Here is a 115,343-nt window from a genome sequence, read left to right as displayed (position 1 = left end):
ATATTTCCTTAGACGTTTCTCCAAGTTTGTACAACTCATGATCTTCCATAATATCTATGGTTGAGTAATAGTTGCCTCCAAGCTTAAGAATCGTCTTTTTTGATGCAATATTGTCAGGATTACATGTAATGATGACTTCAGGCAATCCAGTTTTGACTTGCCTAATGATTTCAAAGAGCTGAATACACGCATGGTAAGCAAAGTTATGCCCACGATATGGCGGATAGATAATATATCCAATATTGCCATAGTACCATAAGTCACGCCCTTGTTCGTTACGATATTCACAACGACCCACATAGCGTTCAATTTCCCCTACATAAATATCGAACAATAACGTCTCAACGCCGTTATCATCAAATTCATCTGAAATATCAATCAGCTTAAGCTTCATTGTAAATCACCTCTAATTAAAAATCTTTTTTATAGACTTTATAGCCAACATAGCCAACACCGCTCGATATTGCGAATTTAATTAAAATCAAGAAGATTGGATTGGCAATTTGATATTTCGCAAATTCGATAATCAATCGATAAACAAGAAGAATACCTACAGCCATGACACCATACTGAACTTTTTTATCCTTGCCTGTAGTAAATAAACGGTAAAGAATAATAAGAACCGTCGCATATGCAATAAAGTCCGCATACACCGAAACTACAACATCTAAATATCCAAGTGGTTGGATTGCTAGTACAGTATCAATCGCTGTTTGAACTGCAGCTGGGTCAGTATTTTCACCCATAAACTTAGCGGTATCACCTTTGTTAATTGCAAGGGCTAGCATGACATAGTTCATCAACGCCATCGCCGTTTGAAATACATTCATCAACATAAAACCCAACACCATCATAATAGGTGTTTTTTCATTATGTTCTTTTTTAACGAAAAAGTGCATCACAACACCCGATACGAGGGAATATGCCAGGGCTACAATGACTGTAAATAAGAGAAGTTGCCCTAATGGTGGCATTGCTAAAAACCAGCTTGCCTTATTCAATACAAGTCCAAAGCCGTTTACAATCGCATTGGTTCCCATAAAAATAACAAGACCCCAAATCAAGGTACGACTTAAATTTTCTTCACGTCGATAGCGGCCAAGCATAACGACCATCATTGAAATTATTAATACAAAACTTACGATCATCATCGTAATTTGTAACCCACTTACATGTACTGCTCCATCCATAAAGAACGACCTCCACATTTACTTTTATCTCTATTCATTATATTATAAACGAAGGAGGAATACCACATGAATCATCGTAATGAAAATGCCAGTTTCATGGATATAAATGTTACTGTCATCAGCATTGTCCTATGGGCGCTCAGTTTAGTGACAGCCCTCAGCAATCGAAATATGAGTATCTTTCCACTTATTCTTGCAATCATGACCTTATATTTAGAAAAGCATAGTCAGTACTTGCGTAACCACGCAAGTCAAATTGCTATTTTGAACATCACGATTATCATCATCAGTTTTATCGTAGGTGTGATTCAAACGCTTATATTGTCTGTTTTTGGTTGGGTTGTTTTAGTGGGACCCAGTGTTGCTTTAATTTTTAATATCATACACATCATCCTGAGACTCATCTCCTGTCTATTTCATATTTTCGGGATTGCGAAAGCTGGAAAATATCAGTTTTGTAAATTACCCATTATTGGTTTTTTAGGGGATAAACTCGATCACATACTGCAACAAAATTGATGCAACATACTTTATCATCAAAAAAATAAATACCGACCATCGTTAGAACCAACTAAGTTCCAATGAAAGGCGGTATTTTTTTTTTTTTGAGCATCTTTTGCTTCTACCCAAACTAGATTTATCTATAGCGATAGTGTTGTCTGATATAGCCTTAAAATTCCGACTTGGACAAAGAAAAAAAACAGTGGTTGAACCACTGTTTTTATTTTAGCTCACTAATTAGATAGCTCTAACGTTTGCTGCTTGTTCGCCGCGTGGACCTTCAACAACTTCGAAGCTAACTTCTTGTCCTTCTTCTAAAGTTTTGTATCCATCAGCAACGATTGCTGAGTAATGAACAAAGATATCTTGCCCACCCTCGATAGTAATGAATCCGTAACCCTTTTCAGCGTTAAAGAATTTCACTTTACCTGTACTCATGCTAGTACCTCCTATCAGAATAAGATGTACTCAAGCGTAATTCGCAAACTAATATACCAGTTCTTCAAAACACATTGAGTTTATTACGATTTAATATACAATACTAATCATAAACATTCTTATTACAACTTGATATTATCACTTCTAAAAGGGCTTGTCAATGAATTATCGTGCCACAAACCGAGAATTATTAAGCGTTTACATTTATACAATAAAATGTGGGAAACAACTGTAAACAATGGTAATATAGAATTAAATGGAGGGATCACTATGAAAGTATCAGAAATGATAAAACACCAACGAATACAAGCTGGTTTATCTCAAAAGGAACTTGCTCAAAAATTAAAGATTTCTAAACGCTTGCTTAACGAGATTGAGAGCGAAAAAAAAGCTGCAACACCTGATCAAATTATTCATATTTCGGAGTTGTTTAATGTTCCGGTTGAACAATTAGTAAAGGGATCTAATATTCTCGATAAGCCACTTATAATTGGGTATAAACCATCTCGAAAGGACTTCGTTAAGACTTACCTTTTCAGCGCACGTTCCACCCCTTTATGGGTAACTGCCCTCGCCATTTTTATTTCGCCTGCACATCAATATTGGTATGCTAACATTATCGGTTTAATTCTATTCATCCTCTCCTTAATGTTAACCATTGAAAATTTTGCCCGCCATTACGATTACTGGATGATAAATAATGAACAAATCGGTTATTTCGAGAATACACAATTTTCGATGTCAAACCGACGCGTATTGTCTCTGATATTCAAAGATGACGACGCTGAACTTCTCACAAAACTTTCATATAAAAATGTGTGCTCAGCGGGTTTCTATGACGTTCGTACCGCTCCTTCATCTCGACTTAATCAAAACGAAATTTTATCGTTTATAACACCACAATCACCGTTATTTTTAAAAATTATAACAAGCGATACGCCTAAGTATTTAAATATAGCATCCAATGTACTTACAACCGAGCGAAGGGCTATGTTTTATTTATCCAAAATTCAAAATTGTTTTCTGAAACAGGATCTACCATTCGATGATCCTCATGATGTTTTCAATCAAGCGCAGATTCGTGACTACTTAAACTAGCGATAAGAAAGAGAATTTGTATCTTTAATTCAATTTTTCTGTCATAATAGAGTTCGAAATGAGGAATATATATGAAACATATTTTAAAAGTACAATATAATGATGAACTTTTGAATTATCTTCTGAGCCAAGACATACCTTACAGTCGCTCAAAGATTAAATCACTCTTGAAACATGAGTGTATTTCAATTGATAACGAAATAACAACACAATTTGATGATGCAATCACAGTGGGGCAAACAATTACAATTGTAAGTCATAACCAACAACGTGACACGCCCTTACAGATTCTTTACGAGGATAAGGATATTCTTGTCATTGATAAACCCTACAAGTTGTTGACAGTCTCAAACCGTAAAGAGGAAGAACTGACAGCCTTCCGTCTTGCCAGCGATTATGTCAAAAAGCAAGATTCAAAAAATCGAATCTTTGTGGTTCACCGTCTTGATCAAGATACATCAGGCGTTCTTATGTTCGCAAAAAGCGAATATGTAAAACACCTTTATCAAGATAAGTGGTCTGAACTGGTACAAGAACGGCTCTATGTTGCGATTGTGGAAGGTGTAGTTCCTAAAGATAAAGACGTTGTACGTTCTTTCTTAAGACAAAATAAAACGACTCACATGTATTCAACGACTACAGGTCAAGAAGCGATTACCCACTATGAAGTCATTAAACGCACCGAAAACAATTCAATTTTAAAAATCCAAATTGATACAGGACGTAAGAACCAAATTCGTGTTCATATGAATGATATTGGTCATCCCATTATCGGTGATAAAAAATATGACGCAAAAACCAATCCTTTAAAACGATTAGGATTGCACGCTTACCGACTCAAGGTCGTGAATCCAAAAACAAAAAAAGTGATGACGTTTGTGTCACCACTTCCACCTAAGTTTAAAAAATTATCAAAAATAACACCCACACAAGAAGCATCGATCTAAGATATATTAAAGCGCAAGAATCATCATGATTCTTGCGCTTCTTTTTTGTGAAGTCTTATCGTATTTTTTAAAACAAGAATAATCACCGATATAAAATACAAGATAAACAACGGTGGAACGCTCCACCCCATTAAAATCGTTCCATCAATCCACTGATCATAAACATCGAGAGACAAAATAAAATGAACAAAAACTATGATTACAGAAAGTCCAATTCAAATAATAAAATTAAGTTTTCAATAGAATTTAATGTAGTCTTCAAGCTTAATCACCACATTTACGCAGATTCCTTTGATAATCAATGTCTGATTGGATGCATTACTAAAGATTATTAGCTGAAACTGTCGGTTTCATCGATAAATACATTTTTCAGGTTCTTAAAAAAGAATAGATAAAATAATGCACTAGAAACCACTTAGTATGATCTCAGCCGTATCCATGAATACTTATACTCACTAACCTATCCCTAACATTAATAACAACCAGTCCATAAACATTTAGCTTTATTATATTAACAACAATAAAAAAACAACTTTCCTTTAGTTGTTTTTCTTTCCCGCTTCATAAATTTCAATCCAAGTTTCAGGTGTAATCCTGCTTGCCAGCGTCGCAATTAATTCATAGGGGATTTCCGTGTTTTTCGAAAAGCGAATACAAGATTTCCCCATATTTAATTTCGTATTAACTTCTCTTTTATAAGCATCTTGAAACCAAGCTCGAAGCTCTGGGAGTGCATAAATTCCCAAATGATAAAGGCTAATATGATTTTTTTGGTACCCAAGACTGATGAAAGGTAACGGAACCTTGGGATTATCCAAATACCCTTTAGGATACAAGGTGAGTGGCACCACAAACGTCGGCATTTTATATTGCATGGTTAACTCAAACCCCTTTGGTAATGCCGTCTTGATGACATCTAAAAGTTTTTGATAGCCATCTTGAAACTGCGCATCCCCTTGAGCAATGTACGTTTGAATATCCATTAGAACATTCTACGCTTTACTTCCCATTCATCACGTAGAATTCCGTATTTTAGTGCATCATAATAAACACCTTCATGGTAACGCACCTTACGAATTCGTCCTTCAAGTTTCATCCCAATGTTATCTCCTACACCCATCATTGCTTCATTTCCGGACCAAGTGGAAAAGCCAAGATGTTCAATTTCCGGGAAGGCTGCGAATAACTGATCCATCCAAAACATTGCACAAGAACTTCCCAAACCATGACCCCATTCCGTTTCATCATAAATCACAATTCCAAATTCAAGCCAACGCGTTTTATAAGACTCCCAGTAATAGGATACTAGCCCAATCAAGCGGTCATCCTTAAAAATACCCTGTCTAAAATCGACATCAAGAAATAATTCAAGTCTGGATGCTTCAAAATCTTCATAGGATAACGGAATATGTTCATCAACAAAGGGTGCGTCAAAAGCCATCCAAGGTTTTTCTTCTTGAAAAGCTGACATCCATAATGCGTTCATATCCTCTTTTTTTAGTTTACGTATCTCAATCATAAGTCACACTCCTTACTACCATTATACCTTAAAAAGTGCGTCACTATCGTCTCAAGAATCTTTACGTTATAATATATCTATAAGGTAGGTGTTTTATGGAAGATTACTCAATTCTTACCATGCTTTCAATCATAAGTCTTGGTCTGGCGATAGTCTTGGCGATTTCGTATAAGCGAAACCGTGGACGAATTTTAAATGGATTTCTTTTTAATATATTACTTGGTTTTTTAGGGCTCGATCTTATCGCGTATTCGTTTATCACCTCCAATGATTTTATACGAATTTCTACGCTTATTGTTATTATTGTTTTTATGATTGTATTTTTGGTAGGCTATCTTTTTCTCATTATAGGTTTATTTAAAAATGCTCAAATTTTAATCCGCAAGGAAGGATTTCGCTTTTCAAATCTATTAACATTATTTGCGGGAATCGCATTCGTTCTCTTTATCTTTGTAATGCCCATTCTTTCACAGCGCATCCCTGCTCATTATAAGGTAGTACATATCATTTTAGCCTGCCTAACATTTACGTTCTTTTATGTTGTCTTTGTTTTTGTGAATTTCTTATCCTCTTCTTTTTTATATCAGTTTTTCAAACCACGTAAACCACGTAATTTTATCATCGTCCTTGGAAGTGGACTGCGTAATGGTAAAGAAGTGCCACCACTGCTCGCAAGTCGTATTGATGTGGCATTGGATTTTTATTGGAAACAAGCAACATCGCATACACCACCCCTCATGATTTTTAGTGGTGGGCAAGGTGATGACGAGCTTATTCCTGAAGGAGAAGCAATGCGTGCCTATGCAATCAATCAAGGGCTTCCACAAGCTCATGCGTATGCAGAGGTTCAATCTACAACCACTTATGAAAACATGCTTTTTTCGAAAGCAATTATGGATGAAGTGATGGATGGTAAACCATACAACTGCTTGTTTAGTTCCAATACATTTCATATTTTCAGAGCGAGTCAATACGCTCAAATGGTAGGTTTGGATGCACAAGGAATTGGATCTAAAACAGCACGTTATTTTGTGCCCAATGCCTTCATTCGGGAGTTTATTGCTTTAATGGTCATGCATAAACGCTTCCACCTTGTAATCCTTGGGATGGTCTATGCATTGATTTTACTGGGTCAATTCTTATAATTATTCCTTAAAGAGTCTTAAGTGGCTCTTTTTTTTGTGATTAATATTGACAATATTTGTTCATTAAAGAATAATTAGAAAATAAAATTAAAAATTAAGGGGAATTATATTTATGAATAAATTAACAAGATTTCAATTACTTTCCGTAAGCTTAATGCTTTTCTCGATGTTTTTCGGTGCGGGGAATTTAATCTTTCCTACTATGATTGGCTACCTAGCCGGATCTCATAAGTGGATTGGAATTTTCGCTTTTAGTATCACAGCTGTTATCTTACCAATTCTTGCGCTGGTAGCTGTATCCAAACAGGACGGATTTCTCAACCTTGCACATAAGGTTCATCCATGGTTTGCACTCGTTTTTCCAACACTGCTTTACTTATTAAGCGGTCCCCTTCTTTCCGTGCCACGTGCAGGGATCATGCCTTTTGAAACCTCAATTCGATTATTTTTTAATAATTCACACGATGCACAACGTGCACTGTTGATTTATTCTTTTTTCTTTTTTCTAATTTGTTTTGGTTTTTGTATTAAACCACAAGCACTCAGTGATCGGGTAGGAAAAATATTAACACCGCTACTCTTACTCTTTATTTTAATTCTTTTTGGTGGTGCATTTTTTTCTACTTTGACACAGCATTCAGTTTCAAATGCTCCTTATCTATCTACGGGATCATCCTTTGCGCATGGAATCGTAGATGGCTATCTCACGCTTGATGGTTTGGGGGCTTTAAATCTTGGGATTTTAGTTACGATGTCCATCAAAAGTTATGGCCTCAAAGATGATGGTCAAGTTCGTAAAACGGCAATTCAGTCCGGAATTATTGCAGGGATTCTACTCTTTATCGTCTATTGCATGCTTGGTTTCTTGGGGAATTTGATGGCCAGTGATTCCATCGGTGCACCAAACGGTGCTGTCGTGATCGCGCAAATTGGAAACCGCTTATTTGGTGCTTATGGTCCTATCGTATTAGGTATTCTATTTTTTCTTGCATGTCTCACGACTTGTGTTGGATTACTCAGCTGTTCTGCCGAATATTTTGCGGAGCGCTTCCCACGGTTAAGCTATTCTAAAAGTGTTGCCATCCTCTGTTTCATCAGTTTTGCGATATCTAATATCGGTTTAACAACAATTTTAAAAGTAAGTGGACCAATTCTTGCCTGCGTATATCCGGCAGCAATTGCTTTGATTTTACTCGGACTTACCACCTTTCCTTCCACTCTTACATATCGCATTGCAATCATATCCAGTACAATCTTTAGTATTGTTTCGGTCCTTGATCACTTTAAGTTTGAACTTCCTTGGATGACAAATCTTTGTCGTTCCATTCCCTTCTACAATCTTAACCTTGGTTGGATTTTACCCACGTTAATTGCCACCTTAGCTGCATTAGGCTATCAATTGATTCAAAAGAAAAAGGAACTTGTATAAGTTCCTTTTATTGTGTTAGTTGGTAAATAGTTTCAATATTTTTTTGATTTAAGTGGTGTTTTAAATAAACGAAATGAAGAGGTCGTTTTAAGGTAAAATCTTCGAGATTTAAAAAAGAGAGTTCCCCACGTTCAATTTCCGCACTCGCAACTTTCGTATACATAAATGTGACCGCATCCGAATGCTTCAAAAAGGTTTTAATCATTTGAAAACTCCCAATTTCCTGGACTGATTGAAAGGATGTTAGGCTATGATTTTGGGCAGTGAGCCAATTTTCGAAAATTGAGCGGGTGCCCGATCCTGGCTCGCGTACAATGATCGGGAATGCCAAGAGTTTCTCCAAACTTACACTCTGGCCCGCTAAAGGATGATTTTGGGCAACTACAGGCATAAAACGGGCTTCCGTGAAGATATGTGAAGCAAAGATATCTTGATCGAACATTCCTTCAATTAGTGCGCAATCAATGCTCCCCGATTTCAAATCTTCAAGAAGCGTATTCGTATTTGCAACTTTTAATTTAAAATGATTACGTTGCGAGAGCAAATAAGTTCTCAAATGTGATGGGAAATAATAGTCGGCTATCGACAACGTCATTCCGATTGAAATCGGATTCGCTTGTTGTTCAAGTTTTTGAAACAGCACCTCTTGATGTGCATGTTGCATTTTCGCGAAATCGTAAAGTAAATACGCAGATTGTGTAAAGTGCAGCACACGCCCTTCAAAGTATACAAGTTTACAATTATAAAGAGCTTCCAACCGTTTAATGTGTTGTGATACTGCTGGCTGCGTCAAATGTAGTACACGTGCTGCTTCCGTATAACTTTCCAATTCCATAATCGTCATTAGTGTTTTTAATTTTGGATCCATAAGCCCTCCATAAATTTTCTTTATTCATTATAACATACAATAATAAACCGTTATAAATGACAGTGCTATACTTTCTATGGAAAGAGGGGTCTTATGAACTCAATTAAAAAATATACACCAGGATTTTTGCTGGCAGTTGCTGTCGCAATACTCGCCGTCTTTATTGAAAAAATACTTCCCATTAAATTTATCGGCGCATCGGTAATTGCCTTGCTTATTGGAATGTTGATTAACGCTTGGGTTGAACCCAGCGATACCTTTAAATCAGGATTTAAATTCACATCCAAGCATGTTTTAAAATTTGCAATTATTTTACTGGGAGCATCCTTAGATATTAAAATGATTCTCAGTGTTGGGAAAATGTCCTTAGCCGTCATGGTCTTTACACTTCTAACTTGTTTTGGAGGTGGATACTTTATTGGAAAAAAACTGGGATTAAATTGGAAACTATCAAATCTAATCTCTGCAGGAACCGGAATTTGTGGTGGTTCCGCAATTGCCGCCATCGCACCCGTTATTGAAGCAAAAGACGAAGATATTGCCTATGCAATGTCCGCAACCTTTCTCTTTGATGTCCTTATGATCGTTTTGTTTCCCCTTATGGGAAAAGCATTGGGTCTCACGGATATGGCTTACGGGCTTTGGGCAGGTACTGCCGTTAACGATACTTCAAGTGTCGTGGCTGCCGGTTATGCATTTTCAGAGGCAGCAGGTGATTTTGCGACGATGGTAAAACTTACACGAACCTTGGCAATTATTCCAACCGTCATCGTTTTCTCACTCGTCAATGCTCACGTCAAAAAGAGCGCGGGTTTAACACCTAAAACTGAAAAACTCAAATTGACACACATCATTCCATGGTTCATTCTTCTCTTTATTGGATTGGCATTAATCAACAGTACTGGAGTGATTCCACCCGAAGTCAGCATCATTTTAAAACAAATTAGTAAATTCTTAATGGTTTGTGCGCTCGCCGCAATTGGATTAAATACGAAGTTTAAGTCAATGATTAAAACAGGTTTAAATCCTTTCCTTCATGGATTTATAATCTCATTGCTTGTTGTCGTGGTAGCGTTGGGTGTTGAATTTATGATGGGTATTGTATAAAAAAAACAGGTCTTAACACCTGTTTTTTTGTGTCATTTGGGAATTGGAGGGACACATAGTGGAAAGAATATGGATTGATAGAAACGGTTTCGGTGACTGTTTTAACTTCTATCAAATCAACGAGATTAATTACAATATTATGTTCAAGCTACCTCCATTTCACTTGACAATGTCAGTATACAAAAAATGTAACTAAATTTAAATTCCATTTTTCTTAATAATTCTTAACAGGGAATTCGAGCATGATTAAAAACGTAGTCGCATTACGATTCCATGAAAGTCTACCTTCTTGAAGACTCATCAAGCGCTCACAGCTGCGAAGCCCTATCCCATAACTGTCATGCTGACGCGGTTGGGAAGCAATCTGATTCTCAACTGTTATTTGGACTCGGTTTCCCCGTTCTTCAATAACTACCATCACCCCCGCTTCATAATCAGCATATTTAATAATATTTGATGTTATGTTATCAAAAATACGTTGCATCAGTATCTGTGATTGATAACACCAACCGCTTTGACCTGCATCATCACGTATGCGCACTTGGATTCCATAAACATCAAGCGTACATTCAAGTTGCTTCAAAAAATCAGTCTTAAAATCATAAAATGCTGTTTTGATGATTGGAAATGAATGCTCTTCATGCGAAGCAACGGCCGTAAAACATCGTAAAAGTTCGTGAGTTAGCTGTTTCACTTGTTGTGCTTTTTGAAAACACAAATTAATTTTTTCGCGTTGCATTACGGTTAATGTATCATCAATTTGAAGGTACTCAAGATAGCCTAATAAGATGGTCATCGGGGTCCGAATATCATGCGATAAGGTTGTAGTCGCATCCTTCAAAACTTCCTGAGAACGAACAATCATTTCGGTATTTGTAAGTAGAGCTTCCCGCATTAGATTAATCCCTTGTGCAAGATTGGTTAATTCATCATTCCCTTTTTCAGACACTTTAGTCTCCAACATACCGCCACCGATTGCATTAAGTTCATCCGTAAGGGTTTTAATGTAGTCTGTAATGCTTCGCAACAGAATACACATCGTAGTCACAAAGACAATAAATGCAATGCCGATATTCACACGATCAACCCGTGTTAAATACTCAATGACGTCATAGTTCATAATATCAACCCGTAACGGCGTCCCATTTACATCCAAAGCAAACGTTTGTAATGGATAGGAAGCATCATTGACCGTGTCATAGGCTTTCGTTTCGATTCCAATATCGTTAGTATAGAGCAAATGGGATTGATCATAAATATAAACCAATGAAAACGGAAACTGTTTGACCCATTGATTCAATTCATCCAATGAATCTGTTGTAACGTTGTGCCGATTAATAAAGGTTTGCAATGCATCTATACGTTCCTGAACTGTATTCCGGTTTGGATGAGCACTATTTATATAAACATCCGCTAGCCTCCCCAACAACATATAAGTTCCTAAACTAATCATCGTGGCAATCGCAATATAGACAAGAATTTGAAAAGATAAGTGCGTCGATCTTTGTGTCCGTCTAAACACCATCGTACTTGTATCCCTTTCCCCATACATTTTTAATTATTTTAGGTTTATTGGGTTCATCTTCAATTTTTTTACGGAGATTGCGAATATGCACCATCACCGTATTTGAACAGGAATAAAAGTAAGTATCCTCCCAAACGATTTCAAATAATTGTTCGATGGTATAAATCCTGCCTGGATTACTGAGCAGTAATCTTAAAATACGATATTCACGTTCTGTAAGATCTAAAAGCACATTGTTTTTATAAACCTCATTGGTTTTTCGGTTTAGAGAAATTTGTTTCTCATGCAGAATTTCATCCTGCGGGTTTTGAGGTTTACTGCCATAATTACAGTAACGCCGCAACAATGCCTTAACCCGAACACTCAGTTCTAAATAAGAAAAAGGCTTCATAATGTAATCATCCGCACCAACCGAAAACCCTAAAACAACATCCTCTTCGTTTTCTTTAGCCGTTAAGAAGATAATGGGAATTTGATGTTCATCACGGATTTTTCGACAAAGCTTAATCCCATCAATTTCAGGCATCATAATATCTAAAATTGCGAGATCAAACCGTGTATCAAATTCATTCAGGGCTTCATAGCCGTTGGCATAAGTTTCAACTTGAAAGCCATCGTTAGTCAACAGCAATTCCAACAACTCTCGAATTTCATGATCATCATCCACTACCAGTATGCGATTCATAATTCAACCTCCTCAAGTAAATCATGTTTAAATATAGAGATTCTCACTTTTCTTGTCAATAAATGTTATTCAAAATCACATAAAAAAAAACGGATGCCTTATGAAGTTGCCTTCAACATTCCGTCTTTTATTGCATGTCTGATTCAAGATATTCCATGACCCAAGGGCCACGGTCACGATAAGCTTCTGTATTCCCATTCATTGTAATATAAATCATTCCATCTCGTTCTAACTCAGGGCGATCCAAACGCATAACATATCGTGTCATGATTGAACCGATGTAAAGCACACACCCCAGGAGAAAAAAGGTTAGAAAGACGCGCCGAGTAATGTTTTGCACACCATAGCGCTTATCGAAGGGATTGGGTCGCACTAAATAATACACAAGATACAAAAGTAGTAAAATGATACATATAAAGAAACTTCCATAGAGAAACATTTTAAAGCGAGACCGATAAACCAGATGTAATTCAGAATAAAGAATCACCCGTACAATCGTGAGCATCATAAAATTTAAACTTGCGAACAAGACGATGATATTTCTAAACCGCATTAATTTTTGATTCATATGCATCGCCTCCTTAAATCTATTATACGTGAGAATTAAGGACGTGTCACTGTAATGGGAATGTTAATTTCACTTTAAAAAGGTCACCGTCAATTTCAAGGACAAAAGCACCGTCCATAACTTCAGTCAGAGCTTTCGCAATGGAAAGACCCAAGCCGCTTCCCTCTGTATTACGCGATGCATCCCCGCGTACAAAACGCTCCATCAGTTCGTCCGAACTGATATTCAACGATGCCTGGGAAATGTTCTTTATTTCTATTTGGGCTTCATCAGCTGTTTGCTTTAAACTCACATAGACACGAGAATGATCTAAGGAATATTTATATACATTTCCGAGAAGATTATCCAAAATTCGGAATAAAACATTACCATCTAAGTATGCACTTACCTCATCTTCTGTGATGATTAGATCTAATTTTTTTGTATCAAATCGATCCGTATACTCGCCCACTACTTGTTCTAACAAGACATTCAAACTGGTCTTTTCGCGATTGAGTTGAATGGATCCCGAACTGGCTTTGGAAGCATCCACCAAATCTTCAATCAATTTTTTTAGTCGGGCCGATTGACGTGTAAGCACTTGTAAATATTCTTGAATCTCTGGATCTTCAAAGGTTTTCTGTTCAAGTAATCCCACATAGTTAATAATCGATGTCAAGGGCGTTTTTATATCATGGGAGACATTGGTAATCAATTCCGTTTTCATTCGTTCGGATTTCATTTGTTTATCAACCGCAAGTCTAATCCCGTCAGACAATTGATTCAAATCCTCTGCATGTTCTTTAAAAGCACCGTGAAGATTGCTTATTTTAATTTTATCATCGATATCTCCTTGCGCCATTGCATGAGTTGCTTGGCGCACAATTCGAGCCTCGATACATAATTTAATTGCAAACCAAGTGATGACACCCGTTTTGATTACCCAAAAGAAGACCATTCCCCCATTCCCATTAGCAATGGATCGAAAGGTAAAGATATCAAATATAATGGATGCACCGATAACAGAGCCCGCCTTTAAAACGAGATCACGGTGCCAAATCGAAGTTTTTATAAGTCGCATAACGGGTTGTATTATCAAGCGGTTTATCAATGAATTTTTGAATAATTGCTTTGTTTTAATGCGCTTAATCAAAGAATCATAAAAAACAAAACCGATTCCAAGTCCGATGACACTTGTAATAAGCCCCATTAAAAATGCGTTGTGAACATCGCGGTGGAATTCATTGGTGCTTATAACGAGAAATCCCATAACAATGAAAACCACCGAAAACAAGAGTGTTATAAATAACTCAAGGGGCAGACGATCAAAGATATTGAGTTGCACCTCCCCATCCTCATCTCGAACGCCAGAGTGCATACTAAATCCAATCAAGGAAGCAAGACTTAAGAAGGCCGAAACAATTAAGATGCCATAATAACTATAGTTAATTTCCACGAGGTTATTTACCAGTGCATCAATATACCAAAATTGATCACGTGCCCCACTTAGTATTTGACTCTCAACCGTATAATGTTTTTCAATTATTTCTGAATTTATATAACGACCTTTTTGATCAAGTTTATCCACGCGTTTATAAGTTGAAAAAGGATATTGTGTGATAAATCCATCTTGAGAAGCGGATTCCTTGCTGTAAATAAGCTTATTCTCCGAATTGTAGATTTTAAAAAAATGATTCGGTGATATTACCCTCTGCTCGCTGCGTTTGAGATCCTCAACAAGTTCTTCTTCCGTTTCACGTCCATAATCATAGAAGAGTTGATTGATTTGGTATTCCGCTGTTTCTTTATAATACTGCTCACGGACAGCATCTTGCGATTGACTGTTAATTTGAAGTTGTTGCATCTTAACAAGTGCATAAACACTACCAACTAGAGTACCTAAAGATGTAATAAAAATGGCTGCGGTTATAATTCGAATAATTAAATGCTTTCGTTTACTCGGATTCATGGTTCATCGCTCCTTCTATTTTATATCCCTGTCCCCATACCACTTTGAAATATCGCGGTTCGGAAGGATTGATTTCTAATTTTTCTCTCAGATGGCGGATGTGAACGGCAACCGTTCCTTCAGATCCATAGGGACTGTCTTGCCAGACATGTTCGTAAATTTGTTTTGGTGAAAACACCTGATTTGGATGCGACATCAATAATTTCAAGATGTCAAACTCAGTTGGAGTACATCGAACGCGTTTGCCATCAATGTGTACGTCTTTCGATTGATCATCCAGTTCGAGCCCACCTACTTTTAATTGATGGGCGTTATCTTGATATCCTTGGTTAAATTGAGTATACCGACGCAATTGTGATTTCACCCGAGCAATCACTTCCATCGGATTAAAAGGTTTTGTAATGTAGTCGTCAGCCCCGACATTCAAACCTAAGATTTTATCGGTATCTTCACTTTTAGCCGTAAGTAAAATGACGGGAATGGTTGATGTATTACGTATGTGCATCATCGTTTCAAGTCCATCCATTTTAGGCATCATGATATCCAACAGCACAAGATCAATCCGTTCTCGTTTTAAAATTTCTAAAGCATCGATGCCATTATATGCTTCATAAATAATGTAGTCTTCTTGCGATAAATAAATTTTTAATGCATTTACGATATCTTTTTCATCATCGCAAATCAGTATTTTTGCCATATGCCACCTCTTACATCTATTATAGGTTTTAAATCTTTAAAAACCAATGGGTCAAATGTTTAAGAATTGTTTAAGGTTACACAATGTTCTATAATTGATTGAGGAGGTAATACTATGAACCTTAAAGACAAATTAACCCCTTTGCAATATGATGTTACCCAAAATAACGCTACTGAGGCACCTTTCACCGGTGTCTATGATGATTTTTATGAACCCGGTATTTATGTTGATATTGTAAGTGGTGAACCCCTTTTCTTATCCAATGATAAGTTTAATGCGGGTTGCGGTTGGCCTTCTTTCTCAAAACCAATTGAATCCCTTTTGGAAGTAGAAGACGTCTCTCATCAACGCGTCCGTACTGAAGTTCGTTCCCGTAATGCGAATTCACACCTTGGGCATGTCTTTGATGATGGCCCCCGTGAACTAGGTGGATTGCGATATTGTATTAACGCGGCAGCATTACGGTTTATTCCCCGAGATCAAATGGAAGCGGAAGGGTATGGTCAATACCTTGAGGCCATCGACCATGAATGATACGGAATTATTAGAAGCATTGCTCCTTGATGCACCACAGGACGTTGTTGCCTTATGGGCTGCTGACTGTCTTGAGCACGCGCTTAGTTTGTGTCATTACAAAGATGTTCATGCTACTCAAGCCCTACGCGCTGCACGCAATTGGAGTTCAGGTACTATGGATGTGTCTGAGGCTCGTACCATCGCCCTAAAAGCACACAGTCGCGCACGTGAACTTACAAAAACAGAACATGTCTACCTTTTAAGAGCCAGTGGCCATGCCGCCGGCACCGCTCAGGTCAAAGCACATGGAATCCGGTGTGCAGACTATGCACTCAAAGCAATTAAAGTTGGCCGGCGTAGTAAAGGTTCCATTGAGCGAAAATGGCAACTTGACACCTTAACCGCATATGTACATAAAAAAACTTCTTGATCCTACCACCAAGAAGTTTTTTTATGATTCAATTCCTAAACGCTTTTTGAGTAACACAACGGTTTCAGCATATTCCGGTACATTCATAAAGTGCATACTGAGCATATAAACAACAATACCAACAACAATACCTAGCAATACCCCTTGTTTGCCCATATCGACTAGAGCGGTTTGGTAATAAACACCATACACTGCCACCCCCATCAATAAAGATGCCGCAAGGGTTTTCACAAAAGAACGAATAAATTGGCCCGTACGCAATCCTTTTAGACGTACCCGTAAAGCATTATAAAGTAACAATGCCCCGGTAAATGCAGCGATTGTTGTTGCTAAGGCTAATCCGGTTACCCCCATAACGCGTGACAAGACAAGATTCAAGACTATATTCACCAACACGGATATCACACCGATACGAACTGGTGTTTGGGTATCCTCCAAGGCATAAAACGTTTTGGTGAGTACCTGGCGCATCCCAAAAGCTACCAAGCCTAACGCATAGTAGAATAGAATTGTCCCCGTTACAAGAATCGCTTGATCATCAAACTTACCATGACCCAAGAGCATCATCACAATGGGTTTAGAAAGCACCATAATGCCTACAGTTGCAGGTATGATTAAAATATTCACGACATTTAATATTTTTGTTAAAGTGCTTTTTAATTGTTCTGTTTCATGACGTACTGCATTACCTACAAGCGTCGGATACAGAACCGTCGCCATTGTTGATACAAAAACACTTAGAACCGCATCATTGATTTGCGACGCATAACTGATAGCGGAAATGGCGCCATCATTGAAGGTGGAAGCAATTGTACGGTCAATCACGAGATTCACTTGATCAATCGAAGCCCCTAAAATAATCGGTAATGCCATAACCGCCATCATTTTTACATATGGATTGTGTACATCAAAACTTTTTTTACGTTTAAATCCGTGTATGTGGGAGGTAAAACCAGCAAATAGATATTGTATGATACTTGAGACTAAAATCCCTAAAGGTAAGACCATAATATCGGTGCGCACACTCATAAAAATAGAGAGGATTACTACAATATTCATCATGAAACTTCCCATTGGCGCGATAAGGAATCGATTATGAATTTCATGGTAACTTTCATAGATGGAACGAGCACCAATAAAGAAAATTGAAAGCAACGTCACTTTCGTAAAACGAACAGCGAGGTCGAGTTTGATGCCTGTGTATCCACGCGCAAAAATTAACACAACCTCTTTGGTAAATACAAGTCCTAAAAGCACAAGAACCAGGGCCAAAATCGCCAATAAGTTTAAGGCATCACTCATGTATTGATCAGCGATTGCTTCACCTTTTTCTTCGCGCGCACGAATATAGACCGGAATAAAGGTGCTTACAAGTCCCACCGCAACAAATCCAAAGATAACATTTGGAATACTCCATGAAGTGAAATAAACATCGGATACAATTGATGTCCCATAAAAATAGGATAAAACTAAGCCTCGAACAAGACCCAGTACTTTGGAGATAAGAATTGCGATGGTTAAATACGCTGCATTACGTTTCATGTGATCCCTCTTTTCTATTCTATTATACCTGTTTCATCGTTGAAACATTCAGAAAAGTGAATCTCACATAATAAACCAAAAACACTTCGATTCCAATACACTACACAACATAAAAAAAGGTTAAAATATTTTAACCTTTTTTGTATTGATGTTTAAAATAGTAAAAAATGCCTAAGACTGACCATACAATCATAAAAATAAATGAAGGTAATTGCAATTGACCGGGTGAACCCGGGATTACAAGTAAACCTACAAATACTAGGCTCACCAACGCCCCAACTGCACTCAGACCTTTTGCAGTGCCGTTTGATTTTTTAAAGCTAATAAAACAAACATAAAAGTACACAATTGCTGCCAAGAGGGAAGACATATCCACAATATAGATAATCATTTCACGTCCAAACCACGGAGCAACAAGACTTATAACCGTAATAAACCGAATGGCATTCACATACATACCGTTTTGATTTTCACGACTATATTTTTGGGGAATAAGTTTATATTGGGATAATGCACCAATCAACTTACTACCACCAAGCATAAAGCCATTTATTCCACCAGAAACAGCACCTGCTAGCGATATGAGCAACAGTATAAATGCCGCAAATCCGAGTTTATTCAGTACTGCCGAGCCCAATGCCCATTCTTCAAGCAAACCTTCTTGGGGAGCATAGACAAGAGCCGTTGTGATGTTATTAAGGTTATAAAAAAGAACTCCCGCAAACACTGCAAGCACAGTTACCCGAACTGCTTTGGATGCACTGAAATCCAGATCCGTAGAGACTTGTGGAATGACATCAAAACCTACAAACAGGAAGGGTGCAATCGCAAAAATTTTCGCAATTTGACTGAGATCAAAGGTATAGGGCGTAATGTAGTATTCTTTAAGAACAGATGTTCCTTGAACCCCCAACATCATTGCGAATAACAGAATAATATTGGCAACCGTTAGTAAAATCATTACATTTTGTACCCTTGAACTCATTTTAAGTCCTTGAACATTAATTTTCGCAAACAGAATAATAATAAAACTTGCGATAAGTATTTCTGAAAAATATACCGATGTTCCACCGATATCATAGAGATATCCAAACGTTACAACAGATCCAAAAAGTTTTTTTACGACGAGTACAAAGGCTGTGGCATTGAGTGGAACCATACTGATATAACAAAGAATTAAAAACCAGCCTACAATAAACCCGTGTTTTTTCCCTAAGTTATTATACGTGTACGAAAACTCCCCACCGTCCTCGGTATGATCCGACATCATAACATGATATCCTTGCACAATAAAGATGATTGCAATACCACCAAGAACAAGCCCGATAGCAGTGTTAATAACACCACTTTCGGGCAAGAACTTGGTTCCTGGGAGCGTAAACGATCCCCAACCAATGATTGAACCTAATGCAAGCGCTAAAATATCAATTTTACTGAGTCTTTTGCGCATGATTTATCCTTTAATTAAAGTTATATTCTGTAACGATTTTGTCACGGCCCGTAACTTGATCGTTAAAGTATTCATATTCACAGATTCCTAGGTATGACCCAGAAATATTTACAACATTATCAAAGCCAAGATTTTGTAATGCCATAACCGCATTATATGAACGTTGACTTGAACGGCAATGTAAGTACACAGGTTTATCTGTTGGAATTTCGTCCAAACGATCACGAATTTGACTCAATGGAATGTTTACCGCATTGATTAAATGACCTAAAGCGAATTCAGGTTCTTCACGGACATCAATAATAAAGGCACCCGATTCAACAAGTTCACGAACTTGTGTTACAGGAACTTGGTTAAAGCGTCCATAAAGAAGATTTAATGCAACAAGTGCAGCATGATTGACTACATCTTTTGCTGTTCCAAATGGTGGCGCATAGCATAGTTCAACTTCTTTAAGATCTTCGAGTGAACCGCCCATTTGAATCATGGTTGCAATTACATCGATTCGTTTATCGACATTTCCCTTACCAATTGCTTGAGCACCCAAGAGTTTACCTGTTGGGTATTCATAGATAAGTTTGAAGTGCATAGGATTTGAGTCGGGCATCAACCCAACTTTATCGCCAGGAATAATGTATACAAAGTCATAATCAATACCTGCAGCTTGTGCAGCTTTTTCATTCAAACCTGTTGATGCAGCATTTAAATCAAAAACTTGAACACATGAAGATCCTACAACACCGTTATTGTTGTGTGGAATACCATACATATGGTCTGCTGCTGCACGTGCTTGACGTTGAGCAGGACCAGCTAAAGCAAGACGTGTTGGTTTACGTGTAATTTGGTGGAAGACTTCAATTGCATCACCGACTGCATAGATGTTTTTATCGTTAGTGAGGTAGTTGTGATCTACTTTAATACCACCTGTAACCCCAATTTCAAGACCTGCATCCTTTGCAAGACCTGTTTCGGGTGCAACTCCGATTGCCATAACTACAGCACCCGATTCTAAAATTGTACCGGAGCCAAGTTCAACACTTGTTTCTGTAATCTTTTTCACACCATCACCAAGAATTAATTGGATTCCGTTATCCATCATTTCTTTGTGAAGTACTTGAGCCATATCGTAGTCAAATGGACTCATGATTTGATCAATCGCTTCAACTAAAGTTACTTTTTTACCTGCATGACGTAGATTTTCCGCAACTTCAACCCCGATGAAACCACCACCGACAACGGTAATGTTTTCAATATTGTTATTTACAATATGACCATTAAGTTTTTTAATGTCGACAACGTTACGTACTGTAAATACATTGTCGCCTTGAATTCCTTCAATACTGCGTGGCAAGATTGCACTTGCTCCTGGTGATAAAACAAGTTTATCGTATGCTTCATCCGTTTCTTCACCAGTTTCAAGATTTTTTACGGTTACCGTTTTTGCATCACGGTTAATTTTCATAACTTCAGTGCTTGTGCGTGCAATGATGTTATATTGGTTTTTAAATTGTTCTGGTGACATCAACACTAAATCATCACTTGATGCAACAATACCACTTAAATGGTATGGTAATGCACAGTTTGAGAAGGATACATTAGGTCCTCGCTCAAACATAATTACTTCTGCATGTTCGTCTTGACGACGTACACGCGCTGCAACTGAAGCGCCTCCAGCTACACCCCCGACAATTAATATTCTTTTACTCATTCGATTGCCCTCTTTCTTTTCTAAGTTATCGATTTTATATATCTATTTATTTTTGTAATTTTTTTGCCAGTTTGTTTCCTAAATAGCCACCGATGACCATCACAACAAGGAATACCCAACCGGATAATGAGAAGTTTGCAATCGGTGTATACAATGCACCAACATTACATCCATTTGCTAAACGTGTACCAACACCCATGGTAATACCACCCATTGCGTAAAGTAATCCATCTTTAACAGTAATGTGAAGTTCAGACATAAAGGTTGTTTTGAATTTACCAGCTGTCAGTAAGTAAACCGCTGTCCCAACAAGAATCCCCATATTTTGAACTGTAACTGGGTTTGCAAGGAATGGTTTTGAGAAAACAGCTGGATCCATCTTAGTAAAGGCACCCAATGACTCTGCAGAAGCTCCAAAGAGTGTTAAGAATTTTCCAAACCAAAATCCGTAAGGTGTAGATGCACCCCAACCTGCTTTGGTAACCCCCATTAAGAGTGTAAAGAGAATTGCAATAATTACTGCACCTTGTTTTAAAGACCAAGTCTTAACAAAGAGACGTTCATAAGTGCTTTCTGTAGGGAAAGCGTAATCTTTTTCAACTTCAAATGCTTTCATACTGTCTTGGCCCTTTTCAACAAAATGACCTGTGTATGTTCCTTCTTTTTTACGTTTTGCTTCGTATTTATTGGCAAGAACGACTACTAAACCGCAAAGCAATGCAGTAAGTACTAATGCACCGAGGTATCCACCCAGTCCATCCCATTTAAAGAGGTCTGGCAAGAATACTCCACCTGCTGTTTGAGAACCGACTTCAGATACAAACCATGAGTTCGCAACCCATGCTTGTTTTTGAAGTGGGAAACCAATAAAAACACCAAAGCTAAAGAAAATTAAAGTAATTAAAGCACGTGGCAAACTTGTAATCAAATCTGTTAGAACTCCTGAAGCACAGCAAGATGAAAATGCCATACCAAATCCAAAGAGTACACCACCAACAAGCAACCCACCATTAATTGGGTTAACCCATAAATCCATTTGTGATGGATCTTGGAAAATCATAAATGATGCGGATAAAACTGTAGTAATAAAGAACATAAACATTAATGTCTTCATTAATTTTGTTGATCCTGTATTTGCGGCACGGTTTACACTTCCTGCAAAACCGGTTGCGGCACGTGTTAAGGTATATCCTAATGCGATACCTATCACGAGTCTGAATAAATGCATATCAGACGCTAAAAAATTCTTTCCTAAGATAAATACTGCGAGTAGCAATACAAATCCAATAATATTTTCTGTCTTCTTCATGTTCTCCTCCTATGAATGACAAAACGGCAAGGATTCCTTAGAACAAACATTTCAATGAATATCCGATCCCCGAATCTTATGTATGGATAATCATCAAAAGTTTAAGGCTTATCATTGCCTTGCCCATAAATCGTATCACTTACACATGACAATTCAACCATTTCACCCTCGAGTTTTTAAAAGTTCTGTCATAATTTGCTCTTATACCTCATTTTTTGTTTTGAAAGCGTTACGTTTTGATTTCATTTGTGAAATTATTAACTTGTATCACAAAATTCAGCCCTATAACACGGATACGTCATAAGTATTGCTTATAACATTAACCTATCGTGCAATAATGATTTGTTATGCCCTAAATCATAAAAAAAAGCCGTCTTAACGGCTTTGGATGCGTCGATTCAGTTCTTTCAGTTCTGTCTCGCTCAGATAACGCCACATTCCAGATTTTAAATCGCCCAATTCAATATTCATAATTCGAATACGGTTTAATGTTGTTACTTTGTATCCCAGGGCTTTCGTCATACGACGTATTTGTCGGTTTAACCCTTGATTTAAGATTATACTGAATGTTTTCGGTGCAAGTTGTTTCACAACAGATGGATTGGTTACTTGCATACGGTGTGTTTGTTGATTGTAGATTTCGACACCCGCTGCCATTTTGTTTATAAATGTTTCATCAATCGATTTGTTTACAGAGACAATATACTCTTTATCATGACCGTACTCAGCACGTAATATTTTATTAACGATGTCTCCATCATTTGTAAGTAGGATAAGTCCACTTGAATCTTTATCTAAACGTCCAATTGGGAAAATTAGTTTTGGATAATTCATAAATGTCGCAATATTTCCTTCAATCTCGAGATCTGTAGTACATGTAATGCCACGTGGTTTGTTTAAAGCAATGTATACACGTTCTTCATCCTTATATATAGCGTTCCCTTCCACTGTTACGTGTTGACCACGCAATACTTGTTGACCAACTTCCGCAACCTGGCCTTCAATCGTTACGAGCCCTTGTTGGATATAACGATCCGCTTGACGCCGCGAGCAGTAACCGGAGTCACTGATATATTTGTTGAGGCGCACCGATTCACGAGTTTCATGTTGAATTGGGTTACGATCTTGGATTGTATTTGATTTTTGTTGGATTGCTTGTTTCATATTTACCTCAATTGATTTTCTCTTAGTTTGATATTGATACTCTACTATTCTACCATTTACAGTATAATATATCTTAAGGAGATATTCTATGAAAACCATACGTCGCATTCCTACTGAGTTGACCATCCCGATTCGTCATCAAGCACTCTATCCAAATCGTGAACTTGCTTTAGCCCATACGGAAGATGATGCACATGCCAAACATTACGGTCTTTTTTTAGAAACAACGTGCATTGCTGTGATTACCAAAGTCAATCACCCTCATGCTATACAATTACGAAAATTTGCCACCCTTCCAGAGTTTCAAAATCAAGGATATGGCAGCATGCTTTTAAATCATGTGCTATCATTATGTACAGGACGTGTTATTCTAAATGCACGGATTGAAAAAAGCATTTTTTATGGTCGCTTTGGTTTTAAGCAAACCGGACATACATTGAGCCGCAATAACATCGATTATTGTGAGATGGAGGTACTTTTATGACAAACCCTTACCCTTATACGCTTGATAATAAGCGTTATCAGACTTACAACTATTTTACACAAAAAACATACGGACAAAAAGCATTTAAAGTTGGGATTGATGCTGGATTTACATGCCCAAACCGAGACGGAACGTGTGGAAGTGGTGGATGTAACTTTTGTAGTGCCCGCGGTTCCGGAGATATGATTCTTAAAAATCCGGATTTAGAAATGCAAATCAAACACAGTGAGGAAATTATGCTTCATAAATGGCCCCATGCGGCCAAAATTGCTTATTTTCAAGCTTATTCGAATACGCATGATTCATTAGAAAACCTAAAAAAACTTTACGATCCTTTCTTTGAAGACGATCGTTTTGTCGGCATTGATATCGCAACACGAAGTGATTGTTTAGACGATGCTAAAATCGCCTATTTTGAAGCCATGAGTCATAAGAAAGATTTAACGATTGAGATTGGCTTACAAACCATTCATCCTGAAACATCAGCATGGATGAATCGTGGACACGATTTAGAATCTGTAACGACCTGCATCCAAAAATTAAAAGCAGCCGGCATAAGAACGTGTGTTCATATCATTAATGGCTTTCCTGAAGAAACCCCGGAAATGATGCTAGAAACTGCAGACTATTTGGCTGCAATGCACCCTGAAATGGTTAAAATTCACATGTTGCATATTATTAAGGGAACCAAACTTGGTGCACAATACCTCGCACAACCCTTTCCCTTACTGTCACGTGATGAATACGTTTCGATTGTTGTACAACAAATCGAACGGCTACCGGAAGATATTGTCATCGCACGCCTTACCGGCGATGGCATGGCCGATGACTTATTGGCCCCCCTATGGACCAAACGTAAAATCGTGGTCACAAATGAAATTGACAAACTGATGGTCAAACAAAATACCTGGCAAGGGAAAGCATATAAGAAGCGCTAAGCTTCTTTTTTTTGGTAATAATTTTCGAAAAACACCCGTGTTTAATGGAAAAATTAGGGGTTTTAAGAAAGTCATTTTCATCATTATGAAATTTTGTAAATTGTTTTGGACATGCTTCTCAAAGATGCTATAATGTCGATGAATGAAGCGCTTACATTTAAATCATCCATGCTTTACTTATACGAGAGGGGACTTTAAATTGAAAACAATAAGTAAATTTTTTGTTATGCTTCTAGCACTTATTATGGGCATAAGTCTGTGTCCAAATTCTGTTTATGCAATGAATGATCTAAATATGAATGATTTTTATCTTAGTGGTGAAGGCACAGATCTTTCCGCTTCCTTGTCCAGCTTAAAAGATTTCAATCAAGGTTCGTTGACACTAAGATTTCGATCCGAGTCATTATCTAATGAACTTGTCTCGCTGTTCTCTGTGTCCAATGCATCACTAGAAAACAATTATTTTGCACTCTACTATCAAAACAGTACCGGAAAAATTGGAATTGAATTCCGTGATGAATCTGGAGCACATATCATCAATACTTTCGGTACGTCTACCAAACTGGCCAACACGCACTGGCACACAGTTACTGTTCTGAATCATGGCCATCGTGTTGAAATCTTCGCAGATGGAGAACACATCGCAACACAAGAAAGTATCGATTTTTCTAAAATCCAAACCATACCGTGGAATCGCATGAAGTTGGGGAGTGTTGCCCGTTCAAAAGGTGAGAATCTGTGGCCATTTACAGGTAAGATTGCATCCTTTTCCCTATCATCCCATGTTGATACCCTGGAAGAAATTAAAACAAAACACGCCGATACGGCGTCATCGGTAGAGACAACGGCTTCAGAGGCGATTGAACTGTATGCACCCGGACAAGATGGCAGTAAGAATTATCGCATTCCTAGTTTACTTACAACACAAAATGGAACCGTATTAGCCGCAATTGACAAACGGAATACACATCAAGCCGATTGGGGTAATATTGATATTGCATTGCGTCGCAGTTTTGACAGCGGTAAAACATGGTCTGATAGTGAGGTTATCATTGACTTAAAATCCGATGACTTGGTTTCACAAGAAAATGTGAATACTAATTATCAAAATGCTGCCTTTTTAATTGATGCTGCAATGACGCAAGATAAACGCAACGGTCGTATTTATCTTTTAGTTGATATGTTCCCTGAATCACGTGGATTCTTCAGTGTACAAAATGAGGATCAGGACTTTGGACAACCATACGTAACCAAAACTGACGGAACGTTTATTGTACTCAAAAACGCGCAAGGCGATGCTTATTACGCTAAACCCGATGGGTCGGTCTATACCTATGATACCGATTATAAAACCGACTACCGGGTTGTGCTTAAATCTGAAGCTGGGATGCCTTTTAGCGACTTAGGCGATCTTTATGAAAATGAAACCTATGTCGGCAATATTTATCTTAAAAAAAGCCCTTTACGGATTCGCCAAACAGCCTACCTATGGCTCACACATTCAGATGATGAAGGGGCAACGTGGTCTTCTCCTCATGATATTACGCCGCAAGTTAAAGCAGATTGGATGCAATTTATTGGGACGGGTCCAGGTGTTGGTCTACAACTTGAAAATGGCGATCTTGCATTCCCTATTTATCATACCAATCGGCACGGAGGTAACTCTCAATCAACATCGATGATTAAAAGCGCTGATGGTATTACGTGGCATAAAACGGAATCCCTCAATGACAACCGTAACTTCAATGGCCAAGTATTGCATTCTAAAACACTCAACAACAGTGGTGCCTTGGTGACGGAATCACAAGTCATTCAATTAAATAACGGCACTTTAAAACAATTCGCACGAAACGTATCCGGTAAAGTACTTGTCGGAACATCCTATGACAATGGGGAGACATGGGAAAATGATTTAGAAACGTTGCCGATTACGGATGTTTATTCACAAATGTCTGCATTGCATTATAATCACGACGGCAAAGAATATGTCTTACTTGCGAATCCCAATGGACCAAAACGCACCAATGGGGCCGTAAAGCTCCTTCAAATCTTGGATGATGAATCCATGGTTCTCTTATCCAATACGCATATGCAAAGTGGTAATTATGAATATAATGTCGTTCAACCCTTACCTGACGGTCATTTTGGTCTCATGTATGAGCACAAGAAACCAGAGAATGGCGATAATATGTCGATGATGTTTAAACGCTTCTCCTTTGAAGACCTTGGTGTAAAAGATACATCTAACTTACATCTTGAAAGCCATGATGACTTTATTGAACTTCATGCAGAACAATCACTCATTTACAGTTCAAACTTGATTCTAACGTACAACGATGGAAAAGCAGCTCAACCCATACGGATTGATACACATACCCTTCGTTTCGATATCGTCGAACCCTTGACACACCTTTCAGGATTTACCCAAGGATACCTCGAAACCAGCGAAGGAAAAAACCTTAATATTGCGAATAAAGAAGGTCTTAATGAGGCAGTTGATAAACTGCGTTCGCTTGATTTTAAAAACTTAGCACCTAGTGTTAAAGCAGAGGCAGATCAACTGATTACCAAGGCGGAGCTCTTGAATGACAATCCATTTACCCTCGGTGATTTTGTACATCAAATTCAGTCACTAATTGCTAACATTGATCCGACTTATATTCCGTTATCACTTTTTGATGTTACGGCCTCAAGTCAGGAAACAGAAAACGGAAATACGCAAGTAGAAGGACCCATCGCCTTAGCATTCGATGGTGATCCTACCACTTTCTGGCACTCAAAATGGGGTGATAAAAATCCTCCCTTTGATGTTACCATTTCGTTTCACAACGATATGATTTTAAACACATTAACATATTTACCGCGACAAGATGGTACGGTAAATGGTGTTGTTACCGCCTACCAAATTCTAGGTAAACTGGGTTCAAAACCACTTCATGTCATACAAGAAGGCACATTGGCATCTACACTTACAAAAAAAACAATATCATTTGAGGATGCTCATGTGGATACCTTAGTTTTTAGGGTTGTGAGTGGTCTTGAAAATTACGGAAACGCATCAGAAATCACATTACACGGTGCCATCTATCAAGCACCCTTACAAATAGAAGACCTGAAAGACCTTCTCAGTCAAATTGACAGCCTTAACCAACATTTGTATACCGAAGCAAGTTTTAGTGTGCTTCGTGAAGCGCATGCTAAGGCTACGGATGTACTTGAAGCATCCAGCACAACACAAACAGATATTGATCAAGCAGTGAGAGTCCTCAACGAAGCACTGAAGTCTTTGGCCATCACAACGTATACGCCAGAAACATTGCAGCTAAAAATTCATGAAGTTGAAGCCTCTCTTGAAACTTTAGACCTCGATACATACACTGAAGCAAGTGTACAGGCTGTAACGACAGCACTGGAACAGGCTAAACAACTTTTCATAACCCCATCCTCGAGTTTTAGAAGTTTTAAACCACGCTCAGTACCAACGGAAGAACAAATAAAACAGGCAATCATAAATTTAGAACAAGCGCTTAGTGGGCTTACAAAACGGGTGGTTCCTCCTGTAGAAAAACCTGATGAAACCACCCCCAAAATCCCAATGACACCTATTCTAGATGAATCCATTCAAGCACCATTGATAACGGAGCCAACTCAGGAAACAACCTCTGTTGCCCAAACCCATCGTGTACCAAATCCGGTCACAAATTTAGGAACAACACCATTACCTCCCACAGGTCAATCCACTTCATTATCACTAACACTGGGGTGGACAATGACAGTTTGTGGTTTACTGATATTAAAACGTAAACGCTCGTAGATCGTTTAAAGCACCGATTGATGTCCGTTCAATCGGTGCTTTTATATTGGGACACATTAATGTTGCAGACAAAAACCGCACCTTTTAACGTGTGCGGTTCCTCAAGTTGTAAGAACTATTAATTACAGTAAACGTTCATATTCCGTTTTATTAGCACGATTCACTTTACGTGGACGGCCTTTAATCGGTGTTGTTTTCAGAGCATCTAAAACTAAATCCCCTTTGCCATTTAAAATTTCCACAAAGGTTGAAACGTCGACAATGCTGATTACTCCAATATCTTCAGCGGTCATGCCATCAATCGAGCACAACGCACCAACCACATCAACGGGACGCATTTTCGTTTTCTTGCCAGCATTAATATGAATCTTGGTAATTTCTTGTTTGAAATCATGTGCTTTGTCTTTTTTAATTTTCGGTTGACGATCACGTTTCGCTTCAAACGCACTGCGACGTGCATCAATTAAACTTTGACTGGGTTTCACAACTTTTTGTAGTTCATGATCTGTATCATTTATGATTTGGTTTGTATATTTCATTTCGTAAGGACTTGAGAACGAAACCGCTTTTCCGTATTTATCAACACGTGCCGTACGGCCTACACGATGCGTATAACTTTCCGTATTCTCAGGAATATCAAAATTAACAACCAGCGAAACATCATCAATATCCAAGCCTCGCGCTGCCACATCCGTAGCCACGAGGTAGCGGAACAAGCCATGCTTAAAATCTGCTAGGACCTTTGTGCGGAATCGTTGTTCCATTCCACCATGTAGGGTATCCACCTTACATCCCATGTCTTCCATAAAAGTCGTCACAGATTCGACCTGTTCTTTTGTATTACAAAAGATAATTGAACTGTCTGGATTTTCAGTAATCAATACCGCTTCTAATAATTCCATTTTGTCAGGGTAATCAACGATATAGTATCGTTCATCAATACGATCTTCTACACGACTTTCAGTTTCAATATCAATCCAGTGTGGATTTTTTATATAAAGCGTGCATAAATCTTTAACACGTTCAGGCATCGTAGCTGAAAATAACAGTTTTTGACTCTTCTTAGGGATGCGATTAATAATACTTGTGATTTGCTCAATAAATCCCATATTAAACATTTCATCCGCTTCATCAATGACCAATGTCTCAATATGAGATAAATCAACCGTTCCACGCGCCATATGATCTAACAAACGACCGGGCGTCGCTACAATGATATGCGTCATTTCTTTTAACCGTTGTGCTTGTTTTTCAAACGAACTACGGCCATAGAGCGCTTCAACTTTAAGACGTTTAAATCGACCAAGATTAAAAAGATCTTCTTGAATTTGAATTGCTAATTCACGTGTTGGCGCAAGAACAAGGACTTGCGGCTTACGTTTTTCCCAAACAACTTGATTACAAAGAGGAATTCCAAAAGAAGCTGTTTTCCCACTTCCGGTTTGTGACTGTACAACCACATTTCTGCCATTTAAAACAGCAGGAATGACTTCTTGTTGGACTTCCGTAGGCGCTTCATAGCCTAAATATTGAATTGATTTTAGAATCGACGCGTCGATTCCGTAATTTTTAAATGTATGTTTCACGATATCATCTCTTTTCTATGCATGGTTATTCTTAACCGAATTCACCATACCGAATTGACATGTGTGAAAGTGCCTTTCCATTATACACTATCTTGGGGCATAAAGGATACGAAGCAATCTAAAACGATGCGGTTATCCGCATCGTTTTAGATTATATATTGTTGATAACGTTTTTGATCCGACTCACGAATGACTGCGCGAAATTGTGCACCTGTCTCCGTATAGGTTAAGCCAATGATTTCATAATTTGAAGCAAGTACATCAAGCACACCTAAATCTTCGAACGGAATTGCGAACGAAACTTTCTTAAAATCTGCTTCCAATTCCACTTCGATGGCATCCACCAAACGATCGATATCCTTAGGATCATGGGCACTTATATACATTCGATTTCCAAATTCATTTTGATATGAAGTGATTTCATTATCTATAGCACAATCCATCTTATTGAAAACGGTAATGATTTTACGGTCTAAAACCTCTAAATCTCGCAGCATTTCATACGTTGTATCCATTTGAATGTTTAAATCAGGATTGGAAGCATCCACTACGTGAATAATTAAATCCGAATATTTTATTTCTTCAAGTGTTCCTTTAAAGGCTTCCACTAAAGTATGAGGTAGTTTTGATACAAATCCTACCGTATCCGTAAGAATTACATTCAACCCATTATTAAGTCGGGCCTTGCGCAAAGATGGCTCCAGTGTCGCAAATAGCATATCTTTAACAAAAACATGTTTTTCTTCTGACAGTGGATCTCCGTTTTTTAAGATGGCATTCATCAACGTTGATTTCCCAGCATTGGTATAACCAACAAAGGAAATAATCGGTAACGTTGAGTTTAACCGTTTATTTCGTGTAATCTCACGGTTTTCTTCTGTTTTTAATAACGCATTTTGAACATGCATAATTTCACGTTGGATATAACGTCGATCCAGTTCAAGTTTTTGTTCACCCGGACCCCTTGTCCCGATTCCACCACCGGTACGTGATAAATAATCACTATAACCAACAAGTCGTGGTAATCGATACTTCAATTGCGCTAGTTTTACTTGAAGTTTACCTTCGGCAGTTGTTGCGCGCAGCGCAAAAATATCTAAGATAAGATTGGTGCGATCAACAATCTTACAACCAATCATGCTCTCCAGATTACGAATTTGCGATCCGCTTAATTCATCATTAAAAACAACCGTATCTGCATCATACGTTGCGACTGCCTGCATCACTTCTTCGATTTTCCCTAGGCCAATATACGTTGCACTTTCGGGTCGCTCACGGTTTTGGGTAATCTGATACACAACGGTTCCTTCCGCTGCTTCTACTAAGTCTGCGAGTTCAATCATGGATGATTCAAGGTTAAAATCTTTCTTCCCAAAATCTACTCCAACCAAAACAATACGTTCTTTTTCTTCTTTTGTATTTAACATGGTATTCCTCGACCTTCTACTATCAATATAACAAGTTTTATGAAAAAGATACACACTTAAGCGTGTGTATCTTTTTTATTGAGTGCTTTTCGTCTCATTTAAATGTTCTTTGAGCGTACGTTTATACGTCATAAACGCATCAGAAAGCATAAAGTTGTCATCGCGTGGCTTCGGTGCATCAATTGTTAATTCATAGGTAATTTTTCCAGGTTTCCCACTTAAGATATAGATGCGATCGGATAATAAAATTGCTTCATCGATATCATGCGTAATAAAGAACGTTGAAAGTTTTAATTGACTCATAATTTCCAAATACCACGTTTGCATTTGATGCTTCGTAATTGTATCCAAAGCACTAAAAGGCTCATCCAATAAAGCAACGTCATCTGAAAAGAGAAACGTTCTCAGAAAGGCAACCCGCTGGCGCATCCCACCCGATAATTGGGAAGGATAAAGCATCTCTGTCCCCTCAAGTCCAAAGGTTGAGAAATATGCACGTGCTTCATGACGACTTTTCGCCTTATCCATCCCACGAATTCGCAATGGTAATGCGGCATTATCCACAACGGTTTTATAGGGTAAGAGCAAATCTTTTTGAAGCATATACGAAACGTGTCCGGCACTCCCAGTAATGTTATTACCATGTAACGAGACCAACCCTTTATCCGGTTTTACAAGACCCGCTATCACATTAAAAAGCGTTGTTTTTCCGACCCCACTCTCACCGAGAATACAAACAACTTCTCCTTGGTGTAATGCAATCGAAATATCCGCTAAAACGTTTTTAGTCCCATAACTCATCGAAATGGACTCCAGTTTAAGAACTGGATCGTTAATTGAGATAGTCATTTGTAAAACCTACATCTTCACCAATGGGCATCGCAATTAATTCATGCTCATACAGCCACGTATAGAACTTATTCCAACGCACGCTATCAATCCTGCCCCATTGTGCCACCTCAGCTTTATATTCATGTGCTAAGTATTGTTGGCTTGCTTTCATTAACTCTAAATCCAATTCCGGCACATTACGTACAAGAATTTCGGCTGCTTCATCGGGCTTATCAATGGCATATTCATACCCTTCTTGAATTGCTTTAAGTACGCTTCGCGCTTCATCCCCATGTGTTTCTAAATAATCATTATTTGCGATCAAAACTGGACTATAATAATCCAATTCACTACCGTAATCGGCAAAGTTTAAAAAATTGGTTTCCAATCCGGCTTGTTCAATTGCAATTCCGTCCCAACCCTTAAAAATCCATACTGCATCAAGGTTTGTTTGCAATGCAGATACCACATCCGTCACGGTATTGGGAACCATGTTAATTGCATCATAATCGCCACCGTCATCCGTCACAATTTTATGAATGATCGCTTGTTCAATTGGGGAATCCCACGTTGCATAGGTATGTCCCGCCAGTTTACGTGGGGCATCAATCCCTTTTTCTTTCAGTGATACAATCCCTGACGTATTGTGTTGAATTAAGGCTGCAACTGCTGTAACGGGCAGAGGGTGATCACTTGCAAGGGCTGGCGCCATCGTGTCTTGGAAACTAACACCAAACTCCGCACCACCCGCTCCAATTAAGGCCGTTGTCGACCCTTCTGGCGGTTGCACAATCTCAACTTCAAGGCCTTGTGCCTTGAAAAAACCTTTTTCTTGGGCAACATATAAACCAGTATGATTGGTATTGGGGGTCCAGTCTAAAACAATGCGTATCGGTTTGGATGTCTTCGATCCACACCCCGTTAAAATCAACCCGAACACCAACATTCCCATAATATTTTTCTTCATTAATTGTTTGCTCCATCTCTTTGTGTCGTTTCCGCATAAAGCCATGGTTGGGTGCGTTTCTGTAACCACGAAACCAATCCCATTAAAACCAGACTTAAAAAAGAAATAAAGAAAATTACGGCAAACATCTTATCAAATGAATACGACTTACGAACTCGGGTCATATAAACCCCTAATCCACTGTAACCACCTAACCACTCGGCAATCACGGCACCTATTAGAGAATAAGAAACCGAAATTTTCAAGCTGGAAAAAAAGTAGGGTAAGGCATGTGGAAATTTAATATGTCGAAAGGTTTGATACGTATTTGCGCCCATGGATTTCATTAAGTTCAATGCATCCCGATCACAGGATTGAAATCCATTCATACACCCCATTGTAATGGGGAAAAACGACGTTAAGATAATCAACGTAATTTTGGGTAATAAGCCATAACCCATCCATAACACCAAAAGAGGTGCTAAAGCGACGGTCGGAACTGTTTGCGTTAAAATAATGAGCGGATAGAACATTTTATGGAACCAGGGTACATGATCCATAATCACCGCAAAAATAAAACCCAACAAAATTCCAAATGTTAATCCTAAAAAAGCTTCTAAGAGTGTTGTTTTCGCATGATACATGAGTAAACTAAAATCATTAATAAAGGCATTGACGACATCACTGGGAGCCGGCAACATAAAACGTGGAATAATTCCCAGTGACGAGAGTCCTTGCCATAGAATCAGCAATCCCAAGATTGCGGATACCGACAACAATTTATTTTTGATGTTTGGTAATTTTTTCATCGATTGTTAAGATATGCGCTGTCGGTGCATATGAAATCTTTACATAGGCAGAAACCTTGTCTGCTCCTGCCTTCACAGCAATCAACTGACATTGTTTCACAACGTCCATCAGTTCATCATAATCCCCTTCAATTGATGTTTCAAACGGACCGACAACATAATTTAATCCTGTTTGTTTAATATAAGCGATAACTTCATCAACAATACGAATTGTCTCTTCGTTTGATGTAGTTTTGGGTAAAACTTGAATTGCGACACTTGCGTTCATAAGAACCTCCTTATAATATAAAAAACCTCTTCTCGTACGAAAAGAGGTATACACGTTTACTCAAAAAAAGTATGCGATTGATACATCCCTCCGCCAGTATTACCTGGATCAGGTATTAAGCATTATGCTTAGAGTTTAAAACGTAACCGTTTAGTCTCAGCCCGAAATACGAGCACCCCTTGTATGAATTCAATTTTCTTAGTCTCCATCAGAAACTAACCCCATTATACTAAACCTCCTCATATATGCAATCAAAAGGCAAAAAAAATATAACCTGGCACTGGTTATATTTTCACAAGCAATTACGATTATGTATAAAGCACTCACGAGTGATAGGTATCACGAGCAAGAAACAGTAACAATGGCGCTATGAATGCAAGAACGCTTGTTAACCCGAATAACAGCGAATCATATGCCGTTAATGTTATTACTTTATAAACATTGTTGTAATATAAGAAAGCTGCAAATACATTTAATACAGCGTTAAGATAGAGAAGTTTTTCATCTCTTACCTCATGCTTTAAATTAAATATTTGTGTTCCTGCAAATACGATAATCACAAGAAATGTCACTACACCACTTAGGGTTAGGAGTAAGTCTGGTTGAATCACGGTTCTCGTTAGAACAATGAGCGTAAATGCAATAAACACAGCATAATAGTTCTTCATAAAAATCCCCCTAACTACATGCTTGTTTGGCTCTCTACACAAATTATACACAATTATCACATAGATAGCAAGCGCTTACACTAAGGAGCCTTTAATCCTGTTTATTTTGTATAATTAAGGTTACATGGCACGGCTCAGCACCCGCCTTGCAAACAAGTATTCAATCTAAAAGAAGTTATAGTAAAAAGAAAAAGCAGAACCCTATACGCGGTTTCTGCTTTTCATAGACCTGCTCAAGTTATTGCGCCTCGCAAGCAAAGTTATTACTTCTTAATTCATTCAATACTTTTTCAACTGTTGCCCCATCTTGATATGGAGACATAAGAAGCATGGCACTGCGATCAAGGTTTCCTTCACTTAAAATCATATTTGTATAACCATAATTATCGGCGAATCGCGCAACATCATTACCACGCACACGATCAAAACTATAAATAAACATCAAACTCCCATTGGAATAAGGATGTTTCTCAAAGTGATCCACTGCATTCACATTATTTTGCGGTTCTGCTGTGTAACACGCATATTCTAATTTGAAATTCGTATAGGTGTCTGGGTGTTTGGCATAATCAGCTTTAATTTTTGTTAATGCTTGATTTTGGAGCTCTTTGTATTCTTTTACATCATCCATCGAGGCGTAGATATTACTCAAGCCTTCAACTGTCACCGTTGTTTGCTCTTCGGCAATCTTAACTTTATTTTGATTCATTGCCGCCATAGCATCTTTATTAAAACTTGCCTTAACCGTAAGCTCATCACCATTCATTAAATTTTTATCTTTAGAGAAAGTTAGGGTCGTTCCTTCTACTATGGTTTGGAGATAATCTGCTTCCACATCCATTGCGGATTCATATGAAACCGTTCCATCACCATCAACACCGGCAAAGCTAATACTGAATTGATCAAAAATACTAAAGCTTTCAGAATCATATAAACCCTTCACAACGATTTCTTTCTCTAATGTATCGAAGCGATACTTTTTAGTTTTTAAAAGTTGATCGGTTTCGTCAGATTTTTCTGCAACAAGTTTTACTTTGTCACCATTCGATAACCCTTCATCCGGTTCGAGTGTATACGTTAAGGTTTCTAAAATTTCCTTCTCGTCTTTTTGTTTTACAGTTTCCAAATCAACTTCAAATGCAGCCGTCCCTTTAGTATCTACCCCCTCAAAAGTAACCTCTATATGTTTAAAGGCATTTAGGGGCTGTCCACTAAATTTCAGTTTCCACACAGCGAATCCGCCCACACAAAGCAGTACCAAGATGACTAAGGCGATGATGCCCTTTCGCTTGTTCTTTGACTTCTTATGCTTCGTCTTTCCGTGCTTGTCCGAACGTTTTTGCGTATGCTTTACTTTTTCTTTTTTAATGATCGTTTCTTCGATTACATCGGTTTCAGGTTCATCGTCTTCAATGACATATACCGTTTCCGCTTCAGCTTCAATCATGTCATCAGGCATTTGATCCAACTCATCTAAAATATCATCTAAGTCTTCAACGGATTCTTGGATTGCATCATTTTGATTTCCTTCATTTTTAGCTTCTTCAAGCGCCTCAAGGCGTTTCGCTTCAGCTTCTAGCTCTGCTGCTTTAGCATCGACCTCATCAAGAATATCATCTAATTTGTTTTTATCATCCATATTCATACCTCCTAAGGTTGTACTTTCACAAGAACCAATTCATCGTGTTTAATCAACACCACGATGAATGCAATCACCGTCAACAAACAGAGCACAACGGTAATTTTCCCCAGTACGAGCGAAAACATCAGTTTTAAAACAAGATTAAATTTATTAGAACTTGCCATTACAAAGATGCCCATTGCTGCATTCAGCAAACCCAGGGAACTCATCCATAAAACAAGTTTCCGACTTAAGTAATACTTAGCATGTTCGTTTTCATTGCGTTCAATCATGCGAATTACAAGCATTGATACAAATAACAAGACACTGAGAATTATCCAAACCAAGGGCGTTCCCTGATCAAACATACTAACCATTTGACCAAAGCTATGATTGCTGAGCATAACCACAATCAAACTCACTACGGAAAGTCCCGTTAATAAAGAAGCAAAAAACCGTGTACTAAATCCAGCTTGTGAATCTGCTTCCGATTGCTTTTCTTCTGCGATAGGTGGCTCAGGTTCGCTGATGACTGTGGTTTGCTGGGTAACATCACTTATTTCTGCATAATGATTGGCAACAGAGGCCACAACCCGAGCATATTTTTGCGGAGATAATTTGGGTTTAATATCACGACGCACGCGCGCCAACGCATCATCCAAATCTACTACACCCGCTATATTAAGCCGTTCTAATTGATTATCATCGAGCACGATACTCCACCTCACTTTCTAAAACAATTCGAGTATCCTGTTTAAAAGCATGAACAGCACCAAGAATTAATCCAATAACTCCAATAACTCCCCATGCAATAATTCGATAAACGGAATGAGATGGTTTGACCGCATCAATCACTGCACTGATTTTAATTATTTTATTAACATTAACAAGCGTCATAAAGAAAAAAACAACACCAATTAAACTGTAAACACGATTTATATAGCCGCGTTTTTCAGCCATTGCCACATAATCCCAAAGCATTAATAAACCAACGATTACCGAGACAACAAGCAAGATGCTTACCATTACTTTAATTTTCATCACATTCGCTGCTAAGAGATCCAGTTGTTCCATTGATTTAAAAATATTCCCAAATGTTACTTGAATTAAAACAAGCAACACGACCAGCCCAACCAAGAGTACCATTGGACCCCATTTAAACACCATATTTCCGAGATTTCCTTTTGTTTTAAGTCGATATTCTTCAATCATATTTTGCATACAATACCTCCTTGATGTTCTTTACACCTTCTATCTTAGCACAAAGCCGGAAAGCCCTTAATTTAACTGTCTTATTTTCATAGATAATTCATAAGAAAAAGGTGCAAAGCACCTTTAAATTTGATCGCGTCGTTGTGAAATAAATTGAATAAGATAAATAACTCCTACGATAACACCAATGCCACCCAAGGCTCCTAAAAACCACTGGTAGGTTTCAACACTGGGTTCCATTACCGCGAGGTAAATCAATAAGATTCCCAGAAGACAGTAAAGGCCACTGTTGAGCAGTAAACTCGAGGCAGCGATATCTTTCTGTTTTATTTGTGCTATCGGTACCGGTTTGCATTTTTTAAGAAATACAAAACGATATCGAAATTCTCCCAAGAGAGCAAATCCAAGTGATAAGCACGCACTGAATGATGTCGGAACATTAAAACTCACCAACAGTATTCCTAACATAATGGCAATCACATAGCGATTACGATAAAAAAGCATGGTTTTTTCTTGACCTTTAGGTACGGTATAAACTTTACGTGTCAAAAAATCAGTAAAAGTGTTCGTTGTTTCTGCTTTCATAGTTGACTCCTTTTCTTTATTGTACTGTACCATATCTCATAATCACTTGTCTTTTTTAACGAGGTTTTTGTATCTTTAACCAATTTGGTTGAGGTCCCTTCACCCCTTCCCTATAATGACATTGAACAACGATAGATAGGAGACATATATTTATGTTTAATAACAACGAACAAACTTGGAAAGATCTCAAAGCCTTTGATACGGCAAATGAAATCCACCAACAACCTCAAACGTGGGATAAAACGTACCACATTGTTTTGGAACGTCGTCAAGAAATCCAAGACTTTGTAAATCAAATCATCAATGAAAAAGAATACGATGTAATCTTTACCGGAGCAGGTACCAGTGAATTTGTCGGGAATGCCCTCGCCCCTGTACTCGTAAAAGAATTTAATTCAAATTTTAAATCCATTGCGACTACAGATATCGTCGCTACCCCTGCACTCTTTATCGACCCTGTAAAACCAACACTCCTTGTATCCTTTGGTCGTTCAGGGAATTCACCTGAATCTATTGCTGCAGTTGATGTGGTAAATGAAATAAATAAAGGTGCGAAACACTTAGTTATTACCTGTAACCACGAAGGAAAACTTGCATTGCGTGAAGATGAAAACATTTACTCAATCAAACTTCCAAAAGAAACAAACGATTTATCCTTTGCGATGACAAGTAGTTTCTCAAATATGTTCTTAGCTGCATTCCTTGCTTTCAATACCGACCATTTAGAAGCACTTTATCCATCCATTCAAGATATTATCCGTGTCGGTCAAGCATTCAACGAAGAAGGCTATAAAGTTGCGATGGAACTTGTCGAAAACTTTAAATTTGATCGTATTGTTTATCTTGGTGATGCCGATCAAAACGGTTTTGCTCAAGAGTCTGCATTAAAAATGCTTGAACTTACTGCAGGTGAAGTTGTAACAATGCATAACTCACCACTTGGTTTCCGTCATGGACCTAAATCAATCGTAAACAGCACCACACTTACTGTGGTCTATATGAAAGAAGATCCATATACACGCCAATATCAAAAAGATATTATTAAAGAAATGAGCCCACAACGTAATGGCAATCAAATCATGGTTGTGGATACTATGAATGATGATGAAATTCGTGCACTCGTTGATGTTTATGTCGTAATTAACTATAATGAAGCTACAAACAGAGATTTAGTTGGACTCAATATGGTTATGTATGCACAGGTACTTTCCCTTTACAAATCACTTGATTTAGCAAAATCGCCAGATAATCCATGGCCATCAGGACTTGTAAACCGTGTAGTACAAGGTGTTATTATTTATCCATATTCCCACGAGGAGGAAAAATAGATGATCGGTATTGTCGTAACAGGACACGGACGTTTTGCGGAAGGCTTAACGTCTGCTGTGGAATTAATCGCTGGAAAACAACCGCAATATGAGGCAGTGCTCTTTTTAGAAGAAAAAGGCCCCGATGCGTTGTCTGAAGACTTAAAAAATGCTATTGACCACGTTAACACTGGAGATGGTGTTCTCGTTTTCACAGATTTAAAAGGTGGAACACCTTTTAAAGAATCCGTCATGATTGCGACACAACATGAGAATGTTGAAGTTCTAACCGGAACGAACCTTTCCATGTTGCTTGAAGCCAGTCTAATGCGACTTGGTGAACCGCTACTCCATGATTTCGCCCTTTCCCTAAGTGAAACGGGTGCTTCACAAGTTGATCTCTTTGATATGGCTGATTTAGAACGTCATGAAGAGCTTGAAGATGGAGATGGCATCTAAAGAAACGAGGAAATGATATGAAACCCATACACGTAATTGTTTATACATGCGTTACGGTTGGTGTCTTGCTTGCCGTATTTGCCATAATTTATTATGTTAAAACTGCAAAATCAATCAAGGCTTCCCGCCAACGTATGGATGATTTACTTAAAGCTTTAAAACCAGGTGTTAACATCATGTTTGCCGGTGGATTGATGGGTGTTTTTGTAAGTAAAGATACTCAAAATTCTGTAGCGAAGGTTAAACTAAGTTCCGGACAGACAATCGAAATTGCGCTCTACAGTATTTCAAATATCATTGATTCAAAATAAAAAAATACCAGCTAATCATCGCTGGTATTTTTTTTATATAAAGACTGGGCATACTCACTGGGAGATAAACCAAACTGTTTTTTAAATTTTCTTGAAAAGTAATGAATTGAACTGAACCCTAATCGCATAGCAATCTCAGTAATTGGAAGGTTTTCTTCAAGAATCATCACTTGCGCCCGCATCATTTTAATATCATTGATATATTGCTTAGGTGGCATATCCATGTTCTTTTTAAATAGGACCTGCAAGCTGGATCGACTGATGGCAAAATGATTGCAGAGATCTTCAACCGAAATGGGTTCACAAATATTATTTAGGATATATTTATTAATCTCATTCACCAATTCATTTTCAAAGTTTGCTTGAATGGGATTGGAATTGATGTGTTGCGTATGATTTGGACTGTCGTATTGAATGACAAGAATCACTAATTCTTGAAGATAGGAAATCATGAGATCACGTGAATAGGGAACATCATATGTTTCGAGAATCGTAGAATGCTTAATAAAACTATTAAACAAACTATACATTTCTTGCGTGCATGTGAAGACTTTATTTTTAATATGGTCAATATCGTGCGTGTTGATGTTCATATCAAACATAATGGTCAAATACGAACACGACTTATCCCCTTCAATCCGCTGTTTATGAAATTGATTGGGAAAATAAATCATCATACTTTGGCTTTCAAGAATAAACTCTTGACCATCAATTTCGGTCACAAGTTCGCCCGTATCAACATAAGTCATTTCCCAATAGAAATGTGATTCTCCGGAAAATTGATAGTTCTTCCCTTTAACGCTATAGTAATATGAAAAAATATCCGTCACGTAAAATTTAGGCTGAATGGGGTGATAAACAACTTCATTTTTATTTTCTTGTTGATGAACTGCATAGATATCGTTTGATTGCACTGATTCTTCAATTACCGCACTTTGCGTTAAGGGAATAATGGTATAAGGGATATTGGGGTTCAGTCGAGCAATGCGATGAATGACAAACAACTCTGGATCTCCAGAAGGATCTAAAATAATTACGAGCGCAATGCCTTCCAAGACTTCCACTGTGACTTCAGCGGAAACAGATTTAAAGTATTTTGGGACCTTCCCTTCAACATAATAGCGATTGACTTTATAAGATGAAGGTTGATCTTGGACTTTACCGTATTTTAAAAATTGAGGACTTGTTGTTTTTAAATACATATTCTCTCCTTTAATGACATGCACCATCTATATTAATCATAGGACATTCTTGTTCTTATTGTGTGATAACCACAAGAGTATACACAAAAGTGCAAAACAAGTATAAAAATGTGCAAATATTAAATGTGACTAATACGGTACACTTAGAGTATAAGAGCGCTTACATCTCTTATGGCAGAAGGAGGAGAGTTGACATGCCTAATATTGTTTTAACCCGAATTGACAATCGATTAATTCACGGTCAGGTCGCAACACAGTGGTGTTCGGCTATCGGCGCAAACCTAATCTTGGTAGCAAACGATGAAGTTGCATCCAATAAGATGCGCCAAGGACTGATGGATATGGCGGCTCCAAGTTACGCAACAACGCGTTATTGGACCCTACAAAAAACAATCGATACAATTCATAAGGCTTCTGACAAACAAAAAATATTTATTGTTTGTGAAAGTCCATCTGATGTATTAACACTTGTGGAGGGTGGTGTTCCCATTAAGAAGGTAAATATCGGGAATATGCATATGTCAGAAGGAAAACGTCAAGTTGCCCAAGTTGTAGCAGTTGATGATAAAGATGTTGAAGCATTTAAGAGACTGAAGGAACTCGGCGTTGAGTTAGAGATCCGTAAAGTACCTACAGAGAGTGCCGATAATATCGACAAATTATTTCAATAATATATAGGAGGAAAGAATTATGAGTAATTTTACATTTATTCAGTATTTGCTCGTATTTATCGTTACGTTTATCGTAGCGATCGACCAATTCAGTTTCCTTGAATCACTCTACCAACCCATTGTTGTGGGACCGGTTATTGGAGCGATTTTAGGGGATATGAAGACCGGACTTGTTGTTGGGGGAACCTATCAACTTATTCAAATTGGTAGTATGCCTGTTGGTGGTGCACAACCACCTAATGCCGTTATTGGTGGTATTATGGCTACAATCTTTGCTGTTACAATGCCAAGTGTTGACCCAAGTGCTGCAGTCGGTATGGCTGTTCCTTTTGCACTATTAGGTCAATATGCTGTAACAACAGCATTTACATTGATGTCACCTCTAATGAAAAAAGCAGATGAAGCTGCCAAAGCCGCCAATCCAAAAGGTATTGAGCAGATTAACTACATCGGTATGGCATTGATTGGTTTACTCTTTGCAGTAATTATTATGGTTGGTATGAAACTTGGTGTATCCTTCAGTGGCGCAATTGTAAGTTGGTCATCCAATAACAGTTGGTTCATGGCCGGACTCGCTGCAGGTGGTAAGATGATGCGTTATGTCGGATTCGCAATTCTCATGAAGATTATGCTTTCTGGCGAACTTTGGGGATTTTTCTTCCTTGGTTTTGCATTCGCAACGATTATCAGCAAAGTACCTGGACTCCAAGGTTCAGCACTGCTTATTATTGCCATGATTGGTGCGGCAATCGCAATCTATGATTTCCAAACCAATACAAAACTACGTGACTTAACTTCAGGTGGAGGTGACGAAGATGGAATCTAATACATATAAAGACCTTAATCCAGCGCAACAATTGGACAAAAAAACATTAAACAAAATGGTCTGGCGTTCTCTCTTCTTGCAATCATCGTTCAACTACGAGCGTATGCAAGCAGGTGGATGGCTTTACGGAATTCTTCCTGGACTGGAAAAAATCCATACAAATAAAGATGATTTATCTGCTTCGATGCAACACAACCTTGAGTTCTTTAATACTCACCCATTCCTTGTTACCTTTGTAATGGGAATTGTGTTGTCCCTTGAACAACAAAAAGCAGATATTCCTACAATTCGTGCCGTACGTGTTGCGGCAATGGGACCTCTTGGCGGAATTGGGGATGCCCTCTTCTGGTTAACACTTGTGCCCATTACAGCAGGACTAACTGCTAATATGGCCATCAATGGAAGCTTGATGGGACCTATACTCTTCTTACTCATCTTTAACATCGCACAATTCGCAGTACGTTACTTCTTAATGCATAAATCTTATGAATTGGGTACCAATGCCGTATCACTCTTCACAGATAACGCAAAAGAATTTACACGTGCAGCAAGTATCCTTGGTGTCTTCATTGTTGGGGCGCTTGTATCGAACTACGGTGCAACATCCCTCCGTATCACCATTGATCAAGGTGGTGGAGCCTTCATTAACTTCCAAGAAGTTCTTGATGGTATCTTACCTCAATTAATTCCTTTAATTATCACATTGATGCTCTTTGTTCTTGTTAAAAAGCACAATTGGACGCCTACAAAATGTATAGGATTACTTCTCGTAATCGGTCTTGTAGGTACTGCATTTGGTATTTGGGCCGAAGATTCCGGAGCACTTGATGCTAATGGAAACCCAATCGAAGGTGGCTATACTCCGATTGTTGAATGGTACAAACTTCCTGCTTCTAGCGATGCAGAATAAGCAATGATAAAGAGGTGCTTCGGCATCTCTTTTTTTGTGTTCGTTTTGTGTTGTTTGTGAAGTATATGTGGAATATGTAGATTTCATATCATCGATACGTTTTTTTATGACACTTTTAAGTTACGCATTCTTTGTAAAGTTATAATGAACTCACAAAAGAATGGAGTGAAATAATATGAAAAATACAATAAGAAAATTAAGCATGGGAATCTTAACCGCACTTGTTTTTACAGCTTCACTAACCAGTGTCCAAGCTGCTTCCACAACCGTAGTGGAAGATGTAGTGGTAAATCAAAAGTTTGCGAACGCATCCGGGCGTGTCGATTCTGATTTCTTTTTCTACCAAGTAAATATTATTAATAACGGAAAAAATAATGAACGTCATGACGGTTTTGATTTTAACGTTAATTTTTATCTCAAACCATCAATCGAGGGACGTCATTTGAAATATGTAACCAATGCGATTGATCATGTGTATTATAAAAAAGATTGGTACGGTGGCGGTCGTAAAGCTGCGACAGCTATGGTTTGGGATAATGAAGAAGGACAATGGAAGGTTCCAAACCCTTGGGTGGATATTGATGGGAATCCACTGGATACTGTGACTCCCGGAAACCCGAATGGTATTCGTCTTAAAATGACGGATGGTGGCAAAAACGCACTGGAATTACGTCCTAAAGCAGATACACCGATTCCTGAAGTTGGCCTCTCAGGTCCCTTTAATTCATTAGTAAATAATGGATGGAACATGACTGAAATATCAACAAATAGCCGTGAAAACAATGTTTTAGCTTATGATCTTTATAATGCGGAAACAAGCAAAGTTAATAACGGTAAAATTATTGAAATCAGTCAAGAAAAAGATGAATCGCTATGGCCTCATTCACATGGTGCATGGCACTACTTTAGTTTTGGTAATTACATTTATTATGAAATTGATAACGATGCAACCATTTCGTATGAACCCGTTGTTATAAACGATACATACGATCTCGGAGAAACCGTATCCCTTAAAACCGATGCAAGTATCGATGCTCCGGTAAGCTTCAAACTCACCTATCAATGGCAAATCAGTGAAGACAACGAAACGTTCGTAGATCTTGAAGGTGAAACAGCAGATGCCTTGTCCTTTGCAGCACAGAAAGCAAATGATGGCGCCTATTATCGTGTTGTTATTGGTGTTGAACGCTCAAACACCGAAGTAGTATCCAACGCTGTAAAATTAAATATTAATAAAAATCTTGTCACATATGAAACACAACTTAGTGATGTGGAAAATCCAGATGCTTTCTATACATACAAAGATGAAACATTAGGAACACTCCCTACATTGACACATCCTCTTCATCAATTCTTAGGATGGTTTTATGATCAAGACGCTACCAAACCTGCTCAAGCCAGTGATGTTGTTACAGCGGATACACCTCTGTATGCATCATGGGATTTGGTAGAGGATGATGAACTTTATGTGGACCAAGAAATCAGTTATAAAGTGGGTACAGTAAGTGATGAAGCGGCCTTCCTTACTCAAATACATGCTCATGTACGCCATCGCAATGCACGAATGATGATTGGTGGTGTCGATATTGATTCAGATATGGAAACAGCAGTCGACTTCAATGCGGTGGGTGACTATGATGTAACAGTCGGTGTCACGGATAAAGTACATCATACCGCTCAAGATAAACATGTAATGGTTCATATTATCAATGATGAGCCTAAGGAGCAACCTAACACAACATTACCTGAAGTTGAACAACCAGTAGACCAAAAACCTTTAATCAAACCACAAGTAAAACCCGAATTAAAACCAATCCTTCCTGAAACACCACTCGTTACAAATCCGAATAGCGAAGAAGAAGGCGAACGGGTTGAAAATGGTAATGTCACCACTGAGGTCAATACAAAATTTGTAATTAATGACGACTCAGGCTTAATTGATAGCGAAGATGTTCCTTATCCTACGCAACTGCCTAATACCGGTGTAAGTTCTAATTCAAATGCTTTATTGGGACTTGGAATTACGATTGTAGGCTTTGCCCTCTTGATTTACTTCAACCGAAAAGAAAAATAAGCATTAAAAAAACCCGTTCTCATCAGAGCGGGTTTTGTTTTTTTATGCTTCTAATTCATCAACATGCGTTGCATATTGATAATCTTCTAAATAAAGTTTGATATAGTCTTTGATTAAAGCATCCGCATTGTTTTCAATGATTCCATCTTTAATTCGACGATATTGATAAGGCATGTATTGCGAAATCAAGGTCATTGGAATATCAACTGCATTTAAGTTCGCAACTAATTGTGCAATTGCTTCTTGTACGGAAGGTACTGGTAAGTAGTAACGTGCACGATCACTATAGCTGTATTTACGTTTAATGAATAATTCTTTCTCTGTACCATGGTAATGTTTTTGCCAGTTGCCAGGTTTATCCAGCATTGCTGTTTCAAGCACATCCACAAAGTTTGAAGGATTTTCACAGATTTGATTTTCAATGTGAGCAAGTGAGAATAATGCTTCACGATATGCAAATGTTAATGCAGGTCCAACTTTTAAGATTGTAATGCCATCTTCAACCATTTCACGTAAGTGTGTTGGTGTTTGATAGTCCGTTGAATGTCCTTCAAATACAAAGGAATCAAATTCACGTTTTAATGTATCTGTCAGTTCTTTTGCATTTTCACGATTGTATTGGAATAAATCCGCATCACCAAATTCAACACCTGGTTGCACAACAATACCAATCACAGAGTCGAACACTTTTTCAACGCCTGCTGCTTTAAAAGTTTCTTGGAATACGCGGTATGTTTCTTTAAATGCTTCTGGAGATGTTACTGCAAGTGTATCTTCTTCCTCTTGAGCACCACCTGGAATTGGAACTTCACTCCCAATGATGAAGGCTGGGAATACGGCTTCAGGATCTTCTTTTAAAAGATCATCATAAGCTTCTAAACAAACCTTAGCCATCATCGCTGAACGACGTGCAATGGTTTCATTGGATAACATTTCTGTTGTACTGTCATCTGCAACACGCATGGATGTGTCCAAATGGATCTTTGTAAAGCCAGCACGAACATAAGCATAGACTAAGTCACATGCATTTTTCATCGCTTCATCTTCATTGAGGTCAGTCCAAGTTAAAGGTCCTAAGTGATCACCACCAAGAATGATGCGTGATTTATCGTAACCTACTTTATCTGATAACTCATATACAAAGGCTTTGAAATCAGCGGGTTGCATCCCCGTATAACCACCAAATTGGTTAACTTGGTTTGCGGTTGCTTCAATAACAACTGAAGAATTCTTTTCTTTTGCGAACTCTAAAGTAGCTTCAAGTACAGGTCCGCTTGCTGTACATGCAGAATAAACACCCACAGGGCGTTTGTTATTAAGTAAAAATAATGGATTTTTTTTCATCTTTGTCACCTCTCGACTATAGATTATCATGTTCATACTTTGAGTGATTTAGTTTAATAAACAATTCAGTTGTACTTTTCGATTTACACCTAAAAAATGCAAACGATGGGGCAAAATAAAAAAAACGGCATAAGCCGTTTTAGTGCGTTTCTTTAACCTTAGAAGGTTTATCAATAAAGTTTAGGAAGGCATTCAGTACAATCCCTACAATCGCCGCTAAACTCATACCGGTTAACGATGTTTGTGCTGTAATTTGTACACTTGCTCCGCCCAATCCAATGACGAGCATGGAAGCTACAACCACTAAATTTTTCATGTTGGATAAATCAGTTCGGTCTTTAATCAGAACTTTAATACCATTTGATGCAATCAAACCGTAGAGCACAATGGTCATCCCACCAATTACTGCCCATGGGATACTTGTGATAAATGCTTGTACCCAACCTAAGAATCCAAGCATAATTGCGAAGATGGCTGCAAGGCCTGTTACATAAACAGATCCAACTCCGGTCATTGCGATAACCCCGGTATTTTCACCATAAGTTGTATTTGCAGGTCCACCAATTGCGGCAGATACAAAGGTTGCAAGACCATCCCCAAGAATGGTTCGATTTAAACCTGGATTTTCAAGATAATCTTCACCCGTAATTTCTCCTAAAACAACGTGGTCTCCAATATGCTCAGCAATCGTTACAAGTGCTAAGGGTGCAAAGGCTGCTACGGCCGTAAAATCGAGTTTATAAGTTCCCAGGAATTGAAATTTCGGCATTTGGAAAAAACTATAGCCTTGAAATACTGTACTTAAATCTACAAGTCCTAAAGCAACTGATGTGAAGTATCCCACAAAAATAGCAACTAAGAATGGCACAACTTTAATAAATCCTTTTCCTTTAATGGAAACAAGGACAACACTCATAAAGGTTACAAATGCAACCAAGGGCACTTTCCAAGCAGCACCTTGAACACCTATATACTTTCCTTGTTCTAATAGAACATCAATACCCATTAATCCCGCTTCTTTAACAGCTGTAGGTGCAAGGGATAATCCAATAATCACAATCATTGGCCCTACCACTACTGGCGGTAAAAGTTTTTTAATCCAACCGCTTCCGGTGAAGGTAATCACAATGGACACGATTAAGTAGATTAAACCAACAACCATGAGGCCGGTATAGGCACTCGCGGCACCTCCAGTTGAAGCGATTGCTGCCGCAACACTTCCGATATATGCAAAGGAACTTCCCAAATAAATTGGAACTTTTGCACCTGTACATATAATATAAATTAATGTTCCAATTCCACTTGCGACAAGCGCAACCCCAACATCAAGACCCGTTAAAAACGGTACAAGAATTGTTGCTCCAAACATCGCAAAGACATGTTGCAAGCTTAAGATGATCCACTTGCCTGTTGAACTGGGTTTCTCATGAACCCCTACTGTAAGATTATGACTCATTCGTAAAACCTCTTCTTTCTCCCGTATGGTCTTTTATACAAAAGGACACCCGAAGGTGTCCTTTAAGTTTAAATAAGGTAAAAAGCAGCTTTATGCATCATAATACAAAAGTTGACTGCGTACCTTGTTGTGCTCTCTGTCACAACTTAAAGGACTCATACTATTGGCATTATAGCACAGATAATCATTAGAAGACAAGCACGAATTATGGGTTAATGTTGGAAAGTGAGAATCGAATTAGAAACAGATTTAATTTGATTGCAAACAACATGAATCGATTGAGAAAAGAAAGCCACAAGTCTACACAAACAAAAATTGAACTGTCTTAGTTATTGATTTTGATGTTGAGATTGCAAGCCCCTTTGAATTATAAAAATCAGGTATTACACTGAATTTAACCATAAAAAAAAGACTGCCTACCCGATCATCCTGTGCAGGTACGCAGTCTTTTTTAATCCTTTTAATTAGCTATGTTCTTCACGAATATTAATAATTTGACCGAGCGCGAAGGTGACAGTTACAACCATAATGACATTCATCACCACCAAAATAATTTCTGAAATTTGAGGAATGCCCAACGTTAGAATGAATAGAATCATGCACATAATAATGATGTAACTCATAAATCCCGATGTTTTATTAATATTGATGTTATTTCGATTAAACATAAATGTGAGCATTACTGACCCACAAAAAGACGATGATAATAGCATATACGGTGTTTTAAAACTGACATCGATAACACTCGGTCCAAAAACCGAGAATGCATAAGCTAAGACCGTAACTGAAAAACAGCCTAAAAATGAATTTGAGTGAAAGGTATCATCAAGACTTCGTAACGCCCCTAATAACACCACAAATGCAAGCGTTGGACGAAAACGATGAAATACAATCCCCATAAGAATAATGAAACCAAAGGTAAAAAGATTGGACATCACCACCTCTAAAGCAAAACGCATGCGATCACAATCATCTTCTTCAATATATCCAAATTTATAGAAATTATGACTTAATTTCACTGATAATTTTTTCATACGGTACCTCTTCTACGTATTATATGAAAAAAAGATACACGATAAACATGAAACGGTTTATATTGTATCTTTTTATGCACATTATGATGCTTTCGAAAGAATGATCGTTAATTTAAAATAATTAGCCTCAATTTTCGTATCCATCTTACCTGCATATTTCTGGGTAATTTCTTTCATTGCTACCATGCCAAAGCCACGTTTATCACCTTGACGCTTGCTTGACAGGTAATTACCGTCTTTAATTCGTGGTTTTTCATCAAAGGTGTTTACGACTTGTATCTTACAAAATTGACGATTTTCTTCAAGATATAACTTTACAATTCGATTTCGATCACACTTTGAAGCTGCTTCAATTGCATTATCCAAAGCATTCCCCAGTAAAACCGTTAAATCATAAGGTTCAAGATTAAATTCTGAAATACCGACACGGGTTACAAATTGAATTTTTGGATTTTGGGTGATTTTAGAATTAACGATCGCATTCACAACGGGATTGGATGTGTTCACATAGGTCTTTAAGGCTTCGTGATGAATTAGTTCATGAATGTAATCACGGGCTTCGTCATCCTTTCCCGATTCAAGCATATAAGATAACGATACCATGTGATTTTTTAAATCATGTTTCAGTTTTAAGACTTCCACATCTGATTCGACACGTTCTACTTCACGTTTCTGATAGAGATTAAAAGCATCAATCATGGTTTGATAGGTTTCATTTTTAACTTTCATCTCAAAATAATTACTGATGATCATAAACATAATTGATATTAAGATCGTTTGAATAATAATAAAATAAAAAATAAGATTTTTACAAATAATATAATCTTGTGTTAATACAATATCAAAAAGAACAATAATGACGAATAGATTCACGACAAGATAACCCAATGTATAATTGGATACAAAAACATCTTGGGTATATTGTTTCGGCCTTAGAAAACGACGCAGTAATTCGATCAGTATGATGGTAATGGTTTTAATCCCAAACATCACAATCATCCGTAGTTCAGTCGCTCCCATTAAAATATCCACTTGAATATTTGTAATCTTCACAACTGCTGATATGACTAAGATTGTGATAATTCCCAATAGAAGGTAATATACGATTGCAGACATAATTTTCGCAAACACACTTCCATCGAAGAGAATAAAAACATAGATAACGAGTAAAACGGCCATAATAATCGACACAAAGGACGAAAAGGCCGTTGAAACTGTTGCACTAAAAATTAAAAAGGATGTTAAGAATGTAACACCCCAGAATTTAAACTTATTGTTATCTTTGGGCGTGAGAAAGACTTGTGCAGCTCTAAAGAGGAGTAACACGTCCAATAAACAGAACAATGCTTCCCCTATGAGCATCATACCTTCATTTGTCATTTAAAGCCGCTCGCTTTCTACCAAAAAATCTAAGTAATTTTGATATAAATTTTTAAACTGTCCCCGTGATACTTCAATCACATCGTCATATCCCTTTAATTTGATAATACCTTTTCGCATTTCTTGAATATACATCATATTCACGATATAGCGACTGTTTGGTTGGATAAACATCGCCTCAGGTAATCGTTCATAAATTTTGGTCAAACTGGTTGATTTCATAATATACGATTCGTCCTGTGTAAAAATCGTAATATTACGATTCTCATACAGGGCATAGACGATTTCAGCCAGTTCTAAGTTCAAAATCCCTGAATCGAACTTAAATACAAGACTGTCCCGCTGCGTAAGTCGCGTTGTAAGCTGAATTAGCGCTTCTGGCAGTTGTAAATCCAATTCTTGCTTTAGGATATAGTCGTACACATTAAGTCCAAAGGCATCCTTAATATAACCTTCGTACGAAGTGATAAAAACAATCACAGTGCTTGGACTATCGAGCGAAAGACGTTTTGCTAATTCAACGCCATTTCGAGAACCCAATTCGATATCCAATAAAACAATATCAAGTTTGGTCTTTTTGATGCATGATAATACATCGTTAGCATTATCAAAGACTAAAATGCGATAATCAATGTCTCGACTTAGGAGCGTTTGATTCACTACATCTCTTAGTCGCTCATGCATTACAGGTTCATCATCAACAATTGCTATTTTAATCATAAGCCATACCATTCCTTTGCATAAATTATAGCATAATCCAATCCTAAAATTGAAGTCATAAAAAAACCTTGGTCCGTTACTAACCAAGGTTTTTTATTATTTTTTCTTTGGTAATTCTGGCTTATAGAAAGACCATAGTGATAATGTTGTTGCTTGGTCTGAAATTTTCAGTAACCCTTGCACAACGTGATTAACTATTTTTTTCATTGGCCTCCTCCTTCCGCCCCAAATCTTTGTAATGCTTCACATCCCCTTGATCAAAACAAATTTTGGTACGATGTGCTTTGTTTGCGTCTTATTATAATTCGCAAACATATCGTCATTCGTTAGAATGATAACTGAAGTAACAACGCTTGCCTATATGGTCATGTATACTCAAGCGCATAAATGCATTATGTGCGATATAATGATTTACGAGATACCGAAATTATTTAGAATATCCCACCATACCTAAATAAGAACTACGAAGTGTGTTCATCTCCGTTTGGTATTTCTCAAATGTTACTTAACTTCATCGAAAAGCAGTAGTCTCACCAAAGATGGTGCACATGGCTCATCACACACTGATGAACCTTTATTATAGTTTGTGCTGCATACATACAAAGAAGGTTATGATTTTTTTTTGTAATGTTATGCAAACCTATATTAACGGAAGAATGACATAAATTGATATTTTATGTATAATTTGTATGAAATTGAGTATATTTTGTATTTTTATGATGTATAGAAAATCGAGGTGCCTTATGGACACGAAATATTTACCCGGTTTAAGAATATTAAAAACAACCCTAGCTGTCGCAATTTGTTTAATAGCTGCATGGCTCATTGGATATCCCGCGCCCTTTTATGCCGCAATCACTGCCGTATTAATGATGAAATCGTCTCCGAAACATGCTGTGCGAGCTTCACATGACCGGATTCTAGGAACCCTCTTCGGAGGGGTTATTGGAATCCTTTTTTTGATTGTTACCATCAATTTTAATATATCCAGTGATTCTTTGCTCTATACAGTACTGATTGTACTGGTGCTTCTGATTGATCTCACCCTATGTAAGATTCTCAACCTTCGTGAATATGCTACATCCATGTCTGCGATTTTAGTCCTTGCCGTCTTATTAAATCATAATGGAACGCAAGGGGATGCGATTCAGTATATGGTACGACGGATTTTAGAAACACTTTTTGGAATTCTAATTTCTGTAATTATTAATAAGTACATCAATCTTAAAGAAGAAAACTGTTCTGAAGTAGCACCTCCCGTCTCAAATAAAAAAACGTCTTAGCGACATTATCTCGTTAAGACGTTTTTTTAATACGCAACAATACCATGAAGTAACATTTGCATCGTATTATCTACCGCTTCTTCAAGCGTAACATTACCCACATACACCTGAACCCAAGCAATCGAAACATAATTATTGATGGTATTGATAATCCATCCTTCATTCACATTTTGATTTAACATTTTCTTTTTATACATTTTTAATACTACCGTGTACAGTGGTTTGAGAATTGCATGACAGTCCTGTCTTAATGCTTCTGAATTCAATCCATCAGGATAATAGTATAAAAAATATACCCGGTCACCTAATTCGATCAAAACATGGACAATATCTTTAAGGGATTCAAACAAATCCAACTTTCGTTCAAGACCTTTAAGCGCTGTGTCAATTTCTTCAATGCATGCTCGAGCCATTACATCGTACAATTCATCACGTCCCGTAAACGTACGATGAAATGTCGCACGGCTTATCCCTGCATTCTTTGCAATATCATTAACCGTAGCAGTGGGATTCATAATTATAAATGGGACAGTTCTTCTAATAATTTCTTGTTGTTTCATCATAACCTCTTTGCGACATATGTGTGTCATTCCACTTATAATACAACTGACATGTATACAAGTCAAGGACTATCGCGCTCATTTTTCACACTTATTTCATAATGAATTCGATTGCGTAGTATCGCAACAAAAAAAGCGCAATTATTTGCGCTTTTGATATTTTAAATACACCAGTTGACCAATGTGCTCAGCACTCATTGGAACCAACGTTTGTACGAAATCCATTTTTGAAAATAAAGGAATACCATCACCCAATAACACTGGCGCCACCGCAATCCAATATTCATCAATAAGATTTGCTTTCACCAATGGTTCCACGATAGCTGCTCCACCTACAATCCAAATATCTTTGCCCGGCATTTCTTTTAATGAGGATACAAAGGAATCAACAGGTTGATTCACGATTGTTACCCGTTCTTGAGGTTCAAGATGCCTTGTAGAGAAGACGTACGTCTCTGCATCACTATAGGGATAACTTTCCGGGGAAAGCACCTCAGTGATTTGTTGATACGTTTTGCTACCCATAATCACAGTGTCAATGGTTTCATAAAATAATTGATATGAGTCATCTGTTACAGAATTATACGAATCCAGCCACTGAATTTCACCTGATGCATCCGCAATATAACCATCCAAACTCATAGCAATAAATAATTTAATTTTTTTCATAGGCCTCCTTCAAAAAAAAGAAGAGCTAATTGATATTAGCTCTTAATCGACTTTCAGTACCTTTGCGGTCTTTGCATCAATTTTGACATCAAAGGATTTATGACCTTCACCATTGATTTCAATCTCATAAACAAAAACGTTATGTTTCTTCTGTAATTCCACTTCAACAAACTGTCCAGGCTTTGTTTCAAGAGCCTTACTGATTGCATCCTGTACAGGAATCAATTCCAAAACATCATCACGTGTAAACCCATCACGTTCAACTTCGATGAGGTCACCACGATCGAGGTACTCATTCGTCTCAGAAATGATGGCATGGTTCGCATCAAACATGATTTCAACTTCATTATCTTCAACTGCTGCTTTGACTTCATAAATCCCTTCATCATGAAGAGGTCGATATGCTATCTCCATAATAATTGAATTATCATCATGTAAAGAAAAATAGAAATCGATAGCATCTACAAATGACAAATCGGGAGCAGGATCGGTTTTTTCTGTATCAGGTTTGACTGGAGGTAGTTTATGAACCTCTTTATCTTTGGGATGGGTTAGGGCAGGTTCGGTTTTTTGGCTACGTTCCGCGCACCCAGTAACGATTCCTAAGATCAAACAAATACATATGAATTTTTTCATGTCGATAGTCCTTCCTCATTTCTTATAAATATATTCTAGCATATAGTTTTCAATAAAACTGTGTGTTGTCTTGTGATTTGTAAAAAAAAGAAGCTTTCGCTCCTTTTAGAATAACATTGGTCGGATTACATAGAAGAATAATAACACAATAATCCCTAGAACAATTCGGTAAACACCAAAGGCTTTGAAATCATTCTTCTTAAGATAGTTCAATAAGAAGCGGATTGCAAATACAGAAACAATGAAGGATACAATCATCCCCACCATCAATAAAGCAAACTCCGAGAACATAAATCCATTTCCTTTAATAAAGAATTTTGCTAATTTCAAAATGCTGGCTCCAAACATAACAGGCACAGCGAGGAAGAAGGTAAACTCCGTCGCAACAATGCGTGATACACCAATAATCAATGCACCAACAATTGTAGCTCCTGATCGTGATGTCCCAGGAAATACTGCAGCAATAAGTTGGAATAGTCCAATGATAAAGGCTGTTTGATATGTAATTTCTGAAATCTTAGTAATTTTGGGTTTCGTATTCTTATTACGGTTTTCAACAACAATGAAAATCACACCGAATAAGATTAACATAATTGCTACTACGGTTGGATTATAAAGATGCGCATCAATCCAATCATCAAAGAGCACACCCACAATCCCTGCTGGGATGCAAGCAACGATAATTTTTAACCACATGTTAATAATATCTTTTTCTACAGTTACTTTACCCTGCTTGTTTTTCTTAAATGGGAACAGTTTATTCCAATAGATCACTACAACGGCAAGAATAGCACCCAATTGAATTACAACAAAAAACATTGATTTAAATTCAGGACGTGCATTCAGTTTTAGGAATTCATCAACCAGAATCATATGACCAGTACTACTAATTGGCAACCATTCTGTAATTCCTTCAACAATACCGAGGATTATAACTTTTAATAACTCAATCAAATTAGAGTCCTCCTATTTTTATATTATGTCTTTGACAGACTATGTTTAGAATAACATATTGTCGTCTCCTTGTAATGAATTTATTGTAAATTTTTATAAAAAGAGGAAAAGGGATCACTCCCCTTTCCTCAATATTATTTTAACCGGTTCTTCTTATCATTAATAACACGTAACATAATCCCTATGCCAAGTAGCGTAAATCCACGATATTGGTGTGAAACACCCGTTTTAGGGAGTGCCTCGCTGGCCACACCACTAAATTGAATCACAGGTTTTTGATCCACTACTTGTTCTGGATGGGTTGTCACAGGCTCTTTTGGAGCGACAATCGGTTGTTTTATAACCGGTTTATTGATAATGGGCTTAGCACCCCCATCAATCGGTTTTTTAGGTTTTTCTGGTATCACAGGGTCTTTTGGTTTTTCCGGCACTATAGGGTCAACGGGATCTTTCGGTTTCTCCGGTACTACAGGGTCAACAGGATCTTTCGGCTTCTCCGGCACTACAGGATCAACAGGATCTTTCGGCTTCTCCGGTACCGGTACTACAGGATCAACGGGATCTTTCGGTTTCTCCGGTACTACAGGATCAACAGGATCTTTCGGCTTCTCCGGCACTACAGGATCAACAGGATCTTTCGGTTTCTCTGGCACTACAGGGTCAACAGGATCTTTCGGTTTCTCTGGCACTACAGGGTCAACAGGATCTTTCGGTTTTTCCGGCACTACAGGGTCAACAGGATCTTTCGGTTTCTCTGGCACTACAGGGTCAACGGGATCTTTCGGTTTCTCTGGCACTACAGGGTCAACAGGATCTTTCGGTTTCTCCGGTACAATAGGATCTATTTCAACAGGTTTTGGCTTGGCCTTTACGGTAACCGTAACAGTTTGTTCCTCACCATCTTTTGTACGATAACGGACATCGGTTTGACCTTCTTTTATACCTTTAAATAACATATCTTGATCATTATTTTGAAGGGTTCCTTCGAGATAGGAATCATCCCAAACCCACTTGCCTTGCGCTGGTTTTGGACTTAACTTAAACGTACTTCCTACTTCAACTTCCATTGTCTTGGGAAGGTTTTTAATTACCGCTACCAAGCTATCAAGTGCTTTTTTGAGTTTTTCGGTCATCGCATCAATTTGTGACTGATCTGCACCTTTCTGTTTTCGAAGTGCTTTAGCTTCTCCAAGAACGGTAGTAACCGATGTCATGGATGTTTTCGTATAATCCTCTGCAACAAGGTTGCTTGCTTGGCTTATAAGGATATCTAGTTTTTTAGTATCTAAGCCCCCTACTTTCACTTTCGTAACTGCACGGGCTCCATTTTTTAACTCTGCAATTACAGCAGCTTCTCCAGCGTGTTCGCCAGTAAATTTAAGTCCCGCTACACTAACATGCTCTTCATTACTTGTTAGTAAACGGGTTACCACTTGCGGATTATTTGGGTCATTATTTGAAATAATAAGACGTGGTGTTATCACGTCACCTGAGTTTATTTCATAGCGGGATTGTTCAAAGGAAAGTGTTGGTTTATATTTAGGTTGATCAACGACCTCAACACTGTAGGTTACTTTTTCATAAGCGTTTTGAACAAGAATGTTTGCTTTCCCTTTTTGATGCGCTTCAATTTCACCCGTATCGCGCGCTGAAACAATATGGGGTGCATCAGAATCAAAGGTTAGCTTACCGTCAAGTTTATAAGGGGTAAGTTGACGTTTTTCCCCTTCTTTCATTTGAATTTCTAGTTCTTCTTCTTTAAAGACTTCAATAAGGGCAACAAGATCAATATCATTTTTATCTTTTATCACAATAAATGTAGCACCCGGTTCAATTCCGGTAACCAAACCTTTATCATTCACATCCGCAATCGTAGCTTCTTCGGATTCAAAGGTTGGTTCTTTCCATTTAAAATTTTCAGGTTCGAGTTGGACTTGTTCACCTACTTTTATTTTGAATTCATCTACTTTAAGACGTGGTGAAGGTGTTCCTGGAACAGTTGTTTTATAATTGGTTTCAAGCATTCCCGCATCAACCGCAGAAATCATCACTTCTTGCCCTTTTAAATTGGTCACATCAACATCAAATGCATGACGTGATACAAGATCATATGGCGTATATTGTTTCTTCAAAGGACGATTTACTTGGACTTCACCATTATAGATGGGATATAAGGCAGTTTGTGTTAAGAATGTATTGTCACTGCTTTCAACATGAAGCATGACTTTACCATTTTTTTCCGTGAATTTAATTTTATCTTGAGGTACCACAGGTTTGGTTGTATCAATATGCACGATATGTACAATTTCTTGATCAACTCCTGGACGATATCCTAAATCTGCGCTTATTTTTATCTCGTAACGCCCTTCAGGCAGTGGATTTTTTTGTTGATCCAAACCCGTAAAGGTTGAGAAAGGCCAAAATAGAATGTTAGGAACCTGCTTACCGTAGTTATTATTATAAAATGTTTTACGTATATTTGGACGTTCTTCACGCATGACTAATTGTTTTGTTTGCTTATTAGTGATTTGCATCGTCATTTTCTCAACATTCCGCAATTGCCCAAGGTTAATACCTGTCAACTTATCATACAAGCCATCACCATTAGGGGATAAGACAAATCGACTTGGGTTGGTATGTACAAGACGACGATCAAAAATATTTCCTCCCATCGTCATCTTTTCTGAAAGATAACGGTGTGCATAATTACTTGCACGTACTCCCATTTCATACTCTGCGGCATGGTCAAAAATCGGTGCACGCTCCCAATCGCCATAAAATGCCAAGAACGGAATGCTGACTTGTGGATTTGAGGCATGTGATAATTGGATAAATCCTTCCACATAAGTTCCATTCTCAAATTCTTGATTTAAACGGTTTTTTTCTGTCTGCGTCAATTGGACGGTAATACTGATATCCTTTGTCTCATTAGGTTTAACCGTTACTGAAGTGGGACCACTTCGATTCATGTCGGCAGTTCGATTATCATCCGTCATAAAGGCATACTCACGATGATCTTCCATCATACTTCGTTTAATAACAGGAACACTTACTTTTTCTGTAATTTGATACGTTTCTGTTTTATTTCCTATATTTGTGATTTTAAATTTGAGTGTATAATTACCCGTCTTTTGCTGGTCATCACCCAATTCGATTTTAGGACGATTGGACCCATCATGTGTTTGCTTTGGATCTACACTTAAATAAACTGGAGTTTTAACGGCAGCATTAATATCCATCATACCCGAACCCTGTTTTCGAACGGGTTGCGGCGCACCATCTTTTTGTACAATAGGATGTGCTGTACTCATTAGAAGATTGTTGGTTAATTCCATTTTTTGGATATTGGTTAAAGCACCGAACTTATCATTCAAATACTGTTTCATAAGGGCTGAAGCACCGGCAACATGTGGCGTAGCCATCGACGTACCAGACATCTCGTCATAGTTTTGACCGTTTAGACGCGGCATCGCGGAACGGATCCATGCACCAGGAGCAGATATTTCAGGTTTTATACTAATATTGGGCGTAGTTCCAATACTTGAAAAACTTGAGAGCGTAACTTGGGTTGGGTCTATAGTCTTATCGCCCGGACGGTATTTGGTATTATTTACACTGGCAACCGATATCGGTGAGGCATAGGTTGATGGACTGCCGACAATACCATGGTCTGGATCAGATGCAAGTGTGAGATCATTACCGTAAAGGTTTTTTTCGGAGGAAGACATCGCATTACCCGCTGCAACATCCAATACAATCCCATTATCGCGAATTCGATTATACATATCATTTGTAGGTTTATAAGCGTCATGCATATAACCGGCATCACTCCCTAAACTCATGTTAATCACATCCACACCGAGATAGACACAGTCTTCCAATGCGGATACTAAGCTCACATCACTGGCACCACCACCATTATCACTAAAGACTTTAAAGATCATTAATTGGGCCTCAGGTGCAACACCTCTAAAATCGGCGTTATCTTTACCTGCTACCGTTCCAGCTACGTGGGTACCATGTGCAAGTTTGCCATAGTTATGAGCGCTTGGATCTACAATCGAATCCTTATCGGCATAATCATAAACAAAAGGAACTTTTGCGTTAATATAAACATGATCTGCAGTTAATCCCGGTGTATTCGCAGATGCTTTTAGTTTTTTATTATTTAAAACCGATTGGATCCGTTGCTTATTAACACGTGATTGCGTAGGCGCTACTGCGAAAGCTGGATGACCGGTATCAAGCCCTGTATCAAGGACTGCTACGACAATGTTTTCACCTTTATAATGCGATTGGGTCCAAATGGTATCAGCACCGATGGTGCGATTACTATCAACCATTTGGGGCTCAGGAATTTGATATGTTTGACTGACAAACGCACTTTTAACACCCTCGATGTCTTTAATCAGTGCGAGATCATCTAAAGATGCTTTTAAAGAAAAACCATTCATAACACGTGTAAAGTTACTCTCTACTTCCACATCTTTCTGAATTGTTTCCGCAATTTTTTCCACAATCGTTTCATGAGACTGAATCAAATCCGCTTCAATATCTTGAGCTTGTTTCGTCTCTGAAAAATCACCGATGCTGCCAACTTGACTGATTTCATTCTCATAATCAAGGATTGGACGTGCTTCAAGTTCCACAATAATATCGACGGGTTCACTTCGATCTGAAGCAACAGCGATAGGCTCCTCTTCAATTTCATCGTCATTCATAAGTGTTTGCACCACAGATACATCATCCATTGGTGTCATTTCCGCTAGTGTACCGTCATCATTGGCACGAATACTTGTACCTGTTGTAATCACTAAGAGTAGTGACAAAACAAGAGGCATCCATTTTTTAAATCTTTTTTTCATAATACCACCGCTATCCTTATATATAGTCCTATTGCTATGACTTTTTTTTATAATACATGAAAAAAAAATCGAATAGTGAATATTTAAGAAATTTCTAAATGTCGTCAATAAACGCGATATTTGAAAGCAAATCTTGGGTACTTATGGGTATTTTTGATACCTAATAACAAATAATGTGATGACAAGAAAGCACAAAAAAACTCTCGTTTCCGAGAGTTAAATTATAGTGTTTTAATTAAGCAACTTTAACGTTGATAGCTTTATCACCACGTGTATCACTTTCAATATCGAAAGTAACAACATCACCGTCATTTAAAGTTTTAAAACCATCGCTAATAATTCCTGAGTAGTGTACGAAAATTTCTTTTCCACTGTCAGTGATGATGAATCCAAAACCTTTATCTGCATTAAAGAATTTTACTTTTCCTGATTCCATAAGTATGCCTCCAGTTCTAGTTAATTAAGAAGGTCATGCTTACTTTGTTCACACAATTGCAATGAGTATCTTTTAACTTCTACAGTATATCACATCATTTCGCTAAATACTACTAAACATTAAAACTAATTCAATTATCACTAAAATTCCACAAATAAGTCACTTTAAATTTTTATACATTTATCTTGTAGCACGGGTTAAACTAACGTAAAATTAAATTATAGAAATGGGGTTCCTCATGAAAAAACATTTAAAAACGATTTGGAAAGCCTTACTCAGTTTGGTACTTGTCATTGTAATCATCCTTGGTGGTTTGATTAGCTACGCCTTCTTAACAGATTATAAGCCAGAACCGCTCACGGATTTGGCTATTGACAAGGCGCATGTCCAAGCCACACTCTACACCAATAAACCATATACTTTATTAACTTATAATATTGGCTATGCTGCACTTGGCCAAGACCAAGACTTTTTTATGGATGGTGGTAATAAAGCCGGCGCTGATACACTCGAGGAAGTGCTTCTAAATATGGATGGCATTCTCTCTATATTCCAAGACACCAATCCTGATTTCGCGCTCTTTCAGGAAGTGGATCTTTCCGGCAAGCGCAGTTTTAATGTGAATCAATATGATCTCCTTCGTAATGAAGGCTATCACGGAATTTTCGCCCCTAATTACAAAGTGAAATATGTTCCTGTACCGTTCACGCATCCAATGGGAGGGGCAGAAAGTGGGATTGCCACTCTATCAAAAGCAGAACCCTTAAGTTCCACACGCTATCAGTTCAATGGGAAAGAACCCTTGGTAAAACAACTCTTTGACCTTAAACGTGCATTCAGTGTGACCCGATACCCGATGGATAATGGAAAAGAATTTATCCTTATTAATGCTCATTTCTCCGCATTTGATAAAGGGGGCAAGGTTCGTGTCCAACAACTTGCGCAGATGAAAGAGGTACTCGAAAGCGAATATAACCAAGGTAATTATGTTGTCCTTGGTGGTGATTTCAATCATGAATTGCCAACGACCGATTCTCACAATTTCACTTGGACGGATTCTTATCCTGACTGGATTATGGAGCTGCCAGAAGACTTTGCTCCTTCCGGCTACCATTGGGGTGTAGACCCCGCTAATCCTTCAGTACGTGCGGTTGATAAAGCATATCGGCCTCAAGAAACGTTTATGGCGGTCATCGATGGTTTTCTTGTTTCCGACAATATCGAAATTATTGATACAGTTGGACTGGGAACTATTGATTTCAAATATTCCGACCACAATCCTGTCACCATGACGATTAAATTTAAATAGACACTCGTGTCTATTTTTTTTCTTACATAACTGTAAGTCCTTTGTATCATTATGTAAGATTCTTTGATGCTACAATTAAAGCGCCAAGGAGGTTACAATGAAAAAACATACAATTATTATAATTGCGATTGCTTTTGTGGTTGTGGGATTTTCAGGGTTTAAATCTTACCAATACTATCAGGACCGATATGTCGGCAGTGATTATTACCTACGTGTTCCCTTAGATACACCTACCGAAATTGAGACTTTATATGATGCAGCACATAAAGCTGTGAGTGAAGGTCGGAAGTACAATCTGATTGCATACAATGAAAAAGGTGAAACAACGGATGTCCAATTCTCAGTTGAAGCAAAAAAACCGGAATCACTTCTACAACCTGGATCCTACATGCATATCATCAAAAGCAAACAGATCGTTGTAAAGTCACAGATTATTTTAGAAAAAGATGTTCCCGAAAAAGTTCTACAATACATCAAATAAAAACCAACATTTTAGGTGTTGGTTTTTATTTGATTAAGCCTTTGTACTAATGCCTCAAAATTCTCTCGCCCTAAAGGTCGGCAATGAATTACAACCTTATCACCACCCGTGTATGCGAATAATACTAAATCCATTCGTGACCCTTCGGCATAAGTCTCAATTTGATAATCTTTCAAATGATAAGAATGTCTTAATTTTCCAAATTGATAGTATATAAGCATCGATTCACTGACACTTATTTTAACTGCATCTTTCAGAACTAAAAAATAAATACAAGCAACCATCACGATACCCGCTAAGGCAGCTGTGGCTCCTAAGATATTATCATAGTCCAAAGACGTTTGATTGTGCATGAGCTGCAACATAAGTCCCACACTCATTAGCGGTATCAGAACACTCAGTACATAACTCATCACAATTCGTGAATATGGACGTCTAAATGTTACCATCATGCACCTCCTTTGGTGAAAAGTATACTTGAATTCTAAGAAATTTGTGTTAAGGAATGATGATAATTAAACACACAAAATAGAACTTGTCATATATCTCCACTCATGGTCTTTGCTTAAACGAATTATGATTAATCATCCCATTCTTTTATACGGTAGATCAGCAATTAGGATATTTTTCATGCTATGAGCACATAAAAAGCAAACATGGTTTTATACATGTTTGCTTTTAGGCTAAATCCACACTGATGAGATTTGACCCTTTGCTTGTTATTTACTTTTGTATTGTTAAGAGTTGATCTGTTGAGGGGTCAACCATCTCATTCTCTTTATGAAGTACAATACTTTGACCTGATGTAAAGATAAAAGGACTTATTAAAGATTTTCCTTGTGCCTTTATGAATTCGAGGTCAACGTGTGTTAAGACATCACCTTGTTTTACTTTGTCACCTTGTTTCACAACAGCATCAAAGCCTTCGCCCTTTAGTTCTACGGTATCAATACCAATATGAATCAGAAGTTCCAAGCCTGCATCCGTTGTAATTCCAAATGCATGTCCTGTAGGGAAAATCATGGTAACTTCACCACTTACTGGTGCAGTAATTGCACCCTCTGTAAGTTCAAGAGCGTATCCATCCCCCATCATTTTTTGAGAAAACACTTGGTCCGGAACTGCAGTTAACGAGCGTGCAATCCCAGTTCCAAATGGTTTCATAACTTCTTCTTTTTTCTTAAATCGTTCAAACATGGTGAACCTCCATACATAATTTCTCAATGAACACTACGGTGACCATTGTATTTTTATTCAGATATTTATGAGTATTATTCGTCGATACCTAAGATATCGACAATATTATTTTTATATAGAATTGCTTTTGCGCCGTAGATTGCTTGAATACCATCTCCGACCACAAGTACATCTGTAGCACCTAGTGCTTTCAAACCTTCTTTGTTTACACGTTCTTGAGATTTCACTGAAACACGAAGACGTGTAATGCATGCATCAACATCTTCAATGTTCTCTTGACCACCAAGATATTCAATAATTTTAACGGAATCATCTTTAAGGGAATCTTTAGTTGTAATTGCTGCTTCTGGAGCAACTTCATCTTCACCACGACCTGGTGTTGGGACGTTGAATTTCAAGATATAAGTCTTGAATACAAAGTAATAGATTACAAACCAAAGTGCGCCCACTGGTAAGACATAGAGCCAATGTGTTTTAGCTTGTCCTTGTAAGATTCCAAAGAGAAGGAAATCAATAAATCCACCTGAGAAGGTATTCCCAATTGAAATTCGTAATACATCTGCAATCAAGAATGATACACCATCTAAAAAGGCATGGATAACATAAAGGACTGGGGATACAAATAAGAACATAAATTCAATAGGTTCTGTGATTCCCGTAATAAATGAAGTTAATGCAACCCCAAGAAAGAGACCACCATATTGTTTGGCTTTATCTTTCGGAACACAGTGATACATCGCAAGACATGCTCCAGGTAACCCAAACATCATTGTGGCGAAACGTCCTGCAAAGAAACGGGTTCCATGGGTATAAAGACCCACATGATTTGGATCAGCAAGTTGGGCAAAGAAAATCTTTTGTGCACCAGCAACTGAAACACCATTGACAACTTCAACTCCACCAAGTTCTGTAAACCAGAACATTGGGTAAATCATATGGTGAAGACCTGCTGCACCACATAAACGCATAAGGAATCCATAAAGGAATGTTCCAATAGGTCCTAAAGTTGCGATGAAATCGCCACAACTAACGAGGAGTTGTTGGAATGGAGGCCATACAATATAGAATGCTGCCCCCACGAAAATAGCCGCAAATGATGTAATAATTGGTACAAAGCGGGAGCCACCAAAGAAACCAAGAACTTGTGGCAATTGAATATTGTGGTAACGATTGTGGAAGTATACTGCGACACTCCCGATGACAATCCCTCCAATAACACCCGTGTCAATAGCTGCGCCTTCTGGACTAAAAATTCCAAGAAGTGCAGTCATTGTTCCATTCATAACAAGATAACCAACAACACCTGCTAACACAGCTGTGGATTTATCTTTTTTCGCAAGACCTGCACAAAGACCAATTGTTAAGAGTAATGCAAGATTTGCAAATACAGTATTTCCGGCTGCAGACATAACTTGGAATACAGCCTGTAAGATTGGTTGATTTAAAAATGGATAAGCTGCTACAGTATTTGGGTTTGATAGTGCTCCACCAATCCCTAAGAGCAATCCAGCAGCTGGAAGGATTGCAATCGGCAGCATAAATGACTTACCAATTTTTTGTAGTTGTTTAAACATTATTTCTCCTTAATCGCTTCTATAAAGCGTGTCGCAATTTCTTGAGGACGGGTAATGGCACCACCAACAACAGCACTATGAACATTGAGATCCATAATACGTTTTAATTGCTCAGGATAATGAATTTTTCCTTCCGCAATTACAGGAACCTTCACAGATTGAACCATCTTCTCTACCAGTTCAAAATCCGGTCCATCAACATTTTTTGAATACGATGTATACCCTGCAAGCGTGCATGATACACAATCAAAACCAATTCGTTCTGCCTCGATCACTTCTTCAAGCGTTGAACAGTCTGCCATAGCGAGACGTCCCCCCGCATGAATTTGTTTAACAAGGTCTTCCGTTTTTTCGTCAAAAGGTCGAGTGCGTTTCGTTGCATCCAGAGCAATCATTTCGCAATCCGTTCCAAGCAACGCTTCCACTTCTTTATGCGTCGCAGTGATGAACACCTCACTGCCCTCATAATTTTTCTTAATAATTCCAATGACCGGTAAATTAACCGTTTGTTTGATTTCGTTAATGTCTTGTACACCTTGTGCTCGAATACCGACAGCACCTGCTGCTTGCGCAGCAATTGCCATACGCCCCATAATCATCGAACTTTGTAATGGTTCCCCATCAAGGGCTTGACATGAAACAATCAAACCACCTTTCACAGCTTCTAACATAATCTAACCTCCTCAACACTAAGAGTGTTGTAAATTGTAAATGTGTAGTGCAATATAACCAATTTCTGATTCAGGAAGTTGAATATTAAACTCTTGATCAAGCATTAATGCAAGATCTTCAGAGATTTTATAAGCTTCACAATAACGTTCACGAAGAATATCAATCAAGGGATTGGTAAGGGTAACATTATCTTCAGACCGTTTAAATGCAAATTTGAGGTGTGTAATTAAACGGGCCTTTCCAACGCTGTTTTGAGTATATTCTTCTGGAATACGGTCATTAATAAATGCAACCGACGCTGTAATCACTTGTGCATAAAAAGCACTGTTTGACACCTTACCCTGATGCATCGCTGCATGTAAATGGAGAATTACAGATCCGACTTCTGAGTGAGGTAGTTCAACGTCAAGTTCTTCATTGATCATTTCAACCATATGTTTTGAAATATCATAAAGCTCTGAATACATAAGATAGTATTCTTCGGTGAAGAAGTTGCTCATTTTAACGCGATTATGATAACGATAAATCGCAAAGTTAATATGATCGAGTAATGAAATATGAATTGACTCATCAAATTTATAATTTAGAGTCTTTTCCGCATAAGCAATTGCCGCTTCAGTAACAAGCAATACTTGATCATCTGTGTTCATGACAATCTTTTCATATTGACTCATCTTATCTAAATCCTGAATACGGTAAAAACTCGTTACGGAAGACTCGTCAATGATCGATTTGCTCTTAGCGTCAAAGCCGATGCCTTTACCAATTAAGATATAGTCATATTTATCTAATTGCGCAAAAACAATATTATGGGTAAATGCTCTAACTACTTTGAACTGATTCTTCATAGGTTCATCTCCTTCTTCCTGGATTACACTTGAGCTCATGCAACAAAAAAACAACTATTTCTCGCTGAAACAAGAGCTCACGAAAAAAATTTCGATTCGCTAATGCCTATATGCGAAATATAGTTGCACGCATATGGATTATAGCCGAAATCCCTTACAAAATCAACGAGATTGTAAAATATATTGTAAATTTCACATTGTTGAAAATTATTATCAGAATTACCAGCATTTCTAACCCTATATTAAAATAATTATCATAATATATCAAATATATCACTCATTTATCATATATGTTGTCGGAGTGTTATGGATGTGAGACGCACATCCTCTGGTTTAATTATTTCTAATTAAGCGTATAATAGACCTATAAGTATAAAGGAGTATATATGATTACGATTAAATCAAAACGCGAAATTGATGGCATGTTCCAATCCGGTCAATTGCTTGCATCAATCCATGAAGCGCTCCGTGACTTCATTAAAGCAGGTGTATCAACCCATGATATTGACCAATTCGTACAAAAAATGATTGAAGACAATGGTGGTATAGCCGCCCAAATTGGTTATGAAGGATACAAATATGCTACTTGTTGTAGTGTGAATGACGAAATGTGTCATGGTTTTCCAACCCACACAAAACTTAAAGATGGCGATTTAGTCAAAGTTGACTTTTGTGTTGATCTCAATGGTTTCTTATCTGATTCCTGTTGGGCATATTGCGTTGGGAATCAACCCAGCCCTGAAGTTAAACAATTGATGGAAGTTACCGAAAAAGCACTTTATCTCGGTATCGAACAAGCTCAAGTTGGAAACCGTGTGGGAGATATTGGGGCAGTGATGGACGAATACGTAACTCAGTTTGGTTACAAAATGTCTTTAGATTTCTCAGGACATGGTTTAGGCCCTACCATCCATGAAGAACCGATGGTTCCTTTTGTAGGTGTACGTGGAACGGGTGCTAAGTTAAAAGAAGGTATGGTCATTACTGTTGAACCTATTGTTAATGAAAGTACCCCTTATGCGAAATTGGATGATAACGGTTGGACAGCGCGTACCAATAACGGCTGTTTAAGTTGTCAATACGAACACACATTCGCAATCACCAAAGATGGTCCATTTATTACGACAAAACAAAAATAAAAAAACCGTTCAAGACAATCTTGAACGGTTTTTTATATCGCTTGAATTAACATCACAATTTGGAGCGCACCCAACAATCCTGCAAGACTTCCTATCCCTAAAGATATTTTTGATTCCGTGATCAGGTAATCTTTTACATAACGGTATGCGGAACGTGCACTGAAGGCAAAAAGCAAACTTCGATAATAGATAATCCCTAAACCCATAGTTTTTAAATTCATGGGTTGTCCTTTGATGTACCAAAATGCGCTTTCAATCAGTAAAATCGATCCCATAAAAAAGAGATAACTGTATTGTCGTCTTCGCATTAGTCAGCTTCATATTTGAGCTTACGGCCACAGTATTCACATTCTGTAGTTTCATGCTCTATCACTTCATTATTTGCACCACAACCAGGACAGCGTACCATTTTCGATTTAACGCTTGCTTTGTATTTCGAGACAAAGAGCCCTTCGATCATTCGTGTATCCCGATTAACACTCATATCTTGGAGATATCCCTTACGAACGAGAAGGTCCAAGTCTTGGAGTGTTTCCGCATATGTTTTATCCATCGAACGCGCGAGCATATCAATCGAAAACACGCCTTTTTTAAAAATTAATTGATTATAAGCATGATAACGTTCAAGATTAAGATTCGCTTTGGTAGCACTGTATACCATTGCCAAGCCCCCAAACATAAATGCAATACCTATAATCAATCCACTGTAATCATAGATGTATGCATCTTGCACATCACCGACAAACCCAAAAAGTCCAAAGAAGAAAAACAGAACACCCCAGACCAATCGGGCTGTTTTTCGTTCATAGAGCCGATGTTTATTATTGACATTTATTTTTTTTATTTGACGTTGCATGAATTACTTAGAATCCAATCGGTCTGATTTATTTTTAAAAAAGAGCAATAACATTACAAGCAACGCATGAATAATTATTTGTCCAATTAAGATGGAATTACTTGGATTACCTGAGATGGTACCGACAATTAACGTATATGCAATTGAAATAATAGCATATAGAACCATCAGTGTTGCCATACTGCTTTTCAAAAAGGTTTCTTTGACGCCCACTACAACGAATGAAATGAGGAAAAATACGACTTCAGTGACCAAAACCCAAAGAAACATAATATTTGAAATAAACCCACCAAGAAATCCTACAAGCACCGTGGTAAGAATCGTAATCAACGCTACGATAAATGTTAAGTTATGATTTTTATTCATCGTCGCTGACCTTCTTTCCACATTCAGCACAGAATTTTGCATTTGGCGCTAAGGGCGCTTCGCATTGTTCACATGCTTTCATCAGTTTTGTGCCACATTCATGACAGAATTTTTGGGTTTCACTTTTAAGTTCCGCACCACAACCTGGACATTCCGTCATCACTTTGTTCAATACTTCAGAACAGTTGCCACAGAATTTATCTTTTTCAGATACTTCGGCCCCACAATGAGGACATGAAGGTGTTTTTTCAAAACTCACTTCAGACATCACATGTCCAAATTCATTTCCAACCGTTTTTCCTAGGCCTGCACCCATACCAAGACCCATTCCAGCACCCATCAGTGTGCCCGCACTGCCTTCATTTTCAGCTGCACTTTGTAGTGTATCAAATGAGCGTTCTTGTTTGTAATCATATCCGACAATGTCCATTTCCGCACGTTTGGAAAGGGCCTCTTTAAGTCGCATTACCGCTTTGTCATTATCAGGAACACTGATATCTGCTATATAGAAATTCAACAAGTCGATACCGTATTCGGTAAAAGTGGGTTGCATTTGCTCTTTCATCGATTCCGAAAGTTCTTTAAGATATGCACTTAATTCCAAAACGGTGATTCGTTTTTCAACGAGATAGGTTGAAATAGCGTCTTTAACATGCGTATTATAGAAACCACGGAAGTAATTGATGATATCTTCTCGCCCAAAACTTGGTAACGTTCCAACCAACTTCACAAGGAAAGGTTTAGGATCATTCACAGTAATTCCAAATTGTCCGTAAGCACTTAATGGAACATAAATACCATACTTTGGATCTTGAATTTGAATTGGTGAAGTAGTTCCCCATTTAATATCTAAGGTATGCGCCTTATTAACAAACCAAACCTCAGCCTTAAACGGTGATTTTTTACCAAATGGTAAATTCACAATTTTATTTAAAAGCGGAATATTTGCGGTCTCAAGCGTATGTCTTCCTGCTTCAAAGACATCATAAGCAACCCCTTCTCTAAAAAGTACTGCCGCTTGTGATTCATTTACAATCAGTTGTGTAAAGGTAGTTAGTTCATCACCTGGGTATTTCCACGCGAAGATGTCTTGATTGCCTTCATATTTTACGATATCGATTAATGCCATAATAAGCCTCCTATTTTTCTAATGTAAAGGTTCCTGTTAATAATGTTCGATTATTCTCAGATACCACAGAAAATTCTAATTGATCTCCAAGACTCATCTTAACGACAGAATTGGAACGTTCTTCAAATTCATAAATCACTTCCCGCGGTTCATTTGGGTTAATGAAATTTCGCGAATACATGGGATAGTTTGAGCGCTTGCGTCCAGCATTGGCCGATTCAAGCGAAGTTTGTAAATCCGATACTTGGATGGGTTTTGAACCATGATTTTCATAGCGTACGCGATAAACCATGGAACGTTGAATTCCTTTTTCGGAATAACGATGTGTCTCAAGATACGATGGTTTATATTCCCCATTTACAAAATCGATGCGTTCAATTGTTGCAGACAAAGCCTTATCGTCAGAAAAGAAGGTCACATCCGGTTCGTATCGTTCGGTCGTAACACCGTGTCCTTGTGCTGATCGCAACATGTTGGTTGGTAGTGCATCAACAGTATCATAGATTTTTTCCACTTCCGATTCAGCTACTGGTAAATCAATTTGGCGGTAAGCACTGAATAACCAGTCATTCGCCATATCATCTTCCGTACGAATTTCAGGCGTTTCCAGTTTGATGCTGCCTTCCATAAATAAATTTGCATAGCCGTTGGCATCAAGGCCTATAAAGAGAACACCCTGTTTCTCTTTGCCTGCAGCAATGGTTACCTCGCCACCCGTCGAACCCGTACTTGCCCAATCAAATCCGGTAAAGGAAGCATCTGCTTTTGAAGTTGATAAATAATCTTTTTCAAAGGCTACGTTCCGGAAATCTTTTACGACGACGGAACTTTCGGTTCCATTATTAATGGTAATGCTTGCGATGAGGTAGCGATTGGTATTCGCTGTTCGTGTAGAATCTCCTAAACGAATTGGTCGTTCAAGTTCCACGAGTTCATATCCATCAATCACCATATCAATTTGATTTGAAGTATAGACATATGGTTTTTGAAGTTTAAATAAACTCTTTGAAACTTTCGCTCCTGCATTTTCAAAATAGTCATAAATGCTTTCAAAATCATAGGATCCTTCAACCGTCGCATAGTCAATCGTATTGGTATATCGTGCATTACGCATCTGAGCAGGTCGTAAATCCCAAGCGACCCAACTCAATGTGATGACACCTACAATAACCATCACGACAAAGATTTTAAAATCTTTCACCCATCTTATAAAGTGTTTTTTATTCAAGTCATCCACCCCTTTTTATATTAATTTTAAAAGTTCGAGTTGGAATTCTCACTTTAATGTCTTAAAAGGGTACGTTGGTGTAATTAAAGGCACAAAAAAAGACAACCTAAGTTGTCTTTTAAAGATTATTGATGATATCTAAAATATTCGCAAGATAGTTTTCATCATAATCAACTTGATAATCAGCATATGGCGCCAAGCGTTCATTATAATTAATCATAATACCGGGATTCGCATGATCAAGCATTTCTATATCATTGATATCATTCCCCATTGCTACATATTCATCAATTCCTAATCGTTTGAGTGCGTGGTATTTGGATGTCTCATATGCAAGGATATCTAAGGTGTCGGTTGTTTCATGTCGATAAAATCGAACCGGCAAGTGTTTAAGACGATTTTGAACTCGATCCATATCCGTTGCTTCCAACACAATGAGCTTCATGACGCCCTGAAGCGCTTCAAAGGGTAGATTGTGACCGAGTCCCCCTTTATTTACATATTGCATTAATTCATGACTCCCATCGCCATTATAGCTATAGTCCCACTGCCCATCCGCAAGGTAGATTACTTCCTCATCGCGCAAGATGGTCATAATTTCATCTACCAAATTCTGTTCAAATAAGCATACATCAACGATTTCACGATTCTTTGAGATGATGGAACCATTTCCACCAATCAAAGTGTAGTCGCGATAACGTTCTTTAAGTACGGGTACCATATCTCGAATCGGACGCGCGGATGCAAACATAACCGTGTGACCTGCCTTTTCAAGCGTTTCTAAAAGCATTGTACCTGCTTCACTGATATCCGTATAATCAAAACATATTGTGCCGTCTATATCAAAAACAAAGTTCATAATCTGCCTCATATCTTCCTATAAATATCTTTTGAGTCATAAGTCGTTTAAAAATAATCTGAGAAATACACCCGATCTGCAACGACAATCCGTTTAAGATTGCGCAAAGCCCGTTGCGACCCAACGATACGTCCTAATCGCGCTAAATAGGATACGGATTTATATCCCATCATCAATGTTGTCAAGGCACCAATATCCAAACTAATTTCCGGACCTACTGCTTCGTCACTGATGACGATCTTCTCATCCTCGTCCCAATCAATACCAAATGTACGTTGATTCCAAGGTGCAGCGTAATCTTCGATTACAAAATGAAAGGGTTCGCACACATCCGCAAAAGGATATGCTTTGAGAAATCCTTCCACATCCACAATGCGGGCCATGTAATATGGCTGGATTGTCTCCACAATATCGCTATCTTCAAGATAAAACGCAATCGGCTCCCCTGAATAATTCTTTCCACGTACCTCTTCAATCATTGAAAAGTGTGCGGTAATAAAATTCCATAACCCTTTGCGAGCATCTTGATTAATAAAAATCATTTCTTTAATGTTAAAGATTTCATCAGAAATCCAATAAAAGCATAAGCCGGTAGGCTCTTCATCTGCATTATAATAAACGGCAGCATAGCGATCTTCTTCATTTTCCCATCGCCAATATTCTTCCCATGCAAGACGATCACGAATCATCGCGCCATGGTTATTGCGTGCAAATTGATCATAAACACGATATACATCGTCATCATCAATTTCTAAACGTTCGACATGACCCTTGACTGGAACGGTTTTGGGTAGTTGGCTATCTTTTAAGGTAAACGACATCTGGTCAGAAATAATTTCCCAGCCTTTATGACGGTAAAACGGGATACTATAAGGATATAAATACGAAATATATTGTTTGTTTTCGCGCATCGATTCCAATGCTTTTTGAATGAGTTCACGCACTAACCCCATATTCGCATATTCTGGATACGTTCCAACACCTGTGACACCGCCCATTTGATACAACGTTCCATGAATATTCACTTCACACGGATAGATCGCAATTTGCGAAACTAATTCATCTTGATTATACCAACCAAAAACATCAGCTTGGCTAAGGATTGGACGCTTCGCGCGCACAATTTCCTCTTCGTCTTCGTAGCCTGAACTGATGATTTCTTCTCCTGTAACTTGAAAGACATAGCGTAAAAGTTCATTAAACTGGTCTATGTCATCAATTGTTACAGTTTTAAGTTTTAATTTTCTGTGCATAGAATGCTTACTCATTCTTTCACCTCTTTGTACTTATTATAATTAAATTTGTGTCTCTTTACAATCGTTAGTCTCTTGAATCATTGTTGTATCGTTTACAAACTCAAAAGACTTTGACGTCTCATCACATACCAGTTTGGAAACACTCAAGTTTTCTGGGCTACGTTTTAACCACACACCCTCGGCATATAATTTAAAAAGTTGGGCACATACAGCACCATGACAGACAAGCATTACATTTTCATAACCATGTTTGCGCGCATCTGCTAATGCATCTTCTAGACCTTCTACGATACGTTTTTCAAAAACAGATCCTGATTCTGCACCACAATCTTCTAATTGATGAATCCAATCCAATCGGTCAATCATGTTCACTTCTTTTTGTAGGTGTTCAAAATTATCATAACCGTGTTGGTCAGCAATTTTAGTCCATAATTCCACAACTGGTACGCCTTCAAAATGACCAAAGAAGAACTCACGGAAACGTCGATCAGCTTGTTTTGGTAAATCACGGCCATACCCTTTGATTATACAATCTCGCGTTTGATAAACACGTCCACTATCACTGGAGTAAATTGCGTCAAAATCAATATGACGTAAATTGGTTCCAAGCACTTCCGCAAGACGTTCACTTTCTTCAAGCAAAGGCGTATCACTCCATCCTTGCATGCGATCATAATTATTAAATATCGTTTTTCCATGTCTTATGACATATACATTAATTGGTTTATTCATACTTACCTCCAACCATACTGTCATAGTATAGCAGTTTCGAAGCAGTCCTGCTTTGAGTTTTCTCACAAAAAAAGTGCCGACGGCACTTTAAACAGAAATTTTTAAAAATGTTGCACTTCCATTTACGGTAATTCCAATGGTTTGTGCCTCAATAAAAACAGTTTCACCAGCATTAACCAATAATGTGTTTTGATGATGACTGATTGTCATTTCGCCTTCAAGAACTACCCAGGCATTAAAGCTTAGTCCATCGACATCCAACATCATTTCCCCATACACATCGATGCGTGTAGTTTTAAAATATGGACAAGCAATAAGACACTGTTTCTGATAAGTATCATATTGAGTTAAGGTTCCTTGCGGTTTAAACTGGGTATTCAGTGGTTCAAGATTCGATACCTCTAATGCCTGCTTGATGTGCAGTTCCCGGGTACGTCCCTTAGCATCTTGGCGATTAAAATCGTAAACACGATACGTTGTATTGGAGTTCTGTTGGATTTCACAAATCACAATACCCGCACCAATCGCATGAAGGGTTCCCGCTTCCACAAAAACAACATCTCCTTTTTGAACCGGCACCCGATTTAAAACTTCCAAAACGGTGTTCGATTCGATTGCTTGCGCAAACATGTCAGGTGTTAAACTCGTTTGAGTTCCATAATAGATTGCGGCATCCGGGTCAGCTTCAAGAATGTACCACATTTCTGTTTTACCGTATTCCCCTTCATGTTCCAATCCATATTCATCATTTGGATGAACTTGAATGGATAAATCACATTTCGCATCAATAAATTTCACGAGAATGGGAAAAAAATCATAATCTTGTGCACGTTCCCCTAATATTTGTGTTCCGTAATACTTGATATATTCAGCGAGTGTTTTCCCCGCATCCGGTCCACTTGCGACCCGACTGGCACCATCGGGATGTGTCGAAACTTCCCAACTTTCAGCAACAACTTCTAACTCTGTTTGTTTATGATATGTTTCTTTTAATTTTGTCCCACCCCAAAGATAATCTTTGAATGCTGGACTGAGTTTAATTACAGCCATTTTAACCTCCCTAAAGGTTGGTCACGTGTTGTGGCCAACCACAACACTTATGAAAGTGAATTAAACACAAGTAACGCACCCCCAATGAGACCATTGTCATCACCAAGTTGTGCTCTTTTAATCATTACATGTTCTTTTTGAACGTCGTATACCTTTGCTTTTACCCGGCAGGTTACATCTTCAATAAAACCTTCAATTTTCAGGGCGACACCACCACCCAACACAATAACATCAGGATCTAAGACACCTATCATCCCGGCCAAAGCATTTGCAAGATATTCTTTGCAATCATCGATAATAGCTTGCGCTCCCGCATTACCTTGATCTGCATATGCTACGACATCACCTGCATGTACAACATGCAAGCCTATTGTCTGTGCACGCGCAACGATAGCCGTTCCACTGCACATTGATTCCAAGCTTCCTGCCATAAGTGGCTTCAATTGATGCCCTTGCGGTACGAGAATGATGTTCGCAATTTCTTGGGCAAATCCATGAGCACCTTGAAATATTTTTCGATTGAGAATAAGACCCCCACCAACGCCTGTGCTTATGGTTAAAAACTGCACGATTGCACATCCTTGACCAGCACCTTGACACGCCTCTGCAAGACCAGCAAGATTTGCATCATTTTCTACCCAAACCGGACATTGTAATCGTTTTTCTGCTACATCTCGAAGTGGAAAATGGTGCCATCCCGGTAAATTGGGCGGTGTTAAAACGATCCCATTTTTTAAATCTAACGGACCCGGACATGACATGCCAACACCTAATATTGGTGTGTCATAAGTTTGGATTACACGTTCAATATTTTGAAGGTGAAGGTGAGGGTTTTCAATATCTGTGGAGAACATATCTCGTTGATGAATCTTCCCACGTTCATCAACCAGCGCCACTCGTGTATTGGTTCCGCCGATATCAACACTAACCGCGTAGTTCATGATCAGTTCCTCCACATTGGATACGGTGCGCTGCAACTGCCCCCATTAGATTCGCATGATTATGAAAAGCACATGCTTTTAAATTGATAACGACATCCTTAATTTGTGCATCATGGAGATAGCGATTTACGCGTTGTGTTAATTCTGGAATGAGATTTGGGTATTGAGAGACACCGCCACCTAAAACAATGCATGTTGGATCGAGCGTGAATTGTAAATTATAAAGTCCTAACGCTAGGTAATCGTAGAAGTTTGACACTTCCTCCATCGCAAGTGCATCTGTTTTAGCAAGCGCAAAGACTTCTTCTCCCGATATTGCATCCGATGCATAGCCTTTACGATTGCAGTAGCGCTCCGCCATGTGTACTGGGGTTGCAAGCATACTAAAGGTTTCGTGCCCATCAAGAATCATGCATCCAAATTCTCCAGCAAAGCGCTGGGAGCCCCGTTTTAATTTACCATCAAGAATGACCGCACCCCCAATGCCGGTTCCCACAACAACAAATAACACGTCCTTTTCATCTTTTGCCACCCCTTGCCACACTTCCGCGAGTGCTGCACAGTTTGCGTCATTTTCAATACTTACAGGTAGATGAAACAAGTCTTCTAATTCCTTAACAATCTCAAAATGATGAATATAAGGTATCGCACTTATGCCACCCACCACACCGCGTTGTACATCAACGCTTCCTGGCGATGAAATTGCAATCCCTTGAAATTCATGTGTTGAATCCCTGACTACTGCATTCATTGCTTCTTTCATTGCAGTCCATGTGGCGGGTGTTTTGAAGTACCCATGCTGCGATAGCACCCTACCATCCCACACTGCATGTTTTACGGATGTTCCACCCCAATCAAAAATCAAATATGACATCACTCAATCCCCCCTTGATGATGCTTAATAACATCATGCATCCAAATACTGCTTTTTTTTGCATAGCGTTTTTGTGTTTTGAGATCCACTCGATAAAAACCATAACGGTTGCGATAACCATTCAACCACGACCAACAATCTACAAATGTCCATAAATGATAGCCAAAACAATTGGCTCCGGCTTGAATTTCTGTTTCCAAAACTTTTAAATGATCGTAAATAAATTCAATTCGATAATCGTCCTGAATTATCCCTGATGCATCCATAAACCGTTCTTCATGAGCAACACCCATCCCATTTTCTGAAAGATACCAAGGAATGTTTTGATAGTCCGTTTTAATCAGGCTCGCAATGTCATGGAGCGCTTCCGGATAGATTTCCCATCCGCGATAAGGATTCATACGACGGTTAGGCCACTCATAAGGCAAATAGAAATCACTTGGGTCTTGTGCTGGAATATGCGTTGTGTGCGGTGCTTGAACGCGTCGTGGTTGATAATAATTCACCCCAATAAAATCAAGTGAAACGTTTGCAATTACCTTGAGATCTTCTGGTTTTGTTTTCGGCATCAATTTATTTTCTCGGAGCAAAACTTTCAATGCTTCCGAAAATTGTCCTAACACCATCCCATCCAGAAAACTTTTAGTATTCAATAGATCCGCAATCTGTCGTGCTTTCACATCTTCTGGACCGTCGCTTTTTCCATACACGGGAGTCAGGTTCAAAATCGTACCAAGTTTTAGCGTCGGTTCCACTTCCCTCATCGCTTGAATTGCTTTTGCATGCGCTAAGATGGTTTGATATCCTGCTTGAATGGCTTTTTTAAAATCATGAATGGCGGGATAGTGGTAACCATAGAGGTAACTGCATTCTACATGCACGATTGGTTCGTTAAATGTCGTCCAATATGTCACAAGATCGCCAAACGTTTCGACACAAACACGGGCATAGTAAGCAAATGCATCACTAATGCCGGAGTACTCCCATCCCCCTTTTTCCATTAACCACCACGGCATATCAAAATGAAACAAATTAATAACTGGCTCAATACCAGCTTCATTGAGAGTCGTGAAATAGTCACGATAAAAGGATACTGCTTTTGGATTAATTGTCTTTCCATCCGGTAGCAGGCGAGTCCAAGCAATTGAGGTTCGAAAAGAATTTAACTTCATTGCTTGCATACGCTTCACATCCTCACGATAGTGATGGTACACATCACTGGTTTGGTTTGGACCCATGCGCTGGTCGAATTGATTGGGATCTAGTCGATGCCACATATCCCATGTGCTAGGACTTTTACCATCAAGCAGAGCGGCTCCTTCACTTTGCGGAGCCGAAGTCGCCGCCCCAAACCAAAAACCTGAAGGAAATTTCAAATCATTGCTTGGTTTCATACCTGTACCTCCTTTTTGAAACGTAGTGTCAGTATCTCCGCAGGTTTGAGCGTTCCATCAAAGTTGCCCCGATTTCGTTCTAATACATCCGATTTAAAAACAGTATGATTGGGAATTGATACGGATAACAAACTTGATTTTTCAGAACTCATATTGTATACACGCAAAATCGGATCTATTTCGTGCTCTTTTCGTTTTAATGATGTCATCCACGCCTGCTTTCCTTCACACGCAAGGTAGGTAAAAGTTGGTGCCAAAGGGCCATCATGGCGGCTACATTGTGCGCTTTGAAAGCCCACTTGTTTTGCTTTAACGGCTTGGTAGGTTTCAATACGGTCGCAATCTCCATGACACGCTAGATACATGGTTGCATGATGTTCACCCAAACATTGTGCTTCTGGGGTTGGGAAATAACCCCAATCCCCTAGCTCACCAACACAACGCAACACTGTGACAGCAATCGTATCGTTATTTATAATTTCATATTCATTCAGACCTTCATTTCCAACAATCATGCCTTGTCCTTCTTTGTATAAGCCACAAAAAGCCTGTTGATGTTGAGGATTGGATGGGTTTTCCCATGCTTTACTTACAGCATTAGGACGGGTGATGACTTCATAAATACTTTCAGCTTGATGATGGGTTGTCTTAAATCCAGCCTGATAACATGCACGCAAGCGGTGATCTTTCATCTCATTTTTAAAACGCGTCTCAATCTTTAATACTTGACTGTTTTGTTCTAAGGTGAACTCGGTTGTTATGGTTAGTGGTAAGGTTTGACTGCTTCGTTTTGCTTGTCGCTGACGCATCTCGGTCACAGACGCCTGCTCATACTCAAGTAAGGCATCTGCACTGATGGGAATTTCGATCACTTGGGTCATCGATATGCGTTGCCTCAAGGGACTCGATTCAAGTTTACGAATTATCGCAGGAACACCGCGACTTGTAATCGTTATATCGCCATAGGGTTGCTTGAAAATATACTCATTACCAATATCCCCAGCATTGTCATAATAAAACACATCTTGATACGATTTATCATGAGTTTTATCGTATACATCAACGACACCAGTTTCACTTAAACACACCTTTAAATAATCATTTTCAAGGCTATATTCTGTTGACGGGATCCATGGCTTTAATGCTGCGGTTCCTTCTAAGAGTGCAAATGTTTGCCAACTTAATCCTGGTAAGGTACAAGCTAATCTGATTTTCACCATTTTAGCCATGTAAGGAACTCTAAACCCATCTTTAGGCAAGTCAAAATCAAACTGAACCCACGAATCAATTATTTCCGCAAACACAGGTTTTCCATGTTCGTCTTGAACACAAAGTGTTGGTAGTTCCTTCGCCTCCAATGTTTGATACAAAACATTAGGTTTCGATTGATTAAATGGAAGTCGTTCCCATTCCAAAGTAATGGTTACGGTGTCTGTGCGTTTAGTACCCAATGTATTCACTACCGTAAAGGGTCGACTTGATTTAGGAAACATCGATGTATTCAGCTTTTGTTCTAATTGCGATAGCGCTATTTCTTTAACGTAAATCCCCACCTCCTCTGCACTTTCAAATCGAGTCATCATTTGACGATGCACTGCATCGACAGAGCAACCACAAATACTATCGTGGGGATGATTTTGCATAAGTGTTTTCCAAGCATAGCGTAGTGGATCATGTGGATAATCTGCAGGCTCTATCGCCATAGTTGCCAATGGCTCCGCAATAAGTTCCAACAAATTTTGAACCGCTGTATTTTTTTGTTTTAAATAAACACGAGCTGATGACGTATTCGCCAAGGTATACCATCCATCCGTTTCCTGACTGGTTAGTTCTCCTTTAACACGTCCTAAATCATTTGGAATTTCTGCCATAACTTCATTTAAATAAGTATCGAAATCGCTGTGGATAAATTCATATTCAGGATAGAGTTGATTTGCGATTCGAATGGCTTCACTCACATTTTTTTGAACGGGTTGATGGTCCACCCCATTCATCATTAACAGATGACGCGTTGATGCATATTTTTCAACATCTGCCAATTTTTGATCCCAAAAAATTTTGGCTGCTTCTACTTCAACGGGAATTTCATTTCCATTGCTATACCAATTCGCAAAAAGGATACTGAAAATTTCCGTATTATCAGCACCTTGCCAAATCAGCTCAGAGTAATTTGAAACATAAGCTTCATCAACCACTACATTATTAAACCCCGTCGTTTTAACACCCCGACCATATGCAACTGCATTTATATCGGCTTGTTTCATTAATTGCGGAGCCTGACCCATATTGCCAAATGTATCGGGGAAATATCCGAGCATTACGGGATTTCCCCATTGCTTGCTTTCATCCAATCCGACAAGCATATTGCGCGTATTGGCTTCAGCACTGATCAAGAAATCATCTTGTAATATATAGAATGGGCCCACTTTAAGTTTTCCTGATTCTGTCGCCGCACGTACTGCCTCACGTCGTTCTGGTCGTACTGCTAAATAATCATCTAAAGGAATAGTCTGACCGTCCAAATGAAAACTTTTAAATTCTGGGTCCGTTTCAAATAGCATCAAAAGATCATCCATCAATTCCACCAAACGCATATGATGTTGTTCATATGGAAGGTACCATTCCCGGTCCCAATGACTATGAGATATGATATGTACTTTTTTCTTCATCTTATCCTTCCTTTCTGACACGAATATCGAAGTAGTCCATGACCAATTCACAAAACATCATGTTCGCCCACGAAAACCACTCGCGGGTATATTGGTTTGGGTCTTCGACATCAAAACTCTCATGCATCATTTTCGTACCACCATCGGTTTGCACCAAGGTATTCAAAATGGTTTGTTTTGTTTCCTTGTCCGGTGTTGTAAGACCCTCTATGGCTAAGGCAATAGGCCAAATATAACCTTTTGGTGTATGAGAACTTCCACATCCAGATGCATAGGTTCCAGAAACGTAATAGCGATTAGCAGGACTTAATATGTGCTTGCGGGTTCTTAAGTAGCACGGGTCATCCCATGCACAATAACCAAGGTAAGGTGCTGCAAGTAACGATGGAACATTCGGATCATCAATAAGACTCGCATTGCCGAATCCATCCACTTCATAGGCATAAATCGAACCCATTTCTTGTTCCACGACGCCATGCGTTTCGATGCCCGCCGTAATAGCTTCCCGTAATAACGATGCTTGCGAAACAATGGTCTCATTATCCAAAATGTCAGTATAAATGGTTTCAATATAACCAAGGACAACGGTCGCAAACATATTTGACGGCACCAGATAGTGATACTCACATGCATCATCGCTGGGTCTAAATCCTGACCATGTCATCCCGGTATATCCCACCGGCGTACCTTTTCCCCCGCACACTAAAGTATCCTCTTTACGATCTGTATGTCGTTGGAATGTATAAGGGGACTGGTCGTGATTTTGTTCTCTCTCCCATAAATCTAAGATAGTGCGTACCGCATTGGTGTATTCCGCATCGAAGATGCTTGCATCTTGTGTTTCAAGATAATACAAGTAAGACAGTTGAATCGGGTAACAAAGAGAGTCAATTTCATATTTTCGTTCCCAAATAAAAGGCGTCATCAATGTGTCGTCTGTTTGGTGTCCTGCTCCATTGGCCGTTTCATTAAAAGCATTGGCATACGGTTCATGATTGATACAAAAGATTTGACGGCCAATAACGCCACGGATTAATTGTTTGATTTCCAGATCCTTAGAGGCTAAAACAAGGTAAGGACGAATTTGAGCAGTGGAATCACGTAACCACATTGCCGGAATATCGCCCGTTAATACAAAAGTGTCATCCTCTGCAATCCGTTTGACGGTTGTCAACAAGGTATTTGAAAAGACATTTTCAAAGATTTCTGCCCAGACCCGATGCTCGGATCCGCACACTGTTTTAATGTGTTGAATCAGTTCTTCTACACACTGTGGAACTGTTTGGTATGTCGTCATAACGCCTCCTAATTGATATATCAATTTATATTTAATAATTACATATTCATTGTATGATATACCAATTGATTAAATAACGAACAAATTATAGGTTTTTATGTACGTTTTATTGGATTGAAATAAGCCTTAAACATGCTATAATTTTGATATGATATATCAACTAGAGACGGAGATTTACCAATGACCAAACCATTGTATGAGAAGATTAAAAACGAAATCCAACGCGATATTATGAATGGTAACTTACCGGTTAACAGTCAATTACCAACGGAACTTGAACTTTCAACGAGGTATAACGTAAGCCGGATTACATCAAAACGCGCATTAAATGAATTAGAACGAGATGGGTTAATTTATAGGATTCAGGGAAAAGGCAGTTTTGTTGCGGATACTAACATAAAAAAGTCATCCGAAGATGTCTTTGATTTACTCTTTATGATGCCTTTTCCCGATGCTTCAAATTTTGGAGATTACACTTCGGGAATGCTTAAAGCAATTCATGGCACGCCATATCGACTTCACATTCAGCGCTATGATTTAGAAATCCAATTTGATCAATATGCCGGTGTTATTTTTTACCCAGTCGACAATCACGATGCTCTTGAAGCAGTATTTCCACTTTATGCACGTAAAATTCCTGTGGTAATTTTAGATAAAGAAGTATCTGGTATGCCCATTACCACTGTTGTATCAAATAATAATCAGGGTGGTTATGAAGCTACGAAGCATCTCATCGATCAAGGTGTTGAAGATGTCTTGTTCATAACTTCCGAAACAATTGAAAATGTTTCTTCCATTCGCTCCCGGTATTTTGGATACTTACGGGCACTTTCCGATTATCAACAGTGTTTTTCTCGCGCACCCATTCTATGGTCTCAAGATAATAAAGCCGTCCAAGCTCAGTTGATATCACATCTAGATAGCGGCACTTGCGGTCTTGTTTGCGCTAACGATATCCTTGCATTGAACCTTATGAACGACTTAAAAGCGCTCGGGTATGATATTCCAAAAGACCTGAAAATTGTCGGCTTTGATAATACCCAAGCCAGTGCTTATGTTGATCCGCCCCTAACAACAATCGCCCAAAATTTTGAAGCGATTGGGCGTGTGGCTATGGAAGAATTATTAGCGCTTATCAAGAATCCTAGCCATCCAGTCTCTACGCAAGTTCTCGATGTAACCTTAATAAAACGAAAATCAACTGATTAAAGGAGTAATCATGACCACATTTAAGATTGATACCCGTATTGGAACCGATAACCGCCATGCTTTTTCGAAAGGAAACACGCTCCCTTATACTGGGGTGCCTTTCGGAATGAATTATTTCGCACCACAAACGGATGCATCCAAAGGAAGTTGGTGGTTTCATCCTGACGACCAAACTTTTCAAGGCCTTCGCCTAACGCACCAACCCAGCCCGTGGATGGGTGATTTTTCATCAATGTTGTTGACGCCATTTGCCGGGGAACAACGGGTTTCATCCTTATACGACATTCAAGCATCTTACCGCAACCATGAAGCTCTTTTTGAACCGCATTATCTTAAACTATACATACCTCGATATGATTTAACCAGCGAACTTACAGCTTCTACATATGGTGTTGCACTACGCTTTAATGCTCATCAACCCCTTTCCTTAGCGTTCAGCGCTATAAACCATATCGAAGTCACACAACAGGGGGATGTGCTAGAGGGATGGGTATCAAATCCAAGCGGCTGCGAAGACCCAAACCTCAAAATGTATTTCGTCTTAAAACCTAGTGTTCCTGGAGTACTGCAGCAAGTCAATTCTGAACTCTATGTTTTTCAAACTACTGCGACAACGCTTGAAGTCTATGGGGCTTTTTCCCATCAATCCATGGACCAGGCCCACCTTAATTTAACGCGGGAAAAACACAGTTTTGATCAAACATATGAAATGACTGCTATGTTGTGGCATGAAGCACTGAATGCAATCACAATTACGCATCATAATCCCCAGCAAGCTATAATGTTTCGTCATTGTCTCTATCGCGCTCATTTATTTCCCATGACGTTTTATGAACTAGATCTAGACTTAAACCCTTGTCATTTTGATACAAAATCGAAGCGTACCCAACCCGGTTACATGGTTACAAACAATGGTTTTTGGGATACTTATAAAACTGTATATCCCTTAATGAGTTTAATTAACCATTCTCAATATGCACTCAGCTTAAAGGGATTCTTGAATCATGCACAACACACTCAGTACCTACCCAAATGGCTTTCTCCCGATGAACGTGGTCTTATGCCTGGAACACTGATTGATGCCGTTATCACGGATGCAATGCTAAAAGGAATTGGAAGTGAAGATGCCGATACATTCCTTAATTACATGATTCATGCTGCATCTCATGAGTCAAAGAATCCCCATTATGGAAGACGTGCTGTCGAGGATTACCTTCAATACGGATACGTCCCCAATCATTACGGGGAAAGCGTCAATCAAACACTCGATAATGCTTATTCGGATTATTGTATTGCGCAACTTGCATCTTATTGTCACCGACCACAAGATGCATCGGACTATCTTTCCAGATCATATAACTATCGTAATCTTTTTGATTCTAAAACTGGTTTTATGAGAGGACGTGATACCTCTGGGAATTTTGAAGAACCTTTCCTCAGTCATCGTTGGGGTGGAGCTTATACCGAAGGTTCTGCATGGCAAAACAGTTTTGGAGTCTATCACGATATCCAAGGGCTTGTAAATCTTTATGGTGGGAAAACGGTTTTCTCTCAAAAATTAGATGCATTGGTTAACCAAACACCTCAATTTGATGTCGGAAGTTATGGTTTTGAAATTCATGAAATGAGTGAAATGGCCGCAATCGATTTTGGGCAAATGGCCATATCCAATCAGCCTTCCTTTCATATTCCCTACCTTTATAGCTACGCTGACCAACCCAGCTCCGGACAAGTCTTATTGCGACAATTGATGACCCATTGCTTCAATAATCATTTCCCTGGAGATGAGGACAATGGTAGCATGAGCGCGTGGTACCTCTTTAGTGCCTTGGGTTTTTATCCCGTTTGTCCCGGAAGTCTCGAGTATGTAATTGGAATTCCCCTCATCGACCATGCTCGCATACGCCTAAGCAATGGAAATACCTTCCGTGTTACCACCCATAATAACCACCCACAGTGTAATTTTATTCAACATGTCTCTTTCAATGGTGAACCCTACCACCAAAAAGTATTACCACATGACTTGATCATGAACGGCGGTCACTTGGAATTTACCCTTGGAATTGTCCCTAATCATAATTGGTTCAACAGTGACGATCCTTACTCAGTAACCCAAAAGTAATTTTTAATAATACGAACCCCTTAATCTTGATATAGAAAAAGGGGTTTTTGATTATATTTATTTCGTGAAGAAATATGGTATAGTAATAATTATCTAAAGGAGCATTAATGATGACTTATACTTCAATCATTAAAAAAATTGCGCCCCTACCCGGTTTTGATGTTTTTTTTCAACGTTCGAATCGATAGGAGGACTATTTTTTGAGAAAAAACATCGTAAATTCAGAACCAACTTTTTTACTTATTATTATTTTATTGGGTTTTCCCCAACTTCATGAAGCCTTATTTGCCCCATCTTTACAACATGTGATGCAAACTTTTTTGGTCAGCGCGAACCATGCACAAAATAGCATTAGCATTTATTTCGCAGCCTTTGCATGCGGCGTACTCTTTTGGGGCACGTATTCCGATGCCCATGGACGAAGACCCGCCATGCTTTACGGATTTCTAATATATCTTGTCGGAGCAATTCTGGCGTTTTTCGCACCCAATTTTGTGCTTTTCCTTTTAGGACGCGCTATTCTCGCGTTCGGAATTGCTACCGCATCGGTTACAACTCAGACAATTTTGCGCGAAGCCTTCTCTCCGCAAGTACGGAACAAATTATTTTCTAAAGTTTCCATCGGGCTCGCTTTTGTACCAGCACTTGGACCTGTATTGGGAGGCTTGATTGTCGACCACTATACACTGCACTCTTTATTAGGAGTATTGCTTGCAATGGGCATAAGTGTCATAGTGCTTGCCTATATTAAACTTCCTGAGACTCGCATTCAAGCGAACGCCTCAAAAATCCGCGCAAACGTTGTGTTCAAACGACTGGTAAAAACTCCAACCGTTTGGATCTATGGATTCTTTATTGCGGTAATGAACGCAGTGATGTCTTGCTACTACGCAGAAGCACCCATAATCTTGCAAGCATACTTTAACCGTTCATTAACAGAAATTGGAAGTTACAGCATTTTCTTTGCAATTGCCACCATTCTTGGGGCACTATTAACACAGAAACTTTTAAACTACATTAAACCCGAACGGATTATTCTAATTGGGAATATTATTTTTGGAATCGGTAGTGTAACTATGGTTTATGCTACCCAATCACCTTCCATCCTCTACTATCTTGGGGGAATGGTTATCGTTCGATTTGGTACAGCCATTGCCCTTTCAAATGCGATCAGTCTTGCCTTAAATGGATTTGAAGATGTCTATGGGACCGCAGGGTCATTATTCAGTTTAGGTTACTACCTTTGTATCAGTCTACTCGTTCGGATTATGGCTACATTGCATAACGGCAGCATGTTGTTGATGCCAAGTTACTTTGTAATTCTTGCTCTTGCTTTAATCAGTTTATCTATCTACACCCTTAAAATGAAGACTCATTAAGGGAATCCATAACACAAAAGCCTTAACACGTTAATTTCGGTTAAGGCTTTTTTTATTTAGCGTATACGCTCCGGTTGATTCAAATACCGTTCTCGATATTCTTTAGGCGAAATACCACATTCTTTTTTAAAGTTTTTATAAAAGTATCCTGAACTTGTATATCCAACAAGCTCCGCGATTTCATTAATATTATGATTGGATTTAAGTAATAAGTTCTGTGCCTCTTTAATGCGGAAATGATTTAAATATTGCGAGAAACTTTTATTTGTTTCTTTCTTAAACAACTGACCTAAGTACATCGCATTCATATGGAGCGATTCCGCAATAGAACTAATGGTAATATCTTTAGCGTAATCTTTCAATACAATGTGTAAAACCTTTTGAATATTTGGGTTATGTTGTTTTAAAACATGGTCCTTCCGTGTTGCTTCTAGCGCATGATGCAGTACTTCACGTATATCCGCAATACTGTCACAATCATTTAATTCGTGCAATAAATCATGGTACATCTCTGAACCAACACTTTCTTGTTGACGATAAATATCAGAAAAGATTATAAAACCAATATAGCGAACATATTCCGGTTCCGCTTCATACTCAAACAACATTTTAAACATCGCACCGATTTCATGCTTGATTAATTGAATATCTCCAATTGATAAAGCATGGTGAAATTTTTTAAACGATATTTCATACAACGATTCATTGCGCTCTAGTTTATTTTTCAACATCATCCGTTCCGTAATCGGGTGATCCCCATAAAAACGGGCAACACTCACGATTGTCTCCGCCTGTTGATAACTGTTAGGAACCTCTTCTAAAGGCACTAAGATTTCCCCAACAGCAATAATTTGTTCTTGGTGATCTGCGTGTTGTGATAGATCTTTGCGAATACGATCGAAATCTATACGGTCCGCCTCAAGGATTATCACTAAATCTGTTTCATCATAAAATGCATAATATTGGTCATGCTCAATAAGCCATTTAATCCACATATCCTGATTATGTTCTGGAATATGGGTAATAATCATACATGTATAAAGTGCATGCGCCTGCAGCGGTTTCCCAACTTGTTTCAAAATCCTCCGTAAATCAACGCTATCAATATCATCATTAACCCACCGTTCCAAAGTACTCTCAAATAATAACGTGTCAGTTCGAGCATGACGTTTTTCATTTTCCAACTTTAATACGGTTTTACGCAAGGTTTCATTTAACTCAACTTTACTTATTGGTTTCAAAAGGAAGTTTTCCGCCCCCAATCTTATCCCCTCTTTTACATATTCAAATTCTTGATATCCTGATAATACAATAAAGTTGAAATTGATATCCTCTTCTTGGGCTGCTTGAACAAATTCAATACCAGAACGTTCTGGCATGCTAACATCGGTCACAACAATATCAACTGGATGAATACGTACAAATTCGAGAGCTTCCTCACCATTGGCCGCCGTCCCTATGCATCGAATTCCTAACACGTCCCAATTAATAATTTTTTTAAGTCCACTTAAAATCATATATTCATCGTCCACAAGTAATACGTTATACATGATATTCCCCCTCTTCATCAAATCGCATCGTTACTGTAAATCCATTTTGATGGTTCGTACTGATGGTCATATAATAATTCGCATCATTAAAGTAAGTCTTAAGGCGCTCATGAACATTGAGTAACCCTACCGAGTTATGATCATTAATATTAAAAACTGAATCATCAATCAGTTTTTGAATATGAGAAAGACGATCTTTCGATACCCCTTTGCCATTGTCAGATACTTCCAGTACGATGTGACGACCGTCACGATAAGCGCTCACTTTAATTGCATTATCCACCCGTCCAAAATCGATTCCATGCACGAAATAATTTTCAATGAGCGGTTGCATGGTAAATTTAGGTACAACAATTTGTTCTAACCCTACTTCGATATCAAATTTATAGGCGATTCGATTGGGATAACGCATTTGGTGTAAGTAGACATACTTCTCACAAAATTCCAATTCTTTCGACAAAGTCGTCGTTTTTTCTAACGAAATATTGTTTCGCAACAAACTAGCGAACGTATAAACAACATCAGCGAGTTCATCAACCCCTTCACTCACAGCATACATCCGTATGAATTCGAGTGTATTATAGAGAAAATGCGGATTTATCTGTGATTGAAGGGCGCGTAGATTAATATCCTGTTGACGTATTTCTAGCTGATAAATTTCTTCGACATATCGACTAATACTGTCTAACGTTTCATTAATCCCGATTGCGATGTCATTCAATTCATCCTCTTTGTCTTCGGTAGGGATGCGGAAATCAATCGCTCCAGCTTTAACCCGATTCATAGATTGTAAGATATCATCAACTTGATGACTGTATCTACCAAATGTACGAAACAGCAACCACAATAACAACACGTCCAAGACAATACTACCGAGGATTACCGAAGCATATGTCTTAAAAGATTTCGCTAGAATATCAGCGCGATTTACCGCAACAACAATACGGTTTCCATTTCCCAACAATACTTCATGCTTTAAATAGTGTTGGTCAATGAGGCTACTATAATCTCGCCCAGACTCATAACTTTGTCGCAACATAACACCCAATCCCTCATCTTCACGATCAGTATAAGCATACTTAATTTTTCCATTCTCTGTCAAAATATAAATTGATCGTGGCACTGAATGATTAATGGAATCAATTTGGGTATTGATGCTTTGTGTATCGGCAATTAAATGAATAATTCCCACAGGATCATACGAATCATAATTCGTTAAAATGCGATGAAATACCAACTGTTCCCCAATATTGGGAACTTTTTTTGGTTTATACCCCATTTTTTGTAATGTGTGTGAGTAATACAGATCATTCGAATTATTCAATGTAATCATAAAACCCTCAATCCCATCATAGCGATCATAGAGTTTTTGAATGTCTTTCGGAAAAAAAATAAACGGTTCTTGCGATAATTGTTGTGTATAATAGGTCGGAAGATCCATATATAAATAATCTTTCATGCTTTGTACGTGATCGGCATCCGTAAATAAGTCAAATACAATTTTGCGAAGATCTTGCTCATAGTTTTCAATTGTTTCGGTCATTTTTTTACTGATTGCCTTATTCTGCAAAACCGCTTCATCATTGTCTCGTTTTGATGTTACATAACCCACTGAAATGGCAAAAATTGTAATAATGATTATTAGAATGATTGAATACGACTTCATTAATTTTTTCATTAAACTTGTATTATCTGTATCAACACTAAAGAACTTCAATCTTTTCATCAACTTCCTGAATCCATCCCCGCAAACTCCAGTGCATGAGCACGATAAACAAGCCTACACTGCCAAAAAGAATTAATCCCTTATATCGATATGTTAGTGCGAGTACACACATCATTAACATAAGGATACGAAAGATTTTAAAGAAATTAACAAATACAGAAATAACACTAAGTTTAAGTAGATTATAAAAATCTATTTCATAAGACGCCTGAATCATAAGCCCGTAGATATATGCAATTGATAGGAAAATTATCATTGCGATTAACATAAAATCCAGGACAAAAAAGAGTGGATGTCGAACTTGAGTTGCGAGATAAATATTATAGGCAATAAGTGTCTGTGGTAATAAAACACTGTAAAACAATGCATTGCCACGTATGAAATGTGTTTTAAACAGTATTCCAAGATTACCCCATGCATAAGCACGATATTCCCAACCATGTTCGTGATACATTCCCATGATAATCATGAATGCTGGTCCAACACCTAAAATGATACCACCCATTAGCGTTAGAACCCAAAACATCAAACTCATCTTCATCACGGTATAAACCCGTTCAAAGACATTTGTAATTGTAGTTGCAACCATATATACCCCCTTGACTTCATAATCATAGCAAAAATCGGGATATCAAACGATACCCCAATTTGTGCTCTTTGTTCAATTTATTTACGATTTACTTGCTAAGAATGCATCAAATTGTGATTGCATTTCTTCCAATACTTTATCCCATCCAGCCGCTTTAAGTTTTTCCACAAATTCTGGAACTTTCACTTCTGGATCAACAGTTCCTGTATTAATAACCGCTGAATATTCTTCCATAACGTTCATTAAAGCACTGATTTCTGTTTTAACTTCATCTGTCTTGAAGTTAAACCCTAAGATTGGTGATACGGGTGCATTTTTGGTGTCTTCTGCACGTTTCGCAATCATCTCATCTGTAATCTTAGCTTGTTGGAGTAGAAGGGCACTGTTACCCGTATTCCATGCTGCCATATGATTGTCTTCTTTATAACCATCTAATAATTCAAGGTGGTTATCATCAATTTTCTTCCATGCTTCGCCCTCAATACCGTAAATCAGTGTGTTCATCATCTGAGCGTTGGTATTGAGTAGGTTTAACCACTTCACTGCTTCAACCTTATGTTTTGAGTTGATTGCGACAATAAAGTTACCCATTTGTGCTTGAGCTGTAGATTTTAAAGGTTTATTGAGTGGTCGTGAAATAATTTCCTTACCAGCTACTTGCGATAAGAGTGAATCGCCATAGTCTGCTGGTCCTTGTGTTTCTTGACGCATAAACCATACTGGACTTTCAAGTGCATAACCCGTTGTGGATGTTGCTGCATCTTGAGGAATTAATCCTTTTTGGTAAAGTCCGTGAATTTGTTTTAAGGTATCCATTCCTTGGGGTGTTTCATAAGCATTCACAATTTTATTTGTATCCCCATCAAGGTTAATTGCAAATGGTAATTTATCACCTAAGATGTAATCAAAGTTTCCTAATGTTGCTTTATAACCACTACCAATTGCGAACGGCGCAACTTCAGGCTCGTTATCTTTAACGGTTTGAAGCGCAGCTTCCGCATCTGCATAACTGTTAATGTTTGATACATCAATGTTATATTTATTTAAGTAATCTGAATTAAAAGTAAGCATTTGTTGCGCAAACACATTCCCGTTGATAGGGAATCCATAAAGTTTTCCATCAATAACATTTCCATCGTAGTAGATTGGGTCAACGGAATCAAAGAACTCTTGCGCATGTTCTTTCACAAGATCCGTTAAATCTGCATAAGCACCTTTTTGTGCATTGATGGTATAGTTATTCGCAAATGCTAAGTCAAACTCATCACCCGCTGTAACCATAACAGACATTTTTTGTTCATAATCTCCCCAGCCAATATAGTTAAATTTAACTTTAACACCAATTTCTTCCTCAGAAATCTTATTGATTGCATCAGTTAATTCATCAAGATTCTTGGGTGCATCTCCCACTTGATAAAGTTGTAAAGTTACAACTTCTCCTTCTGGTTTATCAGTTTTCTTATTGCCACAACCTGTTAATACAAGTAATGCAGCTATTAAAACTGTAAACGTTTTAATAACGCCTTTTTTCATGATGTTCCTCCTCTATAAAATATCATAATTAGGCAAAGCTGTTTATATCGCTCTTACTCCTTAACACCCCCAATGGTTAGACCACTAACAAAGTATTTCTGGAAGAATGGGTACGAAACAGCAATGGGCAATGTCGACAGAACAACCATGGCCATACGTGCCGATTCTTTCGGTAATCCAATACCATTATTGATTCCAGATAACCCTACGTTTTGCGAGATATAATCAAGATTTGATTGAATCTTCATCAGTAGGTATTGTAATGGGAATAAGTTTTCAGAGTTGATATATAATAGGGCATTAAACCAGTCGTTCCAAAACGCCAATGCAGCAAAGAGGCTGATTGTCGCAATTCCCGGAACCGCAAGTGGTAATACAATTTGGACAAAAATTCGAAATTCACTTGCGCCATCAATACGGGCTGATTCAATGATTGCGTCTGGAACTGTTCGTTTAAAGAATGTTCGCATGACGATAATATTGAAAGGACTGATAGCCATCGGCAGAATAAGTGCCCAAATGGTATCCTTGAGTCCTAATAATTTGGTCATCACAATGTAATTGGGAATCATCCCTGCACTGAACAACATTGTTAGTAAGGCAAATTTGGTAAAAAACTTCCGATACTTAAAGTTTGGTCGTGATATCGCATATGCATACGTTGATGTGAACGTAGTATTAACAATCGTTCCCACCACTGTAATAAATACTGTTACACCAAATGAGTTTAAAAGTTGCCCTTTAAAATCATATAGAAATTTATAACCGTCCAAACTCACCTCTTTGGGAAAGAGGGAATAACCATTAATCATCAAGGCCGTTTCTGTTGTGAATGATACGACAATTACAAATATAAATGGAAAGATGCACGATAGTGCAAAGAGTCCAATAATAACATTAAACAATCGATCGGTATTCTTACTAAAACTTCGAATTTCTACTTTTTCAATTTTTTTCTTTTTCATACACCCTCCTAAAACAATCCGGATTCAGGATCAACACGGCGAATGATCGCATTAGCAGAAACGAGCATCACAAAGCCCACAACCGATTGGTATAACCCAGCAGCCGAGGACATCCCCAAATCTCCTGATGCTGATAAACCTTTATAAACATAGGTATCAATAACCATCGTAACTTGGTTAAGCGGTCCCGAATTTCGAGTAACATTGTAGAATAACCCAAAGTCGGCCCGGATGATATTCCCTACCGCTAAGATCAACATAATACTAATTAAAGGAATAATTTGTGGTATCGTAACATGACGAATTTGTTGCCAACGGTTTGCGCCATCCACAATCGCGGCTTCGTAATACGTTGGATCAATCCCCATGATGGAAGCAAAATAAATAATACTGTTGTAACCAATATTTTTCCAAATACCAATCACAATAATAATAAATGGCCAATATTTGGGTTCATTGTACCAGTTAATCGGATCTTTACCCATCATGGCAAGAATACTATTGAGTGCACCTTTGTCTGGACTTAAGAACGAATAAACAAAGAATCCAATGATGACCCAAGATATAAAATACGAAAATAGCATTGTTGTCTGAAACACTTTAATTTTTTTCTTAGATCGTAACATACTCATAATGACAGCTAAGACTACTGCAAGCAATGTTCCTAATATAATAAAAACTAAGTTATATAAGACTGTATTGCGTGTCATAATATACGCATTATCGGTCGAGAACAGAAACTTAAAGTTTTGAAACCCAACCCATTTACTGTTATAAAGACTTGCGAAAAAACCATCCGGAGAAAATCTAAACTCCTTAAATGCCACCACATTTCCTAATACTGGAATATAGAAAAAGAAGATCATCCAGACTGCACCGGGCAACGCCATGAGCAGAAATGGTGCATTTTTCTTTAAATTGCGTAATACTTTTTTCAATTGATTCACCCCAAACATCTATGTATTGCTGTTGATTTACATACTAAGTGTACCGCTTTCATTCTTGGGATATAAGGCACAAAATATACTATTAAATCAACAAATTATAGTTCTCTCTCCTCTCAAAAGCAATAAAAAAAACATGTTTTCCGCATTGATTCTATCAATACAACATCCAGGAAGGAAGCCAGTATATCAATGCGTTAACATGTCGATCGAAAAGTCTAAAGCGGGAGACACCGTCTTTAAACCTTGTGTACTCGATTATCAAGAATATATTATGAGTAGGTTTCTTGATACTTTAAGTTTAATCAATTAAGCGCCTCCAAACAAGAAACAGATTATAGATTTTCATCTATAATTCTTAGTTTTGACCCCAACTTTTTATCGCAAATGCTTTCAACGGTGCTTCAATTTTATGGCGCACTGCATCCGAAGTTAATGCATCCGGTCTATCACACCAAATAGAAAACATTGCCCCAAGTGCGGGTGCTTCTTGTTGGTGGGGTCCAGGACAACTTTCGTGGCGGTTTGAAAATCGGTTCGGTTCAAAATCTCGAATAATTTCGACTTCAGTAGGATAAGTATAACCAGCGTTTTCCCCCAATACAAAATAAAGTAATTGATCCATATAGTTTACGACTTTATGCCCTGCGTCCACAAATGTCTGTACCGGAGCCATCATCGGATTCCAACTTGTCCAATAGGTGATAATAATCGATTGATTCAATCGGACGGTTGGTTTCTGATCAAGACGGTATAAACCATCATTCCATGCACGGACTGTTTTTCCGCGCGATTGGAGATAAGCCGCAATGTCATTGACATAATCCACAAAAGTATCAAACCCTTTTGCATCTGGACCAAAATGTTCTTTTGCATAAGCTTCTAATTGTGGAAATTGATCATACTTTCCAAAGTCAATAAACTCATCTGCTCCCATATGAAAACTCGTTGATGTTTCAAATAAGGTATCCATCTCATCATATATTGCTTTAATAAAATCCCTTGCCGCATTGCTTGTAATATCAAGACCCATGGTCGTATTTGGCATTAAATATTCTGGATATGCCTCTAAAACAACTTGAAGATGACCCGGAGAATCAAAGGACGGAATAATATCAATGTAATAGTCATTGGCGTGTTTGATGATTGCTTTGACCGCATCTTGACTTAAGTGTTCCTCTGAAACAATCCGTGGAAACCGTTTGGATTCAATACGAAAACCAAGATGCTCCGAAAAGTGAATTTGAAGAGTATTTAGTTTAAAACGGGCCATCATATCGATAACATCAAAGAACCAAGATTGGCTAAAGAATTTACGTCCCAAATCAACATGTAACCCTCGTTCTTGAACTTTTGCTTTTGTTAAGTGAGGATTTGCCTCACCCGCAAAGATATCAAGCAGACCATAAAAATGTCCCCGTTCTGTATTTGATGCAATCACAATCAGATCATCATCATTATAGTGGACTTGATACCCGTCGTAGTTATAATGTTCTAAAACCGAGTGGTTTAATTGAATTTTAGAAGTATCTACCTTTGCATTAGGGTAGAGCGTTTGTGCTTTTTGAATTAATTTGTGTGTATACATCATACGTGCTCCTTTTGTATCATTTTTAAAAATGTTGGATAAGTCATGGTGCTTTCTTTACGCCAAGCTTTTGCTGCCATTGCACTCATAGGTAATTCGATATCCTTGATGATGGCATCCTCAGTTTGTAAATCGGGCTCATCACACCATAACGAATAATAGACACCCCGCCCAAGTTCTAACTTTGAGAGTCGTTGATTTGATGCGAATAACGCAGGTTCCCATAACTCAAACCAATTCGCTGGATCAATACATTTCACACCAACTTCTGGATGAAGTACATAGTAGAAGTTTTCCGCATGAAAATTAATAAGTGGAATGTCTTTTTCTTCAAAATTAGATAATGGTGCCATATATTGATTGTATTGCGTCCAATAGGATACTTCGATACTATCTTTAAGTGAAGTGATCGGCTTTTGGTTGATACGATCGATACCATCATTCCATACACGAACGGTAAACCCTTTAGTTTCAAGAAGTTCTGCAACCGAGTTAAGATAGTGAATGTATGTATCAAAACCGCTATTTCCATTTAGTTCTTCCCGTGCATAGCGAGTAAGACTTGGAAATGCATCAAAAGATTCAAAATCAATAAATTCATCACCTCCAATATTAAAAATCCGTGATTTTTGAAATATCGCTGCGTAATAATCATATAGCTTGAAGATCATGTTACGCGCATTCGGATTCGTAATATCCCACGCTTCGCCATTTGAACCTGGTAATGCAAAATCCGGATATGTTTTTAATACATGTTTTAGATGTCCCGGACTATCAAACGATGGAACAATCTCTATACAATAGCGATCAGCGATATCCATTATTGTTTTAAGTTCGCGATGATTTAAAAAAACATCACTGACAATTTCAGGATAAAGCGTACACTCTAGACGAAATCCTTTATTCTCACTAAAGTGAAGTTGAAGCATATTCATGTTGTGCCACGACATGACTTTAATCAGATTTATGATCCACTCTGGCGAGAAATATTTACGGCCGCAATCTAAATGAAATCCCCGTTCTTCGACACTTGGATAATCAGTGATAACCCCTTTCTCAAGGTTGCCGTAACGGTGTTCATACTTCAAAAGTGTCTGGAATGCGTAGAGGGATCCTTCTTCGTCATTTGTGTGTATTGTAATCGAATCACCAATAACAATTATGTAGGAACCACGAATGTTTTTATGTTTCATCGGTAGAATTTGTATCGTGGTACTTTCGACATCCTTTGTTTTTACACGTTCTTTATGAAACTTAATGAGTCGGTCATCGATTGCTGCTGAAATGAGTCGCTGAGTTTGAATGTGTATTTTTTCTTTTAGCGTAGATACACCACCACTTAAGACATACTGCTTAACTTCAGGAATAATTGCCCGTTGCGAATAGGATTTCATAAATGCCTCCTTATATGACATAGTAATACCATGCTTTTGGTAATACGTCATCCACAAATGATGAACTTCCATAATATGTACTGAAATGCCTAAAAATATTACTGATGCCTACAAAAAAAACACATCCGAAGATGTGTTTACTTTGTATTCAAGAATTGATCAATTTTAGTCTTAATGTTTGTAACTTTCGGACCATAAATAACTTGCACGGTATTCCCGCTAATGAGCGAACCCGCCGCTCCGGTTTCTTTGAAACCTTCTTTTTGAACTAAAGAACCGTCTTTTACTTCAACACGTAAACGTGTTGCGCAATTATCAACCGTAACAATATTAGCCCGGCCACCTAACGCATCGATAATGGTTGCGGAAATATCATCTGTTTCTTGCAGATCTTTTTTTGTATAGAGTTTTACGTTACCACCACGTTCGCGTCCAGGTGTTTTAAGGTCGAATTTACGAATAGCAAAACTAAAAACGAAATAATAAATAAAGCCATAAAGAACCCCTACCACGACCACCGGAATCCAATGTGTCATCGCATTACCAGGCAAAACACCGTATAAAATAAAGTCCAACAGACCCCCAGAGAACGTAAGTCCAACACCTACGGATAAAATATGCATAAGCATAAATGAGAAAGCAGCAAGAACTACATGAACACCAAAATACAGAAATGGTGAAGCAAACAAGAATGAAAATTCAATAGGTTCCGTAATTCCTGTCACAATGGATGTTATGGAAGCCGAAACAAGCAATCCTTTTACCTTTGCCTTGTTTTCAGGTAAAGCTGTTTTATACATTGCTAACGCGGCTGCTGGGAAACCAAAAATCATGAACGGAAACATTCCCGAGAAGAAGCGTGCATATTCCGCATCAACGGGAATCCCTGCAGCTAATTGTGCAAATACAATGTTTTGTGCACCCTCTACCATATTACCAGCGACCATTGTACTTCCACCAAGCGCTGTTTGCCAAAACGGCAAATAGAATACATGATGAAGACCAAGTGGAATAAGCGATCGATAAATCAAACCATAAATAAAAGTACCGAAATAACCCATTTTAGAAATTGCGACACCCAACGAAGCAATTCCTAAAGCAATATAGGGCCAAATCCAAACAAATACAATCCCCACAAAAATCGCGAACACTGATGAAATAATCGGAATAAATCGTGTTCCGCTGAAAAATGAGAATGCATCATTAAATTCAATTTGATAGAACTTATTATGCAATACTGAGACCATAACCCCAATAATGATTCCCCCGAAAACCCCTGTATTCAACGTGTTTTCAATACCTAAAACATGGGTGATCAAACCTGGGGTCTGCATCAAACTCTCTAAGTTGCCAAATTGTTCAATGGTTGAAGCCATAGCGACATTCATCATTAAATAAGCAATCGCAGCTGCAAGTGCAGCAACCTCCTTAGATTCTCGAGCCATACCAAACGCAACGCCAATCGCGAAAAGCAGCGGAAGGTTTGCAAATACAATCTCCCCACATGCTTTCATAATCATTAATATTTTATAAAGTATACCTGTTTGTGCAAGGATACCTTGTAAATTGTACATCTCTATTAATGACGGATTGGTAAACGTTGCACCAAGTCCTAACAAAAGACCTGCAAATGGTAACAATGCAATCGGCAACATAAAGGTACGTCCTAATTGTTGAAGCAAATCAATAACTTTCTTTTTCATTTTTCCCCTCCTTGAGTGTCTATACTTTATCGAATATAGAAAGGGATTTCAAGATGTTTTTGATAAAAAATGATAAATTAAGATTAAGAACGATATTTGTTAGATTTTCGCTTTTTTTTATGTATTTTAGGATATGAAAGCGATTACAACAATCGTAGAATATAACTATAACAGAAGATGATTAAAATCATCACAGGAGGAAAAATGAAAAAATTTTCTAAAGTAATTACAGTATTACTTGTACTATTACTTGCTGTTGGATGTGGTTCTAAAGGAGGAGACAGTGACAGTCTCGTTGTTTATACAACAAACTCCGAAGGTATTATCAATGCCGTAATCCCTCTCTTCGAAGAAAAGACCGGCGTTAAAGTAGAACTGATCCAAGCTGGAACAGGAGAACTCTTTAAACGAATTGAATCGGAAGCAGGCAATCCTTATGGAGACGTGCTCTTCGGTGGGTCATATACACAATATCTTGGAAATAAAGACTTGTTCCAAGAATATGTATCAACAGAAAATGACAACATCATCGATGCATATAAAAATAAAGATGGTTATCTAACATTTACAGTATTAGATGGTAGTGTTCTTGTTAAGAATAAAGAACTTACTAAAGATATTAAAATTGATAGCTACGAAGACTTACTTCAACCTGAGTTAAAAGGAAAAATAGCAACTGCTGACCCTGCAAACTCATCCAGTGCTTTCGCACAACTTACAAATATCCTTGTATCAATGGGAGATGGTGATTACCAATCCGATAAAGCTTGGGACTATGTAGGTAAATTAATTCAACAATGGGATGGTAAAATCCAATCAAGTTCATCAGGTGTTTACAAATCAGTAGCTGATGGCGAAATGCATGTTGGGCTTGCTTACGAAGATCCTGTCGCAAAATTAATTCAAGATGGTGCTGAAAACATCGAAATTGTTTATCCAAAAGAAGGTGCAGTATTCTTACCTGCTGGATCAGCAATTATTAAAGATGCTAAAAACGTAGAAAACGCTCAAAAGTTCATTGACTTCTTATTATCTCAAGAAGTTCAAGACATCTTTGGTTCAGAACTCACAAACCGTCCTGTACGTAAAGATGCAAAAGTTGGGTCACACCTTGATCCATTCGATCAAATTCCTCTCAAATACGAAGATATGGAATATGTATTTGATCACAAAGCAGAGATTGTAGAACGTTATACAAAACTCTTTGCAGAATTACAATAATCATAAAATAGAAAGAGGCAACTTATGAGTGTTAATATTAAAATCAACAACGCTGTGAAGCGCTATGGTGATAACACCATTCTTTCCAACCTTTCAGTTGATATCAAGGAGGGTGAATTCTTCACCCTCCTTGGTCCATCTGGATGTGGAAAGACAACGTTATTAAGAATGATTGCAGGGTTCAATACCATTGAAGGTGGTACCTTTGCCTTCAACGACAAAATCATTAATGATATGCCCCCTGCTAACCGTAATATTGGAATGGTATTTCAGAACTATGCGATTTTCCCGCATTTAACGGTTTATGAAAATGTTGCATTTGGATTAAAAAATAGAAAACTTGATTCTCAAACAATTGATAAAGCTGTTAATAAAATGTTAAAAACAATGCAAATCGAAGAATATAAAGATCGTATGCCTGAAAAATTATCAGGTGGACAACAACAACGTGTCGCATTAGCGCGCGCAATCGTTATTGAACCGGATGTATTGCTTATGGATGAGCCATTAAGTAACTTAGATGCTAAATTACGGATTGATATGCGAACCGCAATTAAAGAGATTCAACAATCTGTTAATATCACTACCGTATATGTTACTCATGATCAGGAAGAAGCAATGTCTGTTTCAGATCGTATTGCTGTAATGGAAGGTGGCGATATACAACATATCGGTACACCTCAAAATATCTACCAACGTCCTGCAAATATATTTGTTGCAACCTTTATCGGTCGCTCAAATATCTTAAACGGACACATCACAAAAGAAGATAACAAAGTAAACCTACAGTTAGATACAGGTGATGTAATTCCAATGGATACAAACAACTTTGTAGACAATATTACCCCGCAATCTGTACAAGTATCTATTAGACCTGAAGAATTTGTCATTTCCAAAGATCGAAGTTTCCTAAAAGGTACCATTAAAACAACTATTTTCTTAGGTCTAAATACTCACTACTCAGTTCTCTTAGAGAACGGTCAAAGTGTAGATATTGTTGAAGAATCAGCAATTAATCATCTTTACGAGGAAGGAGAAGTCGTTTCTCTCGATGTTAAGATTGGTAAAATTAATATCTTTACGGAAGACGGATCACGTAACCTCATTAAAGGTGTGGTAAACGATAATGATTAATTATTTCAAAAAATTCGATTTTTGGAAAGGATCAACGTTATTTATCTTCGCTTTATACTTAATATTCTTCTTATATCCTATTGGTAATCTTCTTGTCAAAGCAATCTATGACCCTGCATTAGGTGGGTTTACAACGCAACATTTTGCTAAGTTTTTTGGACAAGGTTATTACCTTCAAACCATTACAAACAGTTTTAAAGTAACTATCGTAGCAACAATCCTTACACTTGTTATCGGTGTGCCACTTGCATACTTTCTAACGATGTATAAGGTGCGCGGTAAAAAGTTTATCCATATCATCATTATCTTATGTTCGATGTCAGCACCTTTTATCGGAGCTTATTCATGGATTTTACTTCTTGGACGTAATGGTCTAATTACTAAGTTTTTTGCAAATACAATTGGGATTGCCCTTCCGGATATCTATGGATTCGGTGGAATACTCCTTGTATTAACACTGCAGCTCTTCCCACTTGTTTATTTATACATATCCGGTGCTTTAAAGAGTATTGACAATACCCTTATTGAAGCTTCTGAAAGCATGGGAATTACAGGTGTAAAACGTTTCTTCAAAGTTATTCTGCCACTCATTAAACCCACGATCTATGCTTGTGCCCTATTAGTATTCATGCGTGCATTTGCTGATTTTGGGACGCCAATGTTAATTGGTGAAGGATATCGTACCTTCCCACGACTCATCTTTGATGAATTTATCAGTGAAGTGGGTGGAGATGCTGGTTTTGCTGCCGCAATCAGTATGATTGCAATCGCATTAACAACAGTATTCTTCCTCGTTCAACGCTGGTTATCAAACCGTAATCAATTCTCCATGAGTGCACTTCATTCAGTAGAACCTAAAAAGCTTAAACCACTTCAAAGTTTCTTTGTGCATCTTTTTGTTTATGGTTTTGTTGGCTTAGCATTTATGCCGCAACTGTATGTATTTTACACATCATTCCTCAAGACTTCTGGTTTAATCTTTGTGGATGGCTATTCATTAGACAGCTATCGTACCGCATTCTCTAAACTGGGTAATAGTATTCGAAATACCTTTGTTATTCCTGGTATTTCGCTCGTTATCGTTATTATTCTCGCTGTTATCATCGCCTATATTGCAGTCCGTCGTAAAAATGCAATGACGGCAGCACTGGATACAGTGACCATGATTCCTTATATTATTCCGGGTACAGTTTTAGGGATTGCACTGTTAACAACGTTTTCACACAAACCTATTAAAATTGCAAGTACAATGTTAATCATGATTGTTGCTTTAGTTGTACGGCGTCTGCCCTATACCATTAGATCATCAGTCGCAATTCTCTCTCAAATCTCTGTAAGCGTCGAAGAGGCTGCGATTTCACTTGGTTCCAGCAACGTTAAAACCTTCTTTAAAGTTACGATGCCAATGATGAAAAATGGCGTTATTTCCGGAGCAATTCTTTCCTGGGTAACGATGATTTCTGAATTATCCACAGCAATTATTCTTTACACAGGTCGCACCGCAACCCTAACCGTATCCATTTATACACAAGTTATTCGTGGTAACTACGGTGTTGCTGCTGCACTCTCTGCAATTCTATCTACGCTCACAATTATTTCGCTTCTCATCTTTATGAAACTATCAAAAGGAAAGGATGTAACCATGTAGATAATACATGTTATGAAAGGAAGGTTTAACGACCTTCTTTTCGTTTATAATTAGTATATGAAACGACAAATAAACACATTTGAAGATAAAATTAAACAGACGTTTATAAAATATGGCCATATTCCTTTTCTTATCATGGTACTGGTACTCGTTTGTTTTTTTTCCTATGAATATGCATTTCGAAATATATTCATGAGTTCACGTGCACAAAAAGAAATCGAAAAACAGATAACTGTATTAGAAAGCACCCTCAATGAACACATTGATGAAATCCAAGTTTTAGCGAAAAGTTCCAATTTTATCCCAGAACAATCCGTTTTATACGAAAACTACTATAAAAGTGCGAATGCTACCAGTCTGTCCTTACAAATGGCCATTTTAGATTCTGACTTAAAACCCGTTTTTATCACCTTACCTTCAATGTATGTTTCGGAATATCAACGAACATTTAATCAAATCTACACTTCTCGACTAAATCAAGAACATTTGACCCTATCAACAACACAGATTCCGGTCCTTTCGCAAGCGCATCATACGCTCGTTTTTGGACGTGATATCGTGGACCAGAACGATCGCACATTTCATGTGTTATATTATGTTGATCCCGATTCGTTTGATATACTCCTTCAACACAAAACAGTTCCTAACATTGTTGTGACGGATCAATTTGGGTATGTTGTCGCCACAACGTCGCCAAAATTTATTGGCTCAATTTCCCGTTTTAATCCAAGTAGAGAACGAAATATTCTTCTCAACGAAACGCCATACCGAGTTCGGTCAAGGTCTTTACTTCAGAATAATTTATGGATTCACACGATTTCACCACACGACTCCTTCCTTAAAAACTATAGTTTGCTCATCATTTTTATGATAGCGACCGGAATCTTTATGAATCGGGCTAACAAAACAGTTGCACAACGTGTAGGTAGAGAATCCAGTGCATCCATTGAAATTTTGATGAATGGTATTGAAAAGCTAATTGATGGTGATTTAAGTTATCAGGTAGAAATTAACACCAACGATGAATTTGAATTACTTGGGGATGCATTTAATATTATGGCTCAGCGGCTCAACGTGGCATTTGAAGATAATCGTGAACTTACCGACCTGAAAAACAAAGCTCAGATTAAACAACTTGAGGCCCAATTCAACCCTCACTTTCTCTATAATTCACTTGAAACAATCCGTTACTTAATTGATTACGACCCAAATACAGCTCAAAAGTTGATTCTAAATATTACAAACTTATTGCGTTATAGTATTGATGATCACGATAATTATGTTCAGCTTGGTGATGATATTTTATATGTAGAGCGCTACTTAGAAATCAATAAGATTCGATTGATGGAGCGGTTTGATTACGATATAGAAATTGATGCTGAAATTAATAATTTACGGATTCCTAAACTTTTAATTCAGCCGCTCATTGAAAACTCTATTAAACATGGCTATAAGGATAAAGGTTATCTTAAAGTCTCAATTATAGGTTCCCAAGATGAATCAAATATTTATCTTGATGTAAATGATAACGGAAGTGGCCTTGAAGCAACAACCCTTAACCAAATTGTTGCGATGAAAGAAAACCCACAAATGGATGGTAATTCATACGGTATTCGAAGCATTATCAAGCGGCTCCATCTCATTTATGGACCAGGAAGTCACCTTAATATCGAAAGCAGTCTATTGGGAACAAAAATTAGATTGGTGATACCGAAAGGAGAATTATATGATAAGAGTTTGCGTGATTGAAGATGAAGCAATCATTCGTAAAGGATTAATTGCCTCCGTCGATTGGGCTCATCTAGACTGTGAAGTTGTTGGAGAAGCCTCAAACGGTCAAGAAGGCCTAAAATTAATTGAAAAATTAAGCCCCCAAATTATTATTCTTGATATAAATATGCCGATAATGGATGGTATAGAATTACTCGAATTGCTGCCCAAAGATACTTATAGTATTATCGTTGTTAGCGGATATTCAGAATTTGAATATGCGCAAAAAGCAATTGCATTTGGTGTCAGTGAGTATGTTTTAAAACCTGTAGACCATCAAAAGTTAGTTCAAGCAATTATCCACGCTAAAAAGGACTTATCGATACGACAAGCGTTTACTACGATTAGTGCAAATCAAGATGATCAATTTGATGTTTTAAATATTTACCAACCTGTAGACTCCATGAGTCTTAATCAATGTCTCGTTTATATTAAAGATAATATTAATTCCAAAATAGTATTGCAAGACTTAGTTGCACTTACAAACAAAAGCACAACCTCGCTTAACAATCGCTTTCAACGTGAATTAGGATGTAGTTTTAATGAATACCTTAATAAATATCGAATCCAGCGAGCGATTGACTACATTAAAACACTCCAATATCATCTCTATGAAATATCAGAAATGACCGGATTTAGCGATTATAAATATTTTAATTCTGTATTTAAAAAGATTGTCGGGGTGCCCCCTAAAATTGTAGAAACGCACTATTTGCGTCACTCAAAAAGAATTTTGTAAACCAGGAGGTTTTCAATATGGGAATAACCGTAAAAGATATTTTACAGCTAGACTGTTTTCGCACAACTTCGCTACATAGTCACGCGGATAATAACATCATCACTTCCGTTGGTATTTTCGACTACGAATTTGATTTAGACCAAACAGATGATTTCTTTGAAGGTGACTTTATTCTAACCAGTGCCTATTTTGCTAAGGACGATTATGACAAATTGGATCAAATAATTCGTATAATGGCGGAAAAGAAAGTCGGATGTCTGGCTATTAAATCAGTATACTTTGATTCCTTACGACCGGATACACAACGTTTTTGTGAGCAACATCACTTTCCCGTACTTTTTCACGATAAGTCTATCTATATGGAAGATATCATCTTTTCGATTCGTGAATTACTGCAGAACAATGCTTTAATTTCAAGTTCACAATACACATTGGAACAATTTATCGAAACAAAAAGTTATGAGCAAGCTCTAAAACTCTACCAAGAGCTTAAACTCAAAGGTGAAGGCTGCGTAAGCATTTTGTATCTAGATCATATCGAACCACAGCAGGAACACCGCATTATAAAAAAAATACGTAACATTAAAGAAGCCTATTTTAGTTATTTTAAAACGGGTTTGCTTTGTATTATGACCTATGATCACCTAAGTGAAAATGTATTTTTAAAAACGTTACAAAAAATCTTACAACAATTGGAGTATGAACACCCTTTAAAAATCGGAAGTGCACAAGGAACTTTAAGTTGTTCTGGGTTACAGCATACAATACGTGAAGCTTATTATGCTTGTATGGTGGGGGAACAACCCATTACATCATTTAAGAATATGCCCCTTAATCGTTTGTACACGCACATTACCCACGACCCGATTGTCAGTGTTGTTGCACAAAATTTTATTGATTCATTAAACCAACACGATTTTGACTTAAATACAGAATACGCACTAACCTTAAAAACCTATTTTAACGCTGAGTTTAGCATTGAAAAAACTGCAGTCAAGCTTCATCAACACGCAAATACAATTCGCTATCGTATTCATAAATTCCATCAAGATATGTATCCGGACCTTTCAAACCACGATTTTCAAACACTGATTTCTATTAGCTTTAATTATCTTCAATTGAAACAGCTTGGATTATAATTTATCCAAAAATATCCAGGATATCTTGAAATTTATTCAAAAGAGATTTTGTTATAATGCAACTAGAAAGAGGTGTATTATGACAAAATTTACAATTCTTAGTAGAGAACATACACAACATGTTGTGGATCTTCTCTCTGTAATTAATGATATCGAACAAGTCTATTTGATGAAGCATCACGGAAGTGGCACATTGATGCCAATGATTTTCCATGAATTTAATCCGGGTGTGGCCGATATGGATATTAAATCTGGCACACTTACTGAACGACATGTCTTTGGTTCAAAAATGGTTGCTTGGTTTGGAGATAATGCCGCAAAGGGATTACCAACTCTTACCGGAATCATTTCACTTTATGATCTTGAAACTGGAATGCTCAAAGGAATCGTAAATGGCGATTACATTACGGGGATTCGTACTGGTGCTGCTGGAGCAATTGGTTCCAAGCACCTTGCAAATAAGGATGCTACCAAGCTCTTATTGGTCGGTACGGGACACCAATCACGTTACCAAGTTGCCGCCCATCTCGCATCGCTTCCACAACTCGAAGAAATCATGGTCTATGATCCAATGGGGCTTGAACATGCCGATGCATTTGTATCTTCAATTTCTGATATTCTCAACACTGAATTTCTCAGTAAATATGACTTTAATTCCGCAAATTATAAATTACTTCAAGAACGTTTTGATGTAACCTTTACACCAATCGATAATCTCGAACAAGCCGTTCGCTCCGCTCACATTATTGTAACTGCAACACCTTCTCGTAAGGCACTGATCCAAAAAGAATGGGTACAAAAAGGAACCCACTTCAGCTGTATGGGTTCGGATATGTCGGGAAAACAAGAAATCGACGAAACGATTTTTGGGGCATGTACCCTTGTTGTTGATGATATTGGACAAGCCTTGAATGTCGGTGAAATTGAAACTGCATTAAAAGAAAACATTCTCAAAAAAGAAGACGTAACAACTGAAATCGGTGCGGTCATAGCAGGCGATGTCTTAGGACGTCAATCTCATGACGACATCACCGTCTTTGATTCAACCGGTATTGCCCTTCAAGATCTTATCGTTGCAACTACTGCATTGGAACAAGCCGAGTTGATGAACGTCGGTCAAAAAGGAGATATTTAATGAAAATAAAAGACTTTGGAGTGGAAATTTATATGAACAAGTATGAAACACAAGCCGTTTACAATCTAGCAGAAACGTGTGTTTCGTCCTTCTATGTTGAAGAATTCCTTGATTTCTTAGGAGATAAAGAAGCCATGATTCAAACCTTACTCGAAAAACGGCTGAGTTATGGTGATATAGAAGGCAGTCAAGCTCTTCTCGAAGGAATCGCATCGCTCTATAATAATCTTTCCATTCATAATATTGTTCCTACTCATGGAGCAATTGGTGCTAATAATATGGTGCTTAATGCGATTGTGGAACCCGGAGATGAGATTATTAGTGTCATCCCAACTTACCAACAACTTTATTCAATTCCTGAGTCAATTGGCGCAACCGTGCACTTATTGCCTTTAACCTATGAGGACAAATTCCTCCCCAATCTTGATGTATTGAAAACGATGATGAACCCGAACATTAAACTTGTGTGCATCAACAATCCCAATAATCCTACTGGTGCCGTGATGGATGAAACATACCTTCAAGCCATCGTGGATATTGTGAAACCCTACGGAAGTTATATCCTTTGTGATGAGGTTTATCGCGGTTTAACACATGAAGGAAATAATCTTACCACTTCAATTATTGATCTATATGATAAAGGCATCAGTACCTCCAGTATGTCCAAAACGTTTAGTTTAGCAGGAATACGCCTGGGCTGGATCGCTGCACCGGATGCAGTAATTCAAGAAGTGTTAATCCACCGGGACTATGACACGATTAGTTGTGGTGTCATTGATGATTACTTTGCAACCCTTGCCCTTCAAAATAAATCTCTGATTTTTGAACGAAATTTAAAAATCGTACGTGAAAATGTAAAGATTTTGACGGACTGGGTAGCACATGATGATAACTATGATATCATTCCACCTAAGGGAGGCACCACAGCTTTTATTAAAATGAACTTCGATCTTCCTTCCCATGACTTCTGTGTAAACCTTCTAAACGATACAGGCGTTTTAGTGTTACCAGGTAGTGCTATGGATATGGAAGGATATATTCGAGTTGGTTATGCATATGAAACAGAAGCTCTTAAAAAAGGACTTGAAATCATCTCTGCATACACGAAAACGTGTTTAGCAAAATAATTATTTTAGAAAGTGTTGATGAACTTACAGTTTATTAGCTCTTTTTTTAATTTAGCCGTCCGCGCTATAAAAAAGGCTGTCAACATGTGTCAACAGCCTTTCAATAGTTCCTTATTTATTCGTTTTCTTTTGATTCTTTATTCAATCTCATAATGACATATCCAATACATGTTAGTAAAAGCGCAGACACCATTGCGAAGCTCGATGTGTACTGCCCTGTATTTGGTAATGTTTTTTCTTTTTGATTCATTTCTTTTTGATTCATTTCTTTTTGGTTAATTTCTTTTATTTTCTTCTCACTAAGTACTTTTGAAGGCGCACCCACTTCAATCGGTGTTCCCACCGCTTCTTGAATTGTAACCGGAACACTGTGTTCATCCTGATGAACTCCAAATATTACTGTAAACATTCCTGCTTCTTGAACAAGTGTTTCGGGTGTCTTCCATGTCCATCCTGTTGGTAAAGCTAGAGAGGCTAAAGCTTGTCCTTTTTCAATTTTAAGTTTATACGCATCCGGAAATACTTGTTTCGAAATCAGAAGTGTTGTTGCTTGACGTGCAACCGGTGTACTCATATCTTGAGTTAAATCAATACCTTGAGGCGTTGCGCTATAATGTATATTATACGTTCCCTCAGGTAATTCGGATATTAAGGCAGCTTCATCCATACCTTGAACAAGCAATCTCACATTTGAATTACCACCACTTGGATTAAACATCGGCGTATCCTCTATCGAGAAGTCCAAATCATAACCTTCAATCGTTGTAATCCCTTCAAGAGGATTTAAGCTGCCGCCTTGCATCATCGATAGAGGTTTCACACCATCAAGTTTCGGTGCTCTTGCATAATAAACTTGTGCAGCTTGTGCTTGCGCTTCAGTTTGTTGATAGGATACCGAATCAATCACAAATTCCGTACCCGAAAGATTTTCACCAACAGGTCCTGGCCAAGCCCCACCCATTGCGAGATTAAGTTGAATGTATTGTGGCTTATTAAAGATTTCTTTAGCAATTGGATCTTGACCATAAGGTACAGTACGAACGATTTCATCGTCTACAAACCATTCCAATGCATCTTCAGTCCAATTCAACGCAAAGGTATGAAATTCATCATTAAAATTACCTTGAGGAATGGTGTGAGCCGTTCCGTTTCCAGAGAAGCGACCAACATGATCTTCAGTTGGTCCGTAATGTACTGTTTGGTAAACAGTACGGTTGCCATGGGTCCCATCACGATCTTCACCGATTAATTCCATAATATCAATTTCACCGGTACTTGGCCATCCACGACCTTGTTCTGATTTAATTTTACCATCTAACGTAAAATCCGCACCCAAGGTCCAAAAAGCAGGGAAAGCGCCCCTTCCTTTTGGAAGTTTAGCACGAATTTCAAGCTTACCGTATAAGAATTCACGTTTCCCATGAGTTCGGATGCTTCCTGAATTATAGATAACATTTCGAGATGCATCGCGTGGATGAAGGTATTGGTCATCAACATCACGATCTGTTGCACGTAAGACAAGATTCCCATCACGTATGAAAACATTCTCAGGATTGTTTACATAGTGTTGTTGTTCGATGCCTCGTATTGACCCCAATTCATAATCCCAGTCCTTCATGTTTAACGTTTCTTGATCGAAATCATCACGCCAAACTTCTGTAAAAACTTGTTTAGGTTGATCTGCTTGAGGCAGAGTCTCTCTCGTTACCAAAACCTGATCAATATAAGCATTTGATTGTTTTGTTTCTTCCTTTTCAGACCACTTAACAAGTTGAATTAACGCCTCTTCGTGGGTTCCTGAATTAAATGTATAACTAACTTTTTGCCATTCTGTCGATGTAACTGCTTGATCAACGGTTTGTCCATTATCCAAAGTAATCACAGCACCTTGTTCGTTATTAGACCAAAATCTACCAGTAAAAATGGCATCCGCACCTTTAACATCAACTTTTGCATAAGCACTAACATGGTATTTCGTATTGGGTTCAAGTTTGATTACTTGACCTATAAATCCATTCGCAAAGTTTCCGGAAATTGCAGTATTTGGTACTACCCCTGCATAGTTACCATCATAAGTTATTTTATTTTGGACTTCTCCTTTATTACGCAGGGTCCAAGCAGTACCCCCTTGTTCAAAATCCCCATCTTTTATAACATTCACAACATCTTTTTCAAGTGCTGAAATAGACGTCATGGATAAAGCTAATACCATCAATACTGTAACGATAGTGTTTAAACCTTTACGCATTTTAAGCTCCTTTATAAATGTTTTTTAACGATTTACTGAACGGGCACATGATGAGAGGGTGTGTCGTATTCCACGAATCGCTTGCCCGATTGCAAAGATATTTTCTACGGGAGCAAGACCAGCATACCCAGCATCACCAATATGATGGATATCCACGCCGCAAATTTTATTTTGAATTGAAATTTGCGCAATTATTTCCGGTGTCGATCCTTCTTGACTGGTACCAATAGCGCTCATAACCAAAGTATCGCGTTCATGTGCAAATTGCACGATTGCTTTCAAAGCCTCAGCATCAAAGCCTGGAACAGTTCCAACAGCTGGGACGAGAATAATATCGGCACCTGCATTGATAAATATTTCGACCGTTTCCAAATCAATAATTGGGCCGACAACTCCGGCTCCATGCATTTTTCCCGCAATAATCAGACCTGAAAACATTTCTTTCGCAAGCGAAATGGTTGATGCAATTGCTTCATTGGTAACGCCTGTTCCAGGGTTTCCGGTAAAGCAAACAAAATCAAAATTCAAACGCTCAATTTCTTGAATCGTTTCAACCGTAGCTTGACGTCCTAAAGTTATTTCAAAACGTGATTCTGTCATTTCCGCATTTTGATCGATAGGTTCAAGGTTAACACCTATCGGTACACCAACCAACCTATGGAGTTCATCTACAAAGTTTTTTTCTTTACATTCGATTGCAAATAAATCCGGATTAAACACATCAACCCCATTGAGTAAAATTAAATCTGCACCACATGCACGCGCAATCTCAGAGTTACTAATATCCCCTACAAAGCTTTCGCGAGCTGCGTAGTTTTCCGATAAAACTACGCGTCCCTCACTCGCTTTAATACTTTGTTTAAGTTCTTCAGCAGTCATATCTAAAATATCACTGGTATTTGCACTAATTAATCGTTTCATTATGTCACACTTTCTATAATATATTACTATTCTGCCGTTTCTTCTGCTTTGAATCCTTTTTCAACCATTGCAAAGAATGGTAAGTATAACAGGATATCGATAGCGATAAGGATAATTTGTAAGAGCGATCCACGTACACTACCTGTTGTTAAGAAACCACTGATTACGGGTGGCATTGTCCATGTTGCAACAGTACGTGTTAATGGAACAAGACCTGAAGCCATGGCAAAGTATGTAATTAACGCATTAACCATTGGTGCTAGAATAAATGGTACAAGAAGTAGTAAGTTAAGAACGACTGGAATACCAAACATTGTAGGTTCATTGATGTTAAAGAGTCCAGGTACAACGGTAATTGGAGCAAGTGCTTTAGTGCGTAAACTTGTATTTTTCTTACGTGCGTAGTATGCAATTGCAAGGACTAGACCAATGGTAGCTCCACCACCACCGATGTATACAAAGTTATCCATAAATGGTTCCGTAATAATATGTTGCAATGTTTCACCAGCTTGGTATGCAACACGGTTTGCATCTAAGTTTGTAATCCAAATTGGCTTCATAATTGAGTTAACAACATGTCCACCATGAATTCCTAAGAACCAGAAAATACTGTTAAATGCGACAACTATTAAGGTTCCGAAAATATTATTTCCTAATAATCCAAACGGTTTTCCAAGAACAACGGCTGCAATATCATGTAAGTTTGGTAAACCAAATTTATCAAGTAATCCAAAGATCGTTAACCACATTGTGATAATAACGGCACCTGGAATAATTGCACTGAAACTTTTAGCAACTGCCGGTGGCACCGTATCGGGCATTTTAATTTCGATTTTATGATTAATAAACCATTGATAGATAAGCCCACTGATTAATGCAAGTATGATAGCGACAAAGAGTCCGCGTGCACCGATCAATCCGATTGTGAGTCCCGCACCTGTTTCCCCTTTAACAAATGGTGTGACAACAATAAATGCGGATAAGGCAATAATTCCGGCTGAGATTCCATCTGTATCATGTTGATCTGCGATACTATAAGCAATCCCAAATGCAGAAATTAATCCTACTAAACCAAAGCTACTGTCAACACCTTTCCAAAGGTATCCAGCAACACCAATATCCCCTAACCATGCTTCCCATCCCGGTACTGGGAAACTTGCAATAACCATAAAAATAGAACCGATAATGATTAATGGCATTGAAAGTGTAATACCATCACGAATCGCAATTAAAAATTTATTACTAGATAGCTTTGCAGCAACTGGTAAAACTTTTTCTTCTAAAAACTCTCCTATTTTATTCATAATATCCTCCTCTTTTGGTTATAATATAGAACAATTAGGTTAAGAATGTGCGCAATATCTCGATAATTAATTATTTTATATTACCAACTACCTACACTATAGACCACTTCCGCTGTAATGTAAAGCCTTACATTTTAGAATTGTGTCATTTAGATTAAAATTTAGCCATTAATGATTACAAATAATAATTAATAGGTTACAATGGTAACAATGGAGGTGGAATATGCAATTAAGTAAAGCAAAAACAAAACAAACAGCTTTAATTCTTGATTTACTGTACTCAAAAGGCCCGCTTTCACGCATTGATATTTCAA

General features: G+C 38.0%; 105 protein-coding genes and 1 riboswitch (2 of these 106 cut by a window edge). Of the genes, 34 read left to right on the top strand and 71 right to left on the bottom strand.

Annotated elements, in window-relative coordinates:
- Together B096_RS0107185 and B096_RS0107180 are read right to left on the bottom strand one after the other, a co-directional pair.
- Positions 1-394: the 5' portion of a GNAT family N-acetyltransferase gene (locus B096_RS0107185; RefSeq protein WP_018580072.1), read on the bottom strand. 17 nt of this gene lie to the left of the window's left edge; the window shows 394 of its 411 coding nt (coding positions 1-394); its start codon is at positions 392-394; the stop codon falls past the left edge of the window.
- A 16-nt stretch (positions 395-410) separates the two neighbouring features.
- Positions 411-1,190: a hypothetical protein gene (locus B096_RS0107180; RefSeq protein WP_018580071.1), complete on the bottom strand. Its 780-nt coding sequence runs from the start codon at positions 1,188-1,190 to the stop codon at positions 411-413.
- Between the two features lie 66 nt (positions 1,191-1,256).
- Here B096_RS0107180 and B096_RS0107175 point away from each other — a divergent pair, with 66 nt between their 5' ends.
- Positions 1,257-1,709 carry a hypothetical protein gene (locus B096_RS0107175; protein ID WP_018580070.1) on the top strand — a complete coding sequence of 151 codons (453 nt, stop codon included), beginning with the start codon at positions 1,257-1,259 and terminating at the stop codon, positions 1,707-1,709.
- Positions 1,710-1,928: 219 nt separating this feature from the next.
- On the opposite strand, the gene B096_RS0107170 is transcribed toward B096_RS0107175, so the two are convergent.
- Entirely contained in the window at positions 1,929-2,129 is a 201-nt protein-coding gene (locus B096_RS0107170) for a cold-shock protein (protein ID WP_018580069.1), read from the bottom strand.
- Between the two features lie 270 nt (positions 2,130-2,399).
- Here B096_RS0107170 and B096_RS09770 point away from each other — a divergent pair, with 270 nt between their 5' ends.
- Both B096_RS09770 and B096_RS0107160 read left to right on the top strand, forming a co-directional pair.
- Positions 2,400-3,227: a helix-turn-helix domain-containing protein gene (locus B096_RS09770; RefSeq protein WP_018580068.1), complete on the top strand. Its 828-nt coding sequence runs from the start codon at positions 2,400-2,402 to the stop codon at positions 3,225-3,227.
- A 71-nt stretch (positions 3,228-3,298) separates the two neighbouring features.
- A complete protein-coding gene (locus tag B096_RS0107160; protein ID WP_018580067.1) occupies positions 3,299-4,174 on the top strand; it encodes an RluA family pseudouridine synthase in 876 nt (291 codons plus the stop codon).
- 539 nt (positions 4,175-4,713) lie between these two features.
- Here the strand turns inward: B096_RS0107160 and B096_RS0107155 are convergent.
- Together B096_RS0107155 and B096_RS0107150 are read right to left on the bottom strand one after the other, a co-directional pair.
- On the bottom strand, positions 4,714-5,157 hold the full coding sequence (locus B096_RS0107155) for a DUF1801 domain-containing protein (protein WP_018580066.1): 444 nt from the start codon (positions 5,155-5,157) through the stop codon (positions 4,714-4,716).
- Entirely contained in the window at positions 5,157-5,693 is a 537-nt protein-coding gene (locus B096_RS0107150; protein WP_018580065.1) for a GNAT family N-acetyltransferase, read from the bottom strand. The genes B096_RS0107155 and B096_RS0107150 overlap by 1 nt, the downstream gene beginning before the upstream one ends.
- A gap of 95 nt (positions 5,694-5,788) precedes the next feature.
- Here B096_RS0107150 and B096_RS0107145 point away from each other — a divergent pair, with 95 nt between their 5' ends.
- Together B096_RS0107145 and brnQ are read left to right on the top strand one after the other, a co-directional pair.
- On the top strand, positions 5,789-6,838 hold the full coding sequence (locus tag B096_RS0107145) for a YdcF family protein (RefSeq protein WP_018580064.1): 1,050 nt from the start codon (positions 5,789-5,791) through the stop codon (positions 6,836-6,838).
- 112 nt (positions 6,839-6,950) lie between these two features.
- Positions 6,951-8,267 carry a branched-chain amino acid transport system II carrier protein gene (gene brnQ / locus B096_RS0107140; RefSeq protein WP_018580063.1) on the top strand — a complete coding sequence of 439 codons (1,317 nt, stop codon included), beginning with the start codon at positions 6,951-6,953 and terminating at the stop codon, positions 8,265-8,267.
- A gap of 7 nt (positions 8,268-8,274) precedes the next feature.
- Here the strand turns inward: brnQ and B096_RS0107135 are convergent, their stop codons facing one another.
- Positions 8,275-9,135 carry a LysR family transcriptional regulator gene (locus B096_RS0107135; protein WP_018580062.1) on the bottom strand — a complete coding sequence of 287 codons (861 nt, stop codon included), beginning with the start codon at positions 9,133-9,135 and terminating at the stop codon, positions 8,275-8,277.
- Positions 9,136-9,228: 93 nt separating this feature from the next.
- Here B096_RS0107135 and B096_RS0107130 point away from each other — a divergent pair, with 93 nt between their 5' ends.
- On the top strand, positions 9,229-10,242 hold the full coding sequence (locus B096_RS0107130) for a YeiH family protein (protein ID WP_018580061.1): 1,014 nt from the start codon (positions 9,229-9,231) through the stop codon (positions 10,240-10,242).
- Positions 10,243-10,456: 214 nt separating this feature from the next.
- On the opposite strand, the gene B096_RS0107125 is transcribed toward B096_RS0107130, so the two are convergent.
- From B096_RS0107125 to B096_RS0107105, 5 genes are all read right to left on the bottom strand, one after another.
- A complete protein-coding gene (locus B096_RS0107125) occupies positions 10,457-11,767 on the bottom strand; it encodes a sensor histidine kinase (protein ID WP_018580060.1) in 1,311 nt (436 codons plus the stop codon).
- A complete protein-coding gene (locus tag B096_RS0107120; RefSeq protein ID WP_018580059.1) occupies positions 11,757-12,452 on the bottom strand; it encodes a response regulator transcription factor in 696 nt (231 codons plus the stop codon). Before B096_RS0107120 ends, B096_RS0107125 begins: the two co-directional genes overlap by 11 nt.
- 127 nt (positions 12,453-12,579) lie before the next feature.
- A complete protein-coding gene (locus tag B096_RS0107115) occupies positions 12,580-13,020 on the bottom strand; it encodes a hypothetical protein (protein WP_018580058.1) in 441 nt (146 codons plus the stop codon).
- A 46-nt stretch (positions 13,021-13,066) separates the two neighbouring features.
- Positions 13,067-14,968, bottom strand: a complete 1,902-nt coding sequence (locus B096_RS0107110; protein WP_018580057.1) for a sensor histidine kinase — start codon at positions 14,966-14,968, stop codon at positions 13,067-13,069.
- Positions 14,955-15,665: a response regulator transcription factor gene (locus B096_RS0107105; RefSeq protein WP_018580056.1), complete on the bottom strand. Its 711-nt coding sequence runs from the start codon at positions 15,663-15,665 to the stop codon at positions 14,955-14,957. Before B096_RS0107105 ends, B096_RS0107110 begins: the two co-directional genes overlap by 14 nt.
- 114 nt (positions 15,666-15,779) lie before the next feature.
- Between B096_RS0107105 and msrB the strand changes: the two genes are divergently transcribed.
- Both msrB and B096_RS0107095 read left to right on the top strand, forming a co-directional pair.
- Positions 15,780-16,199, top strand: coding sequence for a peptide-methionine (R)-S-oxide reductase MsrB (msrB, locus tag B096_RS0107100; RefSeq protein WP_018580055.1), 420 nt, complete (start codon positions 15,780-15,782; stop codon positions 16,197-16,199).
- Positions 16,192-16,611, top strand: a complete 420-nt coding sequence (locus tag B096_RS0107095; protein WP_018580054.1) for a putative immunity protein — start codon at positions 16,192-16,194, stop codon at positions 16,609-16,611. The genes msrB and B096_RS0107095 overlap by 8 nt, the downstream gene beginning before the upstream one ends.
- Positions 16,612-16,632: 21 nt before the next feature.
- Here B096_RS0107095 and murJ read toward each other — a convergent pair whose 3' ends face one another.
- The 5 genes from murJ to B096_RS0107070 all read right to left on the bottom strand — a co-directional run bounded on the left by murJ (position 16,633) and on the right by B096_RS0107070 (position 23,784).
- Positions 16,633-18,153 (bottom strand): murein biosynthesis integral membrane protein MurJ, encoded by a 1,521-nt coding sequence (gene murJ, locus B096_RS0107090; protein WP_018580053.1) that lies wholly within the window; start codon positions 18,151-18,153, stop codon positions 16,633-16,635.
- A 130-nt stretch (positions 18,154-18,283) separates the two neighbouring features.
- Positions 18,284-19,603 carry an APC family permease gene (locus tag B096_RS0107085; RefSeq protein WP_018580052.1) on the bottom strand — a complete coding sequence of 440 codons (1,320 nt, stop codon included), beginning with the start codon at positions 19,601-19,603 and terminating at the stop codon, positions 18,284-18,286.
- A 10-nt stretch (positions 19,604-19,613) separates the two neighbouring features.
- Positions 19,614-21,311 carry an FAD-dependent oxidoreductase gene (locus B096_RS0107080; protein WP_018580051.1) on the bottom strand — a complete coding sequence of 566 codons (1,698 nt, stop codon included), beginning with the start codon at positions 21,309-21,311 and terminating at the stop codon, positions 19,614-19,616.
- 46 nt (positions 21,312-21,357) lie between these two features.
- Positions 21,358-22,620, bottom strand: coding sequence for a YeeE/YedE family protein (locus tag B096_RS0107075; protein WP_018580050.1), 1,263 nt, complete (start codon positions 22,618-22,620; stop codon positions 21,358-21,360).
- Positions 22,621-22,995: 375 nt separating this feature from the next.
- Complete coding sequence (locus B096_RS0107070) at positions 22,996-23,784, bottom strand: pseudouridine synthase (protein ID WP_018580049.1); 789 nt, start codon at positions 23,782-23,784, stop codon at positions 22,996-22,998.
- Positions 23,785-23,872: 88 nt separating this feature from the next.
- Here B096_RS0107070 and B096_RS0107065 point away from each other — a divergent pair, with 88 nt between their 5' ends.
- From B096_RS0107065 to B096_RS0107055, 3 genes are all read left to right on the top strand, one after another.
- On the top strand, positions 23,873-24,268 hold the full coding sequence (locus B096_RS0107065) for a GNAT family N-acetyltransferase (RefSeq protein ID WP_018580048.1): 396 nt from the start codon (positions 23,873-23,875) through the stop codon (positions 24,266-24,268).
- On the top strand, positions 24,265-25,206 hold the full coding sequence (gene mnmL, locus B096_RS0107060) for a tRNA modification radical SAM protein MnmL/YtqA (RefSeq protein WP_018580047.1): 942 nt from the start codon (positions 24,265-24,267) through the stop codon (positions 25,204-25,206). Before B096_RS0107065 ends, mnmL begins: the two co-directional genes overlap by 4 nt.
- Before the next feature lie 199 nt (positions 25,207-25,405).
- Complete coding sequence (locus B096_RS0107055) at positions 25,406-29,020, top strand: exo-alpha-sialidase (RefSeq protein WP_018580046.1); 3,615 nt, start codon at positions 25,406-25,408, stop codon at positions 29,018-29,020.
- A gap of 122 nt (positions 29,021-29,142) precedes the next feature.
- On the opposite strand, the gene B096_RS0107050 is transcribed toward B096_RS0107055, so the two are convergent.
- The 11 genes from B096_RS0107050 to B096_RS0107000 all read right to left on the bottom strand — a co-directional run bounded on the left by B096_RS0107050 (position 29,143) and on the right by B096_RS0107000 (position 38,973).
- The gene (locus B096_RS0107050) at positions 29,143-30,606 is read right to left on the bottom strand and encodes a DEAD/DEAH box helicase (protein ID WP_018580045.1); all 1,464 of its coding nucleotides are present in this window, start codon (positions 30,604-30,606) and stop codon (positions 29,143-29,145) included.
- A 146-nt stretch (positions 30,607-30,752) separates the two neighbouring features.
- Positions 30,753-32,033: a GTPase HflX gene (gene hflX, locus B096_RS0107045; RefSeq protein ID WP_018580044.1), complete on the bottom strand. Its 1,281-nt coding sequence runs from the start codon at positions 32,031-32,033 to the stop codon at positions 30,753-30,755.
- Between the two features lie 75 nt (positions 32,034-32,108).
- Entirely contained in the window at positions 32,109-32,882 is a 774-nt protein-coding gene (locus B096_RS0107040; protein ID WP_026254148.1) for an ABC transporter ATP-binding protein, read from the bottom strand.
- On the bottom strand, positions 32,866-33,831 hold the full coding sequence (locus B096_RS0107035) for an ABC transporter substrate-binding protein (protein ID WP_018580042.1): 966 nt from the start codon (positions 33,829-33,831) through the stop codon (positions 32,866-32,868). Before B096_RS0107035 ends, B096_RS0107040 begins: the two co-directional genes overlap by 17 nt.
- The gene (locus tag B096_RS0107030; protein WP_018580041.1) at positions 33,831-34,619 is read right to left on the bottom strand and encodes an ABC transporter permease; all 789 of its coding nucleotides are present in this window, start codon (positions 34,617-34,619) and stop codon (positions 33,831-33,833) included. Before B096_RS0107030 ends, B096_RS0107035 begins: the two co-directional genes overlap by 1 nt.
- The gene (locus tag B096_RS0107025; protein WP_018580040.1) at positions 34,591-34,887 is read right to left on the bottom strand and encodes a thiamine-binding protein; all 297 of its coding nucleotides are present in this window, start codon (positions 34,885-34,887) and stop codon (positions 34,591-34,593) included. The genes B096_RS0107030 and B096_RS0107025 overlap by 29 nt, the downstream gene beginning before the upstream one ends.
- Positions 34,888-34,955: 68 nt before the next feature.
- A riboswitch (TPP riboswitch) is annotated at positions 34,956-35,077 on the bottom strand.
- Positions 35,078-35,210: 133 nt separating this feature from the next.
- Positions 35,211-35,555, bottom strand: coding sequence for a hypothetical protein (locus B096_RS0107020; RefSeq protein ID WP_018580039.1), 345 nt, complete (start codon positions 35,553-35,555; stop codon positions 35,211-35,213).
- A gap of 238 nt (positions 35,556-35,793) precedes the next feature.
- Complete coding sequence (locus tag B096_RS0107015; RefSeq protein ID WP_018580038.1) at positions 35,794-37,194, bottom strand: hypothetical protein; 1,401 nt, start codon at positions 37,192-37,194, stop codon at positions 35,794-35,796.
- Positions 37,195-37,205: 11 nt separating this feature from the next.
- A complete protein-coding gene (locus tag B096_RS0107010) occupies positions 37,206-37,889 on the bottom strand; it encodes a hypothetical protein (protein WP_018580037.1) in 684 nt (227 codons plus the stop codon).
- The gene (locus B096_RS0107005) at positions 37,879-38,397 is read right to left on the bottom strand and encodes a hypothetical protein (protein ID WP_018580036.1); all 519 of its coding nucleotides are present in this window, start codon (positions 38,395-38,397) and stop codon (positions 37,879-37,881) included. Before B096_RS0107005 ends, B096_RS0107010 begins: the two co-directional genes overlap by 11 nt.
- Positions 38,398-38,511: 114 nt before the next feature.
- Positions 38,512-38,973 (bottom strand): hypothetical protein, encoded by a 462-nt coding sequence (locus B096_RS0107000; protein ID WP_018580035.1) that lies wholly within the window; start codon positions 38,971-38,973, stop codon positions 38,512-38,514.
- A 152-nt stretch (positions 38,974-39,125) separates the two neighbouring features.
- Here B096_RS0107000 and B096_RS0106995 point away from each other — a divergent pair, with 152 nt between their 5' ends.
- From B096_RS0106995 to B096_RS0106985, 3 genes are read left to right on the top strand one after another with little or no spacing between them, the layout of a single operon-like run.
- Complete coding sequence (locus tag B096_RS0106995) at positions 39,126-40,301, top strand: SIS domain-containing protein (protein ID WP_018580034.1); 1,176 nt, start codon at positions 39,126-39,128, stop codon at positions 40,299-40,301.
- Positions 40,302-40,739 (top strand): PTS galactosamine/N-acetylgalactosamine transporter subunit IIA, encoded by a 438-nt coding sequence (agaF, locus tag B096_RS0106990; RefSeq protein WP_018580033.1) that lies wholly within the window; start codon positions 40,302-40,304, stop codon positions 40,737-40,739.
- Between the two features lie 17 nt (positions 40,740-40,756).
- Positions 40,757-41,050 carry a preprotein translocase subunit YajC gene (locus tag B096_RS0106985; RefSeq protein WP_018580032.1) on the top strand — a complete coding sequence of 98 codons (294 nt, stop codon included), beginning with the start codon at positions 40,757-40,759 and terminating at the stop codon, positions 41,048-41,050.
- 11 nt (positions 41,051-41,061) lie between these two features.
- On the opposite strand, the gene B096_RS0106980 is transcribed toward B096_RS0106985, so the two are convergent.
- Positions 41,062-42,252 (bottom strand): AraC family transcriptional regulator, encoded by a 1,191-nt coding sequence (locus B096_RS0106980; RefSeq protein WP_018580031.1) that lies wholly within the window; start codon positions 42,250-42,252, stop codon positions 41,062-41,064.
- Positions 42,253-42,446: 194 nt separating this feature from the next.
- Here B096_RS0106980 and agaV point away from each other — a divergent pair, with 194 nt between their 5' ends.
- From agaV to B096_RS0106960, 4 genes are all read left to right on the top strand, one after another.
- Positions 42,447-42,923: a PTS N-acetylgalactosamine transporter subunit IIB gene (agaV, locus tag B096_RS0106975; RefSeq protein WP_018580030.1), complete on the top strand. Its 477-nt coding sequence runs from the start codon at positions 42,447-42,449 to the stop codon at positions 42,921-42,923.
- Between the two features lie 19 nt (positions 42,924-42,942).
- Positions 42,943-43,749 carry a PTS mannose/fructose/sorbose/N-acetylgalactosamine transporter subunit IIC gene (locus B096_RS0106970; protein WP_018580029.1) on the top strand — a complete coding sequence of 269 codons (807 nt, stop codon included), beginning with the start codon at positions 42,943-42,945 and terminating at the stop codon, positions 43,747-43,749.
- Positions 43,739-44,659 carry a PTS system mannose/fructose/sorbose family transporter subunit IID gene (locus B096_RS0106965; protein ID WP_018580028.1) on the top strand — a complete coding sequence of 307 codons (921 nt, stop codon included), beginning with the start codon at positions 43,739-43,741 and terminating at the stop codon, positions 44,657-44,659. The genes B096_RS0106970 and B096_RS0106965 overlap by 11 nt, the downstream gene beginning before the upstream one ends.
- Positions 44,660-44,834: 175 nt before the next feature.
- Positions 44,835-46,733 carry an LPXTG cell wall anchor domain-containing protein gene (locus tag B096_RS0106960; RefSeq protein ID WP_018580027.1) on the top strand — a complete coding sequence of 633 codons (1,899 nt, stop codon included), beginning with the start codon at positions 44,835-44,837 and terminating at the stop codon, positions 46,731-46,733.
- A 42-nt stretch (positions 46,734-46,775) separates the two neighbouring features.
- Here the strand turns inward: B096_RS0106960 and B096_RS0106955 are convergent, their stop codons facing one another.
- The 6 genes from B096_RS0106955 to B096_RS09850 all read right to left on the bottom strand — a co-directional run bounded on the left by B096_RS0106955 (position 46,776) and on the right by B096_RS09850 (position 52,874).
- On the bottom strand, positions 46,776-48,077 hold the full coding sequence (locus B096_RS0106955) for a class II D-tagatose-bisphosphate aldolase, non-catalytic subunit (RefSeq protein WP_018580026.1): 1,302 nt from the start codon (positions 48,075-48,077) through the stop codon (positions 46,776-46,778).
- A gap of 139 nt (positions 48,078-48,216) precedes the next feature.
- Positions 48,217-49,533, bottom strand: a complete 1,317-nt coding sequence (locus B096_RS0106950) for a uracil-xanthine permease family protein (protein ID WP_018580025.1) — start codon at positions 49,531-49,533, stop codon at positions 48,217-48,219.
- A gap of 464 nt (positions 49,534-49,997) precedes the next feature.
- Entirely contained in the window at positions 49,998-50,567 is a 570-nt protein-coding gene (locus tag B096_RS0106945; RefSeq protein ID WP_018580024.1) for an accessory gene regulator B family protein, read from the bottom strand.
- A gap of 81 nt (positions 50,568-50,648) precedes the next feature.
- Complete coding sequence (locus tag B096_RS0106940; protein ID WP_018580023.1) at positions 50,649-51,947, bottom strand: sensor histidine kinase; 1,299 nt, start codon at positions 51,945-51,947, stop codon at positions 50,649-50,651.
- Positions 51,948-52,667, bottom strand: a complete 720-nt coding sequence (locus B096_RS0106935; protein ID WP_018580022.1) for a LytR/AlgR family response regulator transcription factor — start codon at positions 52,665-52,667, stop codon at positions 51,948-51,950.
- A 96-nt stretch (positions 52,668-52,763) separates the two neighbouring features.
- Positions 52,764-52,874 (bottom strand): AgrD family cyclic lactone autoinducer peptide, encoded by a 111-nt coding sequence (locus tag B096_RS09850; protein WP_018580021.1) that lies wholly within the window; start codon positions 52,872-52,874, stop codon positions 52,764-52,766.
- 536 nt (positions 52,875-53,410) lie between these two features.
- Between B096_RS09850 and B096_RS0106925 the strand changes: the two genes are divergently transcribed.
- Positions 53,411-53,950 (top strand): FUSC family protein, encoded by a 540-nt coding sequence (locus B096_RS0106925; protein ID WP_018580020.1) that lies wholly within the window; start codon positions 53,411-53,413, stop codon positions 53,948-53,950.
- A 26-nt stretch (positions 53,951-53,976) separates the two neighbouring features.
- Here B096_RS0106925 and B096_RS0106920 read toward each other — a convergent pair whose 3' ends face one another.
- The 6 genes from B096_RS0106920 to B096_RS0106895 all read right to left on the bottom strand — a co-directional run bounded on the left by B096_RS0106920 (position 53,977) and on the right by B096_RS0106895 (position 62,070).
- A complete protein-coding gene (locus B096_RS0106920; RefSeq protein WP_018580019.1) occupies positions 53,977-54,510 on the bottom strand; it encodes a TetR/AcrR family transcriptional regulator in 534 nt (177 codons plus the stop codon).
- A 141-nt stretch (positions 54,511-54,651) separates the two neighbouring features.
- Complete coding sequence (locus B096_RS0106915) at positions 54,652-55,179, bottom strand: dihydrofolate reductase family protein (protein ID WP_018580018.1); 528 nt, start codon at positions 55,177-55,179, stop codon at positions 54,652-54,654.
- A gap of 42 nt (positions 55,180-55,221) precedes the next feature.
- Positions 55,222-55,815 carry a PepSY domain-containing protein gene (locus B096_RS0106910; RefSeq protein WP_018580017.1) on the bottom strand — a complete coding sequence of 198 codons (594 nt, stop codon included), beginning with the start codon at positions 55,813-55,815 and terminating at the stop codon, positions 55,222-55,224.
- A gap of 105 nt (positions 55,816-55,920) precedes the next feature.
- On the bottom strand, positions 55,921-56,769 hold the full coding sequence (locus B096_RS0106905; RefSeq protein ID WP_018580016.1) for an undecaprenyl-diphosphate phosphatase: 849 nt from the start codon (positions 56,767-56,769) through the stop codon (positions 55,921-55,923).
- A 134-nt stretch (positions 56,770-56,903) separates the two neighbouring features.
- The gene (locus B096_RS0106900) at positions 56,904-61,634 is read right to left on the bottom strand and encodes a S8 family serine peptidase (RefSeq protein WP_018580015.1); all 4,731 of its coding nucleotides are present in this window, start codon (positions 61,632-61,634) and stop codon (positions 56,904-56,906) included.
- 235 nt (positions 61,635-61,869) lie between these two features.
- Entirely contained in the window at positions 61,870-62,070 is a 201-nt protein-coding gene (locus B096_RS0106895; RefSeq protein WP_003775691.1) for a cold-shock protein, read from the bottom strand.
- 238 nt (positions 62,071-62,308) lie between these two features.
- Between B096_RS0106895 and B096_RS0106890 the strand changes: the two genes are divergently transcribed.
- Both B096_RS0106890 and B096_RS0106885 read left to right on the top strand, forming a co-directional pair.
- A complete protein-coding gene (locus B096_RS0106890; RefSeq protein WP_018580014.1) occupies positions 62,309-63,379 on the top strand; it encodes an endonuclease/exonuclease/phosphatase family protein in 1,071 nt (356 codons plus the stop codon).
- A 97-nt stretch (positions 63,380-63,476) separates the two neighbouring features.
- Positions 63,477-63,860 (top strand): YxeA family protein, encoded by a 384-nt coding sequence (locus B096_RS0106885; protein WP_018580013.1) that lies wholly within the window; start codon positions 63,477-63,479, stop codon positions 63,858-63,860.
- An 11-nt stretch (positions 63,861-63,871) separates the two neighbouring features.
- Here B096_RS0106885 and B096_RS0106880 read toward each other — a convergent pair whose 3' ends face one another.
- The 5 genes from B096_RS0106880 to B096_RS0106860 all read right to left on the bottom strand — a co-directional run bounded on the left by B096_RS0106880 (position 63,872) and on the right by B096_RS0106860 (position 68,151).
- Complete coding sequence (locus tag B096_RS0106880; RefSeq protein WP_018580012.1) at positions 63,872-64,309, bottom strand: hypothetical protein; 438 nt, start codon at positions 64,307-64,309, stop codon at positions 63,872-63,874.
- A gap of 274 nt (positions 64,310-64,583) precedes the next feature.
- Positions 64,584-65,057 (bottom strand): PTS sugar transporter subunit IIA, encoded by a 474-nt coding sequence (locus tag B096_RS0106875; RefSeq protein WP_018580011.1) that lies wholly within the window; start codon positions 65,055-65,057, stop codon positions 64,584-64,586.
- 74 nt (positions 65,058-65,131) lie between these two features.
- Positions 65,132-66,631, bottom strand: coding sequence for a PTS transporter subunit EIIC (locus B096_RS0106870; protein WP_018580010.1), 1,500 nt, complete (start codon positions 66,629-66,631; stop codon positions 65,132-65,134).
- A complete protein-coding gene (locus tag B096_RS0106865; protein WP_018580009.1) occupies positions 66,631-67,302 on the bottom strand; it encodes an N-acetylmannosamine-6-phosphate 2-epimerase in 672 nt (223 codons plus the stop codon). Before B096_RS0106865 ends, B096_RS0106870 begins: the two co-directional genes overlap by 1 nt.
- Positions 67,303-67,320: 18 nt before the next feature.
- Entirely contained in the window at positions 67,321-68,151 is an 831-nt protein-coding gene (locus B096_RS0106860) for a PRD domain-containing protein (RefSeq protein ID WP_018580008.1), read from the bottom strand.
- A gap of 386 nt (positions 68,152-68,537) precedes the next feature.
- Between B096_RS0106860 and map the strand changes: the two genes are divergently transcribed.
- Positions 68,538-69,290 carry a type I methionyl aminopeptidase gene (gene map, locus B096_RS0106855; protein WP_018580007.1) on the top strand — a complete coding sequence of 251 codons (753 nt, stop codon included), beginning with the start codon at positions 68,538-68,540 and terminating at the stop codon, positions 69,288-69,290.
- 32 nt (positions 69,291-69,322) lie between these two features.
- Here the strand turns inward: map and B096_RS0106850 are convergent, their stop codons facing one another.
- From B096_RS0106850 to B096_RS0106785, 14 genes are all read right to left on the bottom strand, one after another.
- Complete coding sequence (locus B096_RS0106850) at positions 69,323-69,565, bottom strand: hypothetical protein (RefSeq protein WP_156813124.1); 243 nt, start codon at positions 69,563-69,565, stop codon at positions 69,323-69,325.
- 32 nt (positions 69,566-69,597) lie between these two features.
- Entirely contained in the window at positions 69,598-70,146 is a 549-nt protein-coding gene (locus B096_RS0106845; protein WP_018580005.1) for a TFIIB-type zinc ribbon-containing protein, read from the bottom strand.
- A 3-nt stretch (positions 70,147-70,149) separates the two neighbouring features.
- Positions 70,150-70,512 carry a hypothetical protein gene (locus B096_RS0106840; protein WP_018580004.1) on the bottom strand — a complete coding sequence of 121 codons (363 nt, stop codon included), beginning with the start codon at positions 70,510-70,512 and terminating at the stop codon, positions 70,150-70,152.
- Positions 70,505-71,641: an SPFH domain-containing protein gene (locus tag B096_RS0106835; protein WP_018580003.1), complete on the bottom strand. Its 1,137-nt coding sequence runs from the start codon at positions 71,639-71,641 to the stop codon at positions 70,505-70,507. Before B096_RS0106835 ends, B096_RS0106840 begins: the two co-directional genes overlap by 8 nt.
- 10 nt (positions 71,642-71,651) lie before the next feature.
- Positions 71,652-72,878 carry a hypothetical protein gene (locus B096_RS0106830; protein WP_244264583.1) on the bottom strand — a complete coding sequence of 409 codons (1,227 nt, stop codon included), beginning with the start codon at positions 72,876-72,878 and terminating at the stop codon, positions 71,652-71,654.
- 109 nt (positions 72,879-72,987) lie between these two features.
- The gene (locus B096_RS0106825) at positions 72,988-73,728 is read right to left on the bottom strand and encodes an HAD hydrolase family protein (protein WP_018580001.1); all 741 of its coding nucleotides are present in this window, start codon (positions 73,726-73,728) and stop codon (positions 72,988-72,990) included.
- Positions 73,729-73,775: 47 nt separating this feature from the next.
- The gene (locus B096_RS0106820) at positions 73,776-74,981 is read right to left on the bottom strand and encodes a GNAT family N-acetyltransferase (RefSeq protein WP_244264582.1); all 1,206 of its coding nucleotides are present in this window, start codon (positions 74,979-74,981) and stop codon (positions 73,776-73,778) included.
- A gap of 42 nt (positions 74,982-75,023) precedes the next feature.
- A complete protein-coding gene (locus B096_RS0106815; protein ID WP_018579999.1) occupies positions 75,024-75,716 on the bottom strand; it encodes a histidine phosphatase family protein in 693 nt (230 codons plus the stop codon).
- An 87-nt stretch (positions 75,717-75,803) separates the two neighbouring features.
- Complete coding sequence (locus tag B096_RS0106810) at positions 75,804-76,766, bottom strand: type I phosphomannose isomerase catalytic subunit (protein ID WP_018579998.1); 963 nt, start codon at positions 76,764-76,766, stop codon at positions 75,804-75,806.
- Positions 76,767-76,813: 47 nt separating this feature from the next.
- Entirely contained in the window at positions 76,814-77,707 is an 894-nt protein-coding gene (locus B096_RS0106805) for an ROK family protein (protein ID WP_018579997.1), read from the bottom strand.
- On the bottom strand, positions 77,691-78,581 hold the full coding sequence (locus B096_RS0106800; RefSeq protein ID WP_018579996.1) for an ROK family protein: 891 nt from the start codon (positions 78,579-78,581) through the stop codon (positions 77,691-77,693). Before B096_RS0106800 ends, B096_RS0106805 begins: the two co-directional genes overlap by 17 nt.
- A complete protein-coding gene (locus B096_RS0106795) occupies positions 78,581-79,975 on the bottom strand; it encodes a glycoside hydrolase family 1 protein (RefSeq protein WP_018579995.1) in 1,395 nt (464 codons plus the stop codon). The genes B096_RS0106800 and B096_RS0106795 overlap by 1 nt, the downstream gene beginning before the upstream one ends.
- Entirely contained in the window at positions 79,972-82,644 is a 2,673-nt protein-coding gene (locus B096_RS0106790) for an alpha-mannosidase (RefSeq protein ID WP_018579994.1), read from the bottom strand. Before B096_RS0106790 ends, B096_RS0106795 begins: the two co-directional genes overlap by 4 nt.
- Before the next feature lies 1 nt (position 82,645).
- Positions 82,646-83,941: a glycoside hydrolase family 125 protein gene (locus B096_RS0106785; protein WP_018579993.1), complete on the bottom strand. Its 1,296-nt coding sequence runs from the start codon at positions 83,939-83,941 to the stop codon at positions 82,646-82,648.
- A gap of 180 nt (positions 83,942-84,121) precedes the next feature.
- Between B096_RS0106785 and B096_RS0106780 the strand changes: the two genes are divergently transcribed.
- From B096_RS0106780 to B096_RS0106770, 3 genes are all read left to right on the top strand, one after another.
- Entirely contained in the window at positions 84,122-85,150 is a 1,029-nt protein-coding gene (locus tag B096_RS0106780) for a GntR family transcriptional regulator (protein ID WP_018579992.1), read from the top strand.
- 10 nt (positions 85,151-85,160) lie between these two features.
- Positions 85,161-87,272: a GH92 family glycosyl hydrolase gene (locus B096_RS0106775; RefSeq protein WP_018579991.1), complete on the top strand. Its 2,112-nt coding sequence runs from the start codon at positions 85,161-85,163 to the stop codon at positions 87,270-87,272.
- Positions 87,273-87,472: 200 nt separating this feature from the next.
- Complete coding sequence (locus B096_RS0106770) at positions 87,473-88,651, top strand: multidrug effflux MFS transporter (protein ID WP_018579990.1); 1,179 nt, start codon at positions 87,473-87,475, stop codon at positions 88,649-88,651.
- Between the two features lie 56 nt (positions 88,652-88,707).
- Here B096_RS0106770 and B096_RS0106765 read toward each other — a convergent pair whose 3' ends face one another.
- The 9 genes from B096_RS0106765 to B096_RS0106725 all read right to left on the bottom strand — a co-directional run bounded on the left by B096_RS0106765 (position 88,708) and on the right by B096_RS0106725 (position 100,643).
- Positions 88,708-90,201 (bottom strand): response regulator transcription factor, encoded by a 1,494-nt coding sequence (locus tag B096_RS0106765; RefSeq protein ID WP_018579989.1) that lies wholly within the window; start codon positions 90,199-90,201, stop codon positions 88,708-88,710.
- Positions 90,194-91,927, bottom strand: a complete 1,734-nt coding sequence (locus tag B096_RS0106760) for a sensor histidine kinase (RefSeq protein WP_018579988.1) — start codon at positions 91,925-91,927, stop codon at positions 90,194-90,196. Before B096_RS0106760 ends, B096_RS0106765 begins: the two co-directional genes overlap by 8 nt.
- Positions 91,905-92,516, bottom strand: coding sequence for a YesL family protein (locus B096_RS0106755; protein ID WP_018579987.1), 612 nt, complete (start codon positions 92,514-92,516; stop codon positions 91,905-91,907). Before B096_RS0106755 ends, B096_RS0106760 begins: the two co-directional genes overlap by 23 nt.
- 81 nt (positions 92,517-92,597) lie before the next feature.
- Positions 92,598-94,049, bottom strand: coding sequence for an ABC transporter substrate-binding protein (locus tag B096_RS0106750; protein ID WP_018579986.1), 1,452 nt, complete (start codon positions 94,047-94,049; stop codon positions 92,598-92,600).
- Between the two features lie 53 nt (positions 94,050-94,102).
- Positions 94,103-95,014, bottom strand: a complete 912-nt coding sequence (locus B096_RS0106745; RefSeq protein WP_018579985.1) for a carbohydrate ABC transporter permease — start codon at positions 95,012-95,014, stop codon at positions 94,103-94,105.
- Between the two features lie 8 nt (positions 95,015-95,022).
- Positions 95,023-95,961 (bottom strand): ABC transporter permease, encoded by a 939-nt coding sequence (locus B096_RS0106740; protein WP_244264581.1) that lies wholly within the window; start codon positions 95,959-95,961, stop codon positions 95,023-95,025.
- A 355-nt stretch (positions 95,962-96,316) separates the two neighbouring features.
- Positions 96,317-97,549, bottom strand: a complete 1,233-nt coding sequence (locus tag B096_RS0106735; protein WP_244264580.1) for a family 20 glycosylhydrolase — start codon at positions 97,547-97,549, stop codon at positions 96,317-96,319.
- Entirely contained in the window at positions 97,546-98,940 is a 1,395-nt protein-coding gene (locus B096_RS0106730; RefSeq protein ID WP_018579982.1) for a family 20 glycosylhydrolase, read from the bottom strand. Before B096_RS0106730 ends, B096_RS0106735 begins: the two co-directional genes overlap by 4 nt.
- Positions 98,941-99,077: 137 nt before the next feature.
- Entirely contained in the window at positions 99,078-100,643 is a 1,566-nt protein-coding gene (locus B096_RS0106725; RefSeq protein WP_018579981.1) for a PTS transporter subunit EIIC, read from the bottom strand.
- Between the two features lie 204 nt (positions 100,644-100,847).
- Between B096_RS0106725 and B096_RS0106720 the strand changes: the two genes are divergently transcribed.
- The 8 genes from B096_RS0106720 to B096_RS0106685 all read left to right on the top strand — a co-directional run bounded on the left by B096_RS0106720 (position 100,848) and on the right by B096_RS0106685 (position 110,556).
- Complete coding sequence (locus tag B096_RS0106720; protein WP_018579980.1) at positions 100,848-101,864, top strand: ABC transporter substrate-binding protein; 1,017 nt, start codon at positions 100,848-100,850, stop codon at positions 101,862-101,864.
- A 24-nt stretch (positions 101,865-101,888) separates the two neighbouring features.
- Positions 101,889-102,998 (top strand): ABC transporter ATP-binding protein, encoded by a 1,110-nt coding sequence (locus B096_RS0106715; RefSeq protein WP_018579979.1) that lies wholly within the window; start codon positions 101,889-101,891, stop codon positions 102,996-102,998.
- Entirely contained in the window at positions 102,991-104,646 is a 1,656-nt protein-coding gene (locus B096_RS0106710; RefSeq protein WP_018579978.1) for an ABC transporter permease, read from the top strand. Before B096_RS0106715 ends, B096_RS0106710 begins: the two co-directional genes overlap by 8 nt.
- Before the next feature lie 57 nt (positions 104,647-104,703).
- A complete protein-coding gene (locus B096_RS0106705; protein WP_018579977.1) occupies positions 104,704-106,395 on the top strand; it encodes a sensor histidine kinase in 1,692 nt (563 codons plus the stop codon).
- A complete protein-coding gene (locus tag B096_RS0106700; protein WP_018579976.1) occupies positions 106,373-107,155 on the top strand; it encodes a response regulator transcription factor in 783 nt (260 codons plus the stop codon). Before B096_RS0106705 ends, B096_RS0106700 begins: the two co-directional genes overlap by 23 nt.
- A gap of 17 nt (positions 107,156-107,172) precedes the next feature.
- Positions 107,173-108,294 (top strand): PucR family transcriptional regulator, encoded by a 1,122-nt coding sequence (locus B096_RS0106695; protein WP_018579975.1) that lies wholly within the window; start codon positions 107,173-107,175, stop codon positions 108,292-108,294.
- Between the two features lie 79 nt (positions 108,295-108,373).
- Positions 108,374-109,429 carry an ornithine cyclodeaminase family protein gene (locus B096_RS0106690; RefSeq protein ID WP_018579974.1) on the top strand — a complete coding sequence of 352 codons (1,056 nt, stop codon included), beginning with the start codon at positions 108,374-108,376 and terminating at the stop codon, positions 109,427-109,429.
- Positions 109,429-110,556 (top strand): aminotransferase, encoded by a 1,128-nt coding sequence (locus B096_RS0106685; protein ID WP_018579973.1) that lies wholly within the window; start codon positions 109,429-109,431, stop codon positions 110,554-110,556. Before B096_RS0106690 ends, B096_RS0106685 begins: the two co-directional genes overlap by 1 nt.
- A gap of 115 nt (positions 110,557-110,671) precedes the next feature.
- Here the strand turns inward: B096_RS0106685 and B096_RS0106680 are convergent, their stop codons facing one another.
- From B096_RS0106680 to B096_RS0106670, 3 genes are read right to left on the bottom strand one after another with little or no spacing between them, the layout of a single operon-like run.
- Positions 110,672-112,804 carry a family 16 glycosylhydrolase gene (locus B096_RS0106680; protein WP_018579972.1) on the bottom strand — a complete coding sequence of 711 codons (2,133 nt, stop codon included), beginning with the start codon at positions 112,802-112,804 and terminating at the stop codon, positions 110,672-110,674.
- Between the two features lie 24 nt (positions 112,805-112,828).
- Positions 112,829-113,728 (bottom strand): DUF7916 family protein, encoded by a 900-nt coding sequence (locus B096_RS0106675; RefSeq protein WP_026254146.1) that lies wholly within the window; start codon positions 113,726-113,728, stop codon positions 112,829-112,831.
- 23 nt (positions 113,729-113,751) lie between these two features.
- The gene (locus B096_RS0106670; RefSeq protein ID WP_018579970.1) at positions 113,752-115,029 is read right to left on the bottom strand and encodes a PTS sugar transporter subunit IIC; all 1,278 of its coding nucleotides are present in this window, start codon (positions 115,027-115,029) and stop codon (positions 113,752-113,754) included.
- A 223-nt stretch (positions 115,030-115,252) separates the two neighbouring features.
- On the opposite strand from B096_RS0106670, the gene B096_RS0106665 reads away from it, so the two are divergent.
- A protein-coding gene (locus tag B096_RS0106665; protein ID WP_018579969.1) for an ROK family transcriptional regulator crosses the window boundary here: on the top strand, positions 115,253-115,343 show its start. 1,088 nt of this gene lie beyond the right edge of the window; the window shows 91 of its 1,179 coding nt (coding positions 1-91); the start codon lies at positions 115,253-115,255; its stop codon lies off the right edge, out of view.

Source organism: Erysipelothrix tonsillarum DSM 14972, assembly GCF_000373785.1.
Taxonomy (GTDB): Bacteria; Bacillota_I; Bacilli_A; order Erysipelotrichales; family Erysipelotrichaceae; genus Erysipelothrix; species Erysipelothrix tonsillarum.
The sequence above is the reverse complement of the archived record's forward strand: the minus strand, read 5'-3'. Positions and strand labels throughout refer to the sequence as shown.

Coding starts and splice junctions, on each gene's coding strand:
- B096_RS0107180 (WP_018580071.1), bottom strand. CDS start 1,190: ATGGATGGAGCAGTACATGTAAGTGGGTTACAAATTACGATGATGATC.
- B096_RS0106745 (WP_018579985.1), bottom strand. CDS start 95,014: ATGAAAAAGAAAAAAATTGAAAAAGTAGAAATTCGAAGTTTTAGTAAG.
- B096_RS0107020 (WP_018580039.1), bottom strand. CDS start 35,555: ATGAAGAACTATTATGCTGTGTTTATTGCATTTACGCTCATTGTTCTA.
- msrB (WP_018580055.1), top strand. CDS start 15,780: ATGAACCTTAAAGACAAATTAACCCCTTTGCAATATGATGTTACCCAA.
- B096_RS0107005 (WP_018580036.1), bottom strand. CDS start 38,397: ATGCAAAATATGATTGAAGAATATCGACTTAAAACAAAAGGAAATCTC.
- B096_RS0106825 (WP_018580001.1), bottom strand. CDS start 73,728: ATGAACTTTGTTTTTGATATAGACGGCACAATATGTTTTGATTATACG.
- B096_RS0106940 (WP_018580023.1), bottom strand. CDS start 51,947: ATGACAAATGAAGGTATGATGCTCATAGGGGAAGCATTGTTCTGTTTA.
- B096_RS0106840 (WP_018580004.1), bottom strand. CDS start 70,512: ATGAATAAAAATCATAACTTAACATTTATCGTAGCGTTGATTACGATT.
- B096_RS0106955 (WP_018580026.1), bottom strand. CDS start 48,077: ATGAAAAAAAATCCATTATTTTTACTTAATAACAAACGCCCTGTGGGT.
- B096_RS09850 (WP_018580021.1), bottom strand. CDS start 52,874: ATGAAAAAAATAGTTAATCACGTTGTGCAAGGGTTACTGAAAATTTCA.
- B096_RS0106950 (WP_018580025.1), bottom strand. CDS start 49,533: ATGAGTCATAATCTTACAGTAGGGGTTCATGAGAAACCCAGTTCAACA.
- B096_RS0106895 (WP_003775691.1), bottom strand. CDS start 62,070: ATGGAATCAGGAAAAGTAAAATTCTTTAATGCAGATAAAGGTTTTGGA.
- B096_RS0107070 (WP_018580049.1), bottom strand. CDS start 23,784: ATGAAACAAGCAATCCAACAAAAATCAAATACAATCCAAGATCGTAAC.
- B096_RS0106775 (WP_018579991.1), top strand. CDS start 85,161: ATGACCACATTTAAGATTGATACCCGTATTGGAACCGATAACCGCCAT.
- B096_RS0106760 (WP_018579988.1), bottom strand. CDS start 91,927: ATGAAAAGATTGAAGTTCTTTAGTGTTGATACAGATAATACAAGTTTA.
- B096_RS0106780 (WP_018579992.1), top strand. CDS start 84,122: ATGACCAAACCATTGTATGAGAAGATTAAAAACGAAATCCAACGCGAT.
- B096_RS0106755 (WP_018579987.1), bottom strand. CDS start 92,516: ATGGTTGCAACTACAATTACAAATGTCTTTGAACGGGTTTATACCGTG.
- B096_RS0106810 (WP_018579998.1), bottom strand. CDS start 76,766: ATGGCTGTAATTAAACTCAGTCCAGCATTCAAAGATTATCTTTGGGGT.
- B096_RS0107000 (WP_018580035.1), bottom strand. CDS start 38,973: ATGAAAGCAGAAACAACGAACACTTTTACTGATTTTTTGACACGTAAA.
- B096_RS0107080 (WP_018580051.1), bottom strand. CDS start 21,311: ATGAGTAAAAGAATATTAATTGTCGGGGGTGTAGCTGGAGGCGCTTCA.
- B096_RS0106710 (WP_018579978.1), top strand. CDS start 102,991: ATGATTAATTATTTCAAAAAATTCGATTTTTGGAAAGGATCAACGTTA.
- B096_RS0107120 (WP_018580059.1), bottom strand. CDS start 12,452: ATGAATCGCATACTGGTAGTGGATGATGATCATGAAATTCGAGAGTTG.
- B096_RS0106790 (WP_018579994.1), bottom strand. CDS start 82,644: ATGAAGAAAAAAGTACATATCATATCTCATAGTCATTGGGACCGGGAA.
- B096_RS0107125 (WP_018580060.1), bottom strand. CDS start 11,767: ATGGTGTTTAGACGGACACAAAGATCGACGCACTTATCTTTTCAAATT.
- B096_RS0106850 (WP_156813124.1), bottom strand. CDS start 69,565: ATGGGATCGATTTTACTGATTGAAAGCGCATTTTGGTACATCAAAGGA.
- B096_RS0106920 (WP_018580019.1), bottom strand. CDS start 54,510: ATGAAACAACAAGAAATTATTAGAAGAACTGTCCCATTTATAATTATG.
- B096_RS0106835 (WP_018580003.1), bottom strand. CDS start 71,641: ATGGCATTAATCGATATCGTAAAATATGAAGGCAATCAAGACATCTTC.
- B096_RS0107175 (WP_018580070.1), top strand. CDS start 1,257: ATGAATCATCGTAATGAAAATGCCAGTTTCATGGATATAAATGTTACT.
- B096_RS0106695 (WP_018579975.1), top strand. CDS start 107,173: ATGGGAATAACCGTAAAAGATATTTTACAGCTAGACTGTTTTCGCACA.
- B096_RS0106730 (WP_018579982.1), bottom strand. CDS start 98,940: ATGAAATCCTATTCGCAACGGGCAATTATTCCTGAAGTTAAGCAGTAT.
- B096_RS0106800 (WP_018579996.1), bottom strand. CDS start 78,581: ATGTCATATTTGATTTTTGATTGGGGTGGAACATCCGTAAAACATGCA.
- B096_RS0107035 (WP_018580042.1), bottom strand. CDS start 33,831: ATGAAGAAAAATATTATGGGAATGTTGGTGTTCGGGTTGATTTTAACG.
- B096_RS0107135 (WP_018580062.1), bottom strand. CDS start 9,135: ATGGATCCAAAATTAAAAACACTAATGACGATTATGGAATTGGAAAGT.
- B096_RS0107015 (WP_018580038.1), bottom strand. CDS start 37,194: ATGGATGATAAAAACAAATTAGATGATATTCTTGATGAGGTCGATGCT.
- B096_RS0106970 (WP_018580029.1), top strand. CDS start 42,943: ATGAGTAATTTTACATTTATTCAGTATTTGCTCGTATTTATCGTTACG.
- B096_RS0106795 (WP_018579995.1), bottom strand. CDS start 79,975: ATGAAACCAAGCAATGATTTGAAATTTCCTTCAGGTTTTTGGTTTGGG.
- agaF (WP_018580033.1), top strand. CDS start 40,302: ATGATCGGTATTGTCGTAACAGGACACGGACGTTTTGCGGAAGGCTTA.
- map (WP_018580007.1), top strand. CDS start 68,538: ATGATTACGATTAAATCAAAACGCGAAATTGATGGCATGTTCCAATCC.
- B096_RS0107145 (WP_018580064.1), top strand. CDS start 5,789: ATGGAAGATTACTCAATTCTTACCATGCTTTCAATCATAAGTCTTGGT.
- B096_RS0107025 (WP_018580040.1), bottom strand. CDS start 34,887: ATGAACGCAAGTGTCGCAATTCAAGTTTTACCCAAAACTACATCAAAC.
- B096_RS0106885 (WP_018580013.1), top strand. CDS start 63,477: ATGAAAAAACATACAATTATTATAATTGCGATTGCTTTTGTGGTTGTG.
- B096_RS0107075 (WP_018580050.1), bottom strand. CDS start 22,620: ATGAAGAAGACAGAAAATATTATTGGATTTGTATTGCTACTCGCAGTA.
- B096_RS0106705 (WP_018579977.1), top strand. CDS start 104,704: ATGAAACGACAAATAAACACATTTGAAGATAAAATTAAACAGACGTTT.
- B096_RS0107065 (WP_018580048.1), top strand. CDS start 23,873: ATGAAAACCATACGTCGCATTCCTACTGAGTTGACCATCCCGATTCGT.
- hflX (WP_018580044.1), bottom strand. CDS start 32,033: ATGTTAAATACAAAAGAAGAAAAAGAACGTATTGTTTTGGTTGGAGTA.
- B096_RS0107115 (WP_018580058.1), bottom strand. CDS start 13,020: ATGAATCAAAAATTAATGCGGTTTAGAAATATCATCGTCTTGTTCGCA.
- B096_RS0106870 (WP_018580010.1), bottom strand. CDS start 66,631: ATGTTTAAACAACTACAAAAAATTGGTAAGTCATTTATGCTGCCGATT.
- B096_RS0106845 (WP_018580005.1), bottom strand. CDS start 70,146: ATGCAACGTCAAATAAAAAAAATAAATGTCAATAATAAACATCGGCTC.
- B096_RS0106670 (WP_018579970.1), bottom strand. CDS start 115,029: ATGAATAAAATAGGAGAGTTTTTAGAAGAAAAAGTTTTACCAGTTGCT.
- murJ (WP_018580053.1), bottom strand. CDS start 18,153: ATGAAACGTAATGCAGCGTATTTAACCATCGCAATTCTTATCTCCAAA.
- B096_RS0106725 (WP_018579981.1), bottom strand. CDS start 100,643: ATGAAAAAGAAAGTTATTGATTTGCTTCAACAATTAGGACGTACCTTT.
- B096_RS0106680 (WP_018579972.1), bottom strand. CDS start 112,804: ATGCGTAAAGGTTTAAACACTATCGTTACAGTATTGATGGTATTAGCT.
- B096_RS0107085 (WP_018580052.1), bottom strand. CDS start 19,603: ATGCGCAAAAGACTCAGTAAAATTGATATTTTAGCGCTTGCATTAGGT.
- B096_RS0106805 (WP_018579997.1), bottom strand. CDS start 77,707: ATGAACTACGCGGTTAGTGTTGATATCGGCGGAACCAATACACGAGTG.
- B096_RS0107170 (WP_018580069.1), bottom strand. CDS start 2,129: ATGAGTACAGGTAAAGTGAAATTCTTTAACGCTGAAAAGGGTTACGGA.
- B096_RS0106690 (WP_018579974.1), top strand. CDS start 108,374: ATGACAAAATTTACAATTCTTAGTAGAGAACATACACAACATGTTGTG.
- B096_RS0106785 (WP_018579993.1), bottom strand. CDS start 83,941: ATGACGACATACCAAACAGTTCCACAGTGTGTAGAAGAACTGATTCAA.
- B096_RS0106815 (WP_018579999.1), bottom strand. CDS start 75,716: ATGAATAAACCAATTAATGTATATGTCATAAGACATGGAAAAACGATA.
- B096_RS0106915 (WP_018580018.1), bottom strand. CDS start 55,179: ATGAAAAAAATTAAATTATTTATTGCTATGAGTTTGGATGGTTATATT.
- B096_RS0106880 (WP_018580012.1), bottom strand. CDS start 64,309: ATGGTAACATTTAGACGTCCATATTCACGAATTGTGATGAGTTATGTA.
- B096_RS0106980 (WP_018580031.1), bottom strand. CDS start 42,252: ATGTATTTAAAAACAACAAGTCCTCAATTTTTAAAATACGGTAAAGTC.
- B096_RS0106865 (WP_018580009.1), bottom strand. CDS start 67,302: ATGTTAGAAGCTGTGAAAGGTGGTTTGATTGTTTCATGTCAAGCCCTT.
- B096_RS0106985 (WP_018580032.1), top strand. CDS start 40,757: ATGAAACCCATACACGTAATTGTTTATACATGCGTTACGGTTGGTGTC.
- brnQ (WP_018580063.1), top strand. CDS start 6,951: ATGAATAAATTAACAAGATTTCAATTACTTTCCGTAAGCTTAATGCTT.
- B096_RS0106700 (WP_018579976.1), top strand. CDS start 106,373: ATGATAAGAGTTTGCGTGATTGAAGATGAAGCAATCATTCGTAAAGGA.
- mnmL (WP_018580047.1), top strand. CDS start 24,265: ATGACAAACCCTTACCCTTATACGCTTGATAATAAGCGTTATCAGACT.
- B096_RS0106925 (WP_018580020.1), top strand. CDS start 53,411: ATGGACACGAAATATTTACCCGGTTTAAGAATATTAAAAACAACCCTA.
- B096_RS0106960 (WP_018580027.1), top strand. CDS start 44,835: ATGAAAAATACAATAAGAAAATTAAGCATGGGAATCTTAACCGCACTT.
- B096_RS0106900 (WP_018580015.1), bottom strand. CDS start 61,634: ATGAAAAAAAGATTTAAAAAATGGATGCCTCTTGTTTTGTCACTACTC.
- B096_RS09770 (WP_018580068.1), top strand. CDS start 2,400: ATGAAAGTATCAGAAATGATAAAACACCAACGAATACAAGCTGGTTTA.
- B096_RS0106910 (WP_018580017.1), bottom strand. CDS start 55,815: ATGAAAAAATTCATATGTATTTGTTTGATCTTAGGAATCGTTACTGGG.
- B096_RS0106935 (WP_018580022.1), bottom strand. CDS start 52,667: ATGATTAAAATAGCAATTGTTGATGATGAACCTGTAATGCATGAGCGA.
- B096_RS0106735 (WP_244264580.1), bottom strand. CDS start 97,549: ATGATGTATACACACAAATTAATTCAAAAAGCACAAACGCTCTACCCT.
- B096_RS0106685 (WP_018579973.1), top strand. CDS start 109,429: ATGAAAATAAAAGACTTTGGAGTGGAAATTTATATGAACAAGTATGAA.
- B096_RS0107155 (WP_018580066.1), bottom strand. CDS start 5,157: ATGGATATTCAAACGTACATTGCTCAAGGGGATGCGCAGTTTCAAGAT.
- B096_RS0107095 (WP_018580054.1), top strand. CDS start 16,192: ATGAATGATACGGAATTATTAGAAGCATTGCTCCTTGATGCACCACAG.
- B096_RS0107110 (WP_018580057.1), bottom strand. CDS start 14,968: ATGAATCCGAGTAAACGAAAGCATTTAATTATTCGAATTATAACCGCA.
- B096_RS0106820 (WP_244264582.1), bottom strand. CDS start 74,981: ATGCACAGAAAATTAAAACTTAAAACTGTAACAATTGATGACATAGAC.
- B096_RS0106860 (WP_018580008.1), bottom strand. CDS start 68,151: ATGAAGAATCAGTTCAAAGTAGTTAGAGCATTTACCCATAATATTGTT.
- B096_RS0107160 (WP_018580067.1), top strand. CDS start 3,299: ATGAAACATATTTTAAAAGTACAATATAATGATGAACTTTTGAATTAT.
- B096_RS0106720 (WP_018579980.1), top strand. CDS start 100,848: ATGAAAAAATTTTCTAAAGTAATTACAGTATTACTTGTACTATTACTT.
- B096_RS0106765 (WP_018579989.1), bottom strand. CDS start 90,201: ATGTATAACGTATTACTTGTGGACGATGAATATATGATTTTAAGTGGA.
- B096_RS0106875 (WP_018580011.1), bottom strand. CDS start 65,057: ATGTTTGAACGATTTAAGAAAAAAGAAGAAGTTATGAAACCATTTGGA.
- B096_RS0106750 (WP_018579986.1), bottom strand. CDS start 94,049: ATGAAAAAAGGCGTTATTAAAACGTTTACAGTTTTAATAGCTGCATTA.
- B096_RS0107130 (WP_018580061.1), top strand. CDS start 9,229: ATGAACTCAATTAAAAAATATACACCAGGATTTTTGCTGGCAGTTGCT.
- B096_RS0107040 (WP_026254148.1), bottom strand. CDS start 32,882: ATGACTATCTCAATTAACGATCCAGTTCTTAAACTGGAGTCCATTTCG.
- B096_RS0107030 (WP_018580041.1), bottom strand. CDS start 34,619: ATGAAAAAATTACCAAACATCAAAAATAAATTGTTGTCGGTATCCGCA.
- B096_RS0106945 (WP_018580024.1), bottom strand. CDS start 50,567: ATGAAAAAATTATCAGTGAAATTAAGTCATAATTTCTATAAATTTGGA.
- agaV (WP_018580030.1), top strand. CDS start 42,447: ATGCCTAATATTGTTTTAACCCGAATTGACAATCGATTAATTCACGGT.
- B096_RS0106965 (WP_018580028.1), top strand. CDS start 43,739: ATGGAATCTAATACATATAAAGACCTTAATCCAGCGCAACAATTGGAC.
- B096_RS0107150 (WP_018580065.1), bottom strand. CDS start 5,693: ATGATTGAGATACGTAAACTAAAAAAAGAGGATATGAACGCATTATGG.
- B096_RS0106995 (WP_018580034.1), top strand. CDS start 39,126: ATGTTTAATAACAACGAACAAACTTGGAAAGATCTCAAAGCCTTTGAT.
- B096_RS0107105 (WP_018580056.1), bottom strand. CDS start 15,665: ATGGCAAAAATACTGATTTGCGATGATGAAAAAGATATCGTAAATGCA.
- B096_RS0106715 (WP_018579979.1), top strand. CDS start 101,889: ATGAGTGTTAATATTAAAATCAACAACGCTGTGAAGCGCTATGGTGAT.
- B096_RS0106890 (WP_018580014.1), top strand. CDS start 62,309: ATGAAAAAACATTTAAAAACGATTTGGAAAGCCTTACTCAGTTTGGTA.